General features: G+C 69.1%; 74 protein-coding genes and 1 tRNA gene (1 of these 75 running past the window's edge). 46 read left to right on the top strand and 29 right to left on the bottom strand.

The genetic code is table 11. From position 1 onward, the window contains the following. Positions 1–396 precede the first annotated feature (396 nt). Positions 397–1773 (top strand): RsmB/NOP family class I SAM-dependent RNA methyltransferase, encoded by a 1377-nt coding sequence (locus ACWEQQ_RS27815; RefSeq protein ID WP_452350303.1) that lies wholly within the window; start codon positions 397–399, stop codon positions 1771–1773. Between the two features lie 370 nt (positions 1774–2143). Here ACWEQQ_RS27815 and ACWEQQ_RS27810 read toward each other — a convergent pair whose 3' ends face one another. The 3 genes from ACWEQQ_RS27810 to ACWEQQ_RS27800 all read right to left on the bottom strand — a co-directional run bounded on the left by ACWEQQ_RS27810 (position 2144) and on the right by ACWEQQ_RS27800 (position 5626). Continuing rightward, positions 2144–4198 carry an NAD(+) synthase gene (locus tag ACWEQQ_RS27810; RefSeq protein ID WP_452350302.1) on the bottom strand — a complete coding sequence of 685 codons (2055 nt, stop codon included), beginning with the start codon at positions 4196–4198 and terminating at the stop codon, positions 2144–2146. 91 nt (positions 4199–4289) lie between these two features. Then, a complete protein-coding gene (locus ACWEQQ_RS27805) occupies positions 4290–5186 on the bottom strand; it encodes an RNA polymerase sigma factor SigF (protein ID WP_452340010.1) in 897 nt (298 codons plus the stop codon). Positions 5187–5203: 17 nt separating this feature from the next. Continuing rightward, positions 5204–5626, bottom strand: coding sequence for an anti-sigma factor (locus ACWEQQ_RS27800; RefSeq protein WP_354837446.1), 423 nt, complete (start codon positions 5624–5626; stop codon positions 5204–5206). Between the two features lie 127 nt (positions 5627–5753). Between ACWEQQ_RS27800 and rpe the strand changes: the two genes are divergently transcribed. Further along, positions 5754–6419: a ribulose-phosphate 3-epimerase gene (gene rpe / locus ACWEQQ_RS27795; protein WP_354837566.1), complete on the top strand. Its 666-nt coding sequence runs from the start codon at positions 5754–5756 to the stop codon at positions 6417–6419. Positions 6420–6426: 7 nt separating this feature from the next. On the opposite strand, the gene ACWEQQ_RS27790 is transcribed toward rpe, so the two are convergent. Continuing rightward, positions 6427–6738 (bottom strand): hypothetical protein, encoded by a 312-nt coding sequence (locus ACWEQQ_RS27790; protein ID WP_452350301.1) that lies wholly within the window; start codon positions 6736–6738, stop codon positions 6427–6429. 659 nt (positions 6739–7397) lie between these two features. Between ACWEQQ_RS27790 and ACWEQQ_RS27785 the strand changes: the two genes are divergently transcribed. The 4 genes from ACWEQQ_RS27785 (at position 7398) to ACWEQQ_RS27770 (ending at position 10512) form a co-directional block, all read left to right on the top strand. Further along, positions 7398–8024: a riboflavin synthase gene (locus ACWEQQ_RS27785; protein ID WP_379400446.1), complete on the top strand. Its 627-nt coding sequence runs from the start codon at positions 7398–7400 to the stop codon at positions 8022–8024. A gap of 89 nt (positions 8025–8113) precedes the next feature. Then, complete coding sequence (locus ACWEQQ_RS27780; RefSeq protein ID WP_452350300.1) at positions 8114–9358, top strand: bifunctional 3,4-dihydroxy-2-butanone-4-phosphate synthase/GTP cyclohydrolase II; 1245 nt, start codon at positions 8114–8116, stop codon at positions 9356–9358. A 36-nt stretch (positions 9359–9394) separates the two neighbouring features. Next, the gene (gene ribH, locus ACWEQQ_RS27775; protein ID WP_452340008.1) at positions 9395–9874 is read left to right on the top strand and encodes a 6,7-dimethyl-8-ribityllumazine synthase; all 480 of its coding nucleotides are present in this window, start codon (positions 9395–9397) and stop codon (positions 9872–9874) included. Between the two features lie 2 nt (positions 9875–9876). Continuing rightward, on the top strand, positions 9877–10512 hold the full coding sequence (locus ACWEQQ_RS27770; RefSeq protein WP_452340007.1) for a PH domain-containing protein: 636 nt from the start codon (positions 9877–9879) through the stop codon (positions 10510–10512). On the opposite strand, the gene ACWEQQ_RS27765 is transcribed toward ACWEQQ_RS27770, so the two are convergent. After that, positions 10509–12464: a gamma-glutamyltransferase family protein gene (locus ACWEQQ_RS27765; RefSeq protein WP_452350299.1), complete on the bottom strand. Its 1956-nt coding sequence runs from the start codon at positions 12462–12464 to the stop codon at positions 10509–10511. The two genes, ACWEQQ_RS27770 and ACWEQQ_RS27765, sit on opposite strands and share 4 nt — an antisense overlap. Positions 12465–12726: 262 nt before the next feature. Here ACWEQQ_RS27765 and ACWEQQ_RS27760 point away from each other — a divergent pair, with 262 nt between their 5' ends. Further along, positions 12727–14196, top strand: a complete 1470-nt coding sequence (locus tag ACWEQQ_RS27760; protein ID WP_452350298.1) for an amino acid permease — start codon at positions 12727–12729, stop codon at positions 14194–14196. Positions 14197–14437: 241 nt separating this feature from the next. After that, positions 14438–14947 (top strand): hypothetical protein, encoded by a 510-nt coding sequence (locus ACWEQQ_RS27755; protein ID WP_452340004.1) that lies wholly within the window; start codon positions 14438–14440, stop codon positions 14945–14947. A gap of 150 nt (positions 14948–15097) precedes the next feature. On the opposite strand, the gene ACWEQQ_RS27750 is transcribed toward ACWEQQ_RS27755, so the two are convergent. After that, positions 15098–16759, bottom strand: a complete 1662-nt coding sequence (locus ACWEQQ_RS27750; protein ID WP_452350297.1) for an FAD-binding dehydrogenase — start codon at positions 16757–16759, stop codon at positions 15098–15100. Between the two features lie 125 nt (positions 16760–16884). Between ACWEQQ_RS27750 and ACWEQQ_RS27745 the strand changes: the two genes are divergently transcribed. After that, entirely contained in the window at positions 16885–18120 is a 1236-nt protein-coding gene (locus ACWEQQ_RS27745; protein WP_452350296.1) for a winged helix-turn-helix domain-containing protein, read from the top strand. 37 nt (positions 18121–18157) lie between these two features. Here ACWEQQ_RS27745 and ACWEQQ_RS27740 read toward each other — a convergent pair whose 3' ends face one another. Beyond that, positions 18158–18505 carry a hypothetical protein gene (locus ACWEQQ_RS27740; protein ID WP_452345330.1) on the bottom strand — a complete coding sequence of 116 codons (348 nt, stop codon included), beginning with the start codon at positions 18503–18505 and terminating at the stop codon, positions 18158–18160. A gap of 153 nt (positions 18506–18658) precedes the next feature. Next, positions 18659–18865 carry a hypothetical protein gene (locus ACWEQQ_RS27735; RefSeq protein WP_452350295.1) on the bottom strand — a complete coding sequence of 69 codons (207 nt, stop codon included), beginning with the start codon at positions 18863–18865 and terminating at the stop codon, positions 18659–18661. Between the two features lie 130 nt (positions 18866–18995). Between ACWEQQ_RS27735 and uvrC the strand changes: the two genes are divergently transcribed. The 10 genes from uvrC to kstD all read left to right on the top strand — a co-directional run bounded on the left by uvrC (position 18996) and on the right by kstD (position 30867). Then, positions 18996–21068, top strand: coding sequence for an excinuclease ABC subunit UvrC (gene uvrC, locus ACWEQQ_RS27730; RefSeq protein WP_452350294.1), 2073 nt, complete (start codon positions 18996–18998; stop codon positions 21066–21068). A 216-nt stretch (positions 21069–21284) separates the two neighbouring features. Continuing rightward, on the top strand, positions 21285–22286 hold the full coding sequence (rapZ, locus tag ACWEQQ_RS27725; RefSeq protein ID WP_364612578.1) for an RNase adapter RapZ: 1002 nt from the start codon (positions 21285–21287) through the stop codon (positions 22284–22286). Further along, a complete protein-coding gene (locus ACWEQQ_RS27720; RefSeq protein ID WP_452350293.1) occupies positions 22283–23341 on the top strand; it encodes a gluconeogenesis factor YvcK family protein in 1059 nt (352 codons plus the stop codon). Before rapZ ends, ACWEQQ_RS27720 begins: the two co-directional genes overlap by 4 nt. Next, positions 23332–24315, top strand: coding sequence for a DNA-binding protein WhiA (whiA, locus tag ACWEQQ_RS27715; RefSeq protein ID WP_040858457.1), 984 nt, complete (start codon positions 23332–23334; stop codon positions 24313–24315). Before ACWEQQ_RS27720 ends, whiA begins: the two co-directional genes overlap by 10 nt. Positions 24316–24527: 212 nt before the next feature. Then, on the top strand, positions 24528–25547 hold the full coding sequence (gene gap / locus ACWEQQ_RS27710; RefSeq protein WP_354837476.1) for a type I glyceraldehyde-3-phosphate dehydrogenase: 1020 nt from the start codon (positions 24528–24530) through the stop codon (positions 25545–25547). A gap of 6 nt (positions 25548–25553) precedes the next feature. Further along, positions 25554–26765: a phosphoglycerate kinase gene (locus ACWEQQ_RS27705; RefSeq protein WP_452350292.1), complete on the top strand. Its 1212-nt coding sequence runs from the start codon at positions 25554–25556 to the stop codon at positions 26763–26765. Between the two features lie 3 nt (positions 26766–26768). Then, positions 26769–27554, top strand: a complete 786-nt coding sequence (gene tpiA, locus ACWEQQ_RS27700; RefSeq protein ID WP_452345325.1) for a triose-phosphate isomerase — start codon at positions 26769–26771, stop codon at positions 27552–27554. Positions 27555–27690: 136 nt separating this feature from the next. Further along, on the top strand, positions 27691–28119 hold the full coding sequence (locus ACWEQQ_RS27695) for a nitroreductase/quinone reductase family protein (protein ID WP_452350291.1): 429 nt from the start codon (positions 27691–27693) through the stop codon (positions 28117–28119). A 420-nt stretch (positions 28120–28539) separates the two neighbouring features. After that, on the top strand, positions 28540–29133 hold the full coding sequence (locus ACWEQQ_RS27690) for a TetR/AcrR family transcriptional regulator (RefSeq protein ID WP_452350290.1): 594 nt from the start codon (positions 28540–28542) through the stop codon (positions 29131–29133). A gap of 54 nt (positions 29134–29187) precedes the next feature. Further along, positions 29188–30867, top strand: coding sequence for a 3-oxosteroid 1-dehydrogenase (gene kstD, locus ACWEQQ_RS27685; RefSeq protein ID WP_452350289.1), 1680 nt, complete (start codon positions 29188–29190; stop codon positions 30865–30867). 73 nt (positions 30868–30940) lie between these two features. On the opposite strand, the gene ACWEQQ_RS27680 is transcribed toward kstD, so the two are convergent. Next, a complete protein-coding gene (locus ACWEQQ_RS27680) occupies positions 30941–31657 on the bottom strand; it encodes an SDR family oxidoreductase (RefSeq protein ID WP_452350288.1) in 717 nt (238 codons plus the stop codon). A gap of 108 nt (positions 31658–31765) precedes the next feature. On the opposite strand from ACWEQQ_RS27680, the gene ACWEQQ_RS27675 reads away from it, so the two are divergent. Together ACWEQQ_RS27675 and ACWEQQ_RS27670 are read left to right on the top strand one after the other, a co-directional pair. Next, complete coding sequence (locus ACWEQQ_RS27675) at positions 31766–32620, top strand: LysR family transcriptional regulator (RefSeq protein WP_452350287.1); 855 nt, start codon at positions 31766–31768, stop codon at positions 32618–32620. A 79-nt stretch (positions 32621–32699) separates the two neighbouring features. Next, on the top strand, positions 32700–33821 hold the full coding sequence (locus ACWEQQ_RS27670) for a DUF5685 family protein (RefSeq protein ID WP_452350286.1): 1122 nt from the start codon (positions 32700–32702) through the stop codon (positions 33819–33821). Positions 33822–33915: 94 nt separating this feature from the next. Here the strand turns inward: ACWEQQ_RS27670 and ACWEQQ_RS27665 are convergent, their stop codons facing one another. After that, the gene (locus tag ACWEQQ_RS27665) at positions 33916–34335 is read right to left on the bottom strand and encodes a hypothetical protein (protein ID WP_452350285.1); all 420 of its coding nucleotides are present in this window, start codon (positions 34333–34335) and stop codon (positions 33916–33918) included. Positions 34336–34495: 160 nt separating this feature from the next. Here ACWEQQ_RS27665 and ACWEQQ_RS27660 point away from each other — a divergent pair, with 160 nt between their 5' ends. From ACWEQQ_RS27660 to ACWEQQ_RS27640, 5 genes are all read left to right on the top strand, one after another. Further along, a complete protein-coding gene (locus ACWEQQ_RS27660; protein ID WP_452350284.1) occupies positions 34496–36850 on the top strand; it encodes a galactose oxidase-like domain-containing protein in 2355 nt (784 codons plus the stop codon). 50 nt (positions 36851–36900) lie between these two features. Then, positions 36901–37677, top strand: a complete 777-nt coding sequence (locus tag ACWEQQ_RS27655; RefSeq protein WP_452350283.1) for an enoyl-CoA hydratase-related protein — start codon at positions 36901–36903, stop codon at positions 37675–37677. Between the two features lie 85 nt (positions 37678–37762). After that, positions 37763–38251, top strand: coding sequence for a hypothetical protein (locus ACWEQQ_RS27650; protein ID WP_452350282.1), 489 nt, complete (start codon positions 37763–37765; stop codon positions 38249–38251). Between the two features lie 5 nt (positions 38252–38256). Beyond that, complete coding sequence (locus ACWEQQ_RS27645) at positions 38257–39378, top strand: sensor histidine kinase (protein ID WP_452350281.1); 1122 nt, start codon at positions 38257–38259, stop codon at positions 39376–39378. Continuing rightward, positions 39345–40001: a response regulator gene (locus tag ACWEQQ_RS27640; protein WP_452350280.1), complete on the top strand. Its 657-nt coding sequence runs from the start codon at positions 39345–39347 to the stop codon at positions 39999–40001. Before ACWEQQ_RS27645 ends, ACWEQQ_RS27640 begins: the two co-directional genes overlap by 34 nt. Before the next feature lie 166 nt (positions 40002–40167). Here the strand turns inward: ACWEQQ_RS27640 and ACWEQQ_RS27635 are convergent, their stop codons facing one another. Then, entirely contained in the window at positions 40168–40992 is an 825-nt protein-coding gene (locus ACWEQQ_RS27635) for a TIGR02452 family protein (protein ID WP_452350279.1), read from the bottom strand. Positions 40993–41111: 119 nt separating this feature from the next. Between ACWEQQ_RS27635 and ACWEQQ_RS27630 the strand changes: the two genes are divergently transcribed. From ACWEQQ_RS27630 to ACWEQQ_RS27610, 5 genes are all read left to right on the top strand, one after another. Continuing rightward, a complete protein-coding gene (locus ACWEQQ_RS27630; protein ID WP_354837508.1) occupies positions 41112–41474 on the top strand; it encodes an ACT domain-containing protein in 363 nt (120 codons plus the stop codon). Positions 41475–41721: 247 nt separating this feature from the next. Further along, positions 41722–42096 carry a BlaI/MecI/CopY family transcriptional regulator gene (locus tag ACWEQQ_RS27625; RefSeq protein ID WP_364612631.1) on the top strand — a complete coding sequence of 125 codons (375 nt, stop codon included), beginning with the start codon at positions 41722–41724 and terminating at the stop codon, positions 42094–42096. 294 nt (positions 42097–42390) lie between these two features. After that, complete coding sequence (gene lpqS / locus ACWEQQ_RS27620; RefSeq protein WP_452350278.1) at positions 42391–42780, top strand: putative copper homeostasis (lipo)protein LpqS; 390 nt, start codon at positions 42391–42393, stop codon at positions 42778–42780. Between the two features lie 100 nt (positions 42781–42880). Continuing rightward, on the top strand, positions 42881–44176 hold the full coding sequence (locus ACWEQQ_RS27615; RefSeq protein WP_452350277.1) for a PLP-dependent cysteine synthase family protein: 1296 nt from the start codon (positions 42881–42883) through the stop codon (positions 44174–44176). 47 nt (positions 44177–44223) lie between these two features. Further along, the gene (locus ACWEQQ_RS27610) at positions 44224–45486 is read left to right on the top strand and encodes an MFS transporter (protein WP_452350307.1); all 1263 of its coding nucleotides are present in this window, start codon (positions 44224–44226) and stop codon (positions 45484–45486) included. 38 nt (positions 45487–45524) lie between these two features. On the opposite strand, the gene ACWEQQ_RS27605 is transcribed toward ACWEQQ_RS27610, so the two are convergent. After that, on the bottom strand, positions 45525–46466 hold the full coding sequence (locus ACWEQQ_RS27605) for a M56 family metallopeptidase (protein ID WP_452350276.1): 942 nt from the start codon (positions 46464–46466) through the stop codon (positions 45525–45527). A gap of 209 nt (positions 46467–46675) precedes the next feature. Between ACWEQQ_RS27605 and ACWEQQ_RS27600 the strand changes: the two genes are divergently transcribed. Then, complete coding sequence (locus ACWEQQ_RS27600) at positions 46676–46831, top strand: hypothetical protein (protein WP_452350275.1); 156 nt, start codon at positions 46676–46678, stop codon at positions 46829–46831. 174 nt (positions 46832–47005) lie between these two features. Here ACWEQQ_RS27600 and ACWEQQ_RS27595 read toward each other — a convergent pair whose 3' ends face one another. Further along, complete coding sequence (locus ACWEQQ_RS27595; RefSeq protein ID WP_452350274.1) at positions 47006–49411, bottom strand: thiamine pyrophosphate-dependent enzyme; 2406 nt, start codon at positions 49409–49411, stop codon at positions 47006–47008. Positions 49412–49590: 179 nt separating this feature from the next. Between ACWEQQ_RS27595 and ACWEQQ_RS27590 the strand changes: the two genes are divergently transcribed. Next, positions 49591–49737 carry a hypothetical protein gene (locus ACWEQQ_RS27590; protein WP_452350273.1) on the top strand — a complete coding sequence of 49 codons (147 nt, stop codon included), beginning with the start codon at positions 49591–49593 and terminating at the stop codon, positions 49735–49737. Between the two features lie 153 nt (positions 49738–49890). Here the strand turns inward: ACWEQQ_RS27590 and ACWEQQ_RS27585 are convergent, their stop codons facing one another. Both ACWEQQ_RS27585 and ACWEQQ_RS27580 read right to left on the bottom strand, forming a co-directional pair. Next, entirely contained in the window at positions 49891–50670 is a 780-nt protein-coding gene (locus tag ACWEQQ_RS27585) for an META domain-containing protein (protein WP_452350272.1), read from the bottom strand. 86 nt (positions 50671–50756) lie between these two features. Beyond that, the gene (locus tag ACWEQQ_RS27580) at positions 50757–52925 is read right to left on the bottom strand and encodes an acyltransferase family protein (protein WP_452350271.1); all 2169 of its coding nucleotides are present in this window, start codon (positions 52923–52925) and stop codon (positions 50757–50759) included. Between the two features lie 403 nt (positions 52926–53328). Here ACWEQQ_RS27580 and ACWEQQ_RS27575 point away from each other — a divergent pair, with 403 nt between their 5' ends. After that, positions 53329–53799 carry a VOC family protein gene (locus ACWEQQ_RS27575; RefSeq protein ID WP_452350270.1) on the top strand — a complete coding sequence of 157 codons (471 nt, stop codon included), beginning with the start codon at positions 53329–53331 and terminating at the stop codon, positions 53797–53799. A gap of 25 nt (positions 53800–53824) precedes the next feature. Next, a complete protein-coding gene (locus ACWEQQ_RS27570) occupies positions 53825–54217 on the top strand; it encodes a TipAS antibiotic-recognition domain-containing protein (protein ID WP_452350269.1) in 393 nt (130 codons plus the stop codon). A gap of 55 nt (positions 54218–54272) precedes the next feature. Here the strand turns inward: ACWEQQ_RS27570 and ACWEQQ_RS27565 are convergent, their stop codons facing one another. After that, positions 54273–54761, bottom strand: coding sequence for a hypothetical protein (locus ACWEQQ_RS27565; protein ID WP_452345304.1), 489 nt, complete (start codon positions 54759–54761; stop codon positions 54273–54275). A gap of 397 nt (positions 54762–55158) precedes the next feature. Between ACWEQQ_RS27565 and ACWEQQ_RS27560 the strand changes: the two genes are divergently transcribed. Then, positions 55159–55237 (top strand) — tRNA-Glu (locus tag ACWEQQ_RS27560). Positions 55238–55509: 272 nt separating this feature from the next. Here ACWEQQ_RS27560 and ACWEQQ_RS27555 read toward each other — a convergent pair. After that, positions 55510–55638, bottom strand: a complete 129-nt coding sequence (locus ACWEQQ_RS27555) for an Rv1535 domain-containing protein (protein ID WP_452350268.1) — start codon at positions 55636–55638, stop codon at positions 55510–55512. A gap of 63 nt (positions 55639–55701) precedes the next feature. Between ACWEQQ_RS27555 and ACWEQQ_RS27550 the strand changes: the two genes are divergently transcribed. The 4 genes from ACWEQQ_RS27550 to secG all read left to right on the top strand — a co-directional run bounded on the left by ACWEQQ_RS27550 (position 55702) and on the right by secG (position 61791). Next, on the top strand, positions 55702–55968 hold the full coding sequence (locus ACWEQQ_RS27550; protein ID WP_452345302.1) for a hypothetical protein: 267 nt from the start codon (positions 55702–55704) through the stop codon (positions 55966–55968). Positions 55969–56275: 307 nt separating this feature from the next. Next, on the top strand, positions 56276–56614 hold the full coding sequence (locus ACWEQQ_RS27545) for a hypothetical protein (protein WP_452345301.1): 339 nt from the start codon (positions 56276–56278) through the stop codon (positions 56612–56614). Between the two features lie 65 nt (positions 56615–56679). Continuing rightward, positions 56680–61191, top strand: a complete 4512-nt coding sequence (locus tag ACWEQQ_RS27540) for an HAD-IC family P-type ATPase (RefSeq protein WP_452350267.1) — start codon at positions 56680–56682, stop codon at positions 61189–61191. Between the two features lie 366 nt (positions 61192–61557). Then, positions 61558–61791, top strand: coding sequence for a preprotein translocase subunit SecG (gene secG / locus ACWEQQ_RS27535; RefSeq protein WP_040858416.1), 234 nt, complete (start codon positions 61558–61560; stop codon positions 61789–61791). Positions 61792–61875: 84 nt separating this feature from the next. On the opposite strand, the gene ACWEQQ_RS27530 is transcribed toward secG, so the two are convergent. After that, positions 61876–62217, bottom strand: a complete 342-nt coding sequence (locus tag ACWEQQ_RS27530) for a hypothetical protein (protein WP_452343171.1) — start codon at positions 62215–62217, stop codon at positions 61876–61878. Beyond that, positions 62210–62497 carry a hypothetical protein gene (locus tag ACWEQQ_RS27525; RefSeq protein WP_354846545.1) on the bottom strand — a complete coding sequence of 96 codons (288 nt, stop codon included), beginning with the start codon at positions 62495–62497 and terminating at the stop codon, positions 62210–62212. The genes ACWEQQ_RS27530 and ACWEQQ_RS27525 overlap by 8 nt, the downstream gene beginning before the upstream one ends. 147 nt (positions 62498–62644) lie before the next feature. Here ACWEQQ_RS27525 and ACWEQQ_RS27520 point away from each other — a divergent pair, with 147 nt between their 5' ends. Beyond that, positions 62645–63310, top strand: coding sequence for a DUF1361 domain-containing protein (locus tag ACWEQQ_RS27520; protein WP_452350266.1), 666 nt, complete (start codon positions 62645–62647; stop codon positions 63308–63310). Between the two features lie 19 nt (positions 63311–63329). On the opposite strand, the gene fadD8 is transcribed toward ACWEQQ_RS27520, so the two are convergent. The 3 genes from fadD8 to ACWEQQ_RS27505 are packed head-to-tail and all read right to left on the bottom strand — an operon-like array spanning position 63330 to position 67047. Continuing rightward, entirely contained in the window at positions 63330–64937 is a 1608-nt protein-coding gene (gene fadD8, locus ACWEQQ_RS27515) for a fatty-acid--CoA ligase FadD8 (protein WP_452350265.1), read from the bottom strand. Between the two features lie 24 nt (positions 64938–64961). Further along, positions 64962–66155: a thiolase C-terminal domain-containing protein gene (locus ACWEQQ_RS27510; protein ID WP_364612688.1), complete on the bottom strand. Its 1194-nt coding sequence runs from the start codon at positions 66153–66155 to the stop codon at positions 64962–64964. Between the two features lie 43 nt (positions 66156–66198). Next, positions 66199–67047: an SDR family NAD(P)-dependent oxidoreductase gene (locus ACWEQQ_RS27505; protein WP_452350264.1), complete on the bottom strand. Its 849-nt coding sequence runs from the start codon at positions 67045–67047 to the stop codon at positions 66199–66201. Positions 67048–67100: 53 nt separating this feature from the next. On the opposite strand from ACWEQQ_RS27505, the gene ACWEQQ_RS27500 reads away from it, so the two are divergent. Together ACWEQQ_RS27500 and ACWEQQ_RS27495 are read left to right on the top strand one after the other, a co-directional pair. Further along, positions 67101–68072 (top strand): alpha/beta fold hydrolase, encoded by a 972-nt coding sequence (locus tag ACWEQQ_RS27500; RefSeq protein WP_452350263.1) that lies wholly within the window; start codon positions 67101–67103, stop codon positions 68070–68072. A gap of 131 nt (positions 68073–68203) precedes the next feature. Beyond that, positions 68204–69601 carry an amidase gene (locus tag ACWEQQ_RS27495; protein WP_452350262.1) on the top strand — a complete coding sequence of 466 codons (1398 nt, stop codon included), beginning with the start codon at positions 68204–68206 and terminating at the stop codon, positions 69599–69601. A gap of 4 nt (positions 69602–69605) precedes the next feature. On the opposite strand, the gene ACWEQQ_RS27490 is transcribed toward ACWEQQ_RS27495, so the two are convergent. Continuing rightward, positions 69606–70769 carry a lactate 2-monooxygenase gene (locus ACWEQQ_RS27490; RefSeq protein ID WP_452350261.1) on the bottom strand — a complete coding sequence of 388 codons (1164 nt, stop codon included), beginning with the start codon at positions 70767–70769 and terminating at the stop codon, positions 69606–69608. Between the two features lie 90 nt (positions 70770–70859). Here ACWEQQ_RS27490 and ACWEQQ_RS27485 point away from each other — a divergent pair, with 90 nt between their 5' ends. Further along, entirely contained in the window at positions 70860–71924 is a 1065-nt protein-coding gene (locus ACWEQQ_RS27485) for an Lrp/AsnC family transcriptional regulator (RefSeq protein WP_452350260.1), read from the top strand. 59 nt (positions 71925–71983) lie between these two features. Here ACWEQQ_RS27485 and ACWEQQ_RS27480 read toward each other — a convergent pair whose 3' ends face one another. Beyond that, on the bottom strand, positions 71984–72778 hold the full coding sequence (locus tag ACWEQQ_RS27480; protein ID WP_452350259.1) for a hypothetical protein: 795 nt from the start codon (positions 72776–72778) through the stop codon (positions 71984–71986). A 320-nt stretch (positions 72779–73098) separates the two neighbouring features. On the opposite strand from ACWEQQ_RS27480, the gene ACWEQQ_RS27475 reads away from it, so the two are divergent. Then, a complete protein-coding gene (locus ACWEQQ_RS27475; RefSeq protein ID WP_452350258.1) occupies positions 73099–74505 on the top strand; it encodes a wax ester/triacylglycerol synthase domain-containing protein in 1407 nt (468 codons plus the stop codon). A gap of 89 nt (positions 74506–74594) precedes the next feature. On the opposite strand, the gene pgl is transcribed toward ACWEQQ_RS27475, so the two are convergent. Genes pgl through tkt form a run of 5 tightly spaced genes read right to left on the bottom strand, consistent with a single transcriptional unit; the run spans position 74595 to position 81072 of the window. Beyond that, positions 74595–75329 (bottom strand): 6-phosphogluconolactonase, encoded by a 735-nt coding sequence (gene pgl / locus ACWEQQ_RS27470; protein WP_452350257.1) that lies wholly within the window; start codon positions 75327–75329, stop codon positions 74595–74597. Continuing rightward, entirely contained in the window at positions 75322–76230 is a 909-nt protein-coding gene (opcA, locus tag ACWEQQ_RS27465) for a glucose-6-phosphate dehydrogenase assembly protein OpcA (RefSeq protein ID WP_452343159.1), read from the bottom strand. Before opcA ends, pgl begins: the two co-directional genes overlap by 8 nt. After that, a complete protein-coding gene (gene zwf, locus ACWEQQ_RS27460) occupies positions 76227–77789 on the bottom strand; it encodes a glucose-6-phosphate dehydrogenase (protein WP_379387192.1) in 1563 nt (520 codons plus the stop codon). Before zwf ends, opcA begins: the two co-directional genes overlap by 4 nt. Before the next feature lie 2 nt (positions 77790–77791). Beyond that, positions 77792–78922 carry a transaldolase gene (gene tal, locus ACWEQQ_RS27455; RefSeq protein ID WP_452343157.1) on the bottom strand — a complete coding sequence of 377 codons (1131 nt, stop codon included), beginning with the start codon at positions 78920–78922 and terminating at the stop codon, positions 77792–77794. A gap of 5 nt (positions 78923–78927) precedes the next feature. Next, positions 78928–81072: a transketolase gene (gene tkt / locus ACWEQQ_RS27450; RefSeq protein WP_452350256.1), complete on the bottom strand. Its 2145-nt coding sequence runs from the start codon at positions 81070–81072 to the stop codon at positions 78928–78930. Between the two features lie 433 nt (positions 81073–81505). On the opposite strand from tkt, the gene ACWEQQ_RS27445 reads away from it, so the two are divergent. Beyond that, positions 81506–81985, top strand: partial view of a heme o synthase gene (locus ACWEQQ_RS27445; protein ID WP_452350306.1) — the 5' portion only. It continues 459 nt past the right edge of the window; 480 of the gene's 939 nt are visible here — the first part of the coding sequence; it begins with the start codon at positions 81506–81508; its stop codon lies beyond the right edge, outside the window.

Below are 81985 nucleotides of genomic sequence, written 5' to 3'. Positions count from 1 at the left end.
GCCGCCACCGCGATGCGTACCCCCGACAGCGCTCCCCCAGCCGACCGCGCGCTGAAACGACTGCTGGCCTCGGTGCCCTTCGCCAGCGCGAGCTCTGCGGGAGACCGCAATTCGGGCTCGAACCGGTCGGATCGTGGGCCTCGCGACGGCGATGGGCGGAGTCCCGGACGTGACCGCACCGGGTCCGCGGGCGGACGTTCCGTCAGCGGCAATCGTGGCGGGGACGCCGCCGGCGGTCGCGAGGGCCGCGGTCCCAAGCAGGGTGATCAGGCTGACCGCGGTGAGTCGCTCGGCGGCGACCGCGCGGGCGGCCGGAGTGGCTCGTTCGATCGCGAAAGGACTGCGGGGCGCGGGGGCCGGGGGCCGAAGCGGACCGCGGCGGACGCGAAGGCCGGCATGAGCAGTGCCGCGGCCCGCCGGGCCGAGCGGGCCGGGGCCGATCCGGTGCGGGTGGTGGCGCGGGATGTGCTGCGGGCCGTGCGGGAGCGGGACGCCTACGCGAATCTGGTGCTGCCCGGACTGTTGCGGGAGCGGCATATCAGCGGGCGTGATGCGGCGCTGGCCACCGAATTGACCTATGGGGCCTCACGCTCGCAGGGGCTGCTGGACGCGGTGATCGCGGACTGCGCGGGGCGAGATGTCGAGGAGATCGACGGACCGCTCCTGGATGCGTTGCGGCTGGGGACCTATCAGCTGCTGCGCACCCGGATCGGCGCGCACGCGGCGGTCGACACCTCCGTCGCGCTGGTGCGAGCGGAGTACGGGCAGGGGCGGGCCGGGTTCGTGAACGCGGTGCTGCGGCGGGTGGCCGAACGCACTCCCGAGGAGTGGGTGGAACGGCTCGCGCCGCGGGACCCGCTGGGGCACTTGGCATTCGAGTACGCGCATCCGGTCTGGATCGCGCAGGCCTTCGCGGACGCCCTGGGTGCGCGGGCCGGCGAGCTGGCCGACGTGCTGGCCGCCGACGACGCACGGCCCGCCGTGCACCTGGTGGCGCGCCCCGGCGATATCACCGCCGAGGAACTGGCCCTGGTCACCGGCGGCGAGGAAGGCCGCTGGTCGCCGTACGCGGTGTACCTCGAGGGCGGTGATCCGGCCAAGCTGGAGCCGGTCCGCGAGGGCATGGCCGCCGTCCAGGACGAGGGCAGCCAGCTGGTCGCCCTGGCTGTCACCCGCGCGCCCCTCGAGGGCCCCGACACCGGCCGCTGGCTCGACCTGTGTGCCGGGCCCGGCGGAAAAACCGCGCTGCTGGCCGCGATCGCGGATATCGACGGCTTCCGCGTCGATGCCGTCGAACCCGCCGAGCACCGCGCCGACCTGGTCCGCAAGGCGACCCGCGGCATGCCCGTGGACGTCCATGTCGCCGACGGCCGCGACAGCGGCCTGACTCCGGGCTTCGACCGCATCCTCGTCGACGCCCCCTGCACCGGCCTGGGCGCCCTGCGCCGCCGCCCGGAGGCCCGCTGGCGCCGCCAGCCCTCCGACGTCCGCGACCTGGTCACCCTGCAGCGCGAACTCCTCACCGCCGCATGGGATCTCGTTCGCCCCGGCGGTGTCGTGATCTACTCGACCTGCTCCCCGCACCTCCCGGAAACGGTCTCCGTGGTGGCCGATATGGTCCGGCGCACCGGCGCGGAACAGCTCGACACCCGCGAGCTGCTCCCGGGCGTCCCGGAACTCGGAGACGGCCCCGGCGCCCAGCTGTGGCCCCACCGCCACGGCACCGACGCCATGTTCCTGGCCGCCCTGCGCAAACCGCTTCAGCCGCAATAGGGTCCGACCCGCCCCAGCGTCCGGCCCGGCCCGCCCGTGCACCGAGGCCGAACGCTGGGTGAGCCGATCCGTGCGCCGCAGATCCATCGGCGGTCGCGTGAGTCTGTGACTCGCAGATCCACCGGCGGTCGTGTGGGTGCGTGCCGTGGACCTACCGACAGTCGTGCAGTTCTGTGCGCCGCAGATCCATCGGCGGTCGCGTGAGTCTGTGACTCGCGGATCCACCGGCGGTCGTGTGGGTGCGTGCCGTGGACCTACCGACAGTCGCGTAGTTCTGTGTGCCGCAGACTCACCGGCGGTTGCGCGAACGTGGAGGTCGCCGCGATCGTGGTTCGGTGCGCGTTGGGTCGTCGCGGATTCGCGGCGGTTGTCAGTCGGGGACGTTGCGGTCGAGCTCGTCGAGCCAGGCGGCGGCCGAGGCATCACTCGGCGCGCGCCAATCACCGCGTGGGGACAGCGATCCGCCCGAGCCGACCTTGGGGGCATTCGGGAGGGTGGAGCGTTTGAACTGGCTGGTCTGGATGAAACGGCGCAGGAATTCGGCCAGCCAGTGTTTGACGGCGGGCAGGTCGTATTCGTGGCGCTGGTCGGCGGGGACGAGGTCGGGCCAGCCGCCGCGGGTGCGGTCGGACCAGACATGGTGGGACAGGTAGGCGATGCGGCTCGGCAGGTCGCCGAAGCGGAGCAGGTGGTAGAGGTGGAAGTCCTGGAGTTCGTAGGGGCCGACGGTGGCCTCGGAGCTCTGCGGCGGAGCGTCGCCGTCGGCAGGAATGAGTTCGGGGGAGATCTCGGTGGCGAGAATGGAGGCCAGGACCTCACCCGCCTCGGGCCCCAGCTCGCCGGTGTCGATCGTCCAGGCCACCAGGTATTTGATCAATGTCTTGGGGACCGAGGCGTTCACGCTGTAGTGGGCCATGTGGTCGCCGACGCCGAAGGTGCACCAGCCCAGCGCGAGTTCGCTGAGGTCGCCGGTGCCGACGACCAGGGCGTTGTGCAGATTGGCGAGCCGGAACAGGTGTGAGGTGCGCTCGCCCGCCTGCACGTTCTCGTAGGTGACGTCGTACTGCGGAACCCCTTCGGCGGCAGGGTGCTTCAGGTCTCGCAGCATCTGCGTGGCCGATGGCCGGATGTCGATCTCGTGTGCCGTCGCTCCGACCGCCCGCATCAGCCGCCGCGCGTCCTCGAGGGTGCGGGTACTGGTGGCGAAGCCGGGCATGGTGTACGCCAGGACATTCGAGCGCGGCAGTCCCAGCCGGTCCATGGTCTGGGCAGCCACGATGAGCGCCACCGTGGAGTCCAGGCCGCCGGACACCCCGATCACCACGCGCTGTGATCCGGTGGCGGTCAGCCGGGTGCTCAGTCCCTCCACCTGGATGCGATGCACCTCGGCGCAGCGCTCGTTGCGGCGGGCCGGATCGGCGGGAACGTAGGGGAAGCGCGGGATCTCGCGCCGCAGCGCGACGGTCCCGGCGGGCACGGGCAGCTCGACGTCGATCCGCCGGAACCGTTGCAGCCGCTCCCGATGATCGTGCACGGTGTCGGCGAAGCTGGTGGTGCGCAGCCGGTCCGCGGCCAGCCGCCGCAGATCGATATCGGCGGTGACCACCTGCGGATGTCCGGCGAACCGTTCGCCCTCGGCCAGCACATTGCCGTTCTCGCACACCAGTGCCTGTCCGTCCCAGGCCATGTCGGTGGTCGACTCGCCGTGCCCGGCAGCCGAATACAGGTACGCGGCGAGATACCGCGCCGAATGTGAGGCGCACAGTTCGCGCCGGTAGTCGGCCTTGCCGATGACGATATTGCTGGCCGACAGATTCACCAGCACACTGGCCCCCGCCAGCGCGGCGAAACCGCTGGGCGGCAACGGTACCCAGCCGTCCTCGCAGATCTCGAGATGGAACACGAAATCCGGCAGGTTGCTCGCGGCGAACAGCAGATCGGCCCCGAACGGCACCCGCTGCCCGGCGATCACCACCTGGTCGTCGAGGGCCTCCCGCGCGGCCGCGAACTGACGCTTCTCGTAGAACTCCCGATAGTTGGGCAGGTAGCTCTTGGGTGCGGCGCCCAGCACCCGGCCCCGGTGAATCACGATGCCGCAGTTGAACAGCCGGCCCTGCGCCCGCACCGGCGCGCCCACCACCAGCACCGTCTCGATGGCGGTGCTCTCCTCGACCACTCGCTCGAGCGCCAGGCCGACCGCGGCGTCCAGCGCGTCCTGATGGAACAGGTCGTCGGCGGTGTAGCTGGACAGCCCGAGCTCGGGGAAGATCGTCAGCGCCGCGTGCTCGGCCGCGGCGCGCCGGGCCAGCAGCAGGGTCTGTTCGGCGTTGAAGCCCGGATCGGCGACCCGCACCGGTGGCACGGCCACCGCGACCCGCGCGAACCCGTGCCGATACAGCGAATCGAACGGCAGTTGCTGTGACAACACCGACCCCTTTGCATCCGGCCGAGGCGATCATGACTCGACCGCAATCTACCCATGCCGGGCGCGCGCCGGGGCCCCGGCCACGCCGGAGTCACTCGCGGGCGGATTGTTCCCGCAGGCGGGCAAGGGTTTTCGAGAGGATCCGGGAGACGTGCATCTGCGAGATGCCCATCTGCTGGGCGATCTGGGTCTGGGTCATGGATTCGAAGAAACGCATGGTGAGGATGCGGCGTTCGCGTTCGGGGAGCCCGGCCAGCAGGGGCCGGATGGCCACGTATTCCTCGACCCGGTCGAACTGGGATTCTTCCTCGCCGAGGGTGTCGAGGAGCGAGGCCTCGGTGTCGCGGCCGACGGAGACGGCGTCGATGCTGCTGGGCTGGTAGGCGTTTCCGGCGATGACCGCCTGGGTCACCTCGTCGGCGTCGATCTCGAGGGCGGCCGCGATCTCCTTGGCGGTGGGGGAGCGGCCCAGCTGCTGGGAGAGGGCGTCGATGGCGGAGCCGATGCGCAGGTGGGTTTCCTTGACGCGGCGCGGCACCCGCATGGCCCAGGTGTTGTCGCGGAAGTAGCGGCGGACCTCGCCCATGATGGTCGGCACCGCGAAGGACAGGAAGTTGGAGCCGCGGGAGATGTCGAAGCGGTCCACCGCGTGCACCAGCCCCACCCGCGCGACCTGGGTGAGGTCGTCGAAAGGCTCACCGCGGCCGCTGAATTTGCGGGCGATGTGATCGGCGAGGGGAATGCAGCGGTTGATCAGTTCGGTGCGCAGTGCGGCGCGCCGCCCGGATTCCGGTGCGGCGGCGGCCAGTTCCTCGAACAGCGTGGTGACGTCGTCGTAGCCGGAGACGCTGCGCGCGACCTCCTCGACCTCCTCGACCTCCTCGGCGTCGACCGTCTCCTCGGCGGTGTCCTCGGTCTCGGTCTCGTCCGGTTCCCGGTCGTCGCGCGGTTCCTCGGGTCCCGGCGCGTCGGCGGATGCTGTGAACACGTGGTCTCCGTCGGTCACTACGCCTTCCCCCGGACCCGCCGGAACTCCACCGCCGTCGGGTATCCGGAGATCGCCGGATCGAAGGGTTCCTGAGTGGCGGTGACCTCGTCGGAGAGCGTCCGCAGCACGTGCCAGCCGAAGCTGCGCTGGTCCGGTAGCCCCTCGGCCCCGGCGATGCCGCTCACCCGCACGATCAGATCCGAGTCGCCGACCGTGAACACACACTGCAGCGTGGTGCCCGGCGCGGCGACGGCGATCAGCGTGGAGGCCGCCTCGTCGACGGCGAGCCGGATATCGGCCACTTCGTCCAGGGTGAAATCGCTGAGCAGCACCAGTGTTTCGGCGAGTCCGCGCACGATGGGCAACTGGGAGACGGACGCGGCGACACCGATCTCGACCGGTGTACCGCGCAACCCTTGTTCCGCCGAAATGTTGATCACTCTGTAGAGGCTACCCATTCCGGTGCGCGGCAATCAGCCATTCCCGTTGACGTGGGGGCTTTGGGGGGCTGCCGATAGACTGCGGCCCGTGTGCACCTCTTCCTCCCCCTTCCAACGGCCCGCTCCGATGATCGCCCCGTCCATCCTGTCCGCCGACTTCGCGAATCTCGCGGCCGAACTGCAAGCGATCGAGGGCGCCGACTGGGTGCACGTCGATGTGATGGACAACCACTTCGTCCCGAATCTGACGCTGGGTCTGCCGGTGGTGGAAAGCCTGTTGAAGGTGACCGACATTCCGATGGACTGCCACCTCATGATCGAGAACCCGGAGCGCTGGGCCCCGGGCTACGCCGAGGCCGGTGCCTACAACGTCACTTTTCACGCCGAGGCCACCGACAACCCGATCGCGGTGGCGCGTGACATCCGCGCGGCGGGCGCCAAGGCCGGGCTCTCGGTCAAGCCGAACACCCCGATCGAGCCCTACCTCGAGATCCTGCGCGAATTCGACACCCTGCTGGTCATGAGCGTCGAACCCGGTTTCGGCGGACAGTCTTTCATCGCGCACGTGCTCGACAAGGCCCGGCAGGTGCGCCGCCTGGTCGACGCCGGTGAGCTGCGCCTGGTCGTGGAGATCGACGGCGGCATCAATATGGACACCATCGAGCAGGCCGCCGAGGCCGGCATCGACTGCTTCGTGGCGGGCTCTGCGGTGTACGGCACCCCGGACCCGGCCGCGACCGTGGAAATCTTGCGGCAGAAGGTGATCGCGGTCGAGGCGGCGTCCGCGCAGTAGCGCGGGCTCAGTGCTGTAGCACCGCTTCGATCACCGATTCCAGCGGCGGAACGCTGTCACTGGCATCGGGGGAGTGCACCCAGGTGCGGTATCCCGTCCGCTCGTCGTCGGCGGACGGGAGCACGACCTGCGCTCCCGGGCACGCGACGGTGGCGTAGAGCCGGAACAGGGCGGCGGCCACCGATTTGGTGAGGGACTCCGGCCGGGCGGGGCCGGTGATGAAGGTCCATCGCCGTGCCCGGGGATGGTGCACGACCGGCCCGGCCAGATCGGCCTGCGCCAGCTGTTGCTGGACGCGTTCGCCGAGGTCGGCGGGCATGGTGATGGCCCCGTACCGAGTGCCTATCTCCAACAGGATGTGCCGTGACGTCGGGTCGATCGATGCCGGCAGGTGAAATTCGCGTCGGTACTGTACGCAGCGAACTTCGAGTGTCGAATCGAGAAGCATGGTCACGCCGCACCCCCAACTGTGCCGATTGTGTTGTCTGCCACCTGAATCCGACCCGCGCGGGGTCCAACCTTCCTTCGGTTCTGCTTGCGATGATCGTCACGGCCCGGATCGGCCGTGGACACGGTGACCGTTCTGCACTGAACTGCTCGCGGAGAAGTTGAACTGTGGGAATCAGCTGCATAACAATCTTGCGACCATATTCGCTGCCGCGCAAGATTCTGGATTGAGCGAGTCGTGAATCGGGTACCTCTCCGCGTTGGGCCAGGTCAGGCCATTCAAAGTATCGGTAAATCCCGGCGTTTCAATTGGCGATCGCAACCAATGAACACAATTATCCGATCGCACATTGGCTTACGCCCGATTTCGTCCATCCACCGGTATCCAACGCTCCAGTGAACGAGGCCGCATGTCGCCTACGACCCCGCGTCGTTAGTCTGAAGGGGACGGCCGTCCACGCGGGAATACCGCGTACCGCACCGGCTGTTGGCTCGAGCGGAGCACGCACACGCGATCAGGGAGAGGTACGCATGTTCACAGGCATCGTCGAGGAGCTGGGCGAGATTCTCGCCACCGAGCAGCTGGACGATTCGGCGCGGCTGACCATTCGCGGCCCGCTGGTGACCTCCGATGCGGGACACGGTGATTCGATCGCCGTCAACGGCGTCTGCCTCACCGTGGTGGATCGGAAGGTCGAGGGCGACACCTTCACCGTCGACGTCATGGCCGAGACCCTGGACCGCTCCAGCATCGGCGGCCTGACCGTGGGCTCCCGTGTCAACCTCGAGCGCGCCGCGGCCGTGAACAGCCGCCTGGGCGGGCACATCGTGCAGGGTCACGTCGACGGCACCGGCACCATCGTCTCCCGCACCCCGTACGAGAACTGGGAGGTCGTGCGAATCTCCCTGCCCGACAGCATCGCTCGCTACGTGGTGGAGAAGGGCTCGATCACCGTGGACGGCATCTCGCTGACCGTCTCGGGTATCGGCCTGGCCGAGGACGCCTTCGCCGACGGCGCCAAGGACTGGTTCGAGGTGTCGCTCATCCCCACCACCCGCGAGCTCACCACCCTCGGCACGGCCCCGGTCGGCACCACCGTGAATCTCGAAGTCGACATCATCGCCAAGTACGTCGAACGGCTCGTACAGCGCGGCTGAAGGCCGCGAGGCCGGGAGTCGGCGCAAATCGGGCGCTGGGGCTGGCCTACTGTAGTGAGGCACCTAATTCGAGATGGAGCACAACAGACGTGACCAGGTTCGACACCATCGAGCGCGCAGTCGCCGATATCGCCGCCGGTAAGGCGGTTGTCGTCGTCGACGACGAGGGCCGGGAGAACGAGGGCGACCTCATCTTCGCGGCGGAGAAGGCGACACCCGAGCTGGTGGCTTTCATGATCCGCTACACCTCCGGTTACATCTGTGTGCCGCTCACCGGGGACGACTGCGATCGCCTGGGCCTGCCGCCGATGTACGCGGTCAACCAGGACAAGCACGGCACCGCCTACACCGTCTCCGTCGACGCCCGCGAGGGCATCACCACCGGCATCTCGGCCGCCGACCGCGCCACCACCATGCGCGTGCTGGCCGACCGCAATGCCAAGTCCGACGATCTGACCCGCCCGGGTCACGTGGTTCCGTTGCGTGCCAAGGACGGTGGCGTGCTACGCCGGCCCGGCCACACCGAGGCCGCCGTGGATCTGGCCCGGATAGCCGGGCTCAGCCCCGCCGGCGTTATCTGCGAGATCGTCAGCCAGAAGAACGAGGGCGACATGGCGCGCACCGAGGAGCTGCGCATCTTCGCCGACGAGCATGATCTGGCGCTCATCTCCATCGCCGACATGATCGCCTGGCGCCGCCGCAACGAGAAGCACGTCAAGCAGGTGGCCGAGGCCAAGCTGCCCACCGAGTTCGGCGACTTCCTGGCGATCGGCTACGAGAGCGAATACGACGACGCCGAGCATGTGGCCCTGGTCATGGGCGATATCGGCGACGGCACGGACGTGCTGGTCCGCGTGCACTCCGAGTGCCTCACCGGCGACGCCTTCGGCTCGCTGCGCTGCGACTGCGGCCCGCAGCTGGACGCCGCCATGGAGATGATCGCCCAGCAGGGCCGCGGCGTGCTGCTCTACATGCGCGGCCACGAGGGCCGCGGCATCGGGCTGCTGCACAAGCTGCAGGCCTACCAGCTGCAGGACGGCGGCGCCGACACCGTGGACGCCAACCTGGACCTGGGCCTGCCCGCCGACGCGCGCGACTACGGCATCGGCGCCCAGATCCTCGCCGACCTGGGCATCACCTCGATGCGGCTGCTCACCAACAATCCCGACAAGCGCGCCGGGATCGAGGGCTACGGCCTGAGCATCAGCGAGCGGGTGGCGATGCCGGTGCGCGCCAACAAGCACAATCTGCGGTATCTGCGCACCAAGCGGGATCGGATGGGCCACGACCTGGTCGGCCTGGAAGACCTGGACCTGGGCGAAACCGCGAACTGACGCGCCGGAACCGACTATCGAGAGGGCGGAACGAGAATGAGCGGTACGGGCGTACCGGCCTTCGAGCTGGCCGATGCCAAGGACCTCAAGCTGGGGATCGTGGCATCGCGCTGGCACACCACCATCTGCGACGCGCTGGTGGCGAACGCGGAGCAGACCGCCCGGGCCGCGGGCGTCGCCGACATCACCGTGGTCCGGGTCGCCGGCGCGATGGAGCTGCCGGTGGTGGCGCAGGCACTGGCCCGCAGCCATGACGCGGTGGTAGCCCTGGGCGTCGTGATCCGTGGTGAGACACCGCATTTCGAGTACGTGTGCGATTCGGTGACCGCCGGTCTGACCCGGGTGTCCCTCGATGAGAGCACCCCGGTCACCAATGGCGTGCTCACCGTGAACACCGAGCAGCAGGCGCTGGATCGCGCGGGCCTGCCCGGCTCGATCGAGAACAAGGGCGAGCAGGCCGCGGCCGCCGCCCTCGACGCCGCGCTCACCCTGCGCGAGCTGACCCAGACCGTCTAGCCATGCCGGTCGTGCGGATCTGGAAGCGGGACGGCGGCTCCGAGGAGCCGCCCCGCAAGCCTGCCGCCACGCCGGAAACGCCTGCGGCGCACTCCGATCCGCGGGCCGAGCAGAGGACGGAGTCCGAGGACGCCATGGCCGAGCCGACCGAAACCGAGACGCCGGTGCAGCCCGGCACCGCCGCGGGTGATTGGGATCTCGAGGTGCGACCGCACCACGCCATCGTCACCGTGCGGATCGTGGCGGCGGTGCTGGCGGCCATCTTCATCTTCGGCGGCATCGTGCTGCGGCACGGATCCACCGGCGTGAACTTCCGGGTCTCCGACCAGATCGGCCTGATGGTGTTCGGTCTGCTGCTGGCCGGCGGCGTGCTGACGCTCACCCGGCCCCGGGTGCGAGTCGGCCGGCGCGGGGTGACGGTGCGCAATATCGTGGGCGACAGCGAGTTCCAGTGGAAGGACATCCGCGGGATCTCCTTCCCGGACAAGAAGTCCTGGGCCCGGCTGGAATTGGCGCACGACGAGTACGTGCCCATGATGGCCATCCGCTCCAACGACAAGATGCGCGCTGCGGAGGCCATGGACCGGTTCCGGGAACTCGGCGCCAAGTACAGCGCCGAGCACCAGGACCGACGCTAGCGCGGGGCGCCGAGCACCGCGCCCTCGCGGCGCGGGTCCGCGCCGCCGATCCAGCCATTACCGTCGCGGACCAGGGCCGACAGACCGCTGGACTGCGGGGCGACCGAGACCTGGTCGCCGTACTGGCGCAGTTTCTGCACCAGCGGATCGTGGTCGCCGTTGTCGGAGGCGTCTACGGCCGGATGCTCACCACCCACATAGGTGGTGGGGGAGTTGGCCGCGCCGAAGTCGATCATCGACACCGCCTGCTGCGGGTTCATGCCCCAATCCAGCATGCCCACAAGGGTTTTCACCACGAACTGGATGATCACCGCCCCGCCGGGCGAACCGGTGACATAGCTGAGCGCGCCGCGCGAGCCGTCGGGATTGCGGTCGAAGACCAGGGTCGGGGCCATGGAGCTGCGCGGCCGCTTGCCCGGGTCGAGGCGGTTGGCGATCGGGGTGCCGTCCTTGTCGGCCGGTTCGGCCGAGAAGTCGGTGAGCTGGTTGTTGAGGATGAACCCGTCCACGAAATGGAATGACCCGAACGCGGATTCGACCGTGGTGGTCATGGAGGCCGCGTTGCCGTACTCGTCGACGATGGAGATGTGGCTGGTGCCGTGCTCGGGCTGCTGCGGGCCGTTGCCGACCGGCACCGGGCCGAAGTCACCCGGCTTGGCGGTGCCCAGGCTCTTGGCCGGGTCGATGAGCGCCGCACGCTGCTTCAGATAGCCGGGATCCAACAGGGTCTGCGGCGAATTGCCCGGCAGCGGAACGAAATCCGAGTCGGCGATGTACTTGTCGCGGTCGGCGTAGGCCAGGCGTTCGGCCTCGGCGATCAGGTGCACCGCCTCCGGGGTGGGCTTGCCGCCGTTGCGGGCGGTAGTGCTGTCGCCGCCGAGGTCCGCCGGTTTCATCGACGCCAGATCGAAGTTGGACAGGATGCCCAGGGTCGCCTCCACCGTGATGCCGCCCGAGGACGGGTTGGGCATGCCGCACACCTCGTGGGTGCGGTAGGGCGAGCACACCGCGGTCCGCTTCTTCGCCTGGTAGGACTGCAGATCCGCCAGGGACATCAGGCCCGGGGTGCGTCCGCCCGCGGTGGTCGCGGTGGTGTCCACGATGTCGGCGGCGATCGCGCCGGTGTAGAAGGCGTTCGCCCCGTCGGTCGCGATGGCCGAGAGGGTCTTGCCGAAGGCCGGATTGGTGAGCGTGGTGCCGGACGGCTTCGGGCTGCCGTCGGGCTGCAGGAAGTACGCCTTGGCGTTGTCGTCACGCGCGAGGTCGGCCTTGGAGTCGGAGATCTGGCTCGCCATCCGCGGTGAGATCTTGAAGCCCTGATCCGCCAGGTTGATCGCCGGGGTGAACAGGTCCTGCCACGGCTGCTTGCCGTGCTCGTTGTGGGCCAGCTCCAGCATCCGCAGCACTCCCGGCGTGCCGATGGAGCGCCCGCTGGCCCGCGCATTCGGTTGCGGCACAGTGTGATCGGCGGCGCTGATGTAGCGCAGGTAGTCCTCGGTGGCGGCCGCCGGGGCGGTCTCGCGGCCGTCGTAGGCGTCGACGGTCCTGGCATTGGCGTCGTAGTACATCAGGAACGCGCCGCCGCCGATGCCGGTGGCCTGGGGCTCCACCAGATTCAGCACGGTCTGTGCCACGATGAGTGCGTCCGCGGCGGTGCCGCCGTCCCGCAGTACCCGGCAAGCCGCCTCGGTGGCAACGGGATTGGCGGTGGAGACCGCGAAATCGCCGGTGCGCACGGGTGTCATGCCGGTGCGGTAGCCGGTGGCGACCTCGGGGTGCAGGGCCAGATTCGTGCTGCTCGGCCCGGCGGGCGCCCCGGAGGTGACCGGAGTTCCGTTGGGGGACACCGTGCACGACGCACTCTGATTCGTCGAGGACGAACAGGCGGTGACCAATCCGACCAGCAGCAGCAGAGCGGCAGCGCCGCTCCCGATTCGTCGCGAGCGCCTCATGATCGGACTCTAGCGCTGTGGGCACGCGCGGGCAGGACTTTGACGGGCCGGATCGGAGGGCTACCGGGGGAACTCCGGCCCGCCGGTCGCCCGAGGAATTCAGCGCCTTCATGGCAATCTCCGAAAAAGCATGCCAACTGGTCGCTTGACCGGCCTTCTTTTTCGAAGGTCTCCCCGCTCAGGGCGCCAATGTGGAACTCAGCAAACAGCAAGGTACCCTCAGGCTGCCTCACTTCACGATTGCGGAGGGTTAACCCGGCGAATGACCGAGATCCGGACTACTGCCACCAGCCTCAATGCCGAGGACAGCGGCTATCACAAAGCCCTGAAACCCCGGCAATTGCAGATGATCGCCATCGGCGGTGCCATCGGTACCGGCCTGTTCCTGGGCGCGGGTGGCCGGCTGCACAATGCCGGCCCATCGCTGTTCCTGGTGTACCTGATCTGCGGCATCTTCGTCTTCTTCATCCTGCGCGCGCTCGGCGAACTGGTACTGCACCGCCCGTCCTCGGGCTCGTTCGTCTCCTATGCGCGCGAATTCTTCGGTGAGAAGGCCGCATTCGTGGCCGGCTGGATGTACTTCCTGAACTGGTCCATGACCGGCATCGTCGACACCACCGCGATCGCCACCTATCTGCACTACTGGGGACCCTTCCAGCCGATCGCGCAATGGCTGCTGGCGCTGGGCGCGCTGATCATCGTGCTCGGCATCAACCTGGTCTCGGTCAAATGGTTCGGCGAGATGGAGTTCTGGGCGGCCATGATCAAGGTGGTGGCCCTGGTGACCTTCCTGGTCGTCGGCACCGTCTTCTTGGCCGGGCGCTTCGAGGTCGAGGGTCAGGGCACCGGTCTGCGCATGGTCTCCGACGCGGGCGGCTGGTTCCCGACCGGCGTGCTGCCGCTGGTCACCGTCACCTCCGGCGTCGTGTTCGCGTACGCCGCCGTGGAAATGGTGGGCATCGCGGCCGGCGAGACCGAGAATCCGGCCAAGATCATGCCGCGCGCCATCAATTCGGTGATCATGCGTATCGCCGTATTCTATTGCGGCTCGGTGATTCTGCTGGCGCTGCTGCTGCCCTACGCCGAATACAAGGGCGGCGAGAGCCCGTTCGTCACCTTCTTCGGCAAACTCGGTGTCGCGCACATGGGTTCGATCATGAATTTCGTGGTGCTCACCGCGGCGCTGTCGAGTTTGAATGCCGGACTGTATTCGACCGGCCGCATCCTCCGCTCGATGGCGATGAACGGCAGTGCGCCGAAATTCACGGCACGGATGTCGAGTGCCGGTGTGCCGTACGGCGGCATTCTGCTCACCGCCACCATCGCGCTGTTCGGTATCTGGCTGAATTACATTGTGCCGTCGCAGGCTTTCGAAATCGTGCTGAACGTCGCGTCGCTCGGCATTCTGGCGTCCTGGGCGACCATTGTGCTGTGTCAGTTGAAGCTGTTCTACCTGTGGAAGAAGGGGCAGGCGGAGCGTCCGGCGTTCCGGATGTTCGGTGCGCCCTACACCGGCATCGCGACGCTGGTGTTCCTCTTCGCGGTGGTGGTGCTGATGGCTTTCGACCATCCGGTCGGTACGTGGACGGTGGCCAGCCTGGTGATCATCGTGCCCGCGCTGGCCATCGGGTGGAAGGTCGCCAGCCCGCGGGTGCTGGCCATCGCCAGGCTGCGCGAGGGCTACACCGGTGAGTTCCCGGTGATTCCGCCGATCCCCATGGACGACAAGTAGTTTTCCGCTTCCGGGGGTACACTGGGAAACTCTGCCCGGACCTGCGCTTTTCAGCGGCCGCACGCGAATTCGCGTGCGGCCGTTATGTGTTCGAGATCACTGTTTCGAATGCTAGCTATCGGCTGTGGCCATGGTCATAACTTCGTCAACCAGATTGTCCGGAATCCGAACATTTGGTTAGCGTCAGGTTCAGCGCGTTCGCAGGGGGCGCGCGACCAGGGGTTACTCGATGAGGAGTGCTGTGAGTTCGCAAATGGCCGTTGCCGACGAGGTGGATATGACACCCGTCGCCACGGGAAACGGCATTCCAGCCAGATTTTTCGAGCGGGTGCTCGACGGGGTGCGGGGGTTGCGCCGTGATGGTTCCGAGATCGACATGCCCGCTCAGGTCCGGGAAACGCAATACGCCGCGCTCGGCGCGATGGGACTGGCGGTGCTGCACAGCCTGCTGTCCATCACCGGCGGCGTCTCGTGCGTGGTCGGCAGTATCGGCCACTTCTTCGCCGCCTGGGTGACCGGCGGTGTCGCACTGCTGTTCGGGCTGCGCTCGCGCTGGATCTGGGTGACCGCGCTCGGATTGGCCAGCCTGCAGTCCTTCCTGGGCATCTTCACGCTGATGTCGGCCGAAATGCCCACGGGCGTGGGACCGTTCACCGTGCTCTTCGGCGTGATGGTGTCCGGCGTGGTGCTGGCGCTGCTACTGCGCCGAGACCTCTACCGCTGGTTCAGTCCCGCCTCCCCGGAACTTTAGCGGACGGCCGAGTGCCGCGGACCGCTGTGCACCCGTGCCGGCGGTCGGGTGCCGAACCGATTCAGGACGTACCCGGCGAGTTACCCTGACGGGCGCGAAATCAGTTGTCGCCCACCGCCCGGACGTTGTCCGGGCGGCAGGATCGAACTTCTACTTCAGGGTGCGGCCCAGGGCCAGGCCGGCATTGCGACCGGAGAAGATGCAGCCGCCGAGGAACGTGCCCTCCAGCGCGTTGTAGCCGTGCACACCGCCGCCGCCGAACCCGGCGACCTCACCCGCGGCGTAGAGGCCCGGGAACGGGGTGCCGTCGGCGCGGATGACCTGCGAGTCCAGATTGGTCTGCAGGCCGCCCAGGGTCTTGCGGGTCAGGATGTTCAGGCGCACGCCGATCAGCGGGCCGTGCGCGGGATCCAGGATCTTGTGCGGGCTCGCCACCCGGACCTTGTCGCCCAGGAAGCGGCGCGCGTTGTTGACGGCCATCAGCTGGGCGTCCTTGCTGTACTTGTTCTCGACATCGCGGTCGCGGGCCACGATCTGGCGCTCGATGTCGGCGAGGTCGAGGTGCGGGCCGCGCGAGATCTTGTTCATGCCCGCGATCAGCTCGGCGAGGGTGTCGGCGACCACGAAGTCCACGCCGTGCTGCTTGAACGCCTCGACCGGGCCCGGCGCGCCCTTCGCCACCCGGCTCTTGAGGGCCAGCTTCAGATCCTTGCCGGTGATATCGGGATTCTGCTCCGAGCCCGAGAGCGCGAACTCCTTCTCGATGATCGACTGGTCGAGAATGAACCACGAGTAGTCGTAGCCGGTCGCCAGGATCTGCTTCATGGTGGCATTGGTGTCGAAACCCGGGAAAGCCGGTGCGGTCATGCGCTTTCCATTGGCGTCGAACCACAGCGAGGACGGGCCGGGAATGATGCGGATGGCGTGATCGGGCCAGATCGGATCCCAGTTGTGGATGCCCTCGGTGTAGTGCCACATGCGATCCCGGTTCACGATGCGCCCGCCCGCGGCCTCGGTGATGCCCAACATGCGGCCGTCCACGTGCGCGGGTACGCCGGAGATCATGTGCTCCGGGCAGGGGCCGAGCCGGTCGGTCGGCCAGTTGCGACGGATGAGTTCGTGATTGTGGCCGATGCCGCCGGAGGACACGATGACCGCCCGCGCACGGAACTCGAACTCGCTCACGATATTCCGTGAGGACGCGACTCCGCGGGCCTCGGTGGCGGGCTCCAGCACGCTGCCGCGCACGCCGGTCACCGCATCGTCCTCCACGATCAGTTCGTCGACCCGGTGCCGGAAGGCGAAGCCGACCTGTCCCCGCTGCTCGGCCTCGAGCACCGGCTCGAGGAACACCCGTACCACCTCGGGGCCGGTGCCCCAGGTGAGATGGAAGCGCGGCACCGAGTTGCCGTGCCCGTCGGCGGTCACGCCGCCGCGCTCGGCCCAGCCGACCACGGGCGTCACCCGCAACCCGAGATCGTAGAGGTACTGCCGCTTCTCGGTGGCCGCGAACTCCACGTACGCGCGCGCCCACTGCCGCGCCCAGTGGTCCTCGTCCTCACGGTCGAAGCCGGCCGAGCCGAACCAGTCCTGCATGGCGAGCGCGAGGCTGTCCTTGACGCCGAGCCGCCGCTGTTCGGGACTGTCCACGAAGAACAGCCCGCCCAGCGACCAGAACGCCTGGCCGCCCAGGTTGGCGCGGTTCTCCTGATCCAGCACGAGTACGCGGCGGCCCGCCTTGACCAGCTCGTGCGTGGCGACGAGACCGGCCAGCCCGGCCCCGACCACGATGACATCCGGATTCTCGATCATGCCCATGATTTCCTTGGTGTCGAAGTTCGATACACGAATGTATCGAACGAGGTCGCTGCTGTACAGGCGCTCGATACAGCGCTGTATCGAACGAGGTTGTCGGTGGGACATGGCATGGTTCGAGTGTGCCGACTTCTTCGTCCGGATCCCTGTCACTCGCGGCGGCGCGCCGCACCGCACTCGCGGCACAGGGCTTCGCCTCGGCGCCGCCGAGCGGGACGCCCACCCGGCGGACGGTCCTGAAGGTGCTCGACAGCACCCGGCTGCTGCAGCTGGACTCGGTGTCGGCGGTGGTGCGCGCGCACTACGCCCCGGTGTTCAGCCGGATCGGGGCCTACGACCGGGCGCTGCTGGACGAGGCAGCGTGGGGGCACACCGCCCGGCGGCCCCGGCAGCTCATCGAGTACTGGGCGCACGAGGCGGCGCTGATCCCGGTCGAGGACTGGCCGCTCCTGCGCTGGCGCATGGTGCAGTACCGGCACGGACGCTGGAACGGGATGCGGCAGGTGCTCGAGCGCAATCCGGCCCTGGCCGACGATGTGCTCGGCGTGGTCAAGGAGTTCGGGTCCAGCACGGCGGGCGAGATCGAGCGGCATCTGGAACTGGATCGGCCACGGGCCAAGGACAATTGGGGCTGGAACTACAGCGACACCAAGGTGGTCTGTGAGGCACTGTTCGCGGCGGGCGAGCTGACGGTGCCGAAACGGGTGGGCTTCCAGCGGCATTACGATCTGGCCGCGAATGTCCTTCCGCCCGAGGTCCTCTCGCGCGAAGCGGACGAAGCCGACGCGGTGCGGGAACTGGTGCGGCGTGCGGCGCGGGCGCACGGCATCGGCACCGAAACCGATCTGCGGGACTACTACCGGCTCAACCGCCGCCAAACCGAGCCCGCCATCGCCGACCTCCTCGACGCCGGAGAGCTGGAGCGGGTCACCGTCGCGGGCTGGGACAAGCCCGCCTACCTGCATGCCGAGGCCCGCACTCCGCGCCGGGTCACAGGCGCGGCCCTGCTGTGCCCCTTCGATCCGCTCATCTTCTTCCGCGACCGCACCGAGCGGCTCTTCGACTTCCACTACCGCATCGAGATCTACACGCCGGAACACAAACGCGTACACGGGTATTACGTCTTCCCGTTCCTGCTCGACGGCGAACTGGTGGCGCGGGTGGACCTGCGCGCCGAGCGCGGGACCGGGCGGCTGCTGGTGCCGGGCGCGTTCGCCGAGCCGGGCCGGGATCACTCGCGGGTGGCGGCCGCACTGGCCGCGGCGCTGCGGGACATGGCCGGCTGGCTCGAACTCGACACCGTCGAGGTGGGCGAAAAGGGCGATCTCGCACCGGCTTTGCGGCGCGAGATCGTCTAGCTCCGCGCAACGCGGATCGGAAGGGTGCAGGCCGTGGTCAGAACGGCCCGTCGGCCCAGGCATTCAGCACGATGCCCTTCTTGCCCTCGCCGTTGCACTCGATCGTCATCGGGATGAGCGGCCGCGGCGAATCGCCCACGATGTAGGTGGGGGCCTGGTAGCCGCTGCCCACCTGCCGGGTGCCCAGGCACTCCACCACCGCGGCGTACCAGGTGTCCGCGGGGCAGGTGAAGGTGGCGGTGTCGAGCGTCCGGTCGATGCGGCAGACCGAGTCGGCACCTGCGGCCGGCGCCGACACCGCGATCAGGCCCGCCGCACCGATGCCGAGTGCGGAACCGATCGCGAGCGACCGGCGGCGCGGGTGGAGATGGTGATGGTTCGTCATCGATCAAGCTCCCTCGTAGACGGACAGATCAAGCGAAACAGTTCGTCCCATACTGACCGCGAGACCCCGCTGGACGGCCGAACCTCGCGGAGATCGTTGTTCCGGCGTGGCGAGTCCGCCGGGACGCGCTGGCGCTGCCGGGCCACGCCCGGGCTAGGCGACCAGCAGCTTCGGCGCCGAATTCGCCACGGCCCCAGCGCGGATCGGCAGCGGCGTCGTGTGCTCGCGGTAGTCGCCGTAGACGAAGATCGGCCCGGTGGCGGCCTCGGCCGGCACCGAGACCGCCACCAACACGGCGGCGGCCAGGCAGACCGCCCCCGCGATGGCGAGCGAGCGGCGGCGCACACGCAGTCGGATCATGGCGGTCCCTCCAGGTGGATGATCTTGCGGATACTTCGTCACCGTGACCGCCGCGGATGGTCGCCCGCAGGCCCGGCGGGTGTGTCGGAGGCCTTGGCCGCCTGTCGGGGGCACTGACTAACCTGGAGCCGTGGCAGATCCCGCGACCTACCGGCCCGCACCGGGCACCATTCCCGTCGAACCAGGTGTCTACAAGTTCCGGGACACGTTCGGGCAGGTCATCTATGTCGGCAAGGCGAAAAGCCTGCGCCAGCGCCTGAACTCGTACTTCGCCGACGTGGCCGGGCTGCACCCGCGCACCCGGCAGATGGTGACCACGGCGGCCGGGGTCGAGTGGACCGTGGTGTCCACCGAGGTGGAAGCGCTGCAGCTGGAATACAACTGGATCAAGGAATTCGATCCGCGCTTCAATGTCCGCTATCGCGACGACAAGTCGTATCCGGTGCTGGCGGTCAGCCTCGACGAGGAGTATCCGCGGGTGTTCGTCTACCGCGGCGCGCGCAAGAAGGGCGTGCGGTACTTCGGCCCGTACGCCCACGCCTGGGCCATTCGCGAGACCCTGGATCTGCTGCTGCGGGTGTTCCCGGTGCGCACCTGCTCGGCGGGAGTCTTCAAGCGGCACAGTCAGATCGGGCGGCCGTGCCTGCTCGGCTACATCGACAAGTGCTCCGCGCCGTGCATCGGCCGGGTGAGCGCGGCCGAGCACCGGCAGATCGTGGACGACTTCTGCGACTTCCTCTCCGGCAAGACCGATCGCCTGGTCAAGCAGCTCGAGCGCCGCATGCACGAGGCCGCCGACGAACTCGACTTCGAACTGGCCGCCCGCCTGCGCGACGACGTGCAGGCGCTCAAGCGCGCCCTGGAGAAGCAGGCCGTGGTGCTGGGCACCGGCACCGACGCCGATGTCATCGACTTCGCGGTGGACGAACTCGAGGTCGCGGTCCAGATCTTCCACGTGCGCGACGGCCGGGTGCGCGGGCAGCGCGGCTGGGTGGTCGACAAGTCCGGCGACGCCCTGGACCCGGGGCGGTCAGGGCCGGAGGCAGCAGCCGGCGTAACCACGGAGGGCCCCGGCCCAGGTCCGATCGACCCTGCCGTGGCGGAATCCGGTGGTGAGCTGGCCGCCCTGGTCGAGCAGTTCCTCACCCAGTTCTACGGCGAGCAGACCGCGGTCGCCGCGCAGAGCGGGGACGCACAGCCCGGAGCCGTCGTCCCGCGCGAGGTGCTGGTCCCGGCCCTGCCCAATGATCATGAGCAGGTTCAGCAGTGGCTCTCGGACCTGCGCGGATCGGCCGTGCAGCTGCGGGTGCCGCAGCGCGGTGACAAGAAGGCACTGGCCGAGACCGTGCAGCGCAATGCCCAGGAGGCCCTGGCCCAGCACAAGCTCAAGCGCGCCGGCGACCTGACCGCGCGCTCGGCCGCGTTGCAGGAACTACAGGACGCCCTGGACCTGGACAGCGCGCCGCTGCGCATCGAATGCGTGGACATCTCGCATGTGCAGGGCACCGATGTGGTGGCCTCGCTGGTCGTGTTCGAGGACGGCCTGGCCCGCAAGTCCGAGTACCGGCACTACGCCATCAAGGAGGCCGCCGGCGAGGGCCGCTCCGACGACGTCGGCAGCATCGCCGAGGTGACCCGGCGGCGCTTCGGCAAGCTGCGCCGCGACCTGGACGCCGCCGAGGCCGCCGAGCTCGAATCCGGTTCGGGCCCGGTCGAATCCAGCCTGCCCGGCATCGATCCGAAGACCGGTAAGCCGCGCCGCTTCGCCTACCCGCCCAACCTGTACGTGGTGGACGGCGGCGCGCCGCAGGTGAATGCCGCCGCCGAGGTGCTCGACGAACTCGGCATCACCGATGTCGCGGTCATCGGGCTGGCCAAGCGCCTGGAGGAGGTGTGGGTGCCGAACGAGGCGGACCCGGTGATCATGCCGCGCACCAGCGAGGCGCTGTATCTGCTGCAGCGGGTCCGCGACGAGGCGCATCGCTTCGCCATCACCTTCCACCGCTCCAAACGCTCGCGGCGGATGACCGAATCGGTGCTGGACTCGGTGCCCGGGCTGGGCTCGGCGCGCAAGACCGCGCTGGTCACGCACTTCGGATCGGTCGCCAAGCTCAAGCAGGCTACGGTGGAGCAGATCACCGAGGTCCCGGGCATCGGCGTGGCGACGGCCAGGGCGGTCCTGGCCGCCTTGCAGCAGCCGTAGCAATCGTGCGCGGACCCATCGGTTTGCCGCGATGGCGCGTCCGATCGGGACGCACCGGGTAGAGTGCGACACGCCGAATAGCAAAACTGCGACACGCCGTGTGTGCAGGTCGGGAGCAGAAATCACAGCTGTGTCTCGCTCCCGTCGTGTGCCTGCCGCGTTTCCGGGCGTCGGTGCAGGATGATCGAGGGAACTCCAGACACGAACCGGTAGGACATGACGCGCGTCGAAGCCAGTACTGATACGGCCGAAAACAGCAAGGCAACCGATACAGGTGAGTCCCAGCCGACCGCTCGCAGCGGGCGGTCGGCGCCCGAATCCGCACCGGTCGAGGTCGTCATCGTGACGGGCCTGTCCGGCGCCGGGCGCGGCACCGCCGCCAAGGTGCTCGAGGATCTCGGCTACTACGTGGCCGACAACCTCCCACCCGAATTGATCGGCCGCATGGTCGATCTCGGCCGCGGCGCCGAACCGCCCATCCGCAAACTGGCGCTCGTCATGGACGTGCGCAACCGCTTCTTCACCGGGAACCTCGCCGCGGTCGGCGAGCAGCTACGGGCCGCGGGTGTGCGCACCCGCATCCTGTTCCTGGAGGCCTCCGACGACGTGCTGATCCGCCGCTTCGGGTTCGCGCGCCGCCGCCATCCGCTGCAGAGCGAGAGCGCCGACGGCACCCTGACCGCTGGCATCGCCGCCGAGCGGCGGCGCCTGGACCCGGTGAAAACCGCCGCCGACGTGGTCATCGACACCACCGCGCTGTCCATTCACCAGCTGCACCGCAAGCTCGAGGAGGTCTACGGCGGCGACGCCGCCACCGTGCTGCAGCTGACCATTCAATCGTTCGGTTTCAAATACGGAGTCCCGCTCGACGCCGACATGGTGTTCGATTTGCGGTTTCTGCCGAATCCGCATTGGATTCCCGAACTCCGCGAAAAGACCGGACAGGACGCCCCGGTCAGCGAGTATGTGTTGTCGCAGCCGGGCGCGCAGGACTATCTGGGCACCGCGCGGCATCTCGTCGACCTGACGACCGAGGGCTACCGCCAAGAGGGGAAGCGATACATGACCGTGGCAGTGGGTTGTACCGGCGGCAAACACCGCAGTGTGGCGATAGCGGAGGCGCTGGGCGAGGCGCTGGCGGGCAACGAATCGGCCCCGGCCGGCAACGACTCGGGTGACGTGGTGCGGGTGGTCCATCGGGATCTGGGGCGGGAATGAGTGAGAACGACTCCGTCCGCACCACCAATCCGGCCATCGTGGCCCTCGGTGGTGGGCACGGCCTGTATTCGACGCTGACCGCCATCCGGCGGCTCACCCGCAAGATCACCGCGGTGGTGACGGTCGCCGACGACGGCGGCTCCTCGGGACGGCTGCGGTCCGAGCTGGGCATGCTGCCCCCGGGCGATCTGCGAATGGCCTTGGCGGCCTTGGCCGAAGAGGCCGACGGCATCTGGGCGCGAACTTTGCAACACCGCTTCGGCGGCACCGGCGCGCTGGCCGGGCATTCGGTGGGCAATCTGATTCTGGCGGGTCTCACCGAGGAGCTGGGCGATCCGGTCGCGGCCCTGGACGAGGCCGGAAAGATCCTGCGGATCACCGGCCGCGTGGTACCCATGTCGCCCATCGCGCTGACCATCGAAGCGGATGTGTCTGGGCTGGAAGGCGATCCGCGCGTGAGCCGCTGTATCCGCGGTCAGGTGGCCGTGGCGACCACGCCGGGCAAGGTGCGCCGAGTGCGGCTGATCCCCTCGGATCCGCCCGCCTGCCCCGAGGCGACCTCGGCCATCGAGCACGCCGACGTGGTGGTGCTGGGCCCCGGAAGCTGGTTCACGAGCGTCATCCCGCATGTGCTGGTGCCCGAATTGCACGAAGCGCTGCTGTATACGCGGGCACGGAAAGTGCTGGTGCTCAACCTCGCTGCCGAACCGGGCGAAACGGCCGGATTCAGCGCCGAACGACACCTGCATGTATTGTCCCAGCACGCACCGGATTTCACAGTCGACCATGTTCTGGTGGACTCCGGTTCCGTACCCGAGGGTAGGGAACGCGAACATCTGGCAAGAGCTGCCGAACAGCTGCGTGCGCGAGTAACCTTCGCTGATGTCGCCGAGGCGGGGACGGACCGGCACCACCCCGGAAAGCTTGCCGCCGCACTGGATCAGGTGATCCGGCAACCTCGGCCGGAATTGGCAGGGCTTCGAGTCGAAGGACGGCATATGGGCCAACGTGTGCGGTCCGGGTTGGGTGGAAAGGAGCGCGTCTCGTGGCGATGACAGCGGAAGTGAAGGACGAGCTGAGCCGGCTCTCTGTATCACAGGTGAGCTCGCGCAAAGCGGAATTGTCCGCGCTACTGCGGTTCGCCGGTGGATTGCACATCGTCGGCGGTCGAGTGATCGTCGAAGCCGAGGTGGACATGGGTTCCATTGCACGTCGGCTGCGCCGAGAGATCTTCGAGCTGTACGGATACGGCTCGGACGTGCATGTCCTCGGCGCCGGCGGGCTCCGGAAAACCTCCCGGTACGTGGTGCGGGTTTCCAAGGAGGGCGAGGCGCTGGCGCGCCAGACCGGATTACTCGATGTGCGCGGCCGCCCGGTGCGCGGGCTGCCCGCCCAGGTGGTGGGCGGCAGCATCGGCGATGCCGAAGCCGCTTGGCGTGGAGCGTTTCTCGCGCACGGCTCGCTCACCGAGCCGGGCCGCTCCTCGGCCCTGGAGGTGAGCTGCCCCGGGCCGGAGGCGGCGCTGGCCCTGGTCGGCGCCGCGCGGCGGATGGGCATCTCGGCCAAGGCGCGCGAGGTGCGCGGCACCGATCGCGTCGTGGTGCGCGACGGTGAGGCCATCGGCGCTCTGCTCACCCGCATGGGTGCGCAGGACACCCGGCTCACCTGGGAGGAGCGGCGCATGCGTCGCGAGGTCCGGGCGACCGCCAACCGACTGGCCAATTTCGACGATGCCAACCTGCGTCGTTCGGCCCGCGCGGCCGTGGCCGCCGCGGCCCGCGTGGAGCGCGCGCTCGAAATACTGAGCGAGGATGTGCCGGACCATCTGGCCGCGGCGGGCAAGCTGCGCGTGCTGCACCGGCAGGCGTCCCTGGAGGAGCTGGGCCAGCTGGCCGATCCGCCCATGACGAAAGACGCTGTGGCGGGCCGGATCCGGCGGCTGCTGTCGATGGCGGACCGGCGCGCCAAGGAACTCGGCGTGCCCGACACCGAAAGCGCTGTCACCGCAGAGCTGCTCGAAGAGGCGTGAAACACCCACGCCGCCGCATAAACTGACGAACACCGCACGGTGATTCCGTCCGGAAGCGTCGCAACCCCAAGGGTCGCGGCGCTTCCGGTCGTCTGTGACGAAAGTGAACGTTTCGTTGTTCACCGTGGCGGGGGTGTGTCCGTGATGTTTCCGTTACAGGTCTAGGGTTAGCACCGCAACGGAAACGATCCGCAAAGCTGAGGAGCGAAAACGTGACTGTCCGGGTAGGGATCAACGGCTTCGGCCGCATCGGGCGAAACTTCTTCCGAGCCGTCGAGGCGCAGAAGGCCCTCGGCACCACCGACATCGAGATCGTGGCGGTCAACGATCTCACCGACAACAAGTCGCTGGCGACCCTCCTGAAGTACGACTCGATCCTCGGCCGCCTGCCGCAGGACGTTTCCCTGGACGGCGACGAGACCATCGTCGTCGGCGACCAGCGCATCACCGCGCTGGCCATCAAGGAGGGCCCGGCCGCGCTGCCGTGGGGTGACCTGGGTGTCGACGTCGTCGTCGAGTCCACCGGTATCTTCACCGACGCGACCAAGGCGAAGGGCCACCTGGCCGCCGGCGCCAAGAAGGTCATCATCTCCGCGCCCGCCAAGGGCGAGGACATCACCATCGTGATGGGCGTCAACGACGACAAGTACGACGGTTCGCAGAACATCATCTCGAACGCGTCCTGCACCACCAACTGCCTGGGCCCGATTGCCAAGGTGCTCAACGACTCCTTCGGCATCGAGCGTGGTCTGATGACCACCGTGCACGCCTACACCCAGGACCAGAACCTGCAGGACGGCCCGCACTCGGATCTGCGTCGCGCCCGCGCCGCCGCGCTGAACATCGTGCCCACCGGCACCGGCGCCGCCAAGGCCATCGGCCTGGTGCTGCCCGAGCTGCTCGGCAAGCTGAACGGTTACGCGCTGCGCGTGCCGGTCCCGACCGGTTCGCTCACCGACCTGACCGTGGACCTGGCCAAGACCGCCTCGATCGACGAGATCAACGCCGCCATGAAGGCCGCCGCGGACGGCCCGATGAAGGGCATCCTGAAGTACAACGTCGACCCGATCGTCTCCTCCGACATCGTGACCGACCCGCACTCCTCCATCTACGACGCGCCGCTGACCCAGGTCATCGACAACCAGGTCAAGGTCGCCTCGTGGTACGACAACGAGTGGGGCTACTCCAACCGTCTCGCCGACCTGGTCGGCCTCGTCGGCAAGTCCCTCTAAGCGCCGATGACGATCAAGACTCTGCAGGATCTGCTGACCGAGGGTGTCGAGGGCCGGGGCGTGCTGGTGCGCTCCGACCTGAATGTTCCCCTCGATAACGGCGTCATCACCGACCCGGGCCGCATCGTCGCGTCCGCGCCGACCATCAAAGCGCTGGCCGAGGCCGGCGCCAAGGTCGTCGTGACCGCGCACCTCGGCCGCCCCAAGGGCGAGCCGGATCCGAAGTTCTCCCTCGCGCCGGTCGCGGCGCGGCTGTCGGAGGAGCTGGGCCGCAATGTCCAGCTCGCCGGCGACGTGGTGGGCCAGGACGCGCTCGCCCGCTCCGAGGGCCTCACCGACGGTGATGTGCTGCTGCTGGAGAACATTCGCTTCGACGCGCGCGAGACCAGCAAGGACGACGCCGAGCGCACCAAGCTCGCCCGTGCCCTGGTCGAGCTGGTCGGCGACGACGGCGCGTTCGTGTCCGACGGTTTCGGTGTGGTGCACCGCAAGCAGGCGTCGGTGTACGACGTGGCCAAGCTGCTGCCGCACTACGCGGGCAACCTGGTCGCGGCCGAGACCGAGGTGCTGAAGAAGCTCACCGAGAACCCGGAGCGTCCGTACGCGGTGGTGCTCGGCGGCTCGAAGGTCTCCGACAAGCTGGCGGTCATCGAGGCGCTCGCGCCGAAGGTCGACACGCTGGTCATCGGCGGCGGCATGTGCTTCACCTTCCTTGCGGCGCAGGGACTTCCGGTGGGCACCTCGCTGCTGCAGGCGGAGATGATCGAGACCTGCAAGGGGCTGCTGGACAAGTACGCCGACGTCATCCATCTGCCGGTGGACATCGTGGTGGCCGACAAGTTCGCCGCGGACGCGGACTCGAAGACCGTGCCCGCCCACGAGATTCCCGACGGCTGGATGGGTCTGGACATCGGTCCCGACTCGGTCGCCCGCTTCTCGGCGCTGCTGACCGAGGCCAAGACCGTGTTCTGGAACGGCCCGATGGGTGTGTTCGAGTTCGAGAAGTTCTCGGCCGGCACCCGCGGTGTCGCCGAGGCGATCGCCACGGCGACCTCGAAGGGCGCGTTCACGGTGGTCGGCGGCGGCGACTCGGCCGCGGCCGTGCGCACCCTGGGTCTGCCCGACGACGGTTTCTCGCACATCTCCACCGGTGGCGGCGCGTCGCTGGAGTACCTGGAGGGCAAGGAACTTCCCGGCCTCGCTGTCCTGGAGGACTGAACCATGGCACGTAAGCCTTTGATCGCCGGCAACTGGAAGATGAACCTCAATCACCTCGAGGCCATCGCTCTGGTGCAGAAGATCGCATTCGCGTTGCCGGAGAAGTACTTCGACAAGGTCGACGTGACGGTGATCCCGCCGTTCGTGGACCTGCGCAGCGTGCAGACGCTGGTCGAGGGTGACCGCCTCCTGATCACCTACGGTGCCCAGGACGTGTCCACCCACGACGAGGGCGCCTACACAGGCGAGATCAGCGGCTCCATGCTGGCCAAGCTGGGCTGCAGCTTCGTCGTGGTGGGTCACTCGGAGCGGCGTCAGTACCACAACGAGGACGACGCCACCGTGCTGGCCAAGGCCAAGCAGGCGCTCAAGTACGGCATCACCCCGATCGTCTGCATCGGTGAGGGCCTGGGCGTCCGCGAGACCAAGACCCACGTCGAGTACAACCTCGAGCAGCTCCGCGGCTCGCTCAAGGGCCTGACGCCCGAGGAGATCTCGAAGATCGTCATCGCCTACGAGCCGGTCTGGGCCATCGGCACCGGCAAGGTCGCCACCCCGGCCGACGCGCAGGAAGTCTGCGGCGCCATCCGCAAGGAACTCGCCGAACTGGCGAATCCCGAAGTGGCGGCTGCTGTCCGGGTCCTCTACGGCGGTTCGGTCAACGCGAAGAACGTCGGCGAACTGGTCGGCCAGACCGACATCGACGGTGCTCTCGTGGGCGGCGCGTCCCTGAAGGGTGACGAGTTCGCCACCCTCTCCGCGATCGCCGCGGGCGGTCCGCTGCCGTAACGGTTTCCGCTGCACAGGGCCGGGCATCCACAGGATGCCCGGCCCTTCGCTGTCTACAGGCGAGAGCGTGTGGTCGTGGCCGGCTGACGCCGCCGCGCCGGGAAGCTCCCTTCGGCGGAAGTACTCATACAGAAGAATGATCGGTATGAGCGACTGGAATACGAACATCATCAACGAGTTCCGGGCCAACGAGGGACGGGTCGGCGGGCCGTTCGAGGGGGCGCCGTTGATTCTGGTGCACCATCGGGGCCGCAAGACCGGGCGGGAGCTGGTGACGCCCATGATGTACCTGGCCGATGAGCAGGATCCGGCGACCGTGTACGTTTTCGCGACCAAGTCGGGCGCGCCCACCAATCCGGACTGGTACTACAACCTGACCCAGGCGGGGACGGCCGAGGCCGAGGTCGGGACCGAGACCTTTCAGGTCGAGGTCACCGAGGTGACCGGCGCGGACCGCGACCGGATCTTCGACGAACAGGCCCGGCGATACCCGGGTTTCGGCGAATACGCCGCGAAGACCGCCGGTATCCGCACCATCCCGGTGCTGGCGCTGCGCCGGGCCTAGGCTCGCGGCCGCAGGGCGCGGGTGCTCGGCCCGCGCCCTGGCAGGCGTCGGCGCGGGGATGCGTTCGACGTGTGAATGGTCGCGGTGTTTGCCGGGGATGGTGGGCGCGGAGATCGATCCCTAGTAGGCGACGGCCGGGGTTCGAGGTGGGGTCGAGGGTAGTGGTGGCCTTGTTTGTTGGTGGGGAGGCCGGGAGCGGGGTGGGCCACCGTATCCATGAATTCATTTGCGGCGGTAGGGGAGTCGGCGGGGGAGTGACGGCCGCCCAAGTGTAGGGGCGGGTCTTTCGAGGGCGAGTGGATCGCCGGATCTTGCTGGTCAGGACCTTGTCGAATGCTGTCCGCGTTACTGACAGTAAGTCCCTTCTTGACAGTAACTGTCATATCGGCAGATACTCGCTCAAACGAAGGAGGGCGACGGATGTCATTGCGGGAGCGGCAGCGCCGGCAGGTGCGCGGCGAGATTCAGCGGGCGGCGTACGAGTTGTTCGCGGAGAAGGGCTTCGGGGAGGTGACGACCGAGCAGATCGCCGCCGCGGCGGGTGTGTCGGCCAGTACCTACTTCCGGCATGTGCGGAGCAAGGAGGATCTGCTGCTCGATCCGGTCCGCGAGGGCGGGTCGGGAATCGTCGCGCTGCTCGAGGAGCGCGACGGCGACGAGCCCGCGGATGTAGCGCTGGCGCAGTCGATTCTGGCGCGGTCCACCGCGCTGGCCCCGGCGGAGCTGGAGCAGTGGCGGGCCGCGTTCCGCACCGCGCCGCATCTTCTGGAGCGAGTGGCTCTGATCACTCCGGAGCATCGGGCGCGCCTGGTCGAGCTGGTCGGCCAGCGGATGGGCCGAGACTCGCAGCGGGACAGCACGCCGGGTTTGCTGGTGCATCTCATGCTGGCGGCGGCGGAGTTCGGTTACCTGCAGTGGCTGCGTAATTCGGCGCAGCCGGAGATGTCGCTGGCGGTGTGCGTCGAGGGCGCGCTCGACGCCGTGGCCGGGGAACGCTGGCGGCGTCACGGCTGAAAGCCGTTGGCACGCACTCGGATAGCTACAACAGAAAACGAAGATAGAGGAAACATGCAGCACGACAGGGCAACTGACGAGACATTCGATCTGGTCGTCGTGGGGTCGGGGGCGGCGGGCATGGCCGCGGCGCTGACGGCCGCCCACCACGGACTGTCCACAGTGATCGTCGAGAAGGCGCGGGCATGGGGCGGATCCACCGCGAGATCCGGTGGCGGCGTGTGGATTCCGGGCAACGCGGTGCTGCGCCGTGACGCCCCCGCCGATGACCTCGAGGCCGCGCGAGCCTATCTGAAACACATCGTCGGACCCGGGGTGCCGCCCGAGCGGATCGACACCTTCCTCGACCGTGGACCGGAGGCCTTCGACTTCCTGGCCGCGCACGCGCCGCTGCGCATGCGGTGGGTGCCGGGCTATTCCGACTACTACCCGGAGGCGCCCGGCGGCCGCGGCCACGGCCGCTCGATCGAGCCCGTGCCCTACAACGCCACCGGTCTCGGCACCGAATTGGCCACGCTGGAGCCCGATTACGTGAAGGCGCCGAAGAATGTCGTGATCACCCAGGCCGAGTTCCGGCAGCTGCATCTGGGCCTGCGCAATCCGCGCAGTCCGCTGGCGGCCGTGCGCGTCGCCGGGCGGTGGCTGACGGCGGCCGTGCTGCGCCGGCGCGTCCTGGCCCGCGGCCAGGCGCTGAGTGCCATGCTGCGCGCGGGCCTGCTGGAGGCGAATGTGCCGCTGTGGCTGGACACTCCGCTGGTGGACCTGCGCACCGAGGACGGCCGGGTCACGGGCGCGGTGGTGCTGCGGGACGGGCGCGAGCAGGTGCTCACCGCCCGCCGGGGCGTGGTCATCGCGGCCGGCGGCTTCGAGCACAACGAGGCGATGCGCAAGCAGTACCAGCGCGAGCCGATCGGCACCGACTGGACCGTCGGCGCGCAGGCCAATACCGGTGACGGCATCCGCGCGGGCGAGAATGCCGGTGGCGCGGTGGAATTCATGGCCGATGCCTGGTGGGGCCCATCCATTCCGCTGCCCCGGCTGGCCTGGTTCTGCCTGGCCGAGCGCAATCTGCCCGGCAGTATCGTGGTCAACGACCGCGGCGAGCGGTTCATGAACGAGTGCCTGCCCTATGTCGAGGCCACCCACCGCATGTACGGCGGCGAGCACGGGCAGGGCGCGGGCCCGGGCGAAAACCTGCCCGCCTGGCTGATTTTCGACCAGCGCTACCGCAACCGCTATCAGTTCGCGGGTGTCCCGCCCCGTCAGCCCCTGCCCGGCCGCTGGTTCAAATCGGGCGCGCTCACCCGCGCCGACTCGCTCCCCGAACTCGCCGAGCAGATCGGTGTCCCGGTCGAGAAACTCCGGGCCACGGTGACCCGTTTCAACGAATTCGCCGCCGCCGGTATCGATCCCGACTTCGGCCGCGGTGACAGCGCCTACGACAACTACTACGGCGACCCGCGCAACCGCCCCAACCCGAATCTCGGTGCGCTGGCGACGGGTCCGTTCTACGCGGCGAAACTGGTGCCCGGCGACCTCGGCACCAAGGGCGGCCTGAGCGCCGATGTCGACGGCCGGGTGCTGCGGGCGGACGGCTCGGTGATCGAGGGCCTGTACGCGGCCGGCAATGCGAGCGCTCCGGTCATGGGCCACACCTACGCCGGACCCGGCGCGACCATCGGCCCCGCTGTCGTCTTCGGCTACCTGGCGGCCCGCCACGCGGCCGGCCGGTAGTCCCGGCGCCGACCGGGGCACCGCTGGGGGATCCGTCCGGTGTCCCGCGGCGGTGCGCCACCCGACGTCCGGGTCAGGCCAGGACCGCGCCGCCGTCGAGGGGCAGCACGGTGCCGGTGGCGTGGTCCTGGGTGAGGAAGAAGACGAAGGCCTGCGCGATATCGTCCACTTCGGCGATGCGGCGCAACGGTGTCGCGGCCGCGGTGTCGGCGTAGAACTGCTCGCGCAACTCCTCGGGGAAGTTCCACAGCGGCGACCGGACCACACCCGGCATGACCGCGTTCACCCGGATCGGCGCCAGTTCCACCGCCAGCGCCCGGGTCAGGGTCTCGATCGCGCCGCAGACGCTGGACGTGACCGTCGAACCCGGGACGGGGCGCGGCCCGGCGGTACCGCTGGTCAGGGTGATCGACCCGTCGGCCCGCAGCCGCGCCGCGGCCGCTTGTACCGCGGCCAGCACGCTGAAGTAGCGCAGCTCGAAGAACTTCCGCGCGGCGTCGAGATCCAGTTCGGCCAGCGGGGAGAGCAGCAGCGGCTCGCCGGCGGTGTAGACGAGGTGGTCGAGCGCGCCGAGTTCATCGAACATCGCGCGAATCCGGTTGGTGTCGTTGAGGTTCGCGACCACGCCGGTGACGCCGGCCGGGAGTTCGGCCACCGCGCGGTCCACGTTCTCCTGGCGGCTGGAGACGACGGTGACCTTCGCGCCCTGTTCGGCCGTCGCGGCGGCCACGGCGTAGCCGATTCCGGAGGTGCCGCCCAGGATGACGACGTGCTGTCCGTCGAGAGACATCGGATTTCCTTTCGGGGAATGCTGTGCGTGTGTGCCTGTCCACCTTGGGTTTCGCGACCCGCTCCCGTCCAAGACCTATACCGCCGCCTGTAATACCCTGAAGGCATCATGAGTGACGTCGATCTGCGCAAGCTGCGCTACTTCGTGGCGGTGGCCGAACACCTGCATTTCGGCCGCGCCGCGGAGCAGCTGTTCATCGCGCAACCGGTCCTGTCACGCCAGATTCGCGCGCTCGAGGAGGAACTGGGCGCGCAGCTGTTCGCCCGTGATCGGCGCGGGACCGCGCTGACGTCGGCGGGGGAGCAGCTGCTGGCCGACGCCAGACCGCTGCTCGCGGCCGCGGAAGCCCTGCAGCGCAGGGTGATTCGGGCGGTCGAGGGGACACAGCGCTTCACCGTCGGCTTCATGCCCGGCCTCATCGTGACCGCCGCGGTGCGGACGCTCACCGAGCGCCACCCCGGCCTCGCCGTCGATCTGGTGCGCACCGGCTGGTTCGATCAGGTCGAGGTGGTCCACGACGGCCGCGTCGACGTCAGCGTGGTCCGGCTGCCGGTGGACCCGCACGGTCTGGTCGTGCGCCCGCTCTATACCGAGCCCCGGGTCGTGGTGCTGCCCGCCGACCACCGCCTCGCGGGCAAGGACGCGGTCGCCGTCGGCGATCTCGCCGACGAGCACCTGCTCCAGGACCCGGACACGGTCCCCGAATGGAGTGCGGTGGCAACCGAATTGCGCGCCGACCGCCCCGCCGTCCCGGTCTTCCACAGTGTGGAGGAGAAGCTCGAGCACGTCGCCGCGGGCCGGGGCATCATGTTCCTGCCGCTGTCGGTGATGACCTTCTACACCCGCCCGGACATCGCCTACGTCCCGGTTCCCGACCTCGCGCCGCTGCAGGTGAGCCTGGCGTGGTCGTCGGCGCGCCCGGTTCCGCTGGCCGAGGAGTTCGCCGCCCTTGCCGCCCAGTGAGATTCGATCTATGGCGTCCACTCCGGAGTGATCTCGATTCCGGGCGACGAATGCCGCGCGAGCGGTTACCGTCGATGGTGTGTTCGGCATCATCCGGCCCTGCCGTCATCGGCTGGGCGAGGAACTCGGGCGGGCCTGGCTGGCGCAACTGTGCGGACTCTGTCTGGCACTGCGTGACGACCACGGCCAGAGCGCCCGCATGGCAACCAATTACGACGGGCTGATCGTCTCGGCCCTGGTGGAGGCACAGTCCACGGCGCCGCCCACCCGCCGCGCGGCCGGGCCCTGCCCGCTGCGCGGCATGAAACGCGCCGACGTCGCCACCGGCGACTGCGTCCGGCTGGCCGCCACGGTCTCGCTGGTGCTGGCGGCCGCCAAGGTGCGCGATCACGTGGCCGATCACGACGGCATGGCGGGCGCGGCCGGATTCCGGCCCGCCGCCCGGCGCATCGCCCAGCGCTGGGCCCGGCAGGGCGAATCTACCGGCGCCGGACTGGGTTTCGACACCGGAGTGCTGGTGACCGCGGTGGATCGGCAGGGTGAGGTGGAGGCCGCGGCCACGGTGGGCACCCCGCTGCTGGAGGTGACCGAACCCACCGAGACCGCGACCGCCGCGGCCTTCGGCCACACCGCCGTTCTGGCAGGAAGCCCGGGAAACCAGGCAGCGCTGTCGGAGGTCGGCCGATTGTTCGGCCGCATAGCGCATCTCGTGGATGCCGTCGAGGACCTGGACGAGGACCTCGCACGCGGGAAGTGGAATCCCCTGGCCGCCACGGGAACCGAGGTGGCCGAGGCGCACCGCTTGTGCACCGACGCCCTGCTGGGTATCGAATTGGCGCTGGCCGATGTGGAATTCACCGATGGGCGGCTGATTCACAAACTGCTGAAGCACGAGCTGAACCGGTCGGTGACAAGGACCTTCGGCGGTCCCGCGCACACCTGCGCGAATCACGGTGCGCCCACCACGCCGCTGAGCCGCTGGCGTCGCCGGGGTCCGGGGCCGGGCCCCTGGGGTCCGCCGCCGCCCGGCTACGGTCCGCCTCCGGGCTACGGCCCGGGTCCCGGCTATTACGGTCCCGCCCCGCGGCGCCGCAGTGGCTTCTGCCTGCCGTGCTGTGAGGGCTGCGTCTGCTGCGGCGAAGGATGCTGCTGCTGTGAGGAATCCTGTTGCTGCTGTGAGGAAACCTGCTGCGACTGCTGAGTCACCGCGAGGGGCGGGCACTGCGGATTGCCCGGCCCTCCCGGCCCGATGATCCCGCCACCTCCGGGTAGACGGCTCACCGATGCCGGATCGGCTAGCTGGAGGCGGAGGCGGAGCCGGACGAGAGCAGGCTGCTGCCGCTCGCGCTGCCGCTGATCAGATTCGACAGGCCCGACGAGCCGGTGCTCGTGGTGGTGGTCTGCAGGGTCCAGGTGCCGCAGCCGCTGGTGAAGAAGGCGACGTCGGTGGGCTTGATCTCGACGGTGACGGTGCCGTTGACCGCGCCGCCGGCCTGGATGGTGGCGTTGGCGTCGGGGGTGATGGCCGACAGCCGCGCCCAGGCGCACACGGTGGCGGCTGTCGTGGTCTTGTAGACGCCGGGCTGGATGTCGACGCCGACCTTGAAGGTGGCATCGGTGCTCATGCTGTTGCCGACGGCATTCGCGGTGCCGGTGGAGGCCAGGATGGCGGCCGCGGTGAGTGCGAGGCCGTTGGCCCAGACTGTCTTTCTCATGATGTGTCCTCAAGGGTGTGAAACGAGAGCGTTTCGGAGAGTAATGGGCGCCCGGGTCACCGGGGTGCGTTTTCCATAACCTGGCGTAAATGGGCATCCGGACTATCCGGCCATCGAACATCGGATGCCGGAATTGCCGCGTGCCGCCATGATTGGTTGCGTGGCAGGACAATTCGTTCCGATTCCGGATTGGTTCTCAGCGGACAACCAGGATTGCGGTCTCGCCATCGCCGATCTGAGCGGCGACGGCACCCTCGACGCGGTGGTCCTCATGGTCGACAATCCGCCAGGTCAGAACACCGGAAACTATCGAGTCGGCCACGCCCTGGCGGCCGACGGCACCGTCCGCGAGTGGGGCCCCTGGCTGCAGGTGCCCGACTGGTGGGGCTGGGAGAACCAGGGCGCGGGCATCGCCATCGCCGACCTGAACGGCAACGGCCGCCCGGACATGGTGGTGTTCCTCGTCGACAACCCCGCCGGCCAGAACCAGGGCTACTTCCGCATCGGCCGCGACCTCGCCCCAGACGGCACCGTGACCGGCGGATGGACTGCGTGGCAACAGATTCCGGACTGGTACGGCTGGGAGAACCAGGGCGCCGACATCTGCCTGACCCACTTGGACGGGCAGCCGGTTCTGGTCGTCATGACCGTCGACGATCCGGTCGGCCAGAACAGCGGCCAGTTCCGGCTCGCCAAAGGTCTCGGCGCCGACGGCTCCGTCGCGGAATGGACACCGTGGCTGGCGATTCCGGACTGGTGGGGGTGGGAGAACCAGGGCGCGGGGATGACCGTCGCCGACCTGGACGGGGACGGGCGGCCCGAACTCATCGTCTTCACCATCGACCACCCGCAGAACGGCAGTGCCGGGCTCTACACCATCGGCTGGGGCCTGGACGGCACCGGGCACTGCGTCGACGGCTGGAGCCGCTGGTCGCAGGTGCCGGACTGGGGTTTCCGGGAGAACGAGGGCGCGGCGGTCGCCCTGCTGCCCGGCGCCGGCGGACTGCCACAGCTGGTGGTGTGCGCGATCGACCATCCCCAGGGCGGCAATGCCGGATACCTGCGCGTGCTCGACCTCGACACCGATCTGGCCACCGCGGCCATCCAGGGCACCTGGCGCATCCTGGATTTCGACACCGAGATCAATCCGGTGCACGCCGCCCTGCTGCACACCGGCGATGTGCTGTTCTTCGCCGGATCCGGTAACGATCCGGATCGGTTGAACGCCCACGACTTTCGCACGCGGGTGTGGCACTACCCGAATCCGGGGCTGGACGCGCCCGCGACGCCCTTCGACATGTTCTGTTCCGGGCAGGCATTCCTACCGGACGGGCGGCTGCTGGCCGCGGGCGGGACCGAGCAGTACGACCCGTTCCTCGGGCTACGTGACGCGTTGCTGTTCGACCCGCAGTCGCTGACCTGGAACCGGCAGCCCGATATGGTCTCCGGGCGCTGGTATCCGACCCTGACCGCGCTGAAAAACGGTGCGGTGGTCGCGGTTTCGGGCCTGGGGGAGGACGGGTTCCTGTCGGAGACGCCCGAGTTGTTCGACCCCGCCACCCTGACCTGGTCGAAACTCCCTGTGCCCGGGCCCATTCCGACGTACGCACATCTCGTGCTGCTCGCCGACGGCCGGGTGTTCTTCACCGGCGGGCAGTTCGGCACCAACAACGGCATGCGCCCCTCGATCTGGGACATCGCCACCGGTGCGGTCACCGAGGTGCCGGGGCTCGTCGATCCGGAGTCGCGCAGCCAGTCCACCAGTGTGCTGCTGCCGCCCGCGCAGGCGCAGCGGGTGATGCTGATCGGCGGCGGCAGCGTCGACCCGCACGGTCCCGGCATGGCCTCCGCGGACACCCGGATCGTGGATCTGAGCGCGGCCGCGCCGGCGTACCAGGCCGGCCCCGCCATGGCGTATGCCCGTATGCACGTGTGCGCGGTGATCCTGCCGGACCGCACGGTGCTGGCCGCGGGCGGATCGAGTATGGAGGAGATGGCGGATTCGGTGCCGCCGCACGGCGAGATCTACGATCCGGTCGCCGGAACCTGGTCGCCCACCGCGCCCGAGCGGGTGGCGCGGCTGTACCACTCGGTGGCGCTGCTGACACCGGACGGCAAGGTGGTGACCGCCGGATCGAATCCGCTGCGCAAAACAGAGGAACTGCGCATCGAGATGTTCTGGCCGCCCTACTTGTTCCAGGGTGCCCGGCCGGAATTTCAGATGTCCAGCGGCACAGCGGAATACGGCGCGACCCTGACGATCGCCACCACGGCCGCCGTGCGTGAGGCCAGCCTGCTGCACCCCACCTCGTGCACCCACTCCTGCGACAACAACCAGCGGCTGATCGACCTGCCGATCACCCCCGCCGCGTCCGGCGCCCTCACCGTCACGCTGCCCTCGAACCCGGCGCTGGCCCCGCCCGGCTGGTACCTCCTGGTCGTAGTGGACACCGACGGGATTCCCTCGACCGGGCAGTGGCTGCACCTGAATCCGGACGCGCCCGCACCGGTGTGAACCGCGAAATGCGGCAGCCCGGGCCGATACTCCGCACTACCGTGGAAGGTATGACCGCGGAGTACCGGCACCTACTCGTGAAGCGGGACGGCGACACCATCACCGTCACCATGAACCGTCCCGACCGCCGCAACGCGCTGTCCGCCGACCACCTGACCGAACTGCTGGCCGCGTTCCGCGCCGCGGGCGACACCGACGCCACCGGCATCGTGCTCGCCGCGGCCGGGCCGGTGTTCAGCGCAGGCCACGATTTCGCCGATGTGGCCGCCCGTGACCTGCTCGGCGTGCGCGACCTGCTCACCCTCTGCCAGCAGGTCATGACCACCCTGGAGACGGTGCCGCAGGTGGTGATCGCCCGCGTGCACGGCCTGGCCACCGCGGCCGGCTGTCAGCTCGTCGCGTCCTGCGACCTGGCCGTCGCCTCCGATTCGGCGGGCTTCGCCCTCCCCGGTGGCAAGGGCGGCTGGTTCTGCCACACCCCGGCCGTCCCGGTCGCCCGTTCCATCGGCCGCAAACGCCTCATGGAGCTGGCCCTCACCGGCGACGTCATCGACGCTCGCACCGCCGTCGACTGGGGTCTGATCAACTACGCCGTCCCCGACGCCGACCTCGACGACGCCGTCGCCGACCTGCTCGCCCGCGCCACCCGCGGCAGCCGCGCGAGCAAGGCGCTCGGCAAACGCACCCTCTACGCCCAGCTCGACCGCCCCGAGGCCGACGCCTACACCCTCGCCCGCGAGGTCATGGCCGCCGCCTCCCAATTGCCCGGCGCCCGCGAGGGAATGGCCGCCTTCCTGGAGAAGCGCCCGCCCGTCTGGCCCGACTGACCGGCGAGGCGGATGGGCGGGAATCCCACCCGGTCTCCACCCTGGGGTGGTGGGTGGAGGCGGTTCGCGGGGCGACCGTAGAGGCATGAACTTGCAGAATGCGGTGGTCGACGGCGCGGTGGCGGTGCTGGTGATCGGGTGGATCATGTACCGGCAGACCCGGTGGCAGGTCCTCGACGCCAATCGGCTGTGGCGGGGACCGATCATTCTGGGGCTGGTGGGGTTTCTGCAGATGAAGTCCGTGGTCACCGGTGGCGGCCTCGGGGTCATGTCGGTGGCCCTGCTGGCCTTGTCGGCGGCGCTCGGTGTCGGGATCGGCGTGGTCATGGGGATGCTGTCCCAGCTGCGCCGCACCGCCGCGGGATGGGAGGCGCGGACCGGGTGGGCCGGATCGCTGCTGTGGCTGGTGCTGCTGGCGGCGCGCATCGGGGTGGACGTGGTCGCGCACCTGGCCGGCGCGGTGTCCGTCACCTCGGTCGGGGCGATCCTGCTGGTGGTGGCGCTCAATCGGGCGGGCCGGGCGCTGGTGCTGGCCCGGCGTGCCGAGCAGGCGCACCCGGTTGCGGCACACTGAGACCGATGTCCATCCTCGACCCACCCTCGAGCCTGTCCAGGCTGCTGCGCCTGGTCGGGCTCGTCGCCGTGGTCTCCTCCTCGGCGAGTGTGGCCCTGTTCCACCGGCCGTGGGTGGCGGCGCTGGTGGTGCTCTCGTGGCTGGGCTGGGCGGCGTGGGTGGTGATGCCCGCACGGAAGTGGCGGCGGGAACGAATCTGTCTGTGCGCCATGGCCATCGGCGGGGGATCGACCGTCGCCCAGTCGGTCGGCTCCGGAATCACGGCCCTGGCCACGGTATTCATCGCCCTCGGCCTGCTGAGCGCGCCGCTGTGGTTCGGTCTGGCGATCGCGCTGTCCACCTCGGTGCTCATGTGCGTTTCCATCCTGGTGGACGGTGCGCGTCCGGGGGCACTGGTGGGATTGCTGGTCGGTGTGGTCGTGGTCGGCTTGGCGGGGTGGAGCCGCCGCCAGGCGCGGGTCGGCGCGGAGCGCAATCGGATGCTGGTGGAACAGAATCGGATCATCCGCGAGGAGCGGGATCGGGCCGCCGCCCTGGCCGAGCGCGGGCGCATCGCCCGCGACATCCACGATGTGCTCGCCCACACTCTGGGCGGTCTGGTGCTCCAACTCGACGCCGCGGACGCGCTGTTGGAGGCGGGGGAGACGGACCGGGCCGCGGAGCGGGTCAAGGCATCTCATCGGCTGGCGGTGTCCGGGCTGGCCGACGCCCGCCGGGTGGTGGGCACGCTGCGGTCGGGCGGCTTCGACGCGGCGGCCGAGCTGCGCCGGGTGGTGGAGGAGCACCGCGCGGCCGGCGGGCAGCTGGCCGAGCGATTCGATGTCGCGGTGGATCCGGCGAACGAGCAGGCGGCGGTGGCCCTGATCCGCGCGGTGCAGGAGGCGCTCACCAATGCGCGCAAACACGCACCCGGGCAGGCGGTTACGCTCGCATTGCGCGGCAGCGGCGCGTCGCTGGAGGCGGTGGTGTCGAATCCGATTGCCGCGCAATGGGTGCCGCTCGGCAGCACCGGTTCCGGGGCAGGACTGCTGGGTATGCGGGAGCGGATCGAGGCGGCGGGCGGACTGCTGTCCGCCGGGAAGGAGGAGGGTCGGTGGACGGTGCGAATTCTGCTGCCGCGGAAGTGATCACGGTGGTGGTCGCCGACGACCAGACCACCGTGCGCGACGGGCTCACCACGGTGTTGTCGCTGCTGCCCGATATGCGGGTGGTGGGGGAGGCCCGCGACGGCGCGGAAGCGGTCGAGCTGGTACGGCGGGTGAAACCCCGGGTGGCGCTGATGGATCTGCGCATGCCCGGCATCGACGGCGTGGCCGCGACCGCCGCCATCACCGCCCAATATCCCGAGACCGCGGTCCTGGTACTCACCACCTACGCCGACGACGCCTCCATCGCGGGCGCGCTGCGGGCGGGCGCACGCGGATATCTCACCAAGGACGCCGGTCGCGCCGAGATCGCCGCGGCCATCCGATCCGTCGCGAGCGGTCACACCACCCTGGCCGCCGATGTGGGCCGCCGCCTGCTCTCCGCCCTCGACGCGCCACCCGAAGCGCCCGCCGACCTCACCGACCGCGAGCGGGACGTACTGCGGCTGATGGCGCAGGGGCGCAACAACTCCGAGATCGCCAAGGAACTGTTCATCGGTGTCAGCACCGTGAAGACGCACATCAATTCACTGTTCGCCAAACTCGGGGTCCGCGATCGCGGCCAGGCCATCGCCTTCGCTCATCGCACGGGTCTGGCCCGCTGAGCGAGGGTCCGGGGCTACCGAACCTCAATCGGCTATCTGAATCTGTAGATATTGCAATCTGAGCATGGATTGCCGATATGGCATCGCTGCCGCGACACCCGGACCATGAACCTGTTCAGAACAAACAGCTCAGAAGAGCGGTGCCCGCCATCGGACTTCGCCGCGGCTAGGGGGAAACCGCTTGCCCGAAGCGGGCTTCGAATGCGGCGCGGTTGGCTGAGATGGGGGAGCGGTCCCAGACGGCGAACACGACGCGATCGAAGGCGGCCCCGTGGATCTGGAGCGCCCGATCGAAGGCCTCGGCGACCTCGTTCGGGTCATTGCGGAACACACCGCATCCCCACGCGCCGAGGACCAATTCGCGGACACGCTCGTGAGCGGCGACGGCGAGCACCCGCTCGGCGCGGGCGATCAGGATCTCGCGAACATCGACCCGTTCGCCCGAACGGTCCGCCAGTGCACCGGCATTCGGCGCGGGCGAGGTCAGGAACGAGGTGGTGAAGGTGTGCGCGGTGAGCGCACCGCGGTCGTCGCGGACGACCGGGACCTCGCGGGAGAAGATGACACGATGGCTGTAGCGCAGGTCGTCGGATGCGCGGTGGGCCTCGTAGTAGCGGGGCGTCTCGAGCAGGCAGCGGTAGAGCAGGGCGCTGCGGCACAGGTCTTCCTCCTGGGCGCGGGCACCGCGGAGGTAACCGCCGCCGGGGTTGCGGGCGGAAGCGAAATTGAGGACGGCGATGGTTTTTCCGCCTTCCTCGTGTAGCCGGCGGGCGGCCTGCATGCTGCCTTCGGCCGTGACCTCGGGGCGTCCGGTGAACGGTCCGGGGTCACGGTTGTAGAGGTCCTCGTCGGGTTCGAAACAGTGGGTCCAGGCGCGCGCCTGGGACAGCGCGTCGGTGATGTCGACGAGGGTTCCGTCGGCCGCACGATAGGTGCCGAGGGCGGCGATCCGCTCGTTCTCGTCGGCGATTTGTTGTGGGCTGGTACTCATTTCAGTGACCATACGGACCGGGCCCGGGAATGGCATCCGAATTTTAGTCGCAGACACTAATACTGGGCTGTCGCGGTGCGCGCACCGGGTTTGTCCGACCGTCCGCCTACGATGTCGCCATGACCGGCTCCCAGCGTTTGCGGATCGTCCCGTCGCAGTTCGCGGTGGATCACCTGCCGAATTCCACCTTTCCGGAGGACGACGAGTGGATCGCCCTGGTGCGGGCGCCGGAGGGGCTCACCGTGATTCGCGAGGCGCCCGCGTGGGCCGAGGGTGAGACCTGGAAGGGTTTCTACGGTGTCGACGCGGGCAGCCTGAACGCGCCCGGCACGCTGGCCGCCTTGATCGGGCCGTTGGCGGAGTCGTCGATCCCGGTGTTCGTCGCCTCCACCTTCCATGCCGATCTGGTGCTGGTTCCCGCGCATCGGCTGGAGGAGGCGTCGGCGGCGCTGCGTGATGCGGGGCATCGCATCGCCGACTGACACCGAGGGTTGGGAAGCGGGGCCTTGGGGTAGTCCGGCGTTGTCCTGCTGTCCGGTTGCGTGGGACGGCCCACGGGTGCACCATATTACTGTCTACGTACGTAGAACGTATGAGCGGGCGCGCCCCCGGCGCCCGGGGCGGCTCGGGTCCATACCGGCGATCACCCTACGATCGGGTGCGCACCAGGACCGTAGGCCGACACGCGATGCGGAATCGGCTGAGCCGTGAGGTGAGGAGACGTCAGACGTGAGTGCGCGAGGCTTCGGAGACCTGGAAGCGGTCGTCATCGAACGCATCTGGGATCGCTCCGGCAAGACGACGGTCCGGGAAGTGTTCGACGAGTTGGCCGGCGAGCGCGACATCGCGTACACCACCGTCATGTCCACCATGGACAATCTGCATCGCAAGGGCTGGCTGGAACGCGAACGCGTCGGCAAGGCCTACCGATACTGGGCCACCCTGAGTCGCGAGGAGTACAGCGCCCGCCTCATGCGTGAGGCGCTGGGCAGCGGCGGTCGTTCGGATCTGGTGCTCGCGCACTTCGTGGAGCAGATGAGCGCCGAGGAGTCCGAGGGCCTGCGGGCGGCCCTGCGCAAACTCGCGCGCTCCAAACTGCGCTGACCGGAGGGTCTGCGCGTCACCCCGATTCCCGCCGCTGCCACCGGTAGTGGTGTGCTGCCGCCTGCCGACCGCGGGTTCGGCGTGTCGGGTGGCCGATTGCGCAAACCTCATGCGTGTCCTGTCGTTTTGCGTCGGATTCGCCGCGGCCGGGCGTGAGCCCGATCACCGGCTCCCAACTAACTACGTACGTAGATAGTAGATTGTTTCGAGGGTGTGTCAATGACATGCCGGCGAGGAAACCGGTCGGTCAAAACAGCGGCCGGGCAGTCGGATTCGAGGCGGGAGGTGTCGGCGGTGGGTCGTGTCGGCGGGTTCGGCCGGACACTGTGGGTGCTGCTCGGTTCGGGGCTGGTGCTGCTCGCCGCGATTGCCGGTTGCGCGCTCGGCGATGGGTCCGATCATGCGCGCCCGCTGGAAGCGGTGTCGATCGCCCCGGGTGAACCGGGGGCTCCGGGACCGCACGGCGGTGAATCCGCGCACTGCGACCCGCATGTCGGGGACGCGATCCGGACGGCCTCGCCCGGCGCGGAACACGCGCCGGAGGCGGCCGCCGATCCCATTGTCCCGGCAGCCGGACCTGCGGATACCGGAATCGTCGCCGTGTCCCACGGAGTACGGGGACCACCCGACTACGCGGTCGGCGGCCGGATGCTGCTGACCCGCCTGTGTATCGACCGACGCTGATCGGCCGGCGACAGGCCCTGGGCGTCGCGCCCCGGGCCGGAGTCCGTTGCCGTGCACATCATGCCGCCGCCGCGGCGGTCCGATACCGAAAGCGACAGTCATGGACAAAGGTCTGCTCGACGAGTTCGACACGAGCACCGGCCGGCCCGGATTGCCCGGCCTGGCCCGGGAACCCCGCGCGCTGGTGGGCAATACGCCGGTGCTGTGGGTGGGGGAGCCGTTCTCGCCCCCGGGGCTCGGCTTCTGGGCCAAGCTCGAGGGACGCAATCCGGGCGGGATGAAGGACCGGCCCGCGCTGCACATGGTGCAGCGGGCCCGGGCCCGGGGAGTGCTGGCGCCCGGCGGCCGGATCATCGAATCCTCCAGCGGCACACTGGGGTTGGGGCTGGCCCTGGCGGGGCTGGTGTACCGGCATCCGGTGACCGTGGTGACCGATCCGGGGCTCGAGCCCATGGTCGCGCAGCTGCTCGCGGCCTACGGCGCCCACGTGGAGCTGGTGTCCGAGCCGCATCCGGTCGGCGGCTGGCAGCAGGCGCGCCGCGATCGGGTCGCCGAACTGCTGGCGGCCGAGCCCGGCGCGTGGTGCCCGGACCAGTACAGCAATCCCGACAATGTCGACGGCTACGAGTCCCTGGCCCGGGAGTTGATCGAACAGCTCCGTGGCGTCGACGTCCTGGTCTGCGCCGTCGGGACCGGCGGCCATTCCGCCGGTGTCGCCCGTGCCCTGCGCCGCACCAACCCGGACCTGTCCCTGATCGGTGTGGACACCGTGGCCTCCACCATCTTCGGCCAGCAGGCGGGCCCGCGCCTCATGCGCGGCCTCGGCTCCAGCATCCACCCGCGCAATGTCGACTATGCCGCCTTCACCGAAATCCACTGGGTCGCACCGGCCGAAGCCGTCTGGGCCTGCCGCACCCTGGCCGCGGCCTACCTCGCCAGCGGTGGCTGGAGCGTCGGTGCGGTCGCGCTGGTGGCCGGGTGGGCGGCCCGCACCCACGCGCCGGGCACCCGGATCGCCGCCGTCTTCCCCGACGGCCCGCATCGCTACTTCGACACCGTCTACAACGATTCCTATTGCGCCGCACACGGACTGCTCGGCGCTCCGCAACCCACCGCGCCGGACACGATCGCTCATCCTCGGGACCGGCAGGTGGAGAAGTGGACCCGCTGCTCCACGGTTATCGACCCCCGGGGGTCGGAGCCCGCGTCGGAGACGGGAGCCCGCGACCGCACTCCTGCTCCGACCGCGAACACGGTCGGTCGGATACCCGGTCTCGGTCCGGGCGATGGTGCCGCTGGTCATTCGACGGCAGTGGAGCCCGGAGATGGTGAGCCGGTGGGGAATCCGGTACTCGGTTCGACGAGCGCACGCGACTTCGCGGAGCCGATTTCGTGAACATCGTGGCGAAGTTCCGCGGGTTCGATCGGGCCGCGCAGTTGCTGATGGTCAATCAGTTCGGCATCAACCTCGGGTTCTACATGCTCATGCCGTATCTGGCCGGGTACCTGTCCGGCCCGCTGGGTTTGGCGGCGTGGGCGGTGGGGCTGGTGCTGGGTGTACGGAATTTCTCGCAGCAGGGGATGTTCCTGGTGGGCGGCACGCTGGCGGATCGGCTGGGGTACAAACCGCTGATCGTGGCCGGATGTCTGTTGCGGACAGCTGGTTTCGCGCTGCTGGTGTTCGCGTCGGATCTGCCGGGCCTGCTCATCGCCTCGGCGGCAACGGGATTCGCGGGGGCGCTGTTCAATCCGGCGGTGCGGGCCTATCTGGCCGCGGAGGCGGGGGAGCGGCGGGTGGAGGCGTTCGCGGTGTTCAACGTCTTCTATCAGGCCGGGATGCTGGCGGGCCCGCTGGCCGGATTGGCGCTGCTGGCCTTGGATTTCCGGGTCACGGCGGCCGCGGCGGCGGTGGTGTTCGCGCTGCTCACCGTCGCGCAGCTGTTCGCGCTGCCCGCGCGCCGCGGTGCCGAACCGGCCGTGCGGACCTCGGTGCTGCAGGATTGGCGCACCGTCGTCGCCAATCGCCGTTTCGTCGCCTTCGCGCTGGCCATGATCGGCTCGTATGTGCTGTCGTTCCAGGTGTATCTGGCGCTGCCCCTGCAGGCCGGGTACCTGGCCGGTGAGCGGGCGCGGACGGTCACCTCGGCGCTGTTCGTGATCTCCGGCCTCGTCGCGGTCGCGGGGCAGCTGCGCATTACCGCCTGGTTCCGGAAACGCTGGGGGACCGGCCGCGGCCTGGTGGTCGGTGTGGCCCTGCTGGCGGTGGCGTTCGTGCCGCTGGCGGTCTTGCCCGCACCGCGGCCCTTCGGTGCGCCGGTGGCCATCGGCGCGCTGCTGCTGGCGGCGGCGGTGCTGGCGGTCGGTACGGCGGCAGTGTTCCCGTTCGAGATGGACACCGTGGTCTGCCTGTCGGGGAATCGCCTGGTAGCCACGCATTACGGCTTCTACAACACGGTGGTGGGGATCGGCATCCTGGTCGGCAATCTCGCGACGGGTGCGCTGCTGGGTGCGGCGCATGCCGTCGGGGCGGACTGGGCGGTGTGGCTCGGTCTCGTGGTCATCGGCACGCTGGCTGCCGTCGCCTTGCATGTCCTGAATCGATCCGATCGGGATCCGGCCCCCACCCGCCCGCCGATCGAGGATCCGTCATCGCCCGCGGGTCGGCGGATCGACTATCCGACCCGGCCGCTGCCGGTGCGGCGCTGAGCCCGGGACTCGGCGCGGCGGTCCGCGCCGGGTCCCGGCTAGACGGCACAGACCTTGATGCCGATGCCGGCGGTGACAATGGCCGCGACCGGGATGAACACGGCGGTGAGCGTGATCGCGGTGATCGCGATGCGCGTGTGCATGCGGGGCGGGTTCTCCGGCGCGGAGAGGCGGCGGACCCGGGGCAGCAGCGCGGCCTCGGCGGTCGCGGGCGGGGTGGGGAGGGTGGAGAGGGTCAGCAGGGCCTGTAAGACGGTGGTGCGCCCGTGGATTCGGGCGGCGACATCGTCGGCGAGCATCTCCAGCAGGCGCGCCACCTCGGAGGCGCCCAGGGTGAACAGCTCGACCCGCGGCAGCACGGTGGCCAGGCTGCGGGTGAGGGTGAGGAGCAGGTGGTGGCGGCCGTCCAGGTGGGCGCGCTCGTGGGAGAGCACCGCATCGAGGTGATGATCCTCGAGCGCGGCCAGCACGCCGCGGCTGACCACGATCGTATGGGGTTTGCCCGCAACGCAATACGCGGCCGGATGATCGACCTCGAGCACGACCGCGTCCAGGCCGGGGTGGTGGCGTCCGGCGAGCCGGGCCATCCGGGCGTGCTCGAGGGTGGTACGGCGCGAGCGCAACAGGGTGGTGCCGAGCCGCACCGCCAGCACCAGCACGGCGAGCGTGGCGAATCCCGACAGCGCGAACAGCCCGGTCTGCAGGTGCACGCCGTAGTCGCCTTCCGCGGCGTCGTGCAGGTGCAGCAGGCAGCTGTCCATGAATCGGGCGGGAAACAGTGAAATCCGGTGCGTGACAAGGTCGATGATGATGATCGCCAGTGTCACCGTCCAGGCCAGCACAGTCGAGGCCATGGCCGCCAGCCAGGCCGCCACCGCGATCCGCGGCGCGGCCCCTGCGGTGCTGAGCCGGCGCAGCAGTCGGGGCGCGAGTACGGCCACGGCGAATCCGTACAGCAGCAGACAGACGGCGACGCTCATGCCGGCACCCGCGATCGCGCTGCTCGCATCCGATCTCCTCCCGTGGAATGGGCACGAGTGTAGAGGGCAAAACTGAGGGCAGGCTTACTCCCGCGGCGTGACGGCCGCCGCAGGCGGCCGGCAGGAGCGCCATGTTCGATACCCCTGTGGGGTACAGTTTCCATATACCTACTGGGGGTATAACTCCGAAACCGGTGACAGGAGAACCGATGTCGACCCGAACCGAAGAGGCATGGCGCATGGCACGACATCCCGCCACTGTGACCCTCGCCCGCTGCGTCGCTCTGTGTGTGATGGCCGGCGTGCAGGCCGGCCTGCGCGGACGTGCCGCCGACTCGCCGTGCCAGGGTGGGAAAACCGCATGAATCGACCGGGCGTGCTTGCGCTCGGCGGCGATTCTCCGGTATTACGTATCTACGTAGTTGATACGTAGATAGGCCGGGTGTCGTTTCCTCGACGGCACCGGGACGCCGACCGGACCGGCGTCGACACGGGTGGGGCCGGGTGTTTTCCGCGAGCAGCCCCGGCCCCACCCGTGATCACCGCGGAGCGGTCAGCAGCGCGTGGGCGGCGGCCTCGATCGCCGCCTCGTCCAGCAGCACCGCCGCGGCGGCCGGACCCAGCGGCACGAAACTGTCGGCGCTGGTGACACGGGCCACGCGGCCCTCGAAACCGGCATCCAGCAATGCCGCGCACACCGCCTCGGAAACGCTCCCGCTGCGGCGGGTCTCATCGGCGACGAGCACGCGGCCCGTGGCGCGCGCATGCTCGACCAGATCCGCCACCGGCAGCGGCGCCAGCCAGCGCAGATCCAGCACCCGCGCGTGAATCCCCTGCGCGGCCAGCCGCTCCGCCACCCGCAGGCTCATCGGCACGCCATTGGCGAAGCTCACGATGGTGAGATCCGCGCCGGTGCCGTACACGCGGGCGCGCGCGATCTCGGCATGGCGCACACCGGAAATCGGCGCCAGCCAGCCGCCGTCCCCGGCGCGATACAGGTCCCGGGTGTGATAGAGCGCGATCGGCTCGAGAAACACGCACACCCGCCCGTCCACCCGCGCCGCCGAGACGCACGTGCGCAGCATCGTCGCCGCATCGTCGGCCCGGGCCGGCACGGCGATCACCAGGCCGGGGATATCCCGCAGCGCCGCAAGGGAATTGTCATTGTGGAAATGCCCGCCGAACCCCTTCTGGTAAGCCAGACCCGCGATCCGCACCACCACCGGATTCCGGTACCGCCCGCCCGAGAAGAACGACAGTGTCGCCGCCTCCCCCCGCAACTGATCCTCGGCATTGTGCACATAGGCCAGGTACTGAATCTCCGGAATCGGCACGAACCCCGCCAGCCCCGCCCCCAGCGCGGTCCCCAGCACACTCTGCTCATCGAGCAGCGTGTCGAAAACCCTGCGCCCCCCGAAACTCTGCTGCAACCCCTTCGTCACCCCGTACACCCCACCCTTACGCCCCACATCCTCCCCGAACACCAGCACATCCGGATCGCGAGCCAGCAACTCCGCCAGCGTGTGATTCACCGCCTGCGCCAGGGTGAGGGGCTCGCCGGAAACCGATGAAGAAGGTGCTGCCGACGAAATCCCCTGTGCCGCAACCTGGCTCGCTGATACGTCGGCGGCCGCTCGCGTGGTGGCGGCCAGGCCCGATATCCCGTCTCCCGCGTCCGGGGTAGCGGGAGCCGGACGGGCGATTGCGCCAGCCGAATCCACGGCAGCGGCGGTGTGGGATGTGACTGGGTCGGTGGGTATCCGGGCCGCGGCGTTCGGGTTTCGGGGACCGGCGAGTTGCGGCGCATCGGGCCCGGCGCCGCCGGCCCGATCCAGGTCGGGCCCGGTGCGCAGGACGTCGGCCCGGATCGCGGCCGGGTGGGCGGGGGCGAGCGGGGCGGTGATCTCGGCGGCCGAGTGCAATTTCGGTTCGTGCCAGGCGGCTTCGGCGGCCTTGGCGACCTGGTCGCCGATCTCGTCGTAGCGCCTGACGATCTCGGCGGGGGTGGTGACGCCGGTGGTGACGAGCAGGCGGGCGGTGGCGGTCACCGGGTCGCGGCGCAGGTCCGCGGTGATGTCGGCGGGGCGGCGGTAGGCCGATTCCACATCGGAGCCCGCGTGGCCGAGCAGCCGCACGGTGCGCAGGCGCAGGAAGGCCGGTTTCCGGTGTGCGCGTACATGATCCGCGGCCGCGGTCGCCGCCGTCAGCGCCGCGGGCAGGTCCGTGCCGTCGGCATCGAAGTACGCGAGTCCCGGCCGGGATCCGTAGGCCTGCTCGATCCAGGTGCGCGGAGTGGGCACGCTGATGCCCAGGCCGTTGTCCTCGCAGACGAACAGGATCGGCATCGGCACGCCCTGGTGGGCGGTGTGGATCGCGGTATTGATGGCCCCGGCGGCGGTCGAATGATTGGCCGAGGCGTCGCCGAAGCTGCACACCACCACCGCATCCTCGGGCCACTCGGTGTGCAGGCGCAGCTGCGCGGCCCGGTCGAGGGCGAACGCCAGGCCGACCGCGCGCGGCAGGTGCGAGGCGATGGTGGAGGTCTGCGGAATGATGTGGGCCGGCTTGCTACCGAAAACCTTGTGCCGCCCACCGGAAATCGGGTCCGCGGCCGCCGCCACGACACCCAGCATCACATCGCGGAGCGGATCCAGGCCGGGCACCTGCCGGGCGCGGTGCACGAAGAACGCGCCGGACCGATAGTGCAGCAGCGCCGGATCGGTGACCCGCAGTGCCGCCGCCACCGCGACATTGCCCTCGTGTCCCGACGAACCGATGCTGTAGTACCCGTGCCCCTCCCGGGTGAGCCGCCGCGCGGCCAGATCCAGCTGCCGGGACGCGGCCTGGGCGTCGAACAGTTCCAGGCACCGCGCCCCGGTCAATCCGGTGGCGGCGTCGATCGGTTCCCGGTGCGCGCGAGCCGCTCCCGGCGTCGTCGCCGCCACCTCCGCGCGAAACCACTGATCCAGCTCAGCTTCCCGATCGTTGATGACGCCCTCCCATGGTTCGAGTTCGCCGGGACCTCAGCGTAGGTGTGACACCGCGCGATCGGCGGCAACAGCGGATCTGTCGGCCAGTCTGTCCAGAGTGCCGAGCGCAGGCCCGTCGCGGGTGTATTTCCACCATGTTGATGACTTTTTCGGAAGTATTCCAGTTGATATCGCCATCATGGCTGTGGATTTCCGAAGACGCGGTCGCAGCCGCTCAGCGCCGCCAGGCATCGCGCGCCAGCATGTCGGTGATCAACGCGGACGGCCGCGAATCGGCATGAAATTCGGTGCGCAGCAACTCGCAGGCCTCCGCGAACCCGATTCCCGCCGCCCTCTGGTTTGCCGTGAGTGTGTGGTCAGCTGGGTACAGAACTCGCTGACCGTCGAACGCTCGGGTCGCACCAGAATGCAGTGCTTGCTCACCCGCTCCCGGGTCACTCCGCGCGCAGTTTCAATCCCGTGTCGTTGCCGGAGTTGCGGATGGTGAGTTCGTTGGAATCGATGGTGGCCTTGGTTTTCCCGTCCAGTGCGTGCAGCACCTGCTGCTCGACCTCCATGACCTGCGGGTCGCACATCATGCGGGTGGTCGCGATCTGGAAGGTGACAGTGCCGTCGTCGATCTGGGCCGTGCCGGTCATGCTGTTGCAGCCCGCGCTGCCCGAAACCTCGCCGTCCGGGGTGATGGTGAGGGCGGGGCGGACCTCGTCGAGGGTGGCCGAGTGGACCTCGGCGTCGGGGCGCAGCAGGGCGGTCACGATCCAGGGCGTGTCGACCAGCGGTTTGTCCGGGTGGGCAGCCTTGCGGTCGAGCATGGTGACGGTGGAGCCGTTGCCCTTCAGGGTGAGCGTGTCGCCGGTCAGCGTCCAGGTCGGCTGGGAGCGCAGCAGCCCGTCCTGCCAGCCGTCCGCGCCCGCGAGATCGCCCGGGCATGCCATGAGCGTGGTCGCCATCTCGCCTACCTGGATTGTATTGCCTTGCAGGTCAACGGGTCCGGTGGCGGTATTACAGCCGGAGGTGGCCGAGACGCGCCCGTCGGCGAAGGTCAGGGTCAGCGGCCCGCCACCCGGGATCGGGGTGCCCGCTACCGCGGTCGAGACGAAGGAGCGGCCCATGAGCGAGGCGGGCGGGGTGTAGTTGACACCGCCATTGGAAGAGCATCCGGCCGCGGTCACGGCGGTCAACGCGAGCAAGACCCACAGACGAGTTGCTGGCATATGCCCGATCGTACGGCGATCACACCGGCATCCCGAGTGCCGACGCGAGCGTCCGCCCGATCGAGGTCACGAACGAACCCCGCAGCTCAGCCGTGGGCGAGCGCCTGGTCGGTGAGTGCGCCGATGACCGGTCCGAGTGTCCGCGCGTAGCTGACCGTGACATGGTTGTCGTCGCGGTACACCAGGGTGTTGCCGACGATCAGGGGACAGCGGACGGCAGTGCAGAACAGCGAGGTGAGATCGGCGTACCGGCCGCCTCCGGCGACCGCCGCGGTCTGCTCGGCCACGACACCCGCGTCGTTCACCGCGACCGGTCGCTCGGGGGTGCACGCCAGGGCATCGTCGATGTGCTCGGACAGGCACGCCGGCACGGTGGTGTGCGGATCGGGGATCGGCCCGAGAACGAGGACGGCCGAGCCGATCGCGCGCAGCTGGGCAACCAGGCGAGTCAGGCCATCGATCCAGGCAGCGTCATAGGAGACGAAGCCGAAGTCTCCGCCATAGCGTCGGGACATACTCACCACGATCAGCCGGGGGCGTTCGCTCTGCAGCCGCGTCAGCACCTGGCCGCGCCATTGCTCGCATTCGGTGTACTCCCGGTCCAGATAAGGACTCGTAATGGGCAGGTCGAGCAGTGGGCAGGTGACCTTCGCCATGGTTTCCAGCCGCCAGCCCCGCGCCGCGGCGATCGGCTCCAAGGCCGGACTCCACATCGCGGCGTGCGAATCACCGACCAGGGCCACCGTGGTGTCCGAGTCCGGATTACCCGAGGCGCACTCGGGCTGGCCCACATCGCGCCAGGAGCGCACACACCCGTTGTTGAACACGTCCGCCTTGTCGCCGGACGCGTTGCCGAGCGAGGGGGTGAGATTCGACGGGACAGCCCGGATTTCGGCCGAGTCGGCGACCGCCGACCGAGTTTGCGTCACCAGCTGCCGAACCGCCTCGTCGAGGGGGTCGGCGGCAGGAGCGGACGGTGCAGCTGGTGCGACGAGCGTGAGCGCCGGCGCCGACATACCGCGGCCGACCGGGGCGGGGACGAGCATGAGCAGTGCCACCACCACACAGATGGCGACAGCAGTGCACGCGCCGCCACAGGCGAGGCTGAGCCGGGCAGAGCTCCGCAACAATGCCGCGAAGCGGGCCGGATTCTCGACCGACCAGTGCGTCAGCAGGGCGAGTCCGCCGGTCATCATGACCGCGCCGAGTGCGCCGACTCGCCCGAGCGGGTGGCCGAGCGCCAGGGGCGCCAGCAGCAACACCGGCCAATGCCACAGATACAAGGTGTAGGACAGGCCGCCGATCGCCCGCACCCGACCCGGAGCCAGTACCCGGCCGACCCCGAATCGTGGTGCGGCACAGCCGGACACGATCACCAGAGCCGTGCCCAGGACCGGCAGCAGCGCCGCGGCGCCGGGATACGGTGTCCTGCCGTTCAGCTGGGTGCAGGCCGTGACGATCAGGACCATGCCGATCCATCCGGCGAGCGCAGCCAACGATTTCGGCAGCCGGGACCATGCGACGGCCGAGAGCGCCACCATGCCGCCGGCCGCCAGCTCCCAGGCCCGAGCGGGCAGTGAGAAGAAGGCCCAGGGCGGCAGCACACGGGTCCACACCAGCGAGATCGTGAACGAAGCGGCCGCGACAACCGCGAGCACGATCAGATACGGCAGCAGCGTGGCCGATCCGGTTCGGCGCCGCCGCACGAGCCAGGCCGTCGCCATGATGAGCACCGGCCACAGCAGATAGAACTGCTCCTCCACCCCGAGCGACCAGAACTGCTGGAACGGCGACGGCGGCGCATCGGCGGCGAGGTAGTCGGTACCGTGCAGGGCGAGCCGGTAGTTCCCGGCGTACAACGCGCTCGCGATCCCGTCGCCGAGGACCTGGCGGGCCTGCAACGGCGGCAGCAGTACCGCCGCGCCGATCGCGGTGGTGACCAGGACGATGCTCGCCGCGGGCAGCAGCCGACGAGCCCGTGCACCGTAGAACCGGGCCAGCTCGATGGTGCCGGTGGCCGTCGCCTCCCGGCAGAGTATTCCGGTGATCAGGAAGCCCGATATCACGAAAAAGACATCCACGCCGACGAATCCACCACCGAGCCCGGGCGCACCCGCATGGAAGAACACGACGGCCAGGACCGCGACTGCTCGCAACCCTTCGATATCGGGCCGAAATCCCGCCCGGGGCGGCGATGCCTGCTGAACCCGGTCTGCCTGCCGATTTATCAATCCGCTCCCGGCCGTGTCCGTCATGGGGCTGCATTGTTATCGATCGTGTGGGCCATGTCACCGCGACTCTCCGGGTGGTCCCATTTGCCGCTTCGCCCGCGCACCATCGTCGTGCGGCCCTTGTCGATCACGTCCTGCCACGGCCGGGCCGGAAGTTTTCTGCACGCCACGCGGCCATCGCAGAGGTCTGCCATCAACGCACCACCGTCAGCTCATCGGCTACACCGCCACCATGGAACACCTTGGCGCCCAGGACAATCCGCTCGATGTGGCGCTGCGCTTCCCGCGCCGGGCCCAACGACTACCACGAGATCGTGGCCGCCCTCCATCTCGTGGAGGACAATGCTGGCGGTTTACTCCGCCGACGCCTCGACCCCGGCGGCGCCGAGTTGACCTTGCCGCTACGTCAACTCATAGCGTCGAGGTCATGAGCGAGCCCACCGAGCCGGCCATCGACCGGACCATCTACCCCATGCCCATGTTCGCCACCTTCCGGGTGCGCGACCTCGCCGCCGCGACCGCCTGCTACCGGGCCGCCGGATTCATCGCGCTGGCAACCATTCCCGGCGCGGACGGCACACCCGTCCTGGTGCACCTGCGGCGGATGAAATACCAGGACCTGCTGCTGGTCCCGGGCCAACCGGCGCCGGGCAGCACGACGGTCACCTTCGCCGCCGGCGGCGCGGACCTCACCGCACTGGCGACAACCCTGCGGGAGTGCGATCTCCCGGGCCTGGGCGTGGACGGTCCCGCGGACACCGCGTGGTACACCACCGATGTCACCCTCGACGACCCGGACGGCAACCGGGTCATCTTCACCGCACCCCGCGAGGCCGAGCTGGACCGGGCCAAGGAATGGGCGGCGACCTTCGAGGGCGACTGGGCCGGCAAGAATTAGCGACGACACGGGAGAGCTTCGTGGAGTGGACGATTCGGCAACTGAGGTCGTATCCCGCTGGGGTGAACGCGCTTTCGCCGTGAGCAACCAGTGGTGGCACGGCAAGTCGTTGCGGGAGCAGCGGGAGTGGAAGCGTGACACCGACGATCTGATCGCCTGCCGGATCGCCGCCCGCAAGGACGGGTGCGCTCCGGACTCCGAGCGCGCGCAGGCGCTGGCCGCCCGGCACGTGGCGTGGTTGCGGACCATCCCCGGAACGCCACTGGCGGACGGTGATCGGGAGCGCTCCATCGCCATGATCTGCGGTCTCGGGCGCATGTACGTCGAGGACGAGCGGTTCGCCGCGACCTACGGCGGACCCGAACACGCTGCGTTCGTGCGTGATTCGCTCGACGAATACGTGCGCCGGACACTGTGAAGCCCTGCCGGGCCGCGAAACGCGTGCCCGGCAGGGCTTTTCACGCGCGCACGGCTCAGCTGCCGTAGACCTGGCTGGCGGTGAACGAGAACTGGTGTCCCATCGAGCTGCACTGCACCCCGCCGCGGTAACCCTGCGTGCACGTCGCGCCCGCGTAGCTGATGCTGGCCGGAGACCACGCGTCACCGCTGGACGGCAGTGCCTGGTTGCCGCCGGGCTGGGTGTGGCCGCCGCCGCTCCACTCCGGATGGGCGGGCCAGGCGGTGTTGTCGATGATCGCGGCCGGGGCGTACGGCACCGGATAGACCTGGCCATTGGGCCCGGCCAGCGACACGTACATCAGCACGCCCGCCGGGTTGATATCGCAGCCGACAATGCCATTGGCGGCGATCGAACAGTTGAAGCCACCGATATTGAAGAAAGCGGTGTCTCCGATGAGGAAACCCGACGGATCGGTGGGGTCGGCGGAAGCGACGCCGGTGCTGAGGAACAAGGCGCTCCCGGCCGCGGCGGCGAGCAGGACAGATCGAGTTTTCATCGTCATGAGTGCCTCTCCTGTAGTGAACCACCTTCGATAGCTGGTCATGTGCTGTTCGTTTCAGCACTGGTTAACGGATACTACAGGCGGGCTCGCTAGTCCTGTGGTGGAGGCGGGAATACTGGGTAGGCTGCCCTTCTCCCGTGTTGATAGCTGAAAATAAGCTGTCGGCGTGATGGGGAATTCATCGACCTCACGGCCCTGACTGCGGCCCCGGAAATTCGGTTGCGGCTTTCCCTGGTCGGCTGCGAATGTTGTTGTACCGCAAGCTCGATGGGCGGCGGTCTCGAAAGGTTCCGGCCTGTGGAGGTCAGCCGGTCTTGAAAACCGGAGGCGGGCAACGTGTCCCGGGGGTTCGACTCCTCGGCTTTCCGCGGTGTTCCGTCGTGAGACGGGACCGAATGGCGTAGTTGCTCTGTCGGCACGGGCAGCCTGACTTTCACTCAGGACCCACGTCGGTTCGACTCCGACCTACGTCACCAAGGACTTCGTGGCGCGCCGGCGCGGCTGCCCTGGCTCTTGCTCGGGACAGCCCAAAGCGGCCCCGAAACCGTGACGGTTCAGTCGGCGAGATGATTTGCCCGGGGCTAAAATCTGGTTAGCTTCGTTGGCGCGACACGCGCAGAACAAACGCTGATTGTGATGGGACTGGGCCGGGATCCTGATCCGGCTGCCGGCGGACGCTGTTCACCGTCGCTGCCGCGACCGCCGTCGCTCCTCGGCCGTTCGTCACCAGTGGTCGCCGGCCGGATGATCAATCGACGATCTCGATGAGATCCAGGCGCAGCAGGACCGCATACAGCTCACGCAACGGCACGGCGAGCATCTGCGTCAGTGCCCCCGTCAATGGATCCGATCCGCCGCTCACACCAGTACTGATCACACTCGACACACTGCGGATCCCAGGCGTCGAACACTCGAACGCACTATGACCGGGAGGCAACAAATGGCCGAAAAACCACCAACCGGCCACGAGAACGCCGTCGACCGTGTGCTGGCCGCGCAGGGTTTCGCCGTAGACCTGCCGGTGATCGGCCGGGTTCGCATCCCCCGGCCCGAGCAGTTGGCGTACTACGGCGTACTGGGCGCGCTGGCCGCAGCGGAGATCATCGAATGGCCCGTCGCGCTGGTCCTCGCAACGGGCCATTGGCTGCTGCACGATCAGCACAATCGCATCGCTCATCAGATCGGCGAAGCCCTCGAAGAGGCGTAGATCCAATTTGCAATAGCAACTGGTCTGCAATTTCGGCCGCTCGGGTAGTGGAAATATCCTCGCTACAGCGGTCGGAACTGGTCGGCACCGCCTGGAAATGGCATTTTCTTCCTACGCCTCACGCGGACGAGTTGAGTGCACCGCCTTTCGTTTCGATAACGTAGGGCCGATCAGAGCATCGCGGAGTATTCTGGCAACGCACTAGTTTCCGCAGGAAGTTCTTTGCGCTACCTACGACGACTGGGGTGTGATGAGCAGCGTTGCATCGGACACTGTGAGAACGCTCGAGGCTACGGCATCGGCGAGTGTGCATGCGGTTGAGGCGGCCGGCGGAGCCGTCGTCGGCGCGGTGACCGGCGCGGCGCGCGGCACAGTCGAGGGCGCCGTATCCGGCGCTCGTAGTGGGATGGACCTGTCTGCCGCCACCGTGCTCGGCGTCGTTGCGGCCGGTTTGACCGGCCTGATCGAGTGGCCCGTGGCCGCCGCCGCGGGCGGCGTCGCGGGTGCGGTCTATCTGTTGCGGCGCGCCAGAACCGAATCCGGGAATCAGGACACGTCCGAACAACCGCGGCCGCGGGAGCGTAAGAGCACTCGGCCGAAGCAGTCCACTGCGGGTTCGCGACGGCCGCGAACCGCCGCACAGTAGTGGTCTCCCTGCGCGGTCTGGCCACTGCGCCGATCCGGCTGCCCCTCGCGGCCACCGGAGCCACGGTGGGATTGCTCCGGCGGCCGGTCACGGTGGCGTCGCGGCTGGCGGACCCGGCAGCCGCTCGAACAGTCGCCGAATTCACCGAAGGCATCGGCCGGGAACTCGGCGCGCTCGCAGACCCGCGGCGCATGCGTACGCAGCGGCGGATCACGCTGCATGCCAACCGTATTCACGCCGAGGTTCGCGGCCTGCAGTCGGCACAGAGCGCTCGGGTAGCCGAGTTGGCGCGCAAGCACCTCGAGCAGGAACCGGAGGTGTGCTGGTTCCAGGTCAATGCCGCCACCGGGCGGGTCGTCGTGGCCGCGGACCCGCAACGCCTGTCTCCGGCACAGCTGGAAGCGATCCTGGAACGCGTCGAAGATCTCGCCGGAACCAGTACGGAGCCGTGGAGCCGTCGACTCGAGCACCCCTCCGATCGGGAGCCGGTATTGACATCCGCGCTGCAGCTGGCCGGCGATCTCATCGGGATCGGTGTGGTCGTCACCGGGCGGTTGCTTCCGGCACCGCCGCCGGCCCACGTAGTCCGGGGAGCGGTGGCTCTCGTGGACGGACAGCCGAGGTTGCGCGGCGCACTGGAAGCCCAGCTCGGCCGCCACCGCGCCGATACCGTGATCACGATCGGAAATGCCGTGGGTCAGGCATTGGATTCGGAAGTGACCGGCCTGTGCGCCGACGCGATGCAGCGGGCGGTGCGGCTGGTCGAGGCCGCCGCTCGCTTCGCGCAGTGGCGGCGCTGGGAAGAGCTGATCGCCGACCCGGACCTGCCGGGTGTCGACGTCTACGATCCGCCCGAGCCGCGGCCGCTACCGCTGCCGCACGGACCGATCGAGCGCTGCACCGAACAGGTCAGCGCCGCCGCGGCGCTGACCTCGGCGGCAACGCTGGTCGGCGGCCGCGCGGTCGCCGACGCCGCCGACGCCGTGGCGGCGGGCGTGCCGAAGGCGGCGCGGGCCGGTCGCGAGACCTTCGCCGGTGCGCTGTCGACCCTCATGGCGGCGCGCGGCGTGCTGACCCTCGATCCGTTCATGTGGCGCCGCATGGACCGGGTTTCCGCGGTGGTCGTCGACCGGGATGCTGTGCGCGGTCAACGCGCGGTGGTCCTCGACGCCGAATCCCGCGACGACAGCTGGCGGGTCGAGCACGTGTGGAGCGCCGCCCAGCGGCTGCTCTGGTGCGATGGTGAGGAACTGCCCATCCCACCACCACCCGAGCATCGGCGTGAGAATCTGCATCTGGACACCGACGCCGGCCCGCGACTCGGCAGCGACACCGATCCTCCCGGCCCGGACAGCGATCCAGGGGGCCCGCGCTGGCACCTGCTGCACGAGCACGGACACGTGGTCGGGCGGGTGCTGATCGGGAGCGAGCCACATCCGGGTGCTGCCGGATTGCTGTCCACCGCCCGCCAGGCGGGCCTGCGGGTGGTGCTCATCGGTGACGAGAGCACCGGCGAATTGCGTCGCAGCGCCGATGAATTCGTGCTCGCCGGCGGGTCGGTGTCCGGGCTGGTACGGCGACTGCAACAGCAGGGGCACGTGGTGGCGGTGGTCAGTGGCGAGGCGCATCGCGCCCTGGCCGCCGCCGATCTGGGCATCGGTATCGCCTCCCGGACTCCCGGCGCTCCGGCACGCATCCCCTGGCAGGCGGACGTGGTGTGCCCGGATCTGAGTTCGGCACGGCAGATCATCGCCGCTACCGGCCAGGCACGCAATGTCAGTGAGCGCGGCCGGGTCCTGACGCTGTCGGCGGCCACGCTCAGCGGTCTGTTGCTCGCGTCCGGTCCCGCGGAGTCTCGCGCGGCGCGAGCCACCAGCCCGGTCACGGCGGCCACCCTGATGGGGTTGGCAACGGGTCTGAACGGCGGGCGCCGGGCCGCCCGCGCGACCGGGCCGGCCGAGGTGCGGCTGGTGCCGTGGCATGCACTGGAACCGGACGAGGTGCTGGCGCGCCTACCCGCCCCGCGCCGGTCGGCGCCGCCGCCTCGCTCGCACGTCACCACCGTCGTCAGCCGGATATCGCAGCGATTGGCCACGCCCGCAACGAGTCTCGCCGGTCTGGTCGCCGATGTGCGCCGCGAGCTGGCCGATCCGATGACCCCACTGCTGGGTGTCGGCGCGGTCGCCTCCGCGCTGCTCGGCTCACCTACCGACGCCGTGCTCGTCGGCACGGTGCTGGGGCTCAATGCCACGGTGTCGGCCCTGCAGCGCCGCCGCGCCCGGCTGTCGCTGGACAAACTCCTGCTCGGCGAGCGGTTGACCGCTCGGCGGCTCACCGAGGACGGCGAAATCGAGACTCCCGCAGACGGTCTGCTGGCTGGTGATGTGATCGCTCTGGCCACCGGCGAGGTGGTCCCCGCGGATGCGCGGCTGCTGGAGACCGATGGACTGGAAGTGGACGAGTCCGGCCTCACCGGCGAGACCGTGACCGTGGAAAAGCAGACCCCCGCCACACCCGGCGCCCTGCTGGCAGAACGGACCGGCATGGTGTTCGAGGGCAGCGTCGTGGTCAGCGGTGAGGCGACCGCGGTCGTGGTGGCGGTCGGAACCGCCACCGAGGCCGGTCGTGCCCTCGCCGCCGCCGGGCCGCCCCCCAGCGGCGGTGTGCAGGAACAGCTGCGCAGCTTGACCGAACGCGTGCTGCCGTTCACCCTCGGCGGCGGAACCGCCGTAACCGTGACCAGTTTCCTGCGTGGGCTGCCGCTGCGCCCGGCCCTCGCCGACGGGCTGGCCGTGGCCGTCGCCGCCGTCCCCGAGGGACTGCCGCTGGTGGCGACGGTCGCCCAACTGGCCGCCACCCGCCGCCTGTCCCGCCGCGGCGTGCTGGTCCGCTCCAGCCGCACCATCGAGGCACTCGGCCGCGTCGACACCATGTGCTTCGACAAGACCGGCACCCTCACCGAGGGACAATTGCGGCTGGTCGCGGTTGCCGATCTCGACCAGACGTGGGACAGCGACCATCTCGCGAGCACGCCACAGTCGCGGGGGCTGCTCCGCGCCGCCGCCTACGCCTGCCCCAACCCTGACGATGCCCCACTGGTACACGCCACCGACCGCGCTGTCGTCGAGGCGGCACACACATATCTGGGCCACCGACCGCCCCATGCCTGGGCTCCCATCGAGGAGTTGCCGTTCGAGAGCTTCCGCGGCTACTCCGCGGCGGTGGGCAACACCGGTCAGCACATCCGGCTCGCCGTCAAAGGCGCCCCGGAAGTGCTGCTGCCACATTGTGATCACGTCCTGCGCACCGACGACGAAGGCCGCCGGGAGGCCCGGCCGTTCACGCCCGAGTGCCGCGCCGCCGCGGAGGCGGCGGTACGCCGGCTGGCCGCGCAGGGGCTGCGGGTGCTGGTGGTGGCACGGCGCGACTTCGCCTCCGCTCCCCGCGATCTCACCGAAGAGATCGAGCAACTCACCCTTCTCGGCTTCCTCGGTATCGCCGACAGCCCGCGCCCGCAGGCACTGGAACTGCTTGCCGAATTGGCCCGCAACGACATCAGCGTGCGGATGATCACCGGTGATCACCCGGTCACCGCGCGCGCGGTCGCCGAACAGCTCGCCATCCCCGCCGACACGGTGGCCACCGGGGCCGATCTGGACCTGCTGGACGAGGACGGCCAAGCCGAACTCATCGAGCAGGCAACGGTTTTCGCGCGGGTATCGCCTGAACACAAAGTGCGCATCGTGTCCGCACTCCAACGCCGCGGGCACACGGTGGCGATGGCAGGCGACGGCAGCAACGATGCGGCCGCCATCCGCACCGCCGATGTCGGTATCGGGCTGGCCGCTCGCGGGTCGGTCGCCGCACGGGAGGCCGCGGACCTGATCCTCACCGACACCGGCAAGGTCCTCGACCTCACCGTGCTGCAGGAGGCACTGGCCGAGGGCCGTGGCATGTGGCAGCGAGTACGCGACGCGATCGGCGTGCTGGTCGGCGGCAACGCCGGTGAGGTGGCGTTCACCGTCCTGGGCACGCTGCTGTCCGGCCGAGCCCCGATCGGCACCCGGCAATTCCTGGTGGTGAACCTGCTCACCGACCTCGGTCCGGCAATGGCGCTCACACTCTCGGACACCCGGCCCGCCGACGACACCGAAACGGCCGACAGGACACTCGGGCCACCGCCCGGTATCGGCAGCGACTTCCTGCAAGCCGTCGCCGTGCGCGGCGCCTGCACCACCATCGGCGCCGGCGCGGCATGGCTGCTCGGCCGCGCCACCGGCCGGCGCCGCCGCGCGGAAACGATGGCACTGGCCGCCCTGATCGGTACGCAGCTCGGGCAGACCCTGGTGATCGGCCGGCACAGCCGCCTGGTCTGGGTGACCGTGGCAGGCAGCTCCGTGGTTCTCGCCACGATCATCATGGTGCCCGGAGTGAACCGGTTCTTCGGGTGCGTACCACTGGGACCGGTAGCGTGGTCGATCGTGCTGGGCTGCGCCACAACCGGCACCTGTGCGGCCCTGCTCGCCGGCCGCGCCCTGTCCGGGCCGCCGCCCGACGTGGCAGGTTCGTCGGCTTAGCTCAATGGTCATAGCGGCTTAGCTCAGGTCATAGCGCCGCCCGGAGAAGGCCGGGCCTTTTCGATGACGGAGTCTCGACGAGGGCTGAGACAATTCCTCATGCGAACATCCACAGTCGTCGTGCTTGCCGTGGCAGCCGCGGTGCTGGTCGCGGTGCATGCAGGTCCCGTTTCCTGGGTTGTCTGGTCCGTGCTGGTCGTACTCGCGACTGCGCTCTGGCTTGTGCGGCGTTGAGCAGGCGCCTCATCGGGGTGTTCCGGCTCGGCAAGATCATCTTTTGGTTTCGGCCGTCACCGTATGCCCCTGGCCACAACGGTTCCTGGCCTGATTCGGGGTGTGCGGTATCGACCGCATACACTGTCGGCCATGCGGATGTTCCTGGATATCCTCCTCGTTATCACCAGTGTGCTGCTGGTGCTGCTGGTGCTGCTGCACCGGGCCAAGGGCGGAGGTCTGTCCAGCCTCTTCGGTGGTGGTGTGCAGTCGAGCTTGTCGGGGTCCACTGTTGTCGAGAAGAACCTCGATCGCATCACGATCTTCCTGGGGTTGATCTGGCTGATCTCCATTCTCGGCATCGGCCTCGAAATCAAGTTCTCCTAGCCCAAGCTCCTGAAATCGCCCGGGCACCACATCGGTGCCCGGGCGATTCGTCGTGCGTGGCAGGGTTCGCCGTGCGCGGCAGGGTTACCGCGGATGACGTTGCACGGGTGACAGATTCGCGAGGGCGGCGCTGAGGGCCCGGCGGGCGTCGGCGCGGCTGATGGGGGTGTCGTCGTCGAGGGCGGCCAGTTCGATGGTGAGGAAGTCGCGGATCAGGTCGGACATGCTCACCCCGCGATGGTCGGCCTCGGCGCGGATGCGCTGATCCATGGCGTAGGGGAGCCGGACCGTGCGCAGCACCGTGACGGGGGTGTCGGGGCCGGGGAGGTCGGGTTCGGGGGCGTCCTCGTCGACGGTGAGGCTGTCGAGGAAGTCGCGGGCTTCGTCGGCCGTGTGCGGGTAGCCCTTGTCCGGATAGTCAGTCATGGTCCGCCTCCCATTGTTCGAACTGGGCGAGAAGCCTTCCGGTCACCGGCCGGACGCCGACGACCTGCTGGTCCCACTGCGACAGCGGACGCACCACCACCGCCAGCGGCTGCCCCGCGCCGGTGCGGCCGATGATCATGAGTGCGGGCAGCCCGCCCGTCCCGCGCACCGGTCGCGGCCAGCGCCGGCCCGGGCCGGTCAGGACCCGCATGATCTCCTCGGGTGCGATGCCGAGCCGGGCCGCGACGTCGAGGGCCCACTCGGGAATCTCATATCCCACGGCCGCATAATACGATCGTAAAACAGCTGGTCGCCACCTGTCGACCAGCCTGTCGCGGACAGCGCGGGCGGGTCGGTGGCAGGAGTGTTGCCAAAGGGTGTTGCCAACTCGCATGACGCGCCGCGCCGCGATCGGCATCATGAACGAATGGACCCGGTGAAGACGGTCGCGCCGAGCCTTGCGGGGGTGCTGGACCGGAATCTGTTCTGGATGGTGTGGAACACCGTATTGGCCTGGATCCCGGTGGCTTTGGCGCTACTGGTGTTCCGCGGCGCGCGCGATGACGAACGGCGACTACCGATTTCGCCGGTGTGGTGGGGCGGATTGGTGCTGTTGCTGCTGTTCCTGCCCAATGCGCCCTATGTGGTGACCGATCTGGTGCACCTGCGCGACGATATCCGCGCGGCCGGCAACGGCCCGGTGGTGACGACGATCCTGCCGGTCTACGGCGCGTTCATCGCCTCCGGTTTCGTCGCCTACTACCTGGTGGTGGCCGAGCTGGGCCGCTTCCTGGAGGCGCGCGGACTGGGCGCTTTGCGCACCCCGGTGACGCTCGCGATCCATTTGCTGTGCGCGATAGGCGTTTTCCTGGGCCGCTGGGTGCGATTGAACAGCTGGGAGCCGGTGGTGCAGCCGCGCGGCACCTTCGATCGCATGATGCTGGCGCTGAGCTGGAATTGGGCACCGGTGCTGATCGCGGCCATGTTCGTGGCAACGGCCCTGGGGCACTTCGTGACCCGGGCCGTGGTGGAGGCGGGCATCGACAGCGCCCGCCGGGGCGCCCGGCTGATCCGAACCCGGAAGTTCGCCTAGCCGAGCGCCCTCGGGGAAATCAGGCGATGCCCAGGCGCTCCTGAGCCAGCACGCGGATCGCCTTCTTGTCCGGCTTGCCGAGCCCGGTCAGCGGCAGCTCCTCGATCACCACCACGTGCTTGGGCACCTGCACCGAACCCTTGCGCTGCTTGACCGCGGCCTGGATCTCGGCGGTGACCACCTCGATCGCGGCCGGATCGGCCCCGGTGGCGGGGTCGAGGACCAGCACGGCGGTCACCGCCTCGCCCCAATGCGCGTCCGGCACACCGACCACCGCGACGGTGACCACCTTCGGGTGTTCGGAGACAACGTCTTCCACCTCGCGCGGGAACACATTGAACCCGCCGGTGACGACCATGTCCTTGGAACGCCCGACGATGAACAGGAATCCGTCCTCGTCCTGGCGGGCCAGATCGCCGGTGCGCAGCCAGCCGTTCTTGAACGTATCGGCCGTGACCTCCGGCAGATTCAGGTAGCCGGCGGCGAGCAGCGGCCCGGAGACACAGATCTCGCCGACCTCACCCTGCGGAACCGGCTTGTCCTCGCCGTCCAGCAGCGCCACCCGGACCGCGACCGAGGGCCGCCCGCACGAGGTGAGCCGCTCCTTGTCGTGCTCGTCCTTGCCCAGGTAGCTGATCGCCATCGGCGCCTCGGACTGCCCGAAGTACTGGGCGAAGATCGGCCCGAAGCGATCGATGGCCTCCTGCAACCGATTCGGGTCGATGGCCGAGGCCCCGTAGTACACCGTCTCCAGCGAGGACAGGTCCCGGGTCTGGGAGTCCGGGTGATCGAGCAGCGCGTACAGCATGGACGGCACCAGCATGGTCGCCGAGATCTTGTGCTCCTCGATGGCGCGCAGCACTTCTCCGGCGTCGAAGCGCGGCAGCACCACGCACTGCCCGCCCAGCAGCACGACCGGCAGGAAGAAGGCCGCGCCCGCGTGCGAGAGCGGCGTGCAGATCAGGAACTTGGGCCGCTTGGGCCACTCCCACTCCGAGAGCTGGATCTGCGTCATGGTGTTCATGGTCAGCGCGGTGCCGATCACGCCCTTGGGCTTGCCGGTGGTGCCGCCGGTGTAGCTGATGGAGATGACATCGGAGGGCAGCAGCTCCACCGCCTCCACCGGATGCGGCGCGTACTTGTCGGCGGTCGCCAGCAGATCCACGCCGACATCGGCGAGCAGTTCGGGCACCGGGCCCAGCACCAGGATCTTGGTCAGCGTCGGCACCATGTCGACCAGTTCCCGGGCGCGCTGCACGAACGCGGGCACCGGATCCAGGATGAGCGTCGAAATGCCCGCGTCGGCAAGCACATACGCGTGATCGTCCAGGCCGCCGATGGGGTGCAGGGCGGTGCGCCGCGAGCCCACGATCTGGCCCGCGCCGATGGTGAACAGCACCTCGGGCCGGTTCAGCGCGAGCACGCCGACCGGGGTGCCGGTGGTGACGCCGTGCTCGGCGAAGGCGTCGATGTAGCGGCTCATGGCGTCGAGCACCTCACCGCCGGTGAGGATGTGGTCGCCGAGGGTGAGCACCGGGCGGTTGCGGTGCCGCTTCAGCCCGGCCACCAGGGCGTGGCCGTTGTGCACCGGCAGCCGCAGCAGGGTGTCGGGATCGAGTGTGGTCATGGGATTCTCAACTCCGTCCGATGGTCACGCCGTGTGGGCCGCGTACAGGGTGACTACCACCGCGCCGCCCAGGCCAAGATTGTGCGCCAGCGCGGTGCGCGCGCCCGCGACCTGCCGCTCGCCCGCGAGTCCGCGCAGCTGCCAGCTCAATTCGGTGCACTGGGCCAGGCCGGTCGCGCCGAGCGGGTGGCCCTTGGAGATCAGGCCGCCCGACGGATTGACCACCCAGGTGCCACCGTAGGTGGTGGCGCCGGACTCGATCAGCGCGCCCGACTCGCCCTCGCCGCACAGGCCCAGCGCCTCGTAGGTGATGAGCTCGTTGATGGAGAAGCAGTCGTGCAGCTCGATCACGTCGACGTCGGCGACGCCGATTCCCGCGCGGGAGAACACCTTCGAGGCCGCCGCCCGGGTCATGGGCGCGCCCACCACGTCGATCATGGAACCGGTGGAGAAGGAGGTGCCGTCGTCGGTGGCCAGCTCCTGGGCCAGGATCTCGATGGCCTGCCCCTCGAGGCCGTTGGCCTTGACGAACTCCTCGCTCACCACGACCGCGGCGGCCGCGCCGTCGGACATGGGCGAGCACTGCGAGCGGGTCAGCGGGCCGTGCACCGGCTTGTCGCCGAGGACCTGCTCGAGGGTGTAGGCATCCTGGAACTGCGCCAGCGGGTTGCGGGTCGAGTGCTCGTGGTTCTTGACCGCGACCGCCGCCAGCTGCTCGGGCGTGGTGCCGTAGCGCTTCATGTGCTCGATGGCGGCATTGCCGAAGAACTGGGTGGTGATCGGCGCGGCGGAGAACTCGAAGTGCTCCTTGTTGACCTTCAGGTGCGCGTCGACGGTGGTGACCTTGGGCTTGGTGGCCGGGCCGGCCATGGCCTCCTTGGTCATCTGCTCGAAGCCGACGGCCAGGGCCACATCGGTGATGCCGGCGGCCACCCACTCGCGGGCGAACATGAGCGCGGTGGAACCGGTGGCGCAGTTGTTGTTCACATTGACGATCGGGATGCCGGTCAGGCCGATGTCGTAGAGGGCGCGCTGGCCGGCGGCCGAGGGCTGGAAGACGTAGCCGACCGCGGCGCGCTGCACCTGGTCGTAGGTGACGCCCGCGTCCTTCAGCGCGCCGTTCACGGCCTCGGCGACCATCTCCGGGTAGGTCCACTCGCGGGAACCGATCTTGACGAACGGCGTCATGTTCACGCCGACGACGAAAACGCGTCGCATAGGGTTGTCCACTCCTGTTCTTCGGGAACGTAATTCGTGATGTCTAGTCGGCGCGCGGGACGCGGCCGTCGAGGTCGGTGAAGCCGTAGGCCGTGGCCAGGTCGGCGACCTTCCAGGCTTTTCCGGTGCGCGCCAGGCGATCCGGATCCGCGGCCAGCGCGACCACGGCGCGGCCGGCGAAGTGCGGGGTCTCGGCCTGGTCGAGATCGAAGGTGCCCTCGCCGGGCAGGGTGACCAGGCGGCGGCCCTGCGCGTCGGCCGGAACCATCTGCAGCAGTTCGGTGTTCACGATGCCCGGCCAGATCGAGACCGCGGTCGCGCCGGTGCCGTCGAGGTCGTGCGCCATGTCGGCGGTGAGCCGGTCCACGGCGGCCTTGCCGACGCCGTAGACCGCGTTGTGCATCTGGCGGATCGCGCCGGGGGAGGACACGCTCACGATCAGGCCCTGCGACTCGATGAGCAGCGGCGCGGCGAAAACGCTTGCCACGTAATGGGATCGGACGCCGATATCGAAGCCCTCGTCCCATGCCTTCGGCGGCACCTCCCAGAACTTGCGGCCGATCCAGCGCGCCGACGCGGGGGAGTTGTAGACATTGTTGACCAGCACGTCGAGCCGGCCCTGCTCGTCGCGCACCTGCGCGAACAGTTTCTCCACGGCCGCGTCGTCACGGTGATCACAGACCACCGGCACCCCGATCCCGCCCAGGGCGTCGATCTCGGCGGCGGTCCCGGCCACGGTGCCCGGCAGGTGCCCGGCCGTGACGGTGCGCCCGGTGACGTACACGGTCGCCCCGGCCGCGCCCAGCTCCAGGGCGATGCCCTTGCCGATGCCGCGGCTGGCGCCGGTCACCACCGCGACCTTTCCGGCGAGAATCTTGGGTATTTCGCTCACGACCTCTGGACATTACCTTGAAATAGGAACGTGTTCTAGAAATTGGAGGCGGAGTGGAACTGACGCATCGGACGATCGACACCGGGGAGGTCCGCATGCACGTCGCGGATCAGGGCGAGGGCTTCCCGGTCGTCTTCTGTCACGGGTTTCCGCACACCTGGTTCATGTGGCACCACCAGCTCGACGCCGTCGCCGCGGCCGGCTACCGTGCCCTCGCCCCCGACCTGCGCGGATACGGCCGCACCGAGGCGCCCGCCGACCCGGAGGCCTACACCAACGCCGCCGTCATCGGCGACCTCATGGCCCTGCTCGACGACATCGGCGCGGAGCAGGCGGTCTTCGTCGGCCTCGACTTCGGCGCCCAGCTGGTGTGGGAGCTGAGCCTGCGCGCCCCCGAGCGGGTGGCCGCCGCCATGGTCCTGAACAACCCGTTCGCCCCACGCCCGCCGCGCGCCCCGTCGGCCTTCTGGACGAAGGCGGCCGAACGCCACTTCCTGCACCTGTCCTACTTCCAGACCCCCGGCATCGCCGACGCCGAACTCGCCGCGGACCCGCGCGGCTTCCTGGCCCGCGTCTACTACTCGCTCTCCGGCGACTACCACTACCTCGACACCTGGAAGAACCCGCCCGGCCTCGGCTACCTCGACGTCCTCCCGCAGGCGCCCGCCCTGCCCTGGCCGTGGCTCTCGGAAGCCGAATTCGACACCCTGGTCCAGGATTTCGAGCGCACCGGCTTCACCGGCGGCCTCAACTGGTACCGCAACCTCGACCGCAACTGGGAACTCACCGCCGCCTACGCCGACGCCAAGGTCGAAGTCCCCACCTTCTTCCTCTACGGCCAGAACGACCCCGACATGGAGGGCTTCAGCGGCCGCGACCCCCTGGCCACCCTGCGCGCCAACGTCCCCGATCTCCGCGAGGTCGTCGAAGTCCCGGCCGCGGGCCACCTGGTCCAGCTCGAGCGCCCCGACGCGGTCAACACCTTCCTCACCGACGCCCTGAAGAGCCTCGGCCTCCCGGCGTAACCCGACCGGACCGGTGGCCCGGGACATCGGGCCCGGTCACCGGTCGATTCGAGGATCCTGCTGTTCGTGTGTCCAGGGAGAGGCGTACCGTCGGGCAGATATCGGGTGTTGTCGACCAGGAGGCCCGGTTCATGGCAGTTCGAGTTCACGCTTTCGGCGATGACGCGCTCGGCGAGCATGACGGGGTGGCCATTGCCGCGCTGATCCGCAGCGGTGAGTTGAGCGCGGCCGAGGTCGCCAAGGCGGCCCGGGAGCGGGTGGCGCAGGTGGATCCGGTGTTGCACGCGGTGGTGGTGGAGGCGGATACGCCGCTGGTCTCGGGGGATCGGGAGGCGCTGCTGTACGGCGTGCCGGCCTTCGTGAAGGACAACACCGATGTGGCCGGGCTGCCGACCCAGCACGGCAGTGCGGCCTGGCCGGCCCGGCCGGCGAAGGCGCACGGACCCTTCGCGAAACAGTTTCTGGGCACCGGTGTGACCGTGCTCGGGAAGAGCACCCTGCCCGAGTTCGGGTTGAACGCCACCACCGAATTCGTCGATGCCGAACCGACCCCCAATCCGTGGGACACGGGGTTCTCCTCGGGCGCCTCGTCGGGTGGTTCGGCCGCCCTCGTCGCGGCGGGTGCGGTGCCGATCGCGCACGGTAACGACGGTGGCGGTTCGATTCGTATTCCGGCCGCCTGCTGCGGGCTGGTCGGCCTGAAACCGACGCGTGGCCGTCACATCGACGGTCCGCAGGCTCGTTCCATGCCGATCAACCTGGTCTCCGAGGGCGTGCTCACCCGCACGGTCCGCGATACCGCCACCTATTTCGCGGCGGCCGAACGCTTCTGGCGCAATCCCGCGCTGCCGCCGATCGGGCTCGTCGAGGGGCCCGCCCAGCGGCGGCTGCGTATCGGCCTCCTCAGCGATCCCATCACCGGGGCAACCCTGGACCCGCAGATTCGCACGGTTCTCGAAGAGACCGTCACGCTGCTGGAGGGCTTCGGCCACGAGGTGCGGCCCATCCCTTACCCGGTGGACCGGGGCTTCGCCGAGGATTTCGCCACCTACTGGGCGATGCTGGCCTTCCTGGGCAGCCACACCGGCAAACTGAGCTTCGGCCGGTCCTTCGACCCCGCCCGCCTCGATCCCTTCACCCGTGGCCTGGCCGCCCGCTTCCACGGCTCCGCCCTGCGCTCACCCGCTGTGCTGTACCGGCTTTCGCGCCTCCGCCGCGCCTACGCGGCCGCCTTCCACGACGTCGAACTCGTGGTGTCCCCGGTGCTGGCGAGCCTCACACCCCGCCTGGGCTACCTGAGCCCCGATCAGCCCTTCGACGAGGTGTTCGGCCGCCTGCTGGACTATGTCACCTACACGCCGTTCGCGAACGTGACCGGGGCCCCGGCCCTTTCGCTCCCGATGGGAGCGTCCGAGTCGGATCTCCCCATCGGGATAATGTTCTCCGCGCTCCACGGCGACGAACGCACCCTGCTCGAACTCGCCTACGCCCTCGAATCCGTCCGCCCCTTCCCCCGCATCGAGCACTGACGAGCTAGACCGAGACCGCGCGCAGTGCGTCGGGCGTCAGATCCTTCAGCGCCGGATACCCGTCCACCGCCATGATCAGATCCGCCTCCGCGAGCAGCGTGCGCAGCACGTGCACGATGCCGTCCGCGCCGCCCAGCGCCAGCCCGTAGGCGTAGGGGCGGCCGATGCCGACCGCGGACGCGCCCAGCGCCAGCGCCTTGATGATGTCCGCGCCCGAGCGCACCCCGGAATCGAACAGCACCGGCAGCCCCTCGGCGGCGGCCACCACCTCGGGCAGCATGTCCAGTGCCGGGAGCCCGCCATTGGCCTGGCGGCCACCGTGATTGGAGCAGTAGATGCCGTCCACGCCCAGATCCCGGGCGCGACGCGCGTCCTCGGGGTGGCAGATGCCCTTCACGATCAGCGGCAGCGTGGTCAGCGAGCGCAGCCACGCCAGATCCGCCCAGGTCAGTGGATTGCCGAAGACCTGGATCCAGCGCAGGATGGCCGACTGCGGATCCTGCTCCGGCGACTGCGCCAGGCTCGCCCGGAACACCGGATCGGTGAAATAGTTGGCCAGGCAGTGCCCGCGCAGCTGCGGGAAATTACCGGTGGACAGATCGCGCGGCCGCCAGCCGGTCACCCAGGTGTCGAGGGTGACCACGATGCCCTTGAACCCCGCCCGCTCGGCCCGCTCCACCAGGCTGGCGGCCAGATCCCGGTCGGTGGGCGTGTAGAGCTGGAAAAAGCCGGGGGTGTCACCGAATTCGGCCGCCACGTCCTCCATCGGATCCACGCTCAGCGTGGACGCCACCATGGGGACGCCGGTGCGCGCCGCGGCCCGCGCGGTCGCCAGATCACCGTGCCCGTCCTGCGCGCACAGGCCGATCACACCCACCGGCGCCATGAAAACCGGTGCGGGCCAGGTGCTTCCGAACAATTCCACCGACAGGTCACGCTGCTTGGCGCCCACGAACATGCGCGGAATCACGCCCCACCGATCGAACGCCGCCACATTGGCCCGCTGGGTGCGCTCGTCGCCCGCGCCGCCCGCCACATACGACCACACCGACGGCGGCAGCGCGGCCTGCGCCCGCTCGGCCAGCTCCGCGTAGCTCACCGGCAGCGCGGGCACCACCCCGCGCAACCCGTTGAAGTAGATCTCGTTCTGAAAATCACCGAATGCCACGACGCACTCTCCAGTTCCGTCTCTGCCGAAAGCGACACTGCGATTGTGCAAGACTGGGCATCGGACACCGGTGAATCGCAGGATACGAGCATGGAGTTTCGGACCGTGCAGGATGACGTCAGGCGGCTGACCGAGGAGGAGCTCGCGCTCATCCACGCCCTGCAGCTGCGGCCCCGGGCGTCGTGGACCGACCTGGGGCGGGTGCTCGGCGTGGATCCGGTGACCGTGGCCCGCCGCTGGCAACGGCTCAGTGACCGCGGCGAGGCCTGGATCAGCGTCTCACCCGGCCCGGCGGTGTTCGATCTGCTGTGCGCCGCCTTCGTCGACATCGATTGCGCCGCAGGGCAGACCGATGCGGTGGTCGCCACCCTGGCCGCGCATCCGCACATGCTCACCCTGGAACGCGCGGGCGGCAGCAATCGCATTCTCGCCACCGTGGCCACCGGCGATTTCGGGCAGATGTCGCGCTACACCCTCGACGTGCTGCCCGCCGTCCCGCACATCGCGGCGGTGCGCACCCGCATCGTGACCCACTGGTTCGCCGAGGGCGGCAGCTGGCGCATCGACGCCCTCGCCCCCGGCCAGCGCGACCAGCTGCGCACCCCGCCGGCACCGGCCGGGGCCGATCGCGGCCGCCGCGTCACCCCGCTGGACCGGGCCCTCATCGGCGCATTGGCCCGCGACGGCCGCGCCGCGCACAGCGTCCTCGCCGCCGCCCTCGGCACCAGTGCCTCCACCGTCAAACGCCGTATCGACGAGCTCACCCGGCTCGGACTGCTCAGCTTCCGCTGCGATTTCGCGCGCCCGCTGGGCGGCTGGCCGGTCGCGGTCACCTTCTGGGCGACCGCGCCCACCGCCGCGCTGCCCGAGATCGGTTACGGGCTCATCCGGCTCCCGCAGACCCGCAACTGCGCCGCCGTCAGCGGCACCCACAATCTGGTGCTGCAGGCCGGACTGCACTCGGTCGCCGAGGTCACCCGCTTCGAAAACCAGATCGCCACGCTGCATCCCGAGCTCGTGGTCACCGAACGCACCATCACCCTGCGGCACGAGAAACTGCTCGGCCGCATCCTCGACCGCCACGGCCGCTCCCGTGTCGTGGTGCCGCCCGATATCTGGCGGGAAACTGCACCGGCACAGGATAATTCGCACTGAGAACCGGCAATCTGTCACCGGCGCACGGCAGTTCGACGCCAACTCTCGGCTGCGACGTCTCAGAAGTTCGCGTTGAGGTACTCCGCCGCATGGGTCGTCCACAGCATGCCCGTGCCCGGCATATTGTGCCCGGAATACAGCACGTGCTGCCCGTCCGGCCACGGCGTCAGATACCCGATCAGCCCCCGTACCGCCGCCTCGTACCGATTCAGGTTCGCCACCGGATTCTGCATCAGGAACTCCAGCAGCTCGTGGAAGATCACCGGCGTCAGATTCCCGATCCGCGCCCCCTCGATCAACGAGAACGGCGAAATCGCGGTATCGATGGCCCGCAGCGGCGAATCGGCGGGGGAGGCGGTGATGATGTCGCCGGGATTCGCGTACTCCCGCACATCCATCCCCAGCGGCCATGCCCCCCGCTGCCCGTGCAGCCCGTACGTCGTTGCCGGGCACAGATTCCCGACCGATTGTCCCGCCCGCCGCATCGGATTGGCGATATTCACCACGAACGCGATCTCCAACGGCGACCCGTCGACATTGGTGTAGATTCCCGCGCGCACCCCCTGCAGAATCGTGCTCGCCACGATCCCGCCCAGCGAATAACTCATCAGCCCACACAGATTCGGCGAATCCTGCAACGCCTTGACCCCCGCCGCCACCCCCAACCGCACCGAGGTGTCCAGTGACGGTCCCCACGTATCCGGATCCGGCCCGATCGATGCCGGCCAATCCGGCTCGAAACACTGGAACTTCCCCGTATCCAGCAGCTTGGCGACATCGTGCAGCATGCCCGCCGGCGTCCCGTCGCTGTTCCGCTGCTCCCCGGTACCCCGCAGAGTGATGATGTCGATCATCGCTTCCCCTTCACACGCCGAACCTTTCGACGCCTGCGCCCGACGCTAGGCTGATCCGGCCCCGAGTTCGCGAGTAGTGAACTACCCGATTCCGAACCCGGGGCGTCGGCTCACGCACGGCTCGAGCCGGTGGCCGGCCCCGGCAGCCGGGTGGTGTCGTGGTCCGTGGGTCAGGTGTCTTTAGCCCATGCGGTCGTCGGCGATGGACCCTATTTGCTCGCCGGGACCCGCGATAGCGTTCTCAGATGGGAACCGGATGCCGCGCGGTACGCGAGGCAAGGCGTTCGAGGTGATCGGCGATGGGGCCACGGGAAACTCACATGTCGCAGTCGGATCTGTTCACATGGAGCATGGAACAGGACCCGGTGCTCCGCTCGACAATCGTCACGGTGCTGCTGCTGGACACCGAGCCCGAGTGGGATCGCCTGGTGCGCATCGTCGATCGCACCACCCGGGTGGTGCCCAAACTGCGGCAGCGGCCGGTGCCGGTGCCGTTCGGGCTGGCACCGCCGCGCTGGGCCGACGACCCGCACTTCGACGTGCACTGGCACCTGCGCCGGGCGGCGCTGGTTCGGCCGGCGGATCTGGCCACCGTGCTCGAGTTCGCGGGCACCGAGGCGATGACAGCCTTCGATCCGATCCGCCCGCTGTGGCGGATGACCGTGCTGAACGGCATGTCCGGCGGGGGAAGCGCGGTGGTGCTGACCCTGCATCACAGCCTCACCGACGGCATCGGCGGAATCCGCTTGGCCACCGAGATCCTCGACTTCGACCGGGCCGGCTCCGACCGCGGGGCGCTGCCCGAGATTCCCGCCGGACCCGGCGGCGGGCTCCGTGATATCGCGGCCTGGAACTGGAGCGTCGGCGTCGCGCTGGCCCGTGCGGGGCTGTCCGGCGTGCCGGCTCTCGCCCGGCGCGCGCTGTCGAACCCGGTGCGCGCCGTGCGCGACGGTGTGAACCTGGCGGCCTCGGTGGCCCGGTTGGTCAGCCCGGTGACCGCGACCCTGTCCCCGGTGATGACCGGGCGCGGCCTCGGCCGCCACCTCATGGTGCTGGACGTCCCAGCCGATGACCTGCACCGTGCCGCCCACGCCGCCGACTGCACCATGAATGATGCCTTCCTCGCCGCGGTGCTGATCGGCCTGCGTACCTATCACGGCCGTCTGGGCACCGGCGTCGATCACCTGCGCCTGACCATGCCCGTCAGCCTGCGCCGCCCCGACGACCCGCTCGGCGGTAACCGAATCACGCTGCTCCGCTTCGCACTCCCGCTCGGTATCCCCGAAACCGCCGACCTGATGCGCACCCTCGACACCGCCATCGCCGGTGAGCGCCGGGAACCCGCCATCCCGCTCTCCGGCGCGATCGCGGCTGCTCTGAACCGCCTCCCCGTCACGTTCGTCACCGGCATGCTCAAGCACATCGATTTCGTCGCCTCCGATGTGCCCGGCTCTCCGGTTCCCCTCTACTTCGCCGGCGCCCGCATAGACCGCATGTACGCCTTCGGCCCCACCATCGGCACCGCCTTCAACATCACCCTCACCACCCATGCCGGCATCTGCTGCGTCGGTATCAACACCGACACCGCTGCCGTTCCCGACCCCGCCCTGCTGACCGACTGCCTTGCAACGGGTTTCGAGACGGTCCTGCGGCTCGCCGACGCGGACCGCCCGCCCGCCGAACCGGCACTGTCGGAGCATGCGGACAGAACCGCCCACGTTCCCTGAGGGGTCAGCCGACCCGGTCGTCACGACTCGAGGACACGAGAAACCGGGTGGTCAGTTGGCAATGCGGTTTACCCTGTGCAGGGCCGAGTTCAGTGGGAAAGGTCGGTGGCGGCGGTCTCGTCGAGGAGCCACGTGGTGGATTCGGTGCCGATCGCGCCGGCGGCCGGAATGTCCAGGGGGGACGCTCCGCTCAGCGCGGCGGCTACCGCGGCGGCCTTGGCCTCGCCGGAGACGATGAGCATCACGTGACGGGACTTGCGGATGGCGGGGAGGGTCAGGGTGATGCGGACCGCGGGTGGCTTGGGCGAATTGGTTTCGGCCACAACCAGTTCGTGTTCCTCGCGGGTGGCGACGGTGTGGGGGAACAGCGAATTGATGTGGCCCTCACCGCCCATGCCCAGCAGGTGCAGGTCGAAGGCGCCGTGTTCGGCCAGGTGGGCGTGGACGGTGGCCGAGTACTCGCCGGCGGCCTCGAGCGGGTCGGGGTAGTCGCCGCTGGAGGTCTCGGTGGGATGCACGCGGGCCGGGTCGACCGGGACATGGTCCAGCAGGGCCTGGCGGGCCTGGAGTTCGTTGCGTTCGGCGTCGCCGGTGGGGACGAAACGCTCATCGCCCCAGAAGACGTCGAGTTTGGACCAGTCGATGTCGCCGGGGGCCTTGCGGACCCATTCCAGCAGGGCGATACCGGTGCCGCCACCGGTCAGGACCACCGAGGCGGAGCCGCGCAGACGCTGCGCCTCCACCACCTGGGCGACGAACTTCGCCGCCGCGGCCTGCACGAGTTCGTCAGTGGTGGCGAAGGTTTCGACGGCGGGCTCAGACATAGGTCACCCTTTCGATTCCGGTGAGGGCCTCGGCGTAGATGTCGTCCGCGTCGAGGTGGCGCAGTTCCTCGGCCAGGCAGTCCTTGGTCTCGCGACGGGCCAGCGCGAAATGCTGTTCGGGTTCCCCGGTCCGGGTGAGCGTCGCGGTGCGGCCGTGCTGTGGACGCGCAATGGAGATCGACACCGTGGGCCGGTGCATCTCCACCTTGAGTTCGCCGGTGCGCCGCAATACCGGGCAGTCCAGCCGCGCGGCCAGCCAGCCCGCCAGCATGTCGAGCGCCGGCTCTTCCTGCAGGCCCGAAATCGTCACGGACTCAACGGGTTCGAACGGAGCCTCGTCCAGCGCCGCCGCCAGCAGCGCCCGCCAGTAGGTGACCCGGCTCCACGCCAGATCGGTGTCGCCGGGTGCGTAGGACTGCCGCCGGCCCTTGATGGTCTCCTGCGGATCCGAGGCGAAGGTCGCATCGGTGATGCGGCGCGTCGCCAGGCGGCCCACCGAATCCTTGGACGGGAACTCCGGCGCGCCCCGCGGCCACCACGCCACCACGGGGGTGTCGGGCAGCAGGAACGGGATCACCACACTCGACTCGTGCGGCACCAGATCCCCTTGCAGCCGAAGCACTATCACCTCGGCCGCCCCGGCGTCACCGCCGACGCGGATCTGCGCATCCAGCCGGGTCGGAGCCATGCGGTCACCGCGCGCCAGCACGATCACCCGGCACGGGTGCTCCCGGCTTGCGTCGTTGGCGGCGTCGATGGCGTCCTCGGCCTCGGAGCTATCCAGCGTGCACACCACCAGGGTGAGCACTCGCCCCATGGTCACCACGCCATTGGATTCCCGCAGCTGCACAAGACGTTTCGACACCTCGCGGGTGTCGGTGTCGGGCATGTCGATGATCACGGCCGCCGCCATTCCCGCCCGCTGCGCGCGAGCATCTCGTCGGCGGATTCCGGGCCCCAGCCGCCCGCCTCGTACGGGTCGGGCTTGCCGGTCTCGGCCCAGTGCGCGAGCGCGGGATCGAGGATGCGCCAGGACAATTCGACCTCCTCGTTGACCGGGAACAGCGACGGCACCCCGAGCAGCACGTCCAGGATCAGCCGCTCGTAGGCCTCGGGGGAGTCCTCGGTGAAGGCCTCGCCGTAGCTGAAGTCCATGTTCACGTCGCGCACCTCCATCGACGACCCGGGCACCTTGGACCCGAATCGCATGGTGATGCCCTCATCCGGCTGCACCCGGATGACCAGCGCGTTCTGACCGAGCTCCTCAGTCATGGTCTGGTCGAAGGGCAGGTGCGGGGCCCGCTTGAACACCACCGCGATCTCGGTGACGCGGCGGCCCAGCCGTTTTCCGGTGCGCAGATAGAACGGCACGCCCGCCCAGCGGCGGGTCTCCACGGCCAGGGTGATGGCCGCGTAGGTCTCGGTGCGGGAGTTGGGGTCGAAACCCTCCTCCTGCAGCAGGCCCACCACCGGCTCACTGCCCTGCCAGCCCGCGGTGTACTGGCCGCGCGCCGTCGTCTCGTCCAGCGGCTCGACGAGTTTCGTCGCCGAGAGCACCTTGATCTTCTCGATCTGCAACTGCTTGGGCTGGAAGCTCACCGGTTCTTCCATGGCCGTCAGCGCCAGCAGCTGCAGCAGATGGTTCTGGATGACGTCGCGGGCCGCGCCGATGCCGTCGTAGTAGCCGGCGCGACCACCCAGGCCGATGTCCTCGGCCATGGTGATCTGCACATGGTCCACATAGTTGGCGTTCCAGATGGGATCCCACAGCTGGTTGGCGAAGCGCAGCGCCAGAATGTTCTGCACCGTCTCCTTGCCCAGGTAGTGGTCGATGCGGAACACCGAACGCTCCGGGAACACCGTGTTCACCAGGGCATTGAGCTCCTGGGCGCTCTTCAGGTCGTGCCCGAAGGGCTTCTCGATCACCACCCGCCGCCACGGATCGGGCTGTCCCGCAGGCGAATCCGAGGGCTTGGCCAGTCCGTTCTTCGACAGCTGTTCGAGCACGATCGGGAAGTCACTGGGCGGGATCGACAGGTAGAAGGCGGTATTGCCGCCCGTCCCGCGATCCCGATCCAGATCCTTGAGGGTGGTGGCCAGCTTGTGGAAGGCCGCGTCGTCCTCGAAGGTGCCGCGAACGAAACGCAGACCCGCCTTCAGCTGCTGCCACACCTCCTCCCGGAAGGGAGTACGCGCCGAGGAGGACACCGACTCGTGAACCAGGTTCGCGAAGTCCTCATCGGTCCAGTCCCGGCGCGCGAAGCCGACCAGCGAGAAGCCCGGGGGCAGCAGCCCCCGGTTCGCCAGGTCGTAGATGGCCGGCAGCACTTTGCGGCGCGACAGATCGCCGGTTGCGCCGAATATCACCACGTTGCACGGTCCAGCGATGCGCGGAACCCGGCTGTCGCGTGAATCGCGCAGCGGATTCGGCGTCGCGACCGTCGTCGCCGCGCCTGCCACCGTCAGTTTCCTCCCGCGACCTGCAGTTTTTCGGTGGTGGCCGCGAGCAGTTCCTGCCAGGAGGCGACGAACTTGTCGACGCCCTCGGTCTCGAGAACACCGAACACGTCGTCCAGGTCGACACCGGCCGCGACCAGCTGATCGAAGATCGCCTGCGCCTCGGCCGCCTTGCCGACGGCCGCGTTCGGCACGATCTCGGCGTGGTCGGCGACCGCCTCGAGGGTCTTCTCCGGGAGCGTGTTCACCGTGTTGGGGGCGACCAGGTCGGTGACGTACATGGTGTCCGGGTATTCCGGGTTCTTCACACCGGTCGACGCCCACAGCGCGCGCTGCTTGTTGCCGCCCGCCGACGCCAGCTTGGCGTAGACGTCGGTGTGCTTGCCGCCGTCGAACACATCCTGGTAGGCCGCATAGGCCAACTGCGCGTTGGCGATTCCGGCCTTGCCGCGCAATGCCAGCGCCTCCGGGGTGCCGATGGCTTCCAGACGCTTGTCGATCTCGGTGTCCACGCGGGAGACGAAGAACGAGGCGACGGACTGGATCTTGGCGATGTCGTGCCCGGCGGTCGCGGCATTGCGCAGACCGTCGAGGTAGGCGCCCATCACCGAGATGTAGCGCTGCACCGAGAAGATCAGCGTCACGTTCACGCTGATGCCCTCGGAGATCACCCGGGTGATGGCCGGCAGACCGGCCTCGGTGGCAGGAATCTTGATGAACAGGTTGGGCCGGTCCACGATCTTCCACAGCTCGATGGCCTGGGCCACCGTGCCGTCCGTGTCGAAGGCCAGGCGCGGGTCGACCTCGATCGAAACCCGGCCGTCGACGCCGTTGCTCGCGGCGAAGACCTCGGCGAACACGTCGCAGGCGGCCCGCACATCATCGGTGGTGATGGTGCGGATGGCCGAATCCACATCGGCCCCGCGGGCGGCGAGCTCGGTGACCTGCTCGTCGTAGGCGTGGCCCTTGGAGAGCGCGCCCTGGAAAATGGTCGGGTTGGTGGTGACACCGACGACATTGCGAGAGTCGATCAGGCCCTGGAGATTTCCGGACTTGATGCGATCACGCGACAGGTCGTCCAGCCACACCGAAACCCCGGCGGCCGACAGGGCCGCGGTGTTCGCGTTCTGGGTCATGAGGACTATCCCTTCACCTTGGCAAGCGAGCGGGTGGCAGCGGCGACGACGGCATCGGCGGTGATGCCGAACTCGCGGAACAACGTCTTGTAGTCGGCCGAGGCACCGAAGTGCTCGATGGACACGTTCTCACCGGCGTCACCGGTGAAACGGTGCCACGGCATCGCGATACCGGCCTCCACCGAGACGCGGGCCCGCACCGACGGCGGGAGGACCTCGTCGCGGTAGGACTGCTCCTGCGCGTCGAACCACTCCACACACGGCATGGACACCACGCGGGTGCCGACGCCCTGTGCCTCGAGCGTAGCGCGCGCCTCGACGGCGAGCTGCAGTTCCGAACCGGTGGCGATCAGGATTACCTGCGGTGCGGCGGTGGAGGATTCGGCCAGGATGTAGCCGCCCTTGCGGACGCCCTCGTAGCTGGTGCCCTCCTGGATCGGCAGGTCCTGGCGGGTCAGGGCCAGCGCGGACGGGCCGTCCTGGTGCGGCGGCTCGGAGACCAGGAAGTGCGAATGCCGTTCGGCGCTATCGCGTTCCAGGATGGTGCGCCAGGCGTAGGTGGTCTCGTTGGCGTCGCCGGGGCGGACCACGTTCAGGCCCGGGATGGCGCGCAGCGCGGCGAGGTGCTCGATCGGCTGGTGGGTCGGGCCGTCCTCGCCGAGGCCGATGGAGTCGTGGGTCCACACGTAGGTGACCGGGGTGCGCATGAGCGCGCCCAGGCGCACGGCCGGGCGCATGTAGTCGGAGAACACCAGGAAGGTGCCGCCGTACGGACGGGTCGGTCCGTGCAGCGCGATGCCGTTCAGGATCGAGCCCATCGCGTGCTCACGCACACCGAAGTGCAGGGTGCGGCCGTACGGGTTGGCCTTCCACGCACCGGTGGAGATGGACTCCGGGCCGAACGACGGCACGCCCGGCATGGTGGTGTTGTTGGACTCGGCCAGATCCGCCGAACCGCCCCACAGCTCCGGCAGCACCGGCGCCAGCGCGGCGAGCACCTTGCCCGACGCCTTGCGGGTGGCCATGCCCTTCGGGTCCGCCTCGTAGGTCGGCAGGGTCTCGGCCCAGCCCTCGGGCAGGCGGCGCTCCTGCAGACGATCGAACAGCGCCTTGTGCTCCGGGTTGGCGACGGCCCAGGCGTCGAACTGCTCCTGCCAGACGGCACGCACGGCCTTGGCGCGGTCGGCGACATTGCCGCGCGAGTGCGCGATGACCGCGCCGTCCACGTCGAAGTTCTTCTCCGGGTCGAAGCCCAGGATCTTCTTGGTGGCCGCGACCTCGTCGGCGCCCAGCGCGGCGCCGTGCGAGGAGCCGGTGTTCATCTTGTTCGGGGCCGGGTAGCCGATGATCGTGCGCAGCAGAACGATCGACGGCCTGTCGGTCACGGCCTGCGCCGCGGCGACGGCCGCCTCGATGCCGGTCACGTCCTCGCCGCCCTCGACGGTCTGCACGTGCCAGCCGTAGGCGCGGTAGCGCGCGGCGGTGTCCTCGGTGAAGGCGATGCGGGTGTCGTCCTCGATGGAGATCTTGTTGTCGTCGTAGAAGACGATCAGGTTGCCCAGCTGCTGGGTGCCCGCCAGCGAGGACGCCTCGGAGGTGACGCCCTCCTCCATGTCACCGTCGGAGGCCACCACGTAGATGAAGTGGTCGAACGGCGACTTGCCCTGTGCCGCTTCGGGATCGAACAGCCCGCGCTCGCGCCGCGCCGCCATCGCCATGCCGACCGCCGACGCCAGGCCCTGGCCCAGCGGGCCGGTGGTGATCTCGACGTGGTCGGTGTGGCGGTACTCCGGGTGACCCGGGGTCAGCGAACCCCACTTGCGCAGGTGCTCGAGGTCGGTCAGCTCGAGACCCATGCCCGCCAGGTACAGCTGGATGTAGAGGGTGAGGCTGGAGTGACCGCAGGAGAGCACGAAACGGTCGCGGCCCGCCCAGGCCGGATCACTCGGATCCAGCCGCATCACACGCTGGAACAGCGTGTAGGCCAGCGGGGCAAGGCTCATCGCGGTGCCCGGATGGCCGTTGCCGGTGTTCTGGACCGCATCGGCGGCGAGGACCCGTGCCGTATCGACGGCTCTGGTATCCAGATCGGTCCAGTCGGTGGGGTGGTTCGGCTGAGTGAGCGCGCGGATGTCGTCTGTGACTGACACGACCGAGGTTCTCCTGACCTTCTCGTCAACGATGCGGTTGTGGGCGGCGGGGGATTCGCTGCGTTCGATCCGGGTGCGACGCGGCCGCACCGATCTACAACCACCCTAAAGGGCGGCGTTTCGTGGTCATACGGGAACCCGCAATCACTGCCCGCCGCGTCTCTGGTTCGTGGCGTTTCCCGGACCTGTTCGTGACTACCCGGTGTACGCATCGCGAACCGGTCTCGGGCCGCGCCGGGGTGGACCTGGTCGGGAGCATGGTCGCCGTGGGTCTACCATGCTCTGTAGTAGTGGCCGCGCCGCACTGGGCTGTGTCTGGAGATCGGCAGAGCGCGCTGCTAGTTCCAGACCGGATCGGATAATGCACGGCGTGCGAGGAGAAACAGTGGGGATTGGGCAACAGCCGGGTGGCGCTCACGGCTCCTCCGGGGCGGTGCTCGCCGACCGTGTCACGGGCAGCGGCCCGCTGTCGGCGGCGGCCAGGCGGGTGCTCGCCTACATCGCGCTGACCAAGCCCCGGGTCATCGAATTGCTGCTCGTCGCAACGATTCCCACCATGCTGCTGGCCGACCGCGGCCACGTCGACATCCGGCTCATCCTGGTCACCCTGTTCGGCGGCTGGATGGGCGCGGCCAGCGCCAACACCCTCAACTGCGTCGCCGACGCCGACATCGACAAGGTGATGAAGCGGACCTCCAAGCGTCCGCTGGCCCGCGAGGCCGTGCCCACCCGCAATGCCTTCGTCTTCGGCGTCACCCTCGGCCTGGCCTCCTTCGCCTGGCTGTGGTGGCAGGCCAATCTGCTCTCGGGCGCGCTGGTCGTGGCGACCATCCTGTTCTACGTCTTCGTCTACACCCTCGGCCTCAAGCGCCGGACCTCGCAGAACGTGGTGTGGGGCGGGGCCGCCGGCTGC

This window comes from Nocardia sp. NPDC004123, assembly GCF_053603795.1.
The sequence above is the reverse complement of the archived record's forward strand: the minus strand, read 5'-3'. Positions and strand labels throughout refer to the sequence as shown.

Excerpts from the sequence above, each read along its gene's own strand:
- ACWEQQ_RS27815 (WP_452350303.1), top strand. The coding sequence starts at position 397 with ATGAGCAGTGCCGCGGCCCGCCGGGCCGAGCGGGCCGGGGCCGATCCG.
- rpe (WP_354837566.1), top strand. The coding sequence starts at position 5,754 with ATGATCGCCCCGTCCATCCTGTCCGCCGACTTCGCGAATCTCGCGGCC.
- ACWEQQ_RS27790 (WP_452350301.1), bottom strand. The coding sequence starts at position 6,738 with ATGCCCGCCGACCTCGGCGAACGCGTCCAGCAACAGCTGGCGCAGGCC.
- ACWEQQ_RS27785 (WP_379400446.1), top strand. The coding sequence starts at position 7,398 with ATGTTCACAGGCATCGTCGAGGAGCTGGGCGAGATTCTCGCCACCGAG.
- ribH (WP_452340008.1), top strand. The coding sequence starts at position 9,395 with ATGAGCGGTACGGGCGTACCGGCCTTCGAGCTGGCCGATGCCAAGGAC.
- ACWEQQ_RS27770 (WP_452340007.1), top strand. The coding sequence starts at position 9,877 with ATGCCGGTCGTGCGGATCTGGAAGCGGGACGGCGGCTCCGAGGAGCCG.
- ACWEQQ_RS27765 (WP_452350299.1), bottom strand. The coding sequence starts at position 12,464 with ATGAGGCGCTCGCGACGAATCGGGAGCGGCGCTGCCGCTCTGCTGCTG.
- ACWEQQ_RS27760 (WP_452350298.1), top strand. The coding sequence starts at position 12,727 with ATGACCGAGATCCGGACTACTGCCACCAGCCTCAATGCCGAGGACAGC.
- ACWEQQ_RS27750 (WP_452350297.1), bottom strand. The coding sequence starts at position 16,759 with ATGATCGAGAATCCGGATGTCATCGTGGTCGGGGCCGGGCTGGCCGGT.
- ACWEQQ_RS27740 (WP_452345330.1), bottom strand. The coding sequence starts at position 18,505 with ATGACGAACCATCACCATCTCCACCCGCGCCGCCGGTCGCTCGCGATC.
- ACWEQQ_RS27735 (WP_452350295.1), bottom strand. The coding sequence starts at position 18,865 with ATGATCCGACTGCGTGTGCGCCGCCGCTCGCTCGCCATCGCGGGGGCG.
- rapZ (WP_364612578.1), top strand. The coding sequence starts at position 21,285 with ATGACGCGCGTCGAAGCCAGTACTGATACGGCCGAAAACAGCAAGGCA.
- ACWEQQ_RS27720 (WP_452350293.1), top strand. The coding sequence starts at position 22,283 with ATGAGTGAGAACGACTCCGTCCGCACCACCAATCCGGCCATCGTGGCC.
- ACWEQQ_RS27705 (WP_452350292.1), top strand. The coding sequence starts at position 25,554 with ATGACGATCAAGACTCTGCAGGATCTGCTGACCGAGGGTGTCGAGGGC.
- tpiA (WP_452345325.1), top strand. The coding sequence starts at position 26,769 with ATGGCACGTAAGCCTTTGATCGCCGGCAACTGGAAGATGAACCTCAAT.
- ACWEQQ_RS27695 (WP_452350291.1), top strand. The coding sequence starts at position 27,691 with ATGATCGGTATGAGCGACTGGAATACGAACATCATCAACGAGTTCCGG.
- ACWEQQ_RS27690 (WP_452350290.1), top strand. The coding sequence starts at position 28,540 with ATGTCATTGCGGGAGCGGCAGCGCCGGCAGGTGCGCGGCGAGATTCAG.
- kstD (WP_452350289.1), top strand. The coding sequence starts at position 29,188 with ATGCAGCACGACAGGGCAACTGACGAGACATTCGATCTGGTCGTCGTG.
- ACWEQQ_RS27680 (WP_452350288.1), bottom strand. The coding sequence starts at position 31,657 with ATGTCTCTCGACGGACAGCACGTCGTCATCCTGGGCGGCACCTCCGGA.
- ACWEQQ_RS27675 (WP_452350287.1), top strand. The coding sequence starts at position 31,766 with ATGAGTGACGTCGATCTGCGCAAGCTGCGCTACTTCGTGGCGGTGGCC.
- ACWEQQ_RS27665 (WP_452350285.1), bottom strand. The coding sequence starts at position 34,335 with ATGAGAAAGACAGTCTGGGCCAACGGCCTCGCACTCACCGCGGCCGCC.
- ACWEQQ_RS27655 (WP_452350283.1), top strand. The coding sequence starts at position 36,901 with ATGACCGCGGAGTACCGGCACCTACTCGTGAAGCGGGACGGCGACACC.
- ACWEQQ_RS27650 (WP_452350282.1), top strand. The coding sequence starts at position 37,763 with ATGAACTTGCAGAATGCGGTGGTCGACGGCGCGGTGGCGGTGCTGGTG.
- ACWEQQ_RS27645 (WP_452350281.1), top strand. The coding sequence starts at position 38,257 with ATGTCCATCCTCGACCCACCCTCGAGCCTGTCCAGGCTGCTGCGCCTG.
- ACWEQQ_RS27635 (WP_452350279.1), bottom strand. The coding sequence starts at position 40,992 with ATGAGTACCAGCCCACAACAAATCGCCGACGAGAACGAGCGGATCGCC.
- ACWEQQ_RS27630 (WP_354837508.1), top strand. The coding sequence starts at position 41,112 with ATGACCGGCTCCCAGCGTTTGCGGATCGTCCCGTCGCAGTTCGCGGTG.
- ACWEQQ_RS27615 (WP_452350277.1), top strand. The coding sequence starts at position 42,881 with ATGGACAAAGGTCTGCTCGACGAGTTCGACACGAGCACCGGCCGGCCC.
- ACWEQQ_RS27610 (WP_452350307.1), top strand. The coding sequence starts at position 44,224 with ATGGTCAATCAGTTCGGCATCAACCTCGGGTTCTACATGCTCATGCCG.
- ACWEQQ_RS27605 (WP_452350276.1), bottom strand. The coding sequence starts at position 46,466 with ATGAGCGTCGCCGTCTGTCTGCTGCTGTACGGATTCGCCGTGGCCGTA.
- ACWEQQ_RS27600 (WP_452350275.1), top strand. The coding sequence starts at position 46,676 with ATGTCGACCCGAACCGAAGAGGCATGGCGCATGGCACGACATCCCGCC.
- ACWEQQ_RS27590 (WP_452350273.1), top strand. The coding sequence starts at position 49,591 with ATGTTGATGACTTTTTCGGAAGTATTCCAGTTGATATCGCCATCATGG.
- ACWEQQ_RS27585 (WP_452350272.1), bottom strand. The coding sequence starts at position 50,670 with ATGCCAGCAACTCGTCTGTGGGTCTTGCTCGCGTTGACCGCCGTGACC.
- ACWEQQ_RS27580 (WP_452350271.1), bottom strand. The coding sequence starts at position 52,925 with ATGACGGACACGGCCGGGAGCGGATTGATAAATCGGCAGGCAGACCGG.
- ACWEQQ_RS27575 (WP_452350270.1), top strand. The coding sequence starts at position 53,329 with ATGAGCGAGCCCACCGAGCCGGCCATCGACCGGACCATCTACCCCATG.
- ACWEQQ_RS27565 (WP_452345304.1), bottom strand. The coding sequence starts at position 54,761 with ATGACGATGAAAACTCGATCTGTCCTGCTCGCCGCCGCGGCCGGGAGC.
- ACWEQQ_RS27550 (WP_452345302.1), top strand. The coding sequence starts at position 55,702 with ATGGCCGAAAAACCACCAACCGGCCACGAGAACGCCGTCGACCGTGTG.
- secG (WP_040858416.1), top strand. The coding sequence starts at position 61,558 with ATGCGGATGTTCCTGGATATCCTCCTCGTTATCACCAGTGTGCTGCTG.
- ACWEQQ_RS27530 (WP_452343171.1), bottom strand. The coding sequence starts at position 62,217 with ATGACTGACTATCCGGACAAGGGCTACCCGCACACGGCCGACGAAGCC.
- ACWEQQ_RS27520 (WP_452350266.1), top strand. The coding sequence starts at position 62,645 with ATGGACCCGGTGAAGACGGTCGCGCCGAGCCTTGCGGGGGTGCTGGAC.
- fadD8 (WP_452350265.1), bottom strand. The coding sequence starts at position 64,937 with ATGACCACACTCGATCCCGACACCCTGCTGCGGCTGCCGGTGCACAAC.
- ACWEQQ_RS27510 (WP_364612688.1), bottom strand. The coding sequence starts at position 66,155 with ATGCGACGCGTTTTCGTCGTCGGCGTGAACATGACGCCGTTCGTCAAG.
- ACWEQQ_RS27495 (WP_452350262.1), top strand. The coding sequence starts at position 68,204 with ATGGCAGTTCGAGTTCACGCTTTCGGCGATGACGCGCTCGGCGAGCAT.
- ACWEQQ_RS27485 (WP_452350260.1), top strand. The coding sequence starts at position 70,860 with ATGGAGTTTCGGACCGTGCAGGATGACGTCAGGCGGCTGACCGAGGAG.
- ACWEQQ_RS27480 (WP_452350259.1), bottom strand. The coding sequence starts at position 72,778 with ATGATCGACATCATCACTCTGCGGGGTACCGGGGAGCAGCGGAACAGC.
- ACWEQQ_RS27475 (WP_452350258.1), top strand. The coding sequence starts at position 73,099 with ATGTCGCAGTCGGATCTGTTCACATGGAGCATGGAACAGGACCCGGTG.
- pgl (WP_452350257.1), bottom strand. The coding sequence starts at position 75,329 with ATGTCTGAGCCCGCCGTCGAAACCTTCGCCACCACTGACGAACTCGTG.
- tal (WP_452343157.1), bottom strand. The coding sequence starts at position 78,922 with ATGACCCAGAACGCGAACACCGCGGCCCTGTCGGCCGCCGGGGTTTCG.